Below are 115343 nucleotides of genomic sequence, written 5' to 3'. Positions count from 1 at the left end.
TCTTTTGGCTGCATGTTTGAGGTTGACTTACCAAGTCAACGCACCACCAACCTGATACTCAGTCACTCGCGTTTCAAAGAAATTTTTCTCTTTGCGTAAATCCATAATCTCACTCATCCACGGGAATGGATTTTTAACGCCAGCAAACTGCTCAGGTAAACCTAATTGAGTTAAACGGCGGTTGGCAATAAACTGTAAATATTCTTCCATCATGGCTGCATTCATGCCCAATACGCCACGCGGCATGGTGTCACGCGCATATTCAATTTCTAATTGTGTGCCCTCCAAAATCATTTGAATGACTTCTTGTTGGAAAGCGGCCGACCACAAATGTGGGTTTTCGATTTTGATTTGGTTGATAACATCAATACCAAAATTAAGGTGCATTGACTCATCACGCAAAATGTATTGGAATTGCTCGGCAACGCCTGTCATTTTGTTGCGACGACCCATACTTAAAATTTGGGTAAAACCACAATAGAAGAAAATACCTTCGGTCACGCCATAAAAACCAATTAAATTGCGTAATAATTCTTGGTCAGCTTCGACTGTGCCTGTGGTAAAAGTCGGATTAGATAAAGCATGCGTATGACTAATACTCCAAGCGGCTTTTTTGGCCACAGATGGCACTTCACGATACATATTAAACACTTCGCCTTCGTCCATACCCAATGACTGAATACAGTATTGGTAAGCATGGGTGTGAATCGCTTCTTCAAAGGCTTGGCGCAATAAATATTGGCGGCATTCTGGGTTGGTAATTAAACGGTAAACCGCTAAAACCAAGTTATTTGCCACTAAGCTATCAGCCGTCGAAAAATAACCCAAAGAACGCATGACAATTAAACGCTCGTCATCGGTTAGACCTTCGGGGCTTTTCCAAAGAGCAATGTCTTTGGTCATGTTAATTTCTTGTGGCATCCAGTGGTTAGCGCAACCATCTAAATATTTTTGCCATGCCCAGTCGTACTTAAACGGCACGAGTTGGTTAAGGTCGGCTTTACAGTTAATCATGCGCTTATCGTCAACTTGAATACGCGCTGCGCCCATTTCTAAGTCTTCTAAACCGACAGCCACATCTAAATTGGCAAGAGCTGCGTTTGCTCGGTCAAGGGCAGTTGTGGTTGTGATGGGCTGAGTTGGTGCCATTGCTGGCGACGGAGTAGTTGGCTTCTGCGAAACTGTTTGTGCAGGAGTTGCTGGCGTTGCAGGTGCTTTAGCTTTAGGCTTTTCTTCTGCATAAAAATCATCCCAGTTTAACATGGTGGTTCTCGCTACAAATTTACAATCTTGTAGGCTTATGACAATTCATAAGCCTGAAATTTTTATTTCTGTGGGCAACCATTAACCACAGAGCTTAATAGGCTTACTGACAAGCCTCACAATCAGGATTATCAATACTACAAGCTAATGGTACGGGTGCAGCTTCTACAAAAGCAGACTCTTCATGTACGACTTGTACTTGTGCTTTAACCGCATTTAATGCGCCATCACTAATGGTCGATTTTTCAGCAGCCGTTGCCCCAATCGCACGGAGGTAATAGGTGGTTTTTAAGCCACGATACCAAGCCATACGATAAGTCACATCCAACTTTTTGCCCGATGCGTGGCTAATGTACAAGTTTAAGGATTGTGCTTGGTCAATCCATTTTTGACGACGGCTCGCCGATTCCACCATCCAACGCGGTTCAACTTCAAAGGCCGTAGCAAACAAGGCTTTTAAGTCTTCTGGAATACGTTCAATATTTTGTACCGAACCATCATAGTATTTTAAGTCATTAACCATGACCGCATCCCACAAACCACGCTCTTTTAAGGCATTAACCAAGTAAGGGTTAACGACGGTAAATTCGCCCGATAAGTTCGATTTAACGTACAAGTTTTGATAAGTTGGCTCAATAGATTGTGCCACACCACAAATATTAGAAATGGTGGCGGTGGGGGCAATCGCCATGACGTTGGAGTTACGCATACCTTGCGTTTGTACTTTGGCGCGTAAACTTGCCCAATCTAAAGTTTGACTGGTATCCACTTGAATATAACGTTCGCCACGGTTATCAATCACTTTTTGTAAAGAATCGATAGGTAATATGCCTTGACTCCATAAAGAGCCATCAAAGGTGCTGTAGCTACCACGCTCTTTAGCTAATTCCGAAGAAGCGGCAATGGCAAAATAACTAATCACTTCCATCGACTTATCAGCAAACTCAACCGCAGCATCAGAAGAGTAGGGCGTATTTAAGATATACAAAGCATCTTGGAAGCCCATAATCCCCAAGCCGACAGGACGATGACGGAAGTTAGAGTTTTTTGCTTGTGGCACGGCATAGTAGTTAATGTCGATGACGTTATCGAGCATACGCACGGCGGTTTTAACGGTACGTTCTAGTTTGGCCACATCTAAACCATTGGCGGTAACATGGTTAACAAGGTTGATAGAACCTAAGTTACACACGGCAATTTCGTCTTGACTGGTGTTGAGCGTAATCTCGGTACACAAGTTAGATGAATGAACCACGCCGACGTGTTGTTGAGGTGAGCGTAAGTTACACACATCCTTGAAGGTAATCCACGGATGACCTGTTTCAAACAACATGGATAACATTTTGCGCCACAAGTCTTGAGCCTTGATTTTTTTGTGTAGCTTCATTTGACCTTGTGCAGCCAACTGTTCGTAGTGTTGATAACGCTCGGCAAAGGCAGTGCCATACAAATCGTGTAAATCGGGTACATCTGAAGGCGAGAACAATGTCCAATCACCATCATCAAATACACGTTGCATAAACAAGTCAGGTACCCAGTTAGCGGTATTCATGTCATGGGTACGGCGGCGGTCATCACCGGTGTTTTTACGTAACTCTAAAAATTCTTCAATGTCTAAGTGCCATGTTTCGAGATAAGCACAGACAGCCCCCTTTCTTTTTCCTCCCTGATTCACTGCCACAGCCGTATCGTTAGCGACTTTTAAGAACGGCACAACCCCTTGAGACTTACCGTTTGTGCCTTTGATGTATGCCCCTAAAGCACGTACAGGTGTCCAGTCATTGCCTAAACCACCAGCCCATTTCGATAACATGGCATTGTCACGAATCGCATCATAAATGCCATATAAGTCATCAGGGACAGTGGTTAAATAACAGCTTGATAATTGCGGACGTAATGTGCCTGCATTAAACAGAGTAGGCGTAGAGGCCATATAATCAAAGCTAGAGAGCAATTGATAAAATTCAATCGCCCGTGCTTCTTTATCGGCTTCGTTCATCGCCAAACCCATCGCCACACGCATAAAAAACAATTGTGGCAACTCAAAACGCACTTCGTTGCTATGAATAAAATAACGGTCGTAAAGGGTTTGTAAGCCTAAATAGGTAAACTGAAAATCACGCATTGGTTCAATGGCATCGGCAATACGTGCTAAGTCATACTTTAACAAATCGGGATGTAATAACTCTAATTCCACACCACGCTTCAAATAAGCAGGCAAGGCTTGAGGATAAAATTCCATCATGTCGGTTTGAGTGGCTTTGTCTGCCAAACCCAAAAAGCTCAAGGCCTCGCTGCGTAGCTGGTCTAACAATAAGCGGGCAGTGACATAGGTGTAATTTGGCTCTTGTTCAATATGTACCCGCGCACACATCACCATCGTGGTACATAAATCACTTTCTTGTACCCCGTCATATAAATTCTTTAAGGTTTCATCGACAATCGCTTGAGCATTAACCCCTGTTAAGCCTTCACAAGCGCTGGTCACTAAGGCTTCTAAACGGCCTAAATCCAACGGCTGACGTGTGCCATCACCCAAAGTGACTGTTAATGTGGGATGGCTTTTGGTGATGCCTGCATCACGCAAGCGTGCACGCTCATCACGATAAATCACATAAGAACGCGCTACTTTTTGCTCGCCTGCACGCATTAAGGCTAATTCAACTTGGTCTTGAATTTCTTCAATATGAACCGTACCGCCACTGGGCATACGACGCTTAAAGGTATTAGAAACGGCATCTGTTAATAAGGCCACTTGCTGATGCACACGGCTTGAGTCGGCAGCAGAGCCGCCTTCAACGGCTAAAAAGGCTTTGCTGATGGCGATCGCAATTTTACCTGAGTCATAATTGACCAGCGTGCCATTACGTTTAATCACCCGTAATTGGCCTGGTGCCGTCGTTAAAACATCGGTGGACTCAAATGAGCGTTGTGCAGAAATAGTCATATAAGCTCCCAGCAGCTTTTTAAGCAACAAAAAGTCTCTCACTACAGCAAAGAACGCTATAGTAGGGGACAAGTTAATTGATTAGTATCGTGTGAAAGGATGAGTAAAAACACAATCTATTGTGTGTCTTATGTTCTTGAGCCACAAGATAAGCCGTTTTAATAAAATATGCAAGTGGTCAAAACTGTGGATAACGTGTGTCGATAAATACAGCAATCGCTCAAGATAATAAGCGATTCAAGGCGTTGCGTTATTTTATACTGTGGATAAGTCTTTGGTGAGGGAATGTAAAAAAATATATCTGTTTTTTAGTCTTGACATCATTTTAGTGGTGTGTTCGTAACTAAGTGATGTTTGGCACTTTGTAACTGACGCAGAATTCACTATGATGAACAATGTACGTTATGGTACAGGCTTGTTGAACAGAATCAATCGCGATATTCGTGCTATAAAAGTGGATATTCGTCGTTTAGCGCTTGGTGTAAGCGCTCAGAACGTGTATCACACGAAAGTCTGTACAATAACTTCGGCCTCGGCCAGTAAATGACGTAGTCAACTTTAATTGAAAATAGTACTAGGAAAGCATTATGAGCCACCAAGAAGAACGGCTACCCCGTATTCTCATTGTTGAAGACGATGAGCGTTTAGCAACCTTGACTCAAGAATATTTAATTCGTAATGGTTTGGAAGTTGGTATCGAAACCGATGGTAACCGTGCGATTCGCCGTATTGTCGCTGAGCAGCCTGATTTAGTGGTATTGGATGTGATGTTACCGGGTGCTGATGGTTTGACGGTATGTCGTGAGGTGCGCCCACATTATCATCATCCGATTTTGATGCTAACGGCACGTACTGACGATATGGATCAGGTCTTAGGTTTAGAAATGGGTGCAGATGACTACGTTGCTAAACCCGCACAGCCACGCGTCTTATTAGCGCGTATTCGTGCCCTGTTGCGTCGTTCAGATAAAATTATTGATGAAGATTTACCACAACGTTTAGAGTTCGACGACTTAGTGATTGACAATGGCGGTCGTTCCGTCATGTTAAAAAATGAACCTGTCGAATTTACCAGCGCTGAATACGATTTATTATGGTTATTAGCGTCTAATGCAGGCCGTATTTTATCGCGCGAAGATATTTTCGAGCGTCTGCGCGGCATTGAATATGATGGTCAAGACCGCTCCATTGATGTGCGTATTTCGCGTATTCGTCCCAAAATTGGTGATGACCCCGATAATCCTAAACGCATTAAAACCGTACGTAGTAAAGGTTATTTGTTTGTCAAAGAATCTTTAGGTAGCTAATGCCACTACGTCTTCCTATTCCGAGCAGTATTTTTGTTCGACTCTATGGCGGCCTCTTATTAGTGATGAGTTTGGTCGCCTTTTGCACGTATTTACTCTTGCAAGTGGTTAATGATTATCGAGCGGCAGAATACCGCGAAAATATGGCAACAGGGTTTTTTAGGCTGATAGCCATTGGCATAGAACGTCAACCAGAAGGCAGCTTACGCCAAGCATGGTTAGAAGAAGCCAGTGCACTGATGGATACCAAAATCACCTTAGTCAATGCGCAACTTGCAGGTTTTGACGATGGCGAACTAGAAAAGCTGCAACATGGCCGTGCCGTTGTTAGGCTCAATCTACAAAAAAACTATGCCGATATCTTTAGTCAGGTTTCGTCTACACGGGATGTGTATGTACAAACACGGATGAGTAAAGTCTCCGAACAACAAGCTAAAGCAATGGCAATCTTTTTGTTAGATGATTTAGAGCATTATCGTGGCCGTGAACATGAGCGTTTGCGTGAACTACAGACTTACTTTCCTTTTCCGATTGAGTTAATCCCCCTCGATAAAAGTGGTTTAGAGCCAGACCAGCGCGCCCGTATTAAACGCAATGAAGTGGTGTTGGCGCTTAAAGAGGGTGGTGTTGCACATAACTCGTCGATTCGTATTATTGCCCCAACAGGCATGATTGGTACGGTGTTAATCATGGGGCCGATGTACCTCTTTGATTGGATGCCTGTGCAGTTACTCATCATCATTTCCTTAATGAGTTTATTGGTGATTACGACGGCCGCTTATTTCTTAATTCATCCCTTAGAAAAGAAAATCAAGGCCGTAGAAGGCGCGGCACGACGTATTGGTGGCGGCGATTTAAGTGCCCGTGCCGCCGTACATGGCTATGATGAAGTCAGTCAATTGGCCTATGCTTTTAATAGTATGGCAGAACATATTCAGCGGTTGATTGACTCACAACGCGAGTTAACACGCGCGGTCTCTCATGAATTAAGAACGCCCGTTGCCCGTATTCGTTTTGGTATGGAAATGTTAGCCGATACGGATGATGCAGATGACCGCTATAAACAGTTGACCCATTTAGACAATGATATAGATGAGTTAAACAAACTGATTGATGAAATATTAACCTATGCCAAATTAGAGCAGGGTATTCCTGTCTTAAATTTTGAGACCATAGATTTAGGCGGCTTACTGCAGCAGGTAGCCAAAGAAACAGAGGCGCTAGGTGTAAAAGCGACGATTACTACGCATTTGCCACCAGAAGGCACAGTGGCAGAAGCAGAGCATCGTTATTTACATCGGGTATTACAAAACCTTGCGGGGAATGCGACACGTTATGCGAAAACAGAAATCGCATTAAGCGCAGGTGTTTATGACAACTATGCTTATATTGCTGTTGAAGATGATGGTGATGGCATTCCCGAAAAGGATAGAGAGCGTGTCTTTCAACCGTTTACACGCTTAGATGACAGTCGTACACGTGCGTCTGGAGGATATGGTCTAGGCTTATCTATTGTGTCAAGAATTGCTTTTTGGTTTGGTGGCAATATTAAAGTAGAGGAAAGCCCACGTTTAGGTGGGGCTAAATTTGTGATGACATGGCCGATTAAGCAAAAACACCGCACAACACGTAGTTTTGTGAATCATAAAACATAAGTCTGCTGATTTTCTGAGTAAGGATATTTACAGACATACACGCTGCAACGTAGCGTAACATCCGAGTAACATTTGGCAGACAACCTAACTACAGAAGATTTTTAAGAAATCTTGCATACTAAATCCAGCAGTTAAAGTGTATCTCTCCTTAAATGCTAGGTTGAACCCCTGTTAAGCCCACGTCATGTGGGCTTTTTTTTGTTTCAAATATTAGGGGCTGTTGCTGTTAAAGTAGTGCGTAGTCGGCATAAAGCCAGTCCTTGCAACGCACCGCATCGACGTGAGTGTATTTTTCAGTATCAAACGGTTGGAGCACGAACTGGTAGGCGATAATCGTGTAACATCTTACACATATGCAGAAGATTGAGAAGGGCAGCTATGCACCGTGATGTGTGCATAGCGCACTGATTTACATAGAGGATTGTAAATAGTTTTGAATACCGAGCTTTTGAATTAACTCTAATTGGGTTTCAATCCAATCAATGTGCTCTTCTTCACTTTCTAAAATAGCGACAAATAACTCACGCGATACATAATCACCGACTTTTTCGCAATGGGTGATGGCGTCTTTTAAGTCTGGGTGGGCTAAGTGCTCTAGTTTGAGGTCGGCACGTAAGATTTCTTCTACGTTTTCGCCAATATAAATCTTATTCAAATGTTGTAGATTCGGTAAACCTTCCAAAAATAAGATGCGGTCTATTAATTTGTCCGCATGTTTCATTTCATCAATCGATTCCATATATTCATGTTGGCCTAATTTTTCTAAGCCCCAACTTTTTAACATACGGGCATGTAAAAAATACTGATTAATGGCGGTTAGCTCATTGGTTAGGGCTTTGTTGAGGTAAGCAATAACTTGGATATCACCTTTCATGAATATGTGCTCCAGAAAAAAAGAGGGGGCTATAAAGGTCGACAATTGACTCTGTGGCAGTATGGGACAATATCCGCCCATTACTCCGCATGAAGTCATGGGGCATACAGTACTAGCATAGCGTGCTAAGTCAGTGATAATAAAGGAATGATAGCCAAAAGCGCTCAACAAAGACGACGAAAACCGTGGTGGAAATGTAACTAATTCACGGATACGCAAATTTAAGTGGGAGTCTAAAAAGGAATGCGTATCATTTAGGCAGCTTGTGAGGTATGCGGTGCTAACTCAATGAGCGTGGCATTGATAAGCTCGCGGGTTTCGGGCACACAACGGCCACAGGTCGTGCCTGTTTGTAGGCAGTCGCGCACTTCACGATAAGAACAGCAACCCGCTTCGACGGCTTGTTTAATTTGTTTATCCGTAACCGCGTGACAGACACAAACGAACATAGATGTACTCATCAACATAAATACTAATGAGAATAATTATCAGTTAATAGTGGTTAAATGTCAAGCAGTGTTGTATGAGAAAAAACTAAATAGGGAGATGGGGGTGGCTCTGTGATAGCGAGTTTTGCCTCACGAAACAGTTTTACTGGCTTTTGCCAAAAACTAACGTCAGTCCCGCGGAGGGCGGCTGTTATACCGTCTTGAGATGATTTCTACCAGATTTTCAGTAAATTAACATTTTTTATCCCGAACTCGGGTTAAATAAGACAACACAGAAAATGTGTAGACATAAAAAAACCCGCCTGTAGCGGGTTTTTATCAAATCATAACTTAAAACACTTAAGCCATGGCTTTGATATGTGCATTCAAGCGGCTCTTATGACGAGCAGCTTTATTTTTGTGGATGATACCTTTATCAGCCATACGGTCAACCACTGGAACAGCAGCAGTGTAAGCAGCGCTTGCAGCAGCTTTGTCGCCAGCCGCAATGGCGTTTACAACTTTCTTGAGATAAGTACGCACCATGGAACGTAAACTCGCATTGTGTTTACGTTGTTTTTCGTTTTGGCGCGCACGCTTTTTGGCTTGTGCAGAATTGGCCACGGTGGCACTCCTATAAAATCAGTTAAATATGGTGAATCACAGCACTAAATACGAGAGGGCGTCGACAACCAGCGCGACACAAAGGCTAAGTATATAGTCAGCCGTCTTCACTCAAAATTAGGCGTGCGATTTTGCCCACCATCGACGATTAAGTCAAGCTGATTACGGATTTTTAGTGTATTTTGCCGTAGTTATTCGTTAACATCAGCGCCTTTCAGTTTATGTAATGACAGATTCATGGCTAATTCAACCCCTCCCGTTTCTGACAATACGCCCCAAAAGGTCAAAAGTGGGCTATGGCGCTCTACGTTAGTCGTCAGTGCGATGACGATGTTGTCGCGTATTATGGGACTTGTCCGTGATATGGTACTGATGAATACCTTTGGCGCGGATAAGCTGATGGATGCCTTTTTAGTGGCATTCAAAATTCCTAACTTTTTACGGCGTTTGTTTGCTGAAGGTGCGTTTGCCCAAGCCTTTGTGCCAGTTTTGTCCGAATACAAAACCCAAAAAGGGGACGATGCCGTTCGCGAGCTAGTCAGTAAAACGGCGGGGTCTTTATCTCTAATTCTATTATTGATTTCAATTGTTGCGGTGGTTGCGGCACCCCTGATTATGTGGGTCTTCGCGCCAGGTTTTAAGGATGACCCTGAGAAGTTTAATCTAGCGGCAGACATGCTGCGTATTACCTTTCCTTACTTGTTATTAATTTCATTAACAGCATTTGCGGGCGGTATTTTGAACAGTTATGGGGCGTTCGCACTATCTTCGTTTACTCCCGTGTTACTGAATTTGATTATGATTGGTAGCGCCTTGTTTGCAGCTCCGTATTTTGATATTCCCGTCATGGCCTTAGCATGGGGAGTATTATTGGCTGGCGTTGCCCAATTAGCCTTTCAAATTCCTTCTTTATACAATATTGGCATGTTGCCCCGATTTAGGGTCGATTTTGCAGATGAAGGGGTAAAAAAGATTTTCACCCTGATGCTGCCTGCTTTATTTGGCGTATCAGTCAGTCAAATCAATTTGTTGCTCGATACGATTTTGGCCTCGTTTTTGGTTTCTGGGTCTGTTTCTTGGTTGTACACCGCCGAGCGTTTAACAGAGTTACCACTTGGTTTAATTGGTATTGCGGTAGCCACCGTTATTTTACCGTCTTTGTCGGCCAAACATGCTGAAAAGTCAGATACTGAATTTAGAGCGATGTTGGATTGGGCACTACGAGTCATTGTCTTAGTGGGTGTCCCTGCTTCCTTAGCCATGCTGATTTTGGCTGAACCGATGATTGCCGCTTTATTTTATCACGGTAAATTCTCGCAGCATGATGTCGCTATGTCTGCTGCTGCTCTACAAGCCTTATCAGGCGGTATTTTAGCTTTTATGTTAATCAAGGTGTTTGCACCAGGTTATTATGCGCGTCAAGATACCAAAACGCCCGTCAAAATAGGCATTATTGCGATGGTCAGTAATATGGTATTTAACTTGATGTTAGTATGGCACTTTAAGCATGTGGGATTGGCGTTAGCAAGCACGCTGTCGGCACTCTTAAATGCAGGCCTGCTCTATTGGGGATTACACAAAAAAGGGGTTTATCGTTTAGAACGGCATTGGTTAGCATTAGGCGGTCGCTATTTGGTCGCTAATACGGCGATGGTGAGTGTCTTGTTGTTTATTACGCCGCCATTAAATTATTGGCTAACGGCTGATTGGCTATACAAAATCGGCTATTTATTGGTTATTTGTATGGCAGGTATTGTGACCTATTTATTGGTACTCACCCTCGTCGGCTTTAAGTGGCGAGAGTTAAGGCATTGAACTTGATATCTATCTGTACAATAATAAGAACATGTACGTTATAGAATAGTAGGACTGACGCATTTCACTGAAATTAGCGCGTTTTGTGAACATAAAATCGTTACTTCGACTACGCTCAGTAACCATGAAAACGATTGAAGTGTGAACAAATAAGCGATAACCGCGTAAGACCTAAATAAACAGGAGTAGCAATATATGCACACCATGAGTTATACCGCATTACGCAATCACTTAGCGGATGCGCTAGATAAAGTGAATGATGACCATGTGCCGATGTTGATTACTCGTCAAAATGGCAAACCTGCGGTATTGATGTCTTTAGAAGACTTTCAGGCTTATGAAGCAACCGCCTATTTGATGGCTAGCCCTAAAAATGCCCAACGGTTAAATCAGGCTATTGTAGAAATTGAAGCTAATCACATTATCCATAAAGAGTTATTAGACGAATGATGTTGGCATGGGCAAGCACCGCATGGGAAGATTATTTGTATTGGCAACAGCAAGATAAACAAATGCTAAAGCGCATTAACTTGTTGATTAAAGACATTCAGCGACAGCCGTTTGTAGGCATTGGTGATCCTGAGCCATTACGTCATCATTGGTCTGGTTATTGGTCTAGGCGTATCGATAAAGAACATCGTTTGGTTTATAAAGCCACTGATGACTTGTTGATTATTGCTCAGTGTCGTTATCATTATTAAGTGAGAAATGTATTTTGCGACAGATATTTGTAGCCTGTATGCAGCGTAGCGAAATACAGGGAAAACAAAACCTTATAATTTATAATCTTATGTTAAGCTCTAGTTTACACAGACTACTAATAATGATTTCTAAAGATTGATATTAGTTTAAATGACAAATCTTCAATGCTATGTAAGTAAGATATTTACTAATCAATGGGCTGATGAACTACAAACCATATACCTCCATTGAATTATTTGCAGGCGCAGGTGGTTTAGCTTTAGGTTTAGAAAAAGCAGGATTTGAAGCAATTTTATTAAATGAGTTTGATAAACATGCTTGTGCAACTTTACGAGCCAATCGGCCAAATTGGCATGTTGTTGAAGCCAGTATTTGTGATGTAGATTTTAGTACTTATTGTGGCAAAGTCGATTTTTTGTCAGGTGGTTTTTCCTGTCAGGCTTTTTCTGATGCAGGTAACAAACAAGGTTTTGATGATATACGCGGTACATTGTTTTTTGAGTTTGCTCGCGCCATTAAAGAAGTACAACCTAAAGTGTTTTTAGGTGAAAACGTGCGTGGCTTACTAAACCATGAGAATGGTCGGACTTTAGCTACTATCAAAAACACTATTGCGGAGTTAGGTTATACTTTAGTGCCGCCACAAGTATTAAAAGCGATGCATTTTCAAGTGCCACAAAAGCGAGAGCGTTTGTTTTTGAGTGGCGGTGCGTAATGATTTAGCGGCATATATGGATTATCAATGGCCAGCTCAGTATCACTGAGTAATGACTATGCGTGATGCGATGTTTAAGGGTGAGCTGTATGATTGTGATGTGCCTGAATCACAAGGACAGCTTTATCCAGCGCGTAAAAAAGCCGTCTTAGAGCTCGTGCCTCAAGGTGAATATTGGCGTGATTTGCCTGATGATATTCAAAGAGAATACATGAAAGGCAGTTATTTTTTAGGTGGTGGTAAAACAGGTATGGCGAGACGCTTAGCGTGGGACGAACCCAGTTTAACTTTAACTTGCGCGCCTGCACAAAACCAAACTGAGCGATGTCATCCTGAGCAAACACGGCCATTAACGGTGCGAGAATATGCCCGTATCCAAACCTTTCCTGATGATTGGCAATTTATGGGCGCAATGTCGCAACAGTATAAGCAAATAGGCAATGCTGTACCTGTTAATTTGGCCTATGCCATGGGACGCAGTTTGGTTCGTTTACTTAATCAATTAGAGACCATTAAACAATCTCGGGCGTGTGCTTAAAAATGACCCAACTTATCCGACATTGGCAAACATTATCCCATCTTTTATTACCACCCAGTGTGGTGACGATTGGTAATTTTGATGGGGTACATGCTGGGCATCAAGTCATTTTGCAACGCGTCTTAGACATTAGTCGTCAGAAAAACTTAGCCAGTGTCGCCATGTATTTTGAGCCACAGCCTCAAGAGTTTTTTCAAGGAAAAAATGCGCCAGCACGATTAATGGATTGGCGTGACAAATTTGAAGCCTTACGTGATTTAGGCATTGATTACGTATTGGTGATTCGTTTTGATACGGCATTTCGTGGCTTAACCGCACAAAAGTTTATTGAGCAAGTGTTGCAACCGCTAAACTGTCAACATTTAGTGGTGGGTGATGATTTTCGTTTTGGCTGTGACCGTTCAGGTGATTTTGCTTTTTTACAGCAACAAGCGTTTGTGGTGGAAAATACCCCAACAGTCGCCAAAGATTGTTTACGCATTAGTTCGACACGGATTCGCCAAGCCATTCAAGAATCCGATTTTGATTTAGCCGCGCAATTATTAGGTCGCCCCTATATGATTGCAGGTCATATTAAGCATGGTGACAAAATTGGTCGAACCCTTGATTTCCCAACGGCTAATGTGGGTTTAAATCGCCATGTTTCACCTGTTGCGGGCATTTATGCCGTAAAAGTATGGGGCTTAACTCCAGAGCCTTTATTGGGTGCAGCCAATGTTGGAACGCGCCCCGCGGTGGGTGGCAAAGAAAACCGCATTGAAGTGCATATTTTGGATTTTAACGGCGATATTTATGGTCGCCGAATACGTGTGCAGTTTTGTCACAAACTGCGTAATGAAACAAACTTTCCTTCTTTAGAAGCATTAAAACAAGCGATTGCTAATGATGTATTGGCAACACGCAGCTATTTTGAGTTATAGGGCTTATTCTCTGCATCATAATTTTGGATTGATGCCGTATGAAACAAGCTAAGTCCCAAATATAGGATTGATAAAAGATGACTGTTGATTATAAAAGCACGCTAAATTTGCCCGAAACGGCATTTGCGATGAAAGCTGATTTAGCCAAGCGTGAGCCAAATTGGGTAAAGGATTGGCAAGAAAACAAGTTATATCAAAAGATTCGTCAAGCACGTGCTGGTCGTCCGCAATTTATTTTGCACGATGGTCCTCCCTATGCCAATGGTAATATTCATATTGGTCATTCGGTTAATAAAATTCTCAAAGATATTATTATCAAATCCAAAACCTTAGCAGGCTTTGACGCGCCCTATGTGCCAGGTTGGGATTGTCATGGCCTGCCTATCGAACTTAATGTCGAAAAGAAATTTGGTAAAGCAGGGCATAAAGTGTCTGCCAAAGAGTTTCGTCAACATTGTCGTGACTTTGCCATTGGCCATGTTGAAAACCAAAAAGCTGACTTTCAGCGTTTAGGCGTGTTGGGGGATTGGGATAATCCTTACTTGACCATGAATTTTCAACAAGAAGCGGACATTATTCGTAGCTTAGGCAAAATTGCCGCCAATGGCCATTTGCATCAAGGTTTAAAACCTGTGCATTGGTGTATGGATTGTGGCTCTGCCTTGGCCGAAGCTGAAGTGGAATATGAAGATAAACAATCTCATGCGGTTGATGTCGCATTTGCTGTACAAGATGTTGCAGACTTTGCGAAACGTGCCAATTTGGCCAACGTACCTGCTGCGGTGGATTTTGTTATTTGGACAACCACACCTTGGACGTTGCCTGCTAACCAAGCGGTCAGTTTGCATCCTGAGTTAATCTATGTTGTGGTACAAGCGACTATTGAACAACAAACGCGTGTTTTAGTGTTAGCTCAAGCCTTGTATGAAGCGACATTGGCACGTTATCAAGCAGAAGATATTCACGTGTTGGCTGAAGTTGCAGGTGCAGCTTTTGAGCATGTTGCCTTACAACACCCATTTTATGAACGTACTGTGCCTGTGATTGTGGGTGAACATGTGACGGCTGATGCAGGGACAGGCGCGGTACATACGGCACCTGGTCATGGCCATGATGACTTTGTGGTGGGCAAAAAATATAACTTAAAAGTGGATAACCCTGTTGATAATAATGGCGTGTTTTTGCCCAATACACCCTTGTTTGCAGGTATGCACGTTAACAAGGCCAATGAGCCAATCATTGAAACGCTAAAAGCCAATAACCGTTTATTAGCGCACGTTAAAATCAAACACAGTTACCCACATTGCTGGCGACATAAAACACCCATTATTTTCCGTGCAACGCCACAATGGTTTATTAGCATGGAACAAAAAGGCTTACGTGATGCAGCGATGCAAGCGATTGACGAAGTACAATGGTTGCCCAATTGGGGTAAGGCGCGTATTGTATCCATGATGCAAGGTCGTCCTGATTGGTGTATTTCACGTCAACGGACGTGGGGTGTACCAATTGCTTTATTTGTCCATAAAATCACAGGCGAATTACACCCACAAACCATCGACTTAATCGAGAAGGTTGCGCTTGAAGTTGAAAAAGCAGGTATCGACGCATGGTGGGATATGGATGCGGCGGTTTTATTAGGCGCAGAAGCAGAAAATTACCTAAAAGTCACTGATACCTTAGATGTATGGTTTGATTCTGGTGTAACACATTCTTGTGTCTTAACTCGTCCAGATTTGCGTTATCCTGCCGATTTATATCTAGAAGGTTCCGACCAACATCGTGGCTGGTTTCAATCGTCTTTATTGACTGCTTTAGCCGCGAATGGTGATAAGCCATTTAAAACGGTATTAACGCATGGTTTTACGGTGGATGAAAAAGGCCACAAAATGTCTAAATCTTTGGGTAATGTGGTGTCACCACAAGACATTATGAAAACGCTTGGTGCAGACATTATTCGTTTATGGGTGGCTGCCACCGACTACAGTGGTGAAATGTCTGTTTCTAAAGTCATTTTAGAACGGATGAGTGATGCTTATCGCCGTATTCGTAACACCATGCGCTTCTTATTAGCCAATTTAGCAGGTTTTGACCCTGCACAACATCTTGTGCCAACCAATGACATGTTGGCTTTAGACCGTTGGGTAGTGGATAAAGCCGCACAAGTGCAAACCGACATTATTGCCGCTTATGAGGCTTATGAGTTTCATAGTATTTATCATAAGCTACATAACTTCTGTTCTTTAGATTTAGGCAGTTTTTACCTAGACATTATTAAAGACCGTCAGTACACCACGCAAGCCAACTCTTTGGCACGTCGCTCCGCTCAAACGGCTCTGTATCATATCATTCAAGCCTTAGTGCGTTGGTGTGCACCCATTTTGAGTTTTACCTCGCATGAAATTTGGCAAGAAATTCCACAAGCAGGTGCGGAATCAGTGTTTTTGACCGAATGGTATCAAGGTTTAGCGACTTTACCCGAAGACGACAGCCAACCCATGTTGACTCGTGCTTATTGGCAACAGGTGATGGCCGTAAAAACGGCGGTTAATAAAGAAATCGAAGAAGCACGTACTCGCAAAGAAGTTGGTTCGGGCTTATCTGCCGAAGTGACTTTATATGTTGTACCCGAGTTAAAAGCCCGTCTAGCGTTACTAGGTGATGAGTTACGTTTTGTTCTCATCACTTCGTCGGCTAAATTGTCCGACCAAAATGGTGAAGGGCAAGCGACTGATGTAGTAGGCTTAAACGTTAAAGTGACTCCATCAACACATACCAAGTGTGTACGTTGTTGGCATTATCGTGCTGATGTCGGTAGTCATGCCGAACATCCAGAAGTTTGTGTGCGTTGCGTAGAAAACGTAGCAGGGCAGGGCGAGGTTCGACATTTTGCCTAAGCCATAAAGCCCTCAACGGAGGGCTTTATGTTGAAAACTCATTGTTTCATTAGGCTTTAGTTGTGCTTCTCTCCCCCTGAGGGAGAGGGGTGGGGTGAGAGCAATCAGCTCTACGGCGAGAGAACATTACGTAATGTCATCTTTACATTTAAAAAACTTAACTTGGTTGATGTTAAGTATTATCATTATCGTTATCGACCAAGTGACGAAAGTCTATTTTAATCAAACATTACAATTAGGCCAATCGATTGAGTTGTTGCCTGTCTTAAACTGGACACTCGCTTATAACTATGGCGCAGCCTTTAGCTTTTTACATGATGCGGGCGGTTGGCAGCGTTGGTTTTTTGCAGGCATAGCCGTTGTGGTGAGTTTAGGTTTGACAATTTGGTTAATAAAATTAGAAAAAAATGCAAAATTTCTAGCCTTTGCCATTGCCTTATTATTAGGCGGAGCAGTGGGTAACTTATATGACCGTATGGCTTATGGTTATGTCATTGATTTTATTCATGTCTTTTATCAGACATGGCATTTTCCGATTTTTAATATTGCAGATTGTGCGATTACCATTGGCGCAGTGATGTTGATGATAGATTCTTTATTTTTTGAGCAAAAACGACAGGTATCGGCACCATGACAGAAGATATTCAACGTATTGGCGCAAATAAAGTCGTGACCCTGCATTTTGCCGTGTGTTTGGCTAATGGCCAACTCTTAGATACCACGCGTGAGCGTGAGCAGCCTGTCAGTTTTACCGTTGGCGATGGCAGTTTATTAGACGGCTTCGAAAAAGCCATTTTTGGCTTAAAAGCAGGCGATAAACGTTCTATTTTTATTGAAGCTAAAAACGGCTTTGGTGAGTGGCAAGAAGGCAATGTCCAAATGTTTGACAAGAACTTATTTGCAGATGAATTAACTGTGGGGTTAGTGGTGTCATTTGCTGATAAGAGCAAAGCCGAACTAGCAGGTGTCGTGAAAGAAATCACAGAAACAAGCGTGATAGTAGACTTTAATCACCCTTTAGCCAGTAGAGACTTGCTTTTTGAAGTCGACATCATTAGTGTGCGAGATATTAGTGAACAACCATTCACTCTTAAGTGATAGAGAGACGTCATGGAAATAAATTTAGCTAATCCTCGTGGTTTTTGTGCAGGTGTAGATCGAGCGATAGCGATTGTCAATCGAGCATTAGAGGTCTTTGGTCGACCCATTTATGTTCGCCATGAAGTTGTACACAATAAATTTGTGGTTGATGATTTACGTCAACGCGGTGCAGTGTTTGTTGATGAGCTGACACAAGTACCCGATGATGCGATTGTTATCTTTAGTGCACACGGGGTTTCTAAAGCAGTACAAGATGAAGCAAGTGAGCGTGGACTTAAAGTGTTTGATGCGACTTGTCCCTTAGTGACCAAAGTACATATGGAGGTCACGCGTTATGCACGTACAGGTGTCGAAGCCATTTTAATTGGCCATGCAGGACATCCCGAAGTTGAAGGCACCATGGGGCAATATGATACCCAATTCGGTGGTCGTATTTATTTGGTTGAGGATGAAAAAGACGTCGCAAATTTAACCGTCAATAATCCCAGTTTGTTAGCTTTTGTTACACAAACCACCTTGTCTGTTGACGATACAGCACGTGTGATTGATGCCTTAAGAGCAAAATTCCCGCTGATTCAAGGGCCGCGTAAAGACGATATTTGTTATGCGACGCAAAATAGACAAGATGCGGTCAAGACCTTAGCAGAGCAGTGTGATGTGGTTCTCGTTGTCGGTTCGCCTAATTCTTCTAATTCAAATCGCTTGCGTGAATTAGCAGAGCGAATGGGGAAAAAATCGTATCTTATTGATAATGCAGAACAATTAAATAAAGAATGGTTTGGTGCACAGACAAAAGTCGGTTTGACAGCAGGTGCCTCAGCACCTGAAGTCCTGATTCAACAAGTCGTGCAACGTTTACAACAATGGGGCGGTCAGACCCCACAAGAAATCACAGGAAGGGAAGAAAATGTGGTCTTTTCAATGCCTAAAGAGTTGCGTATCCCTACTGCAAATTTGTAACAATATATTTTGTAAAAACTCTTGGTCTAACAAAAAATGCCGATTGTCGTAGCGCGCTTGTGTCTACTACAAAGCAGGCCTAATGTTGATAATAAGTCATATATAACCCTCTAAATGGGCACTTCTACCATGCAGTATAACAAAGGTTTTACGATTATTGAGTTAATGGTTACGCTCACCATAGCCGTAATTATACTGACTATGGCTGTACCGATGACGCAAACGATACAAGCGAATGCCCGTGTTAGAAGTGTAGCATCAGATTTTGCCTCTTCATTAGCAGATGCCAGAGCAAAAGCCTTGTTAGAGCATAGAGATATCTCTTTTGTTGCCATTAGTCCTGGTGATATCAATAACCTGTGGGGTGCAGGTGGGTGGCGTGCAACACAAGTTATTAATGGCACAGTCACTACCGTCTTTGAGAACCGCGCTATTCCTAGTACGGTATCAATAGCCCCTTCTCAAAATCTCAACACGTTTCTATTTGATAATGTGACGGGTGCTGTCAAAAATGCGGCAGGGGCACCTGTAAATATCAATTTCACCATTTGTGATGGCAATGTGGATGATGAAACAGGCAGCATCATTAACCTGACGAGTACGGGACGTATTATTGTGCGCCGTGACACCACAAACACGGTTTGCCTATAAGGGGGATAACAATGAAAAAAATGAGAAGCTTATCCCGTCAACGAGGCGTAGGTATGCCCGAAATTTTAGTGGCTTTGCTTTTGTTGGGTATCACTGTGATGGGCTTTGCGGCATTGCAAATACGTTCTTTAGGCACAACCAATGAGGCTATGTACCGCTCACAAGCAATGGCTTTAGCGCAAGATTTAGCAGAAAAAGTCATGGCAAATCAACAAGGTGTTGCAACGTACAATGCCGCTTGGAATCCTTTAGCCGTTGCGGCTAATTTGTGTGAAACGAATAATTGTACGCCTGCACAAATGGCTCAATATGATATTCGTAATGCCGTCGAAGTGGCTGCCAGAACACTACCCAATGGTCGAATTGGTATGGCAGCATGCCCATTAGCCAATAACCGTTGTCTTTATGTCGCTTGGAACGATACGACACCTACTGTTGGTAATGGTGTCAATGATTGTTCGTTGACTACAGGTCTTTATAGGTTAGGGGCAGATTGTGTGATGCTGGAGATTTACTAATGAGTACCATATTCAAAAAAAATCACGGTTTTACACTGGTTGAGCTGATGTTGTCGATGACACTGGGCTTAGTCATTGTATTGGCAGCGACACAACTATTCGTCACCAATCAGCAAAGTTTTGCCTTACAACGCGGTTTAGGCGATATCAATGAAAATAGCCGTTTGGGTACAGGCTTTATCATGCGTAGTGTGCAGGGAGCGCAGTACATTCCTGCCATTATGGATACCCAATACAGGACGCGTTGGACAGGTATTGTCACTAATACTACAGAATTACCCACAGCAACCGCAGCCCAAATTACAGGCGATGGTTTATCTGCTGTCGGTATAGCAACCAATAGCGACCAATTAGTCGTACAGCGTTATGCGGATAACCAAGCCCGTGATTGTGAAGGAAACAATGTTGCTGGTGGACGCTATATCGTTGAGCGATTCTTTTTGCGTGCTGACCCTTTAACGGGCGTCGCCTCGGCATTAGCCTGCGATGCTGGCTCACACGATGGTGGAACATTGACTAATTATGGGGATAACGGCGTTATTTTATTGCCTGCGGTTGATAACTTTCAAATTTTATTGGGTGTCGCCACCGTAGGTGCAACTAACGCCGCGGTTGTTCAGCGTTATGTTACGCCTACACAATATGCCGCATTAGGAAATCCGCAAATCTTAGCGGTCAAAATGGCTTTAATGATTACCTCTTTAGACCAAACAGGTGGGTTAGGACAACCCGCTGTGCCTCAGCCTGTTGCCGTACTCAATCAAAATATTACGCCGCCACGTGACAGTAGAATTAGACGTGTTTATGAAAATACGGTCTTATTAAGAAATGTAGCCCAATTCTGTGACCCTGCTGATGCTAGTCAGATATGTTGAGGTAAATATGTATACAAATTTGCACAATAAGTCTACGCAGCGTGGTGCCGCATTAATTACAGTCTTGATTATCTTAGTGGTGATTACCATTCTAGGTATTTCCGCTATGCGTATGAGTCTTTCCAATCTATCGATTGCGACAAATAGCCAAGTCACCGCACTTTTATTTCGTTCAAGTGATATGGGGATAGACGCTGTTGAAAAAGCGATTGGTGTGACAGGTGCATCAATTAGAACAGCAATTTCAGACCCTAATGGTGTTTTGTGGAAAGCCTTGAATAATCAATCATTCTCAGACCAAGAAGCGGTCTACTGTTTGACCCGTAAAACGGGCGTTGTCACCGCAATTCCTAACTTAAAAACAGGCGTATGCCAGACTTCGGGCACCGATTATGTCAGTGCACGTAATATTGTGTCTACACAAGTAGGTATCTCTGGCAGCTTTCGTCCATTTGAAGGGGCAGATTTAGGTGTCAATGCGGATGGTAATCCCAACGGAGGGTATTATGTGGTAGTGACCTCCACATCTGTACTACCCAATTTTGGCTCCGCCACTAAAAGCGCGATTGATAATTGTTTACAAGCGCCAAATGACGAGTTTGCACCTGGTGTATCAGACCCTTCAGAAATTGATACAGTGACAGACTGCCTGACAGACCAAGGTGCTGTCTTTAAGACCACCCGTCAAGAATATTTATTGGTTGACCAAAATAACTAACATCCACAATCTGCTTATACCATGTCGTTACAGATGTATAACGGAGGGAAATGTCAATGAAGAATTACTCTAAACCCCAGCCTGCTAAGTTACTATCATCGTTACTGGCCTTTAGTTATATGAGTTTGGTTTTTGTCCCTGCATATGCCAGTGATACAGAGGTATACACACGCCAAAACGCAAATATTGAGCGTTCTCCTACCTTGATGATGATGTTTGACACTTCGGGTAGTATGGCTCAGTGTGTACAAAATGAAGGCAGTCCCAATGCTTCTTACCCTTCCTCAGGGGGATGTGTTTTAGCAGACGGGCGTATGACGACCTTGAAACGCTCAATGGATAAAATTTTGAATGGCGGCGGCGGTGTGACACCCGCACCAGGCTTCCTGCGTATGGGACTATCTCGTTATGCGCAAAATGGTGCTGGCGGATGGGTGATTTATCCTGCACGCCCCTTAGATGCAGCCGTAGAAATTAACCCATCAGGTTCGGTTAATAATACAGGCGCGACATCACCTGTCTCCGCAAAAACAGATGCTGAAGAAGCAACAGGTACCATCACAGGGACTGTAGACCTGACTGTGGGGGCAAAGAGTGGTCAAAATCAGGCGGTGGGTTTGTACTTTGGTGATGTGCGTTTACCCAAAGGCGCTATTGTCTCCAGTGCAACATTACAACTGACGGCTAAACAATCGGATATTTTGTTGTCGACATGGCAAGTCAGCGTGCAAGATACAGGTAACGCCCCCGATTTTACCAGTACGTCAATTGCCTCGCGCAGTTATTATAACGACCCGAGTATCAGTAATTTTGTGCCACCTGCATGGACAGCCAATACCTCTGTGACCATTAATGTCGGGGGCTTAGTACAATATATTGCTAATCGTAGTGATTGGTGCGGCGGTAACGGTATGATGTTCCGTTTACGTGACATTGGCACTTTGCCAGCGACACGTGTCGCTTACTCTTATAAGGGCGCAAATAATATTTCTAAACCAGAATATGCCCCAAAACTGACCATTAACTATACGATTGACCCCAGTTTATCATCGAGTTGTATGAAAAATGTCACGTCAACGCGTGTGTATGGTATCAAGTTACCCGCCGATGATGCGATTTGGACATCAACATCAGGGTCAACGAATGGCACTACCTTGCAATATAACCGTGTCAACTCTTCTCCTGCTTTGCGTAACAATGCAGGTTTTCGATTTAATGGCTTAGAAATTCCGCAAGGTGCAACCATTAACAGCGCAACCTTACGTGCAACCTCTGCAACAACTATTGCATCAGGTATCAGACCGACCGAAGTTCATGTGTTTGATAGTAATAATCTGAATGCATTTTGTGCTGCGACGACCTGTACAACCACCGAGGTGAATGCCTTAAATGCCTTACCCGTTGTTACCAGCCCGAGTTCCGCAGTGACAACCTTTACACCTTCTGGTTTAGTCAGTGGTTCGACCGTTGTAGGTGCAACTAATAATAATGATGTACTGACAATCAATGTAACGGATGCGGTACAGTCTATTGTCAATAAACCGACATGGGCAGTAGGCAATGCCCTTGGTTTTAGAATGCGTAATACTTCTACGTCAACATCCAATTCGAGTAATGCCACTTTTTACGCACGTGATAACAGTGCGTCCTCAAAGTCAATGTTATTGACGGTGACGTGGACAGTACCTGAATTAAACGATTTACGCGTATTACAAACCGTTCGTGAGCAATTGCATGAAGCCATTCAGGCACTAGACATTCCCAGTGCAACCCCGTTAGCAGGTTCTTATGCGGAAACGGCACGTTATATGTTTGGTATGACGTCACATACCTCAGCACAAACGCCTGATGTGCGTACCTTAAATGATGCAGGCACCTCCTACAAAACGCCTGTAAATGCACAAAATCAATGTGCGGGTAACTACATCTTCTTATTAACAGACGGTCAGCCCAATGGTTTAGGGGGAGCAGATAGTAGCGTACCACAAATTACGGGCGATGCCTCATGTTCGGCAACCAATGCCACGTTTGATGCCGCCAATATTGCGGGTACTTCGTCAAAAACAGACTGGCGCTGCATGATGTATTTAGCACGTTACGCCAAACTCACCAATAATCGTGTCAATAGTCCTATACGCACCAACACCGTTATTTTTGGCCCTGAGGGAACAAATGGTGTCACAGGTGCTAATATGGCAAAAGTCGCTAGTTTAGGGGATGGTAAATACTATCAAGCCACGGATGAGAACAAACTAATCACGGCTATTTTAGAAACGATTTCTTCCGCCATCGATTTTAGTGGTTCTATCTCAGCACCTGGCGTGGCAGTCAACCAATATAACCGTCTTAATAGTTTGAATCAGTTATATTATCTGTTGTTCGAGCCTGTGCCACAACGCGTGCGTTGGGATGGTAACTTAAAGCGTTATAAATTGTCGTTTGATACAGGCGAGGTACAAGATGCGAATTCAGAGGATGCGATAGATAGTGACGGCATGTTCAAAAAAACCAGCCAAAGCTTTTGGAGTGCAGCAGACGATGGTGGTTCTGTATTATCGGGTGGGGCTGCCGAACAGCTGCCTAATCCAGAAAGCCGTAATATGTATACCTATACGGGGAGTTTGCCAACCACATACACCTTGCCCTTGCAAAAAATTGACTTAACTAACGCCGAGTTTAACGCCTCTGCTAAGTCAATCATGAATATCAGTGATGATAATCTCTATAAAAATCTGATGAATTGGTATAAAGGTTATGCCATTACTGATTTAGAAAATGGCTTAGTTTCTGTTTCTGCAAGCACAGCGTTACGCAGAGAGTTGGGAGCAGGTTTACATTCACAACCCATTTTAGTGAACTATGGTTTCTCCGGTTCTAATCCGTCAGATACATCGCAACAAAAGAATATTATTTTCTTTAGTACCACAGAAGGTACGCTCCATGCGATTAATGCGAATACAGGGGTAGAACAGTTCGCCTTTATTCCAGGTGAAAAGTTAGCTACCTTAAAACAGCAGTTTGATAATCCGTCAGGTGTTGCATTGCCAGAGTTTGGTATGGATTTGACGTGGACAGTATGGCGTCAAGATGTGAATGGTGATGGGCAAATTGGCTCAGGTGATAAAGTCTATTTATATGGCGGTATGCGCATGGGGGGGAATAACTACTATGCCTTAGACTTGACCGATATTACCAAACCTAAACTGCTCTTTAGTATTAAAGGTGGCGTAGGGGCATACGCTAATTTGGGACAAACATGGTCTCAACCTGTCGTGGGTAATGTGAAAATTAACAATCAAGTAAAAACTGTACTGGTGTTTGCAGGCGGCTACGATGAGCGCCATGAAACAGAGAATACGCTTTTTACAGGTGCAGACAAAGGCAATCAAATCTATATTATTGATGCACAAACGGGGCAACTCTATTGGTCTGCCAGTGGTAATACCACAGATTCACCCACTAAATATGTGACTGAAATGCAATATTCAATGCCCAGTGAACCTAAGTTAATTGACTTTAACTCCGATGGTTTGGTTGACAACATTTATATCGGTGATTTAGGTGGGCAAGTCTTTCGTTTAGATATCAATAATAAAACCACCACTAATACGGGCTTAGTCAAGCGCGTCAAAGTACTGGCTAAATTAGGTCAAACGGCTGCATCAGGCTTAGGTGCGACAGACCAACGTCGTTTCTATAATGCAGCTACAGTAGCCTTATATCGTGATAACGCCACGCCGCCAGCACCGTTTTTAGCGGTCGGTATAGGGTCGGGTTATCAGAGCCATCCGCTGAATGTGACAACCCAAGATAGATTCCACGTTATCTTTGATTATGATGCCCCAAGAGCAGACTTGCTGACTTTGGCAGAAAATAGTGCTTCACTACAGGCGACAGCAACACCAAATGACTTAGCACTATTATCCTCCGATTTGACTGCAACCGCTGGTGCTAATGTTACAGGTAAAAAAGGCTGGTATATGAATCTACCAGACGCAGGTGAAAAGAACTTATCCAGTGCGCTGATTTTTGCTTTGCAAACAGCAGACCAAAAAACCGAAAGCCGAATTGTCTTTAACACCTATGTGCCTTCTAACCAAAATAATAGTTGTAGTGCGGTAACGGGTAGAACAAAGTTGTACATTATGTGTATGCCCTACGGTAAATTATGCAGTGATCAAACAACCCGCGTTCGTGATAATTTACTCTTGGGCTTAAGTGGTGATTCCCAGTTATTGATTGGTAAAGATGCGTCCAATCAAAGCCGAGTTGTGATTTTAACGGGTAATCAAGGGACAGGAAAAAATTTGAATGACAGTCCGAGTGTCACGAATAATCCGCATTCTCGCAAGATTCGTTGGCAAGAGGTTCAGCGTAATCCTCAGGTTAACCCCTAGTAATGACAGAGAGGCTTAGGCCTCTCTTGGAGTATGAAATAATGAAAAAAATGACTGGTTTTACTTTGATGGAATTAATGACGGGTCTAGCGATTGTGGCTATTTTATTGTCCATTGCTATCCCAAGTTATCAGGAATATACCACACGTAATAATCGTGGTGCGGTACAATCAGAAATGCTCCAAATTGCTTCATTTTTAGAGCGTTATAAAGCACAGCAATTGACGTATCAAGGCGCTACATTGCCTGCATTATATGGCTCCTTAACTTATCCTAAAGCGGGTGGCTCGGTGTTATATAATTTTACTTTAACCATTTCAGCGAATGCGACGTCTTGGGAGTTGGCAGCAGTACCCGCATCTGGTTCGCAGCAAACGGGTGACGGTGCACTCAAATTGGATAGCCAAGGCCGTCGTTGTTGGAATAAAGGCAGTGATATTGCGGCTTCATGTAACTTAGCGAATCCTCAACAAGCATGGAGTGTCCGTTAATCAGGACAGGAAATGGGCATGCCTGAGCTAGTCTCATGTATGCCATCCCCATTTCTATCGCGAGAAAAACGTACACGCCCGCCACGACTAATAATAACCTGCCGACTAAATTCAGCTTCCCCATCATGTCGACAAAATGTGAAAGTACCATTGCTCGCATACGTCATACCAAAACTTTCGATGATTAGGCGAGGACCGCTAAACCCCTGCCATGAGAGTCGGTGAGGCTGTAGAATCAAAGGTTCAAATTTAAGCAGCTTGTCTTCCCCATCCGCTAAGCCATTTCTATTTCTATCCTCTAAAACAAGTACCCCCGTTGACCAATCGTTATCACAATGATAGCTATCACTACTACCACATAAAGTGACATTGATATGATTGTTGAACGCGTAACTTTTAGCAGATTGTACAAGGCTAGATAATTGATACATTACGAGTTGGGCTTGTACTTGCTTGATTAACGAGGATAAATAATAACTGCCCCATAATAAGATGATACTAAAAATGACGAGTGATATCATGAGTTCAAATAGCGTAAAGCCACGATGCTTCATGGTAAAATCCCTTTTTGTGTAGAAAAACGTCCTTGTAAAGCATGGTGACTAACATGCGTTACTGGTGTAAAGAGTAAATGTTAATAAGATAGTTGACTAGTAGATAAACAAAAAAATACTGAGGTATTATGCGTGTATTAGTAGTAGGTGGCGGTATTATTGGCCTGTTAAGTGCGTTCTATTTGCAAAAGGCAGGCTGTCAAGTGCTGTTGCTAGATAAACAGAACTTAGGCACAGAAGCATCATGGGCGGGCGGGGGGATTATTTCTCCCTTGTATCCTTGGCGTTACCCGCCAGCAGTGACAACGCTTGCACAACAAGCACAGGCTGCCTATCCAACTTTACAAAAAGAACTATTGCAACTAACGGGTATTGATATTGAGTTAAATACTTGTGGTCTGTTAATGGTAGAGCCAAATGATGCCAGAGATGCGTTGGTATGGGCTAAATACTATCAACAACCTATAGAAGTATTAAGCCCACTGGAGTTGCGCCGTTTAGCGCCTGTGATTAATAATTTTCAATCAGGTGTTTTGTTGCCACATATCGCTAATGTTCGTAATCCTCGACTATTACAAGCACTAATAAAAGCGGTCAATTTAATGGGCGTCCAAGTTATTAGTCATCGTATAGTTGAGCAATGGGAAGTCAAACAACAACGTGTATTAGCTGTACAGATTGATAAAAAGCGCTACGAGGTTGACCATGTATTAATTGCGGCAGGAGCTTGGACAAATCATCTACTGACGCCATTTAACTACAGTTTGCCTATCAAACCCATCAAAGGGCAAATGTTGTTGTATAAATTACCCACACAAGTGTTAAATAAAATGATATTGCATCAAGGTCACTATTTGATTCCACGTTTGGATGGTCATATCTTGTGTGGTTCTACCTTAGAAGATGTGGGTTTTGATAAAATGCCATCTTTAGTAGCACGTGAGACCCTACAACAGTCTGCTGAGCGTATGATGCCGTCATTGGCAGAACATAAACCCATTAAACAGTGGGCTGGCCTGCGGCCTGCTTCGCCTAATGGCATTCCTTTTATTGGTCATGTCCCGCATTGGCAAAATGTGTCAGTCAATGCAGGACAGTTTCGTAATGGTTTGGTATTAGCCCCAGCATCAGCACAACTGATTAGCCAACTGATTACCCAACAGTCAACAACGGTAGATGCGAGTCCTTATCAATTATTATGAGTTCTCATCTTCGTCATTACCATCATCCAGTCCTAATTTTTTCAGACGATAGCGTAAAGAACGAAAGGTCATACCTAATTTTTTGGCGGCGGCGGTGCGGTTCCAACGTGTATCATCTAAGGCTTTGATAATCATGTTCTTTTCTATATTGAGTAAGTAATCTTCTAGGGAGTCACTTTCATTAGGTGTCGGAATGGCATATAAATGAGGCTGTGATAATTGGCTTTGCGTATGCTCTGGCAGTTGTAAGTGGTCGGGTAATATTTCTTGGCCTTCACACAGGGTCAGTGCCCGTTCTAAAATATTTTGTAGCTCACGAACATTACCTGGAAAACTATAATGTTTGAGTGCTTGTTGTGTTTTAGGATGTAGTTTGGGTTGGGTTAAGCCCCAATCGTCACTGAGTTTGGCTAAAAAGCTATTGGCCAGTTCAATGATATCGTCGCCTCGGTCACGTAACGGAGGAATACGCGCTTGAATGACATTGATGCGATAAAATAAATCCTGTCTAAAACGTCCTTCTGCAACCTCGATGGCTAAATCTTTATGTGTTGCGCTTAATAAACGAATATTGACCGCAATTTCCTTCGCAGCCCCAATTGGACGTACGGTTTTTTCTTGAATAGCGCGTAGTAATTTTACTTGCATCGTCAAGGGTAAATCAGCCACTTCATCTAAGAATAATGTCCCTTCATTAGCCACCTGAAATAGCCCTAGTTTATCTTCAGTAGCGCCTGTAAAACTGCCTTTTTTATGGCCAAAAAACTCGCTTTCCATCAGTTCGGAGGGAATTGCGCCACAATTGACGGGAATAAACGGTTTTTCTGCACGAGGGCCTAAGTCGTGAATTAATCGGGCAACGACTTCTTTGCCTGTGCCTGATTCACCGCTGATATACACAGGCGCTTGACTACGCGCTAATTTACGAATGGTCGTGCGTAATTCATTCATAATGTCTGAGGAACCCAGTAAGCGTCGGTCATCATTCTGCGCAGTGACGGGTTTACTCACTTTGACTGCATTACGAATTAAATCGCGTAAGCGACTCAATTCGATGGGTTTAGAAACAAAATCAAACGCGCCTGCTTTGAGTACCGTAACGGCCATATCCATACTGCCATAGGCAGTAATCACCGCAACGGGAATGTGTGGATAGTGTTTTTGAATGGCTTGTACGATTTCTAAACCACTACCATCGGGGAGGTGCATATCGGTTAAACATAATTGAAATTTTTCTTTTTTTAATAAGGCTAAGGCACTATCAACGCCATCGGCGCTACGGCATTCAATATCCATTCTCTCTAAAGTAATTTCTAAGAGTTCACGAATATCTGGTTCATCATCAATAATTAAAGCCAATGTTTTCATGTTTAGATTAACCGATTAGGATGTGAAAAAGTAATGCGAAAACAAGCACCAACAGTTTGTGGGATATAATCCAAATGCGCTTGATTAGCTTCACACAGTTCGCGAGAGAGATAAAGTCCTAAGCCTGTCCCTGTTTTTTCTGTGGTAAAAAAAGGCTCAAATAAATTTCGTTGTTGCTCTATAGAAACACCAGGCCCAAAATCATAAACTTCTAAATAAGGAAGACTATTAATGTCATCTGTATTAGCAATAATTTTAACGGTGTTATTATTGTTTTTTTTGCTGTAATATAAGCCATTTGTAATCATATTGTTGAGTATTTGATATAAATGGTCTGTATCAAAACGAATCATTAATTCATCAGGGCATTCTATAATCAACTCGTTATCTTGTAGACTTGACTGAAACTCATCAAAAAAGTCAGATAACCATGATTTAAGATTTAATAATTGTGGAGAGGATTTTTGTCGGCGCGATAATTGTAAAACCTTTTCAACAATATTATTTACCCGAATACAATGTTGACTGACAATCGTTAATAAGCGTCGGTCAGCCCCCCGAATATCTTCTGACTCTTCTAATAGTTGCGCCGCGTGGCTAATAGCCCCTAAGGGATTACGAATTTCATGGGCAATACTGGCTGTCAAACGACCTAAAGAGGCTAGTTTAAGCTGTTGTGCTTTTTGTGCCATTTGAGCCGTATTTTCCAGAAAAATCAAGGTTCTGGCGTGTTTTTGGTCATGTCCAAGTTGCATGTAAGAGACATTAATTTCTGGATATCCAGGTTGGTTTTTGAAGACTAAAGGCCGCATCATTAAATTTTGACGCCATGCCAATAAGCCAGCGTCAATAGTACTGGATAAATCTTTTAGGGCAATGCCAATAAAGGTATGCCCTAAACCCAATAAGTGTCTGGATGCAGCATTAAATAATAATAATTGTCGTTCTTCATTCACCACCAAAATGCCTGTGTGCATACGGTCAATAATTTGCTCATTTAGCCGTTGTAAGTTTTCTACCTCAATAGAGCGTTGTAGTGCTAGCGCTTCCATTTGGCGAAAGCGGTGGCTAATTAACTGACTAAAAAGTGCAACAGCAAAAAAACTAAGGCCTAATAACGAGGCTTGGCCGATATTCACGGAGCTGAAACTTTGCGAGGTCGTTAATATAAAATAGAACTGTTCATATAAGACGGCTAATGCGGCAACGGCAGCAATCATGGGGCCTTGTTTGCCGGGTAATAAAATATTACCAGCGGCAACCATCACTAAATACAGCATACTCAGTTGTGGCGTAGGGCCACCGTTTGCATGCATTACTAAAGTAATCGCTAAAATATCAATAATAATAAAAATAAAGGCCTGTAATCGAGAGTGCGTTTTTATTTTCTGATTAATAATCAAACTTACGCAGGTTAAGGCTAAATATAAAATGCTAGAATATAAAAAAAGTTTTGGATTTTCAAAACCCAACAGGGGTGAGCTTGGTGATAAAGTAAATAAACTCAATAATAAACTGGCTAACACTAAACGATAATAGACATAAACGCGTAATAAACGCCAATCATCGTGACTTTCTGGGAAATGTGTTTTTGTTGTCATGATTTATGTTGTAAAAAAAGGTCTCGATGAGCCTCGCTACAAAAAATATAGCCTTGTGACTGTGTACTTTCACCCTCTGGAATATGAACGCCACAATAAGCACACTTTTTCATCAATTGATTGGGCGTCTCTATGCTAGAGGGACTGGCTTTATTTTGCAATGCGCGTTTAATCGTTATATAAACAAACCAAATAATAGCCGCAATAATAATAAGACGTAATATTCCCATTGCCTGACACCTATGGTCGTTGAGTGTTTGGGTAGTCTAAGTAAAAACAAGGCATTTTAGTAGAGAGCTGTTGTATTTTGTTTTTAATGCTCAGTAAGGCCATGATGGTCAACACAAATAGCCCTCTTTTTTATCCTTATGTGGCAATAGCTGTCTGTTTTTTGGGCGTTGATGCGAGAAAATTAAGGATTATTCAGTTAAATAAGCGATAATCACGCGTAGCCTAAAAGCAAGCACAATACCGTGCTTGTTTCAATTCATAGCCCCTGTGGAATCGATATGAGTGTGCGTATTGCGGTCGTCCAAGCTAATTTTATCGTGGGTGATATTGTCCATAACACCCAATTAGTCAGCCAATTTGCAGCGCAAGCAAAGGGGCAAGGTGCGCAAATTTTATTGTGTCCAGAATTATGTTTAACAGGCTATCCTCCCGAAGACTTATTATTACGGCCTAGTTTGGCTGTGCGTATCGCGCAAGCCCTCGCACAGCTCGCCACGATTCGTGATATTTTGTTGGTTGTGGGCTATCCCAAAGCTATCGATGGGGTACTCTATAATATGGCAGGCGCATGGTTCAACGGACAGTGCTTGGCTGAGTATGCCAAACAAAAACTACCAAACTATCAAGTGTTTGATGAAAAACGCTATTTTAGTGCAGGGCATCAGTCAGGTGTTTTTAGCTTTGCAGGGGTGCAGATTGGTTTAAGTGTTTGTGAGGATATTTGGCATCCAGAGCCGCTGGCACAAGCTAAACAAGAGGGTGCACAGTTAATTCTCAATCTGAATGCATCACCCTTTCATTTGAATAAACAAGCAGAACGAATTGCCGTCGTTAAGCAACGTGCACTTGAGACGCAATTGCCCATTGTTTATGCCAATTTATTGGGCGGTCAAGATGAGTTGGTGTTTGACGGTGGTTCTTTTGCGGTCAATGCAAATGGTGAGGTGGCCTACGAAGCCGCTTTATTTGAAGAGTCCTTGATGTATTTGGATTATGACCACGGGTTTAGTGTGCAGCCGCGTGCGCCTGTATTGACAGAAGAGGCCGCGGCTTATCAGGCTTTGGTACTAGGTGTGCGTGATTATGTCAATAAATGTGGTTTTAAGGGGGTCATATTAGGCTTGTCAGGAGGGATAGATTCGGCCTTAGTATTGGCAATTGCCGTCGATGCTTTGGGGGCAGAGCGTGTCAATGCTGTCATGATGCCTTATCATTACACCTCCCAAATGAGTTTAGAAGACGCCGCTGCCGAGGCGAATACCTTAGGCGTCAATTACAGTGTGATAGAAATAGCGCCTGCGGTACACAGTTTTAGTCAGTTATTAGCGCCCCATTTTGCAGGTTTAGCCAAAGACAAAACCGAAGAAAATTTACAAGCACGTAGTCGTGGCGTTTTATTAATGGCCATATCCAACAAAAAAGGTTGGTTAGTGTTAACCACAGGCAACAAGTCCGAAATGGCCGTTGGTTATGCCACCCTGTATGGTGATATGGCTGGCGGTTTTGATGTGTTAAAGGATGTACCCAAAACCTTAGTGTTTCGTTTGGCAGCCTATCGTAATCAAGTTGCTGGTATGGCGGTGATTCCTCAACGCGTGATTGACCGTCCACCTTCAGCAGAATTAGCGCCCGACCAAAAAGATGAAGACAGTTTGCCGCCTTATGCCATTTTAGATGCCATTTTAGCGTTATATATTGAGCACGATTACAGTGCTGAGGCCATTATTGGTGAAGGTTTTGACCGAGAGACGGTATATAAAGTCTTAAAAATGGTCGACTTTAATGAATATAAGCGTCGGCAAGCGGCGATTGGCCCACGAATCACCCAACGAGGATTTGGTCGAGACCGACGTTATCCGTTGGTAAACGGTTGGAAAGTAGGGATTTAGTCTAGAGGCTGTTGATGTTTTGTGTGTGAGCCGCGTTGCTGATAAAAATAGCTTCTTTCGCAACCACAATCAAAATGCCAACAGACCCTATTCTTGCTCTCGCTGTTTGGGAGAACAAGGACCCTCAGCATATTAGTCTTCAGTTTTAGAAAACCATCCTAAGACACCGCGTTTTTGTCGAGGGTCAACGGGGACTCGAATGACCACCGTGGCAGATAATTGGTCGTGCCAAGCTAAGCCACGTCCATTCACCCATGACCATAAATAATTGCCGACAAAACCAAATAGGATACTTAGGGCAAATGCTCCCGCGCTGTGATATAAAAAACTGGCTGCTAAACCACAAAAGGTCGGCAGAATCATTGCCGCTGCACAACGGCCTGCCGCATCCCCCCACGATAATAATTGTCCGTTAGGTTTAATGACTTTCAGTCGCCATGTTTGCATACCCAGCGTTTGACCATTCTTGCGCCAAAAATAGCCATAAAATAACCATGTCATGACCACCATTGCAGGAAATAAGACTAGGCTTCTAAACCAATCAGGTAAGACGACAGTTTGATTGTTGGTAGACATATCAGACGGTGTTGCTATCACCACGAGAACGACGGCGACAATCGCATTAAGTGCCACAATTAATAAGCCATCATAAATGACGGCTGCAAGGCGAACCCCCGCACGAGCTAAAGGAATACTCTCTGTTTGTGCTGTAGGAGTTTGGGTTGGAGAGGGATGTTTTTTGGGCATAATGATGACCACAAGGAGATAATGAATAGTTGCAATGGATAAGTAGTCTAAAGCATCTGTCAGTTAGAGGTGCGGATGTTTTCAATTGGCTTTAACGCAATCCTATGCCAATCAGAGAGAATTAGCATGAGTATTAAAAAAGTAGAAACAGCCTTAGCGCTAAACGCCGAGCACGACCTAAATGATAACTTAAAAATAGCATGCGTTCCCGATAGTAGCTCCAAACAACTTGCATTTAAGGCCAAGTAAACAAGATTTACAGTACAAATGATAGCAAATGTTTTAGGCTTAAAAACCTAGTGTCGGTTGACGCTTGGCGTGTGAGGCGCGTTGCTGATAAAAATTGCCTCAGACAAGGCACAAAACGCAGCGAATAGTGAGTCTATTGGCCAGTTTTGTCACACCGTATGAGGTAATTTTTAACGTAACCCAAAGGGAAAGAACGATTTTTTGACGCTACGTTGTTGTTCATCGCTTAGTTGGAATCACCCAATCACGCGATTCACGCCGTATATCCTCTAAAAAACTTCTTTCGCAACCACCATCAAAACATCAATAGCCCCTACACAAGTATATTAATAGCAGGAATCATAGTCACGGTGACTAGGCAAAAGTGTTATTATCTATCGCTAAAAATAGTCTGAGATTCTCCCATGAGCTTTGTCCATTTGCGCTTACACAGTGAATTTTCCTTGGTAGATTCTATCGTACGCATTGGTGATGCCGTCAAAGCGTGTCAAAAAGCCCATATGCCTGCTTTGGCGTTGACGGATTTAAGTAATTTTTATGGCTTGGTAAAGTTTTATAAGGCTGCACAAGCTAAGGGTGTCAAGCCGATTTTTGGTGCAGATTTATGGGTGGCCGAAGACAATGGCAATCATTATCTCGTCACTGTTTTGGCAATGAATGAAAAAGGCTATTTTAATTTAATTGAGGTGATTTCCCAAAGTTTTATTCAGGGACAGCAATTAGGTAAAGCCATTGTGCAACGGCAATGGTTGGAGCAAAACCACGCAGGCTTAATCGTTTTATTAGGTAAACAAAGTTATATCGGTTCGTTATTATTAGGCGCAGATGCCAGTTCGGCTATTCCTGTGTTGCAGCAGTGGCAAAGCATTTTTCAAGATAGACTGTATTTAGAATTACAACGCACAGGTCGTACAGGTGACGAAGCCTTTGTTCATGCCGCAGTTGATTTGGCAACAAAAACCGATTGCCCTGTGGTAGCGACTAATGATGTACGCTTTTTAACGCCCGATGACTTTGAGGCGCATGAAGTACGGGTATGTATTGCTCAAGGGTATGTCTTGGGTGACCCTAAACGTCCACGCGATTACAGTGCCGAGCAGTATCTAAAAACCTCTGAACAAATGATGGACTTGTTTAGTGATATTCCAGAAGCCATTGAAAATACGCTAGAAATTGCCAAACGTTGTTCGGTGGGTTTACGTTTAGGTAAAAGCTTTTTGCCTAATTATCCCATTCCCGAAGGCATGACCATGGATGAATTTTTCATCCAAATTTCGCGCGAAGGTTTAGAGGAGCGTTTACTTAGTCTATTAGATAAAAATCAGCCAGACTACGATAAACAATACAAAATTTATCATGACCGCTTAGACTTTGAGTTAAAAATTATCAATCAAATGGGTTTCCCTGGTTACTTTTTGATTGTGATGGACTTTATTGCATGGGCAAAAAATAACGGTGTGCCTGTTGGGCCGGGTCGTGGTTCGGGCGCAGGTTCTTTGGTGGCCTATTCGTTAAAAATTACCGACTTAGACCCGTTAAAATATGATTTGCTCTTTGAGCGTTTTTTGAATCCAGAACGGGTGTCGATGCCTGACTTTGATATCGACTTTTGTATGGATGGTCGAGACCGCGTGATTGATTATGTGGCCAATCACTATGGTCGCGAGGCGGTTTCGCAAATTATTACTTTTGGTACGATGGCTGCCAAAGCGGTGGTGCGAGATGTTGCGAGAGTGCAAAGTAAATCGTATGGTTTGGCCGATAGAATTTCTAAATTAATTCCTAAAACACCGGGGATTTCACTCGAAGAAGCGCGTAAAGAAGAGGCCTTGCTCAATGATTTGTTAAGTAATCCTACCGAGCGTGATTATGAGGATGCCAACGAAATTTGGGAAATGGCACTCAAACTCGAAGGCATTACCCGAGGTGTGGGTAAACACGCGGGTGGTGTATTGATTGCACCTGGTAAGTTGACCAATTTTACCGCTGTGTATTGTGATGAAGAAGGAAAGTGGGTTAGTCAGTTTGATAAAGATGACGTTGAACAGGTTGGCTTAGTCAAGTTCGACTTTTTGGGTTTGCGTACTTTAACGATTATTGATTGGGCGTTGGTGCATATTAATGCGAAACGCCAAGCCCTTGGCCAAGAGCCATTGGATATTAATAATATTCCCTTAGATGACTATAAAACCTATCAATTATTACAAGAGGGGCGTACTACCGCTGTGTTTCAGTTGGAATCGCGCGGCATGAAAGAGCTGTTAAAAAAGCTTAAACCCTCTTGTTTTGAAGATATTATCGCCTTGGTGGCTTTGTATCGACCTGGTCCCTTGGAATCGGGCATGGTTGATGACTTCTGTAACCGTAAACATGGTCGCGCGAAGGTAGCGTATCCTGACGAAACGTATCAACATGATTGTTTAGAGCCTATCTTAAAACCGACCTATGGCGTTATTGTTTATCAAGAACAGGTCATGCAAATTGCTCAGGAAATGGCAGGATACTCGCTCGGTGGCGCGGATATGTTGCGTCGAGCGATGGGTAAAAAGAAACCTGAAGAAATGGCCAAAGAGCGCGTTAAATTTATGGCAGGGGCAACAGGCAAAGGCATTGATGCCGACCTTGCGGGTCATATCTTTGATTTGATGGAAAAATTTGCCGGTTATGGTTTTAACAAATCGCACTCGGCAGCTTATGCTTTAGTGTCTTATCAAACCGCATGGCTAAAACAACATTATCCTGCCGAATTTATGGCAGCGGTACTTTCTGCCGAGATGCACAACACCGACAATGTGGTGGTGTTTATTGAAGAATGTCGCACCATGGGGCTGCCGATTGTCTCACCCGATGTCAATCATTCTAATTATAAATTTGTGCCACTTAACGAAACCATTGTGTATGGTTTAGGCGCAATTAAAGGTGTGGGTGAAGGGCCAATTGAGTCGATTATTGCCGCTCGTAAAGAGGGTGACTTTAAGGATTTATTTGATTTTTGTCGGCGTATTGATTTGCGTAAAGCCAATAAGCGAACCCTTGAAGCGTTGATTAAAGCAGGGGCAATGGACAACATGAGTGGTGTCCATCGTGCCTCAATTATGGCCACCTTGAGCGAAGCAGTTAAAGCGGCGGAACAGCAAAATCGTAATCAAAATGCAGGGATGATGGACTTGTTTGGTGAAGTGGTTGAAGCAACTCCCAATAATCAATATCTCTCGGCGTTAGTGTGGACAGATGACGAACGTTTACAAGGTGAAAAAGACACCCTTGGCTTATATTTAACAGGTCATCCCATCGACCAATATTATGATGAGTTAAAACGTCATGTTGCCTGTAAATTGTGTGATTTGCAGCCAACTCGTCGTGGTCAAAGTATCACCATCACAGGCTTGATTATGGATGTACGCATCTTTAAAGGGCCGCGTGGTACACGCGCCATTTTATTATTAGATGACCGTAGTGGTCGGGTGGAAGCCAGTGTCTTTGGTGAATTATACGAACAAGTTAAACAGTTGTTAGTCGTTGATAATGTCATTATTTTAGAGGCCGAAGTGAGCCCTGATGAATTTAAAGGGGGGTTACGAGTCACAGGCAAAAAAGCCTATTCCCTCACCGAAGCGCGTATCAATTCGATTCGTGCCTTAGAGTTAAATGTAGACGTAGCAACCTTAGCAGGTCAGGCAATTCCTGAGCTTAAACAGCTTTTTGCCCGCTTTTTACCAACAAATGAGCAAAAAAGCATCAATATAGCGTTGCGCTGTCAACATCCAAGTGCGACAGCCGTGTTACAGTGTGGCGAAAATTGGCGAGTTTATCCGCACGATGATTTAATCAAACGACTAAAGCAAGTATATGGTACACAGGCAGTGCGTTTAGTGTATTAGCAGGGTGATGCTTAGAGAGTCCTTGTCTACTATGTGAGACAATACGTGAGCAAGGATTTTAGATATTAATTGGAAGACGAACATGAACCCAAACTATTTGGATTTTGAACAACCCATCGCCGAATTAGAAGGCCAAATTCAAGGTTTACAAGTTTTAGCGAATAGTAATAGCACATTACAGTTGGGCGATGAAATTCGACGTTTAGAACAAAAAAGTTTGTCGTTGACAGAGGAAATTTTTGCCAACTTAAATGCCGCACAGGTCACGCAATTAGCCCGTCATCCTAAGCGTCCTTATACCTTAGATTATATTTCCCATATTTTTACGGATTTTGATGAGTTACATGGCGACCGTAGCTTTAGAGATGACCCCTCTATTGTCGGTGGTTTAGCCCGTTTTCAAGGCGAGCCTGTCATGGTCATTGGCCATCAAAAAGGTCGTGATGTACGTGAACGCGCACGTCGTAATTTTGGGATGCCCAACCCTGAAGGTTATCGTAAAGCCTTGCGCTTAATGGAAATGGCCGAGCGTTTTAAGTTACCCATTTTTAGCTTTATTGATACGCCAGGTGCCTATCCGGGTATTGAAGCCGAAGAACGTGGTCAAAGTGAAGCCATTGCCCGTAATTTAGCCGTGATGTCGCGCTTAAAAGTCCCCATCATTTGTACTGTCATTGGCGAAGGTGGGTCGGGTGGTGCGTTAGCGATTGGTGTGGGTGATGCCTTAATTATGTTGCAGTACAGCATCTATTCGGTCATTTCACCCGAAGGTTGTGCGGCCATTTTATGGAAAACACCTGAAAAAGCAGGTGCTGCCGCAGAAGCGATGGGTTTAACCGCACAACGGCTGAATGAGTTAGGGTTTGTTGATGAGTTAATTCCAGAACCTTTAGGCGGTGCACACCGCGACACCATTTTGATGGCCGAAACCTTGCGAAAGTCTTTAGCCAAGCAACTTAAACGCTTACGAAGTTTAGACAGCCAAGTATTATGTGAACGGCGTTTACAGCGTATCATGAGTTATGGGGTGTTATAGACCCCTTCTGAGTTTATGCGCCAAGTATCCCCTGTGAGGTGTGTGTTGCCGTGTTATTGTCGGTACTGAGTCAATTTTTATTGACGCATTTAACGGCTGCGCATCAACGTTTAGTCGTTGCGTATAGTGGCGGAGTGGACTCGCATGTGTTGTTAGACGCCTTAGTGCAATTACAGTCTATACATCAACGTTCTTTGCTAGCCGTACACGTTCATCATGGTTTGAGTCAATATGCCGATAATTGGGCAGCGCACGTGCAAACAACGGCGGCGGCTTATGGCGTGCCATGCTGTATAAAATACATCACCGTCAACTCACATGCCAGCCTTGAGGCCTGCGCGCGTGAGGCGCGTTATCATGCCATCAATCAAGAGCTACAAACAGGCGACGTTTTGTTACTCGCCCATCATCAACAAGACCAAGCCGAAACCCTGTTATTGCGCTTATGCCGTGGTACGGGAGTAACAGGCTTAAAAGCCATGTCGGCTGTCAGCCCTGTACCTTATCAGTCTGCGCTGATGAAGGCATGGCGACCCTTGTTAACGCTGACTAAGGGCGACATCCTTGCCTATGCACAGGCGCAACAACTGTCTTGGATTGAGGACGAGTCAAACGGTCATCTTCGCTTTGACCGTAACTTTTTACGCCAACAAGTATTTCCTATACTCCGTGCACGTTGGCCTCATATTGATGCACGTTTGACACAAACCAGTCGTTTAATGGCAGAAGCTGATGCCTTATTAAACGAAATGGCTGCCGCAGATTATCAGCACGCCCTAGATGACACACAACAAGCCTTAGTCATAGAACGTCTACAGCCCATGAGTCGTGCTCGTCGGCATCAGTTATTCCGATATTGGCTAAAACAATTAGCCCTAAACATCCCTGATTACGCAGACATTGAACGTATATGGACAGAGGTATGTTTAGCCAAAGCAGATGCACAGCCATTATTGGCATGGGCGGGTGTGGAGATACGTCGTTATCGGCAACATCTCTTTGCGATGTCGCCGTTAAAGCCCTTTAATCGTCGTCAGGAATACCCGTGGTTGGATAAAAATCAACCCTTAATGTTGGCTTGTGGTCAGACACTCAGTCCCCAACTCGCGCAACAGGGGATTAGACCAGAGTTATGGCAAACAGGAGCGCTTTGTGTGCGTTATCGGCAGGGGGGCGAAAAAATACAGCCAGTGGGTCGACATTGTCATCATGACTTAAAAAAACTACTACAAGCCAGTGCCATTCCACCGTGGCAGCGCGATAGATTGCTATTATTATATATTAACCAACAACTGGCGGCAGTGATTGGCTATTGGGTCGCTGTTGAGTTTGCCGCAGAACAGCCCTTAATGATGAAGGAATAAAATTGTGTTTAAACAAGGTCTTTTAATGTGCACGTTGGTGCTGTGGCTAAGTGCCTGTACCAGTCAACAGCCAGACCCTCGCTTTCAAAAAACGCCGCCACTACCGATACTGGTTGAGCCTGTCACTCAGCAGCCCGTTGAACCGCAAGCACTCATCGCCTTAGAAGATAGAATCTGGCAGTTAGTCGCGCTCACTAAAAGTGTCAATGCCAATCACATTCAAGACGGTGCTTTTTTAAGTTTTCAGTCGGCTAATCAGCAATTAAAAGGCAGTACAGGCTGTAATCGTTTAATGGGGACGTATGAGCGACATCAACAACAACTGCGTATGTTAGAAATTGCCAGTACTAAAAAGTTTTGTCCTAGTGGCGGTATTGTCCAAGAAGCCATATTTATTCAAGCGCTCAATGACACCCGTTTTTGGCAAATCGAGCAACAGCATCTCTACTTATTAGATGAACAAAAACAAAAACTCGCTATTTTTGAGCTGCGTTAGATTGTTCTTTTTTAAGAAACAATCATTGTAGTAATGATGAGCTACTGGCAACTTAAACGCTGTATTAACATCACGTCATCACCACAGTGTCTCTAGCCTGTTGATGTGTTAAGAGACGGTTTTGCGGGAGTTATATCATGACCAGTGTTCGCCAAATTCGACATCTTGTGCGTGGCCAAGCCACTAGCGATGGCGCAGGGGTAAAATTAACCCGCGTCATTGGTACACAACAGTTACCACAAATCGACCCTTTTTTGATGTTAGATGAATTCCGTTCTGACGATGCAAATGATTATATTGCGGGTTTTCCTGAACATCCTCATCGCGGCTTTGAAACCGTGACCTATATGTTAGCAGGTAAAATGCGTCATCAAGATAATCAGGGCAATGTTGGCTTATTAGAAGCAGGCAGTGTGCAATGGATGACTGCGGGACGTGGCATTGTTCATTCAGAAATGCCAGAGCAAGAAAATGGTTTAATGTGGGGCTTTCAGTTATGGGTAAATTTACCCGCTAAAGACAAAATGACCGCTCCTCGTTATCAGGATATTCCACCGCAAGCGATTCCTGAAATACCGTATCAAGGACATCACGTGCGTGTGATTGCAGGACAATTAGCAGGGGCCATAGGGCCTGTACAAGCCGAAGCAATCCATGCGATTTATTGGGATATTCATTTGGCGACTGGCTCGTTTAATGCGCCTTTACCCTCAACGCACCAAGCCTTTATTTATGTTTATCAAGGCAGTGTCAGCGTAGAGGGGCGACAGGTAGAGCGTGGACAATTAGCCTTATTGTCTGAAGGCGAACAGATACGCATAGACGCGCAGACAGATGCACGTTTATTGCTGATTGCAGGGCAAGCGATTCGTGAGCCAGTTGCACGTTATGGCCCGTTTGTGATGAATACGCAAGCTGAAATCATGCAGGCGTTTGCCGACTATAGAAATGGGAATTTTTGATGTGTCACACACTGAAGGTAACTTGATATGAATTTATCCTGTTATTTCTGTGAGTGAGGACTTAGGCGTTTAAGGTCACTATTGACTCAACATCATGATAAAGTGTGTTGGGTGGATAAAACGCTAAGTCCTTCTATCTAGTCATGGCTTACTTATTTTTAGGCACCCATGCCCAGACCATTTCGCACTGAATGGGTTCATTGCCACTTTCGTCGGTTACTGTGACGGGGACTAAAATTTCGCCTTTGGCTTCTTGGTGAATACGCGCAATATCGGCTGCATCTAAGGTGGCTACGGCACGCATATCGCCTTTGGTACGTCTGTGATAATCGACTTTGAGGCTTTTGATAAGCGGTAGTTTATCGTCAGGTAAGTTGATTCCAACGACAAAACCTGTGGCAGTTTCGGCTAATAACGCCATGGCAGCGGCATGTACGCCGTTGATGTGATTTTGAACTTTCTTTTGATTGCGAATACTGACAATCACCCGTTGAGAAGAAATTTCTTCATAGAGTAAGCCTGACGTCCCGACATAGGGCACAACTTTGCCAAGAATCTTAGACAGGACAGTAGCGCGAATATTGGCAGGCAACCATTGCGAAGAGTCTACAATACGTTTCAGTTGATTAGACATGTTTAATCCTTGAAGTTGTTGAACTGTAGCGGAAGACCGAGCTTTTGCTCGCGTAATAAATTCATCACGGCTTGCAAGGTATCTTTTTTCTTGTCTGTGACGCGCACTTTTTCGCCTTGAATGCTTGCTTGGGCTTTTATACCAGATTCTTTAATAATCTTAACCATTTTTTTGGCGGTATCACTGTCTAAACCATCTTTGAGTTTCACTGTTTGATGCATTTCTTTGCCTGAAGCCGTCATTTTTTGGGCATCTAAACATTGCGCATCAATTTTGCGTTTTAAGCAATGTAGCTCCAACATGGCATATACTTGTTCGACCTGAAAGTCAGATTCGGCAATGATTTTGATTTCTTTGTTTTTTTCATTGAGTTCAACTTTGACATTGGCACCACGAAAATCAAAACGGGTTTGAATTTCTTTGTTGGTGTTGGCAACCGCATGATTTACTTCATACATTTCGAGCTCAGAAACAACATCAAAAGAAGGCATAGTCCACCTCATGCTAAAAATGGCAGAATAGTAGCACTTTTTTGCCCGTCACCCTAGCGATGCTGAATTTTTTAGCGCTAAGGTGTCCATCATCATGCCTTTTATTGGCAAACGACTAGAGGTCTGTATGGCGTTAAAATATCAAATTATTCCTGTCACTCCCTTTGTACAAAACTGTACGCTCTTGTGGTGTGATGAAACGATGCAAGGCACGTTGGTTGATGCAGGGGGAGACATGAATAAACTCATCACTGCCGTTGAGCAAGCAGGGGTGAAGATTGTGAAGTTACTGCTGACACACGGTCATTTAGACCATGTCGGTGCTGCAACAAAATTAGCACAGCACTTTGCCGTCGATATTGAAGGCCCACACCAAGAAGAAAAATTTTGGTTAGATATGTTGCCGCAACAAGCCATGATGTTTCAATTTCCACCTGCCCAACCGTTTTTACCACAACGTTGGCTGACTCAGAATGATACAGTGCAAGTAGGCAATTTGAGTTTAGAGGTTCGTTTTTGTCCTGGTCATACACCTGGTCATGTCGTCTTTATTCATCATGACAGTAAATTAGCCATTGTGGGGGATGTCTTATTTAAGGATGGTATTGGTCGTACCGACTTTCCACGTGGGGATTATCAAACGCTTATCCATTCCATTCAGCAACAATTGTTTAGTTTGCCTGACGACTATCAATTTATTGCAGGTCATGGTGCGATGTCGACGATTGGACGCGAAAAGCAATCCAATCCCTTCGTAGGTAAATTTGGCTAGTTGGTACTGGTTTGTCTGAGTGGGGGAGGTCGAGAGTATTTGCCTATTCGTATACTCTCGACCAACGAGATGTCTATTTTTTGATAATCGTTGGGCTAGTGAAATAAGTTTTAATAGCCGCGCTAATCGCGTCAGCGGCAGTTTTGTTGTACTGATAATAGTAGCTTGGAGCTTCGGTAAAATTGACTGTTTCGGCGGGTAAGTAGTCGGCAGCGTAGACTTGACCGTTATAACTGACGACACATTGTTGACTTGCGCTCAGACAAGACACGCCATATCCTCCCCAAACAAAATCATCAAAACTTTGGCCTGCGTGCATCAACTTCCAACTGGCAATCGAGCTGTAACGGCTACTACTTTCATCAAACTCTATGGTGGCTTCTTGTGTGGTATAACCTGTCAAATACACACCCAAAGAGCCAGTCGGCATTTTTAAGCCACTGGCTTTGAGTTTTGCTAAATTCGGGTCATCGTCAAAATAATCGTCTGCAATCACATCAGCAATTAATTGGTTGTCGAATTTGACTGTTTGATAGCGCAGGGTCAAGATAGCTTTATTCGTCACATTATCGGTGTTAAAAGGCGTGACACTAAAATTATTCGCATTGATATTTGTCAGAAAGTGTGATGGATACGTGGCTGTCGCAGTTGCAGCGGCAGGTGTTATCAATAGTTTAGTGCTAGTTAAGGTATAGCTTTGTACAGCGGCGGTCGTTGTGCCAACTAGCGTAACAGGTGTCGTGCTAATAATGCCACTTTTCGTAGTTATCGTATCCATGGATGTTTGATAGCTAAAGCGTGTCTCGCTGGCCGTCTCAGCACGACTGGGATTGACCTCTAATGAGTAACCAATATCTTGATAGAGAGTAAAAGAGGCGCTAGTCACTTGACTGTTATCACTGTCTCCTCCGCAGCCTACAAGTAAACCCATGAATGTGCTGAGTAGTGAAATTCTTAAAAAGGGAGACATATTGCGTCCTTAAAGGTTGATGATAGAAAAATTGATGATAAAGTAACAAAAAAGCGATGGTCTTGATAGCTCAGGCTTATCGATATAGCCTATGTCAGAACGGTGACACATAGATAAAAATAGGTAAATAATCGAATCAATCCCACGTATTTTAGACAGAATTTATAGTGTTAGGCAAAAATTAAGGGACGTTGCGGCCAGTCAGCCGCAACTATATGGGGGTTTAGGTTTATTTCTGGCTCAAATTATCATCGCACATGCCTTAAAGCACGGAGTCCTCCACGAGGGTAACTAGTTCATAACCGACCATCACGGTATGGCCAGTCTGACAATGAATAGCAAAGACCTTAGCATCACAAGGTGCATAGACTGTAAACTCCATTTTCATGGATTCAATAATGACCAAGGCATCGCCTTTGTTAACCTTATCCCCCGTATTAACTAAAACCTGCCAGACATTACCCGCGACTTTGTTATAAACACTGATCGCATCAGCAGGGCGCTCTTGTGCGTTGTGTGAGCTGAGTTGTGTTTGCGCTTGCTCCTCGTAATGGGCTTGTCCTGTTGCTAACCAGCGTTCATATTCCGCATCAAACGCGCTTTGTTGTTGTTGCTTATGTTGTTGAATGCTTTCAGCATTCGTTTTTAGAAATTGTTGATAGTCGCTGAGTTTGAATACGGTATGTTCAATTTTAAGCGGATAATTACCGAGTGGAAAGTCACGACGAATATCCTGAAGCTGGTCATGACTGACAGGGTAAAAACGAATTTGGTCAAAAAAGCGTAATAACCACGGCTTATCTGCGCTAAATAAGTCGGTTTGGCGATAACGATTCCACATTTGTAAGGTTCGGCCAACAAATTGATAACCGCCAGGCCCTTCCATGCCGTACACACATAAATAAGCACCGCCGATACCAACCGCATTTTCGGGTGTCCATGTGCGTGCAGGGTTATATTTAGTGGTGACTAAACGGTGGCGTGGGTCAATTGGGGTAGCAACAGGCGCGCCTAAATACACGTCGCCTAAGCCCATCACTAAATAATGGGCGGAAAAAACGATATCTTTTACCTGCTCTATATGGTCTAAGCCATTGATACGGCGTATAAACTCAATATTACTTGGACACCAAGGTGCATCTTTTCGCACCGATTGCATATATTTTTCGATGGCTAATTGAGTCGAACTATCATCCCACGATAAAGGTAAATGAATAATCCGTGACGGGACTGCGATATCTGAGCTGTCATCTAATTCGGCTTCAGCCTGTTTGAGGTGTGCTAACAGGGTCGCGCGCGAAAGTTGTTGGCTATCAAAATGAATTTGTAGAGAACGAATACCTGGGGTTAGGTCAATAATACCCGTCCATGCCTGTGCTTCAATCCAACTGACTAAGGCGTGTACCCGTAGTCTTAAGGCAATATCCAGTACTAAATCACCGTATTCAATTAAGAGATACTCGTCGCCCGCTTGTCGATAAACAACCTTGACCTTATCCACTTCAGCCGCTAATTCAAACAAAATAGGGGACGCCAAGGCACAGGCGTGGAGTGAGGAATGATAGGCTGTATAGATGTCTGTCAATGCTGCAATTTGTTGCTGTTTTAAGGTCTCTGCCTGTGCATAATCAATGGGGATAAAACGAATGGTATCGCCTGCCCGTAGTTGACCTAATTTCCATAATTCAGCAGAGACCACAACTGCTGGGCAAACAAAACCGCCTAAACTCGGGCCATCAGGCCCTAAAATGACGGGCATATCGCCTGTAAAATCAATCGCCCCAATAGCATAGGCATTATCATGAATATTGGAGGGATGTAGACCCGCTTCACCGCCATCACGTCGTGCCCATTGGGGTTTAGGGCCTATCAGCCTCACGCCTGTACGACTCGAATTATAATGCACTTGCCAATCGGTATTAAAAAACTGGGTTATATCTTCAGTCGTAAAAAAGTCAGGTGCACCGTGTGGGCCGTATAACACCCCAATCTGCCAATGATGGCCAAATTGAGGGATATCTGCATGCGCTAATGCACTCTTGTTATCGGATGAGCTATGGTCATGGCCAATCGTCAATACATCGCCTAATGCCAAACAACGTCCTGCATGGCCACCAAATTGTCCTAAGGTAAAGGTTGACCGACTCCCTAAATAACGAGGAACGTCAATGCCACCTTGTATAGCAAGATAAATACGCGAGCCTGTGTCTTGTGCTGCACCGATTTTAAGTACACTCCCTGCACGAATAGTGAGCGCTTGCCACATGGGCACGGCTTGCTCATCGACCCAAACGGTGGTGGGTGCGCCAGTCACGGCAAATACGCTATCACAATTAAAACGGAGTGTTGGTGCGGTGATAGTACATTCAAGACCAGCCGCACACGCTAAGTTCCCCACAAGTTCATTGGCGATACGAAAACTTAAATCATCCATCGGTCCTGATGGGGGTACACCTACCGACCAATAACCTAAACGTGCAGGGTAATCTTGGACAGTGGTTTGTAGCCCTGCTTCTAGCACGTCTAGGGTGCGTGGTTGATAAGTAAACTGTGTCAAATAGCGGGTGGTTTGTTGTCCTGCAATAAAGGTGTTATCGGCAAGAATTTGTTTGAGATAGGCTAAATTAGTTTCGATGCCTGCCAGTCGCGTGTGCTGGAGTGCGTCCTGTAATTGCTGCAAGGCTTCGCTGCGTGTAGGCGCATGCACAATAATTTTAGCCAGCATGGGGTCATAAAACGGCGGAACTTCACTGCCGCTTTCTAACCATGTTTCGACGCGGCAATTCGTTGGCCAAGCCACATGGCTTAATAAACCTGCGGAGGGTTGAAAGTTTTGGTTGGGGTCTTCGGCATAAACGCGGACTTGAATAGATGTACCCTGTGCTTGTACACGCAGACTCTCTAGCGGTGGTAATTGACCTGCGGCCAGTAAAATCATCCAAGCGACTAGGTCAATTTGACAGACTTCTTCGGTAATCCCGTGTTCGACTTGTAAACGGGTATTCATTTCCAAAAAGTAAAATTGATTATCACGGCAGTCATAAACAAACTCGACCGTCCCCGCCGATTGATAATTGACCGCTTTTGCTAAACGAACAGCCGTTGCCAATAAGGCTTGGCGTGTTGTTTCATCTAAGTGAGGGGCAGGGGTTTCTTCAATCACTTTTTGGTTACGACGCTGAACTGAGCAATCACGCTCACCTAAAGCAATCACTTGTCCTTGTCCATCGCCAAAAATTTGTACTTCAATATGACGGGCATCCGCAACGTACTTTTCTAGATAAATGCCTGCCTCTTTGAAGTTGGCACTGGCAAGACGAGTGACAGAGGCATAAGCCTCGATGAGTTCTTCGGTTTGCCACACTAAACGCATACCAATTCCACCCCCCCCTGCGGTGCTTTTGAGCATCACAGGGTAGCCAATGGCCTGCGCTGCATCTAAGGCCTCATCGACATTTGCTAATAAGCCTGTGCCTGCCAGTAGAGGTACGTCGTGTGCTTTGGCTAAGGCGCGTGCGGTATGCTTGAGGCCAAATGCGCGCATTTGTGCAGGTGTAGGCCCAATAAATATCAGATTGGCTTGCGCGCAGGCGTCAGCAAAGTCTGCATTTTCAGAGAGAAAACCGTATCCTGCATGAATCGCTTGCGCACCCGTTTGTTGAGCGGCAGCTAATATTTTATCAATACATAAATAACTATCGCTGGCAGCAGTGCCTCCAAGGGCAATGGCTTCATCGGCCATACGTACATGTAAAGAGTGGGCATCGGCCTCAGAATAGACCGCCACAGAGGCAATCTGTAGTTGTTTTAAGGTACGAATAATCCGACAAGCAATCGCACCGCGATTGGCAATCAATACTTTAGTCAACATAGTCTGCTTCCGTGGGTCGTCCCACTGATAATCGTTGGCGATGATGCACAAGCGATAACCCCCAAAGGTCGTCCAAAGGGGGACGTGAAGTGTGTTAATCCCAAATCAATAATTGGATAGGGGTAGGGTTATAAGCATTACATGGATTATTGAGCTGTGGACAATTTGAAATTAAAACCACGACATCCATCTCAGCCACTAAATCTACATATTTGCCTGCGGCCGAAATGCCGTCCGCAAACTGTAAGTGGCCGTCTGTACTGACAGGCACATTCATAAAAAAGTTGATGTTACTGCTGATGTCACGTTTGCTCAGGCCAAGCGCTATACTGTAGGGGTGATGGGTGAGGGCATACATAAAGTTGTCACGACAACTGTGCATGTGTCGTTTATCAATACTATAACGTACACAATTACTCTCAGCGGCACATGCGCCACCCAAGGTATCATGACGACCACAATTATCTTCGACAATATGCAGCATGACATTGCCTTGATTACTATAGAGTTTAGAGCCTGTACTTAAATAGAGTTGTTGTTGACGGCTAATGGTGTCGCTGGCACTGTAGCGTTCACTGCTATCATGGGCATTGTAAAACAAGGTGTCGACAGCTTGATTGCCTTCTAAATCTAAAATTCTAAAGCGTTGCCCCCGTTTCACCTTGCCCATCCAAGGTTCACCTGCGGGGCAAGTTTCTATGAGTACTGCATCTTCGGGTAAATAACGCATTTATTTCGCTCCTGCATAATAACGCTCAGTGAGCACAAAACCGCGAGTATTTTGAGAGCAGTGTTGACGGCAGAGGTCATCCGCCGCAACAGGGTCGGCTACATAAGCCGTGAGTAATATAGGTTTGGGGGCGTAGTATGCTTGGTCTGATAAAGGATGTGGTGCTGTTGAGAGTGCCACTAAGGTATTCATTTCAAAGCGCAAAGCGACAGAGCTACCTGCGACACTGTGTTGGGCATGATAATGCAATTTGCCCGTCGTATCGGGGCTAACCTTACTAAAAAAATTAATATTAGGTACGAGGTCGCGTAAACCTAAGCCATATTTGGCTAATTCTATCAGTAAACTATCTTGGCCGTTTTGATACATGTCATTACGAGCCTGTCCAAAACGCATATCGCCATAACGCGCTGTTATTTGGCTGGCGGTCGATAAACCACAAAAGGTGTCATGCCAACCCACACTATCGTCAATAATCGAACAAAAAATGCGTCCCATATCCGAATAACAGACATGGCCTTTACTCAAAAATGCAGTGTGTTGCGCTTTGAGGGTATCGGCCATATTATAGCGTTCAAGTTTATCTTCAGGGTTATAAAACAGGGTGGCCACATTCGCGCCGCCTTCAACATCGGTGAGCTTGAGTACGACGCCACGTCTAATAAGGCCAGACCAATGATGGCCAGCAGGAATTAATTCTTGCCATAAAATGGCGGATGTTGTCATAAAAAGCTCCTACATCGGTACCGAGGTGTTGGTGAGTTGCTGCAATAAGTCGAAATCGGTTTTCATGCCTGATGTTTCACGGATACGGTCTAAAATTTGCCGTTTGAGTTGTAAAAACTCAGGGCTATGCTTCATGTCTTGGTGTCGTTCGGCGGGTAGAGGCACCTCATAAATGCTGTCGATACGACCTGGTCGTGGCGCCATTAATACCACCCGATTACCTAAATAAATCCCTTCTTCGACATCGTGCGTGACAAAAATTATGGTCGTTTTTTCGAGCTTAAATACATGCCGAATTAAATCGTGCATGACCTCACGAGTTTGTGCATCTAAAGCACCAAACGGCTCATCCATCAGTAAAATATCAGGTTTAGCCATCAACGCTCTAGCAATCGCAACACGTTGCTGCATACCGCCAGAGAGCTGATTAGGATAGGCATGCTCGACAGCAGAAAGTCCCATCAGTCGAATCAAGGCATCGGTACGGCCAGAAGCGGCTTCGACATCGGCTTGGCTACAATCGTCTGTATGCGCTTGTAAGCGACGGCAAAAACGAATGTTATCGCGTACGCCTAACCAGGGGTATAGACTGTAGTGCTGAAACACCATCGCTCTATCAATGCCTGCACCTTGAATGGCTTGGCCATTGACTAAAACATCTCCTGCATTATGTTGTTCTAAACCGCCAATAATGCGGAGCAATGTCGATTTTCCGCAGCCAGACGCACCAACAAAGGTAATAAATTCATTGGCTTGAATAGCCAGTTCGATATCTTTGAGTGCTTGCGTTTGTTGTTTGCCTTCACCAAAAAATTTTTGCAAATCACGAATCACTATTTTGGGCTGAGTCATGGTTAGCCTCGTAAATAAAGCCACGGAAAGGCTTTGCGATGTAGCGCTCTAAAAAGTTGGTCGGTCAATAAACCAATCAAGCCAATCAACAACATACTGGCAAAAATCTTATCGGTTTGTAAAAAGCGTTGTGCCTTCAAAATGGCATAACCTAGTCCTGAGTTGGCAGCAACCAATTCAGCAACGACTAAATAAGTCCATGCCCAGCCCATGGTCACCCGTAAAGTGTCCATCAGAGCAGGTTTGGCGGAGGGAAAAATCACCAAGCGAATCATTTCTTCGCGGTTTGCACCCATCGTTTGTGCGGCTTCAATTTGTGCCATCGGAACACGACGCACATCTTCAGCCACCATGAGTACCATTTGAAAAAATGTCCCAATAAAAATGATGGCGATTTTGGAGGACTCATCAATACCTATCCACAACATCACTAAGGGAATAAATGCCACCGCAGGCATATAGCGAATAAAGTCGGTGAGAGGCTCTAAAAATGCCTGCACCGATTTATAACTGCCAATCAATAAGCCCAAGGGCACAGCAATGGCGGCGGATAACATAAAACCAGCCATCACCCGATAAACGCTGATAGTAATATCTGTCCATAAACCATCTTCTTGCCACCATGTGATGAGTCGGGTAATAACACTCCACGGCTTGGGTAAAAATAATTCATCGCTGCTATTGAGAGTAAAAAACCACCAAACACAGAACGGCAACAGTAAGCCGATACTTGCGAGTAGCCAATAATGACGGCGGCTTAAGTGGCCACGAATGGTCCAGAGTGGAGAAGACGCAGAAATCAATTTCATCGGGCGACTCGCTGTATCAAGAGCTTATTTTTTTAAGGCATCGGCGACAATAGAACCATCTAAGCCATTGGCAAAGGTGGGTGCTTTGTCAATCAGTTTGTTATTGACGAGGAATTGGCTAATGGTCGGTGAAACTGCGAGTAAAGATTGTGGGTTACTGGCTGCAGCAAACGCTGCTTGATTGGCAGTCGCGTCAAAAAAACGAGTGCCTGGCAAAAAGACTTTGTATTGCTCGGGGGGTAAGCCGACAACTTTAGCCATGATTTTGGCGGCTTCATCGGGCTTTTGCTGAATAAACGCAACCGTATCAAACCATGCTTTGGCCATACCTACTAAGTCTTTACGTTTATTTTTAATGGCTTTATCTTGAGCGACCAATAAATCAGGCACTAAACCGGGCATGTCTTTGGACGTAAATAAGGCGCGACCTTTTTTAGATTTTTCGATTTGAGAGACCCAAGGGTTCCAAACCACTGCTGCGTCAACACGACCTGCCATAAATGCCGCCGCTGCATCCGCAGCCGCCAAGTTGACGATTTTGACATCCGTCATTTTGAGATTGTGTTTGCTGAGTGCCGTCACCAGCACAAAATGAGAGATACTAAATTGCTCAAGGGCGATTTTTTTACCTTTTAAGTCAGCAAAACTTTTAATATTGGCACCCACCATTAAGGCATCATTACCCGCAGAATTGTCATTAACCAATACTGCTTTAATAGGCACACCTTTGGCGAGGGGGCCAAGCGTGTCAGACCATGTTTGTGAGTTAGCATCTAATTGGCCTGAAGAAAGTGCAGCAATAGAGTCAGTGTAGTTAGGGAACCAAACTAATTTGACATCGGCACCGTATTTTTTGAAATAACCTTGTTGTTCGGCAATATACCAAGCAACCCAGCCTGGCCAATCACTGACGCCAACTTTGACTTCGGCATGGGCAATCGTACTGGTAATACCCGCCGTTAGCGTAATTCCCGCCCCTAAACCAGCAGCGATAGCAATAACACGGGTAATGTGGGTGAGAGCAGTCGTGAGACGAGACATAAGCAAACTCCTAACGGCAAAAGTAAGGGAGAGCGCGCCGAGCGCGACAGATTTCTCCCGGGCTTTTATCCCGCCGTGGAGCTAACACTTATTTCTCCAAGTGTAGCCGATTGCTCTCGGACCAGTCATGAGTTGAATCATCGGAACCCTAGCAATCATCTCTGAAAAGCGCCTAAAGCGCTCTCGATAAGACAAATAGAGCATGAACTATGCCAAGACAAAGTTTGATATGTTGTTTTTTAGGTAAAACAATGATTTATAGGCAATTTATTTTACTTTTTTGCAAAAAGAAAACAGAAGATTAAGGGCATTGGCTAGAGGAGGCGAGGAGAGTAGTCACGGTGTGCACAATATTGAGGCAGTTTATTGTCCGTCGAAGGGGTTGGGGTGCGTAAAGCACACACCCAACAAACCCACTCAAATACACTTGCAAGTCTTCATCAAGCAAGCGGGGGATTTTCTTTAAAGTAATCTTCCTCCCATTTTTTGCGTGCGGCAATCGCCTTTTGTTTCGCTTCTTCTTCCCCGTATTTACGAATCGAATAACACGCTGTTTTTGTTTTACCACCTGCTGTCCACCAAGCCTGCCAATGGGCATAGGGTGCACCGCGTTTAATACCTTCGGCTCGGCTGACGCCAACAACACCGCTAGTATTACGAGTGGTTAATTTACCTACTTTACTATCAGGAGGCATTTTGGCATCTAACTCATGAAAATACGCTTCTGCGGCTTCCCATGCTTTGTCTGCACCACCATGTTTTTTATCAGAAAAAAACTTGGCATAAATGACACCGCGCCATCTAATACGGACGTAGTAGCCGTAATTGCTTTTAGATGGTTGATCTATACGACAGATACCCATAACTATTGCTCATCAAACATATGGGGCAACTGCTCACCATGGTGGTGTTGTTATACATGTGTGTGACGATATCTAGCATGATAAAGCAGCCAAAAGTGGCAACTAAACCTACCGAATCATTTACCCATGACAACAAGATAGATTTACCCACATTCACCCAAATAACATGGTTACATGGTGATAAATTTATCTTAAATAGCAGCGGCCCTTATAACAAGAACGATTTCTAAACAGTATCTGGTTTAAGCGAAGCGAATCATGAGGTAAATGCTGGATGTTGCCGAGCACGTTAACTCATGCGTACTTTGCCAAACCTTCCTTGCTAGAATGCCGTGCCATTCTTGGCTACATCGTATTGATTCCACCCTCACGATGATTAAGCAAACGTCATGTTTGTTCCTGTGCAAACTTATGTAGTACGGCTTAATGCGTTTGAGCTAGTACGGCTCACTCGTATTGTGTATGCACACGCGCGCACCACCTAAGCCTGACCGTAAACACTGTAAAAATAGATACAGTGTGATTCCGTTTACATTCGCTATCATAAAAATATGCTAGCGACTAGCACATTGTACATGAAAACTGAATAGTTAACAGCTATATAACAAGCGGATTGCAGGAGGGTATAACAAATATCATACGGGTGTGATAACAGTAACAAAATGCGTAAAGAAGTGTGGGTGCAGTCCAACACAAGATGAGCTAAACTAAACTTTACACTGTCAAGTCATTGTCTGATTATGCTTTTACGGTATGAACATGTCTGTTAAGAATTCATTGAGCCATCAGCCCCGTCCACCCTATCATCATGGTGATTTGGCGCGTGCCTTATTAAAAGCAGCAGATGCTATTATAGAAGAAGAAGGCTTAGAGGCCTTTACCTTACGGTCGTGTGCGCGTAAGGCGGGGGTTTCCCATGCGGCACCTGCACACCATTTCAAAGATAGAGCAGGTTTATTATCGGCTTATGCCGCGAGTATTTTTCGCGATATGACGGTCAGCATGCAAGAGCAAATCGCTTTAGCGGGTGATGATGGCCATGCACAACTTAAAGCAGTGGGCTTGGCATATATTCGTTTTGCATTAGAGCGGCCTGGTGCTTTTCGTTTGGTTTTTCGTTGTGAGGCACTTGCGCAAAATTGCCCAGAAATGAAAGAAGCGGGGGATGCCTGTTTTCAATTATTAGTGGATGTGATTCAGTCACTTATTCCTACCGCCAATAAAGAAGAAGTCCTACTCTACACGACGCTTGCATGGAGTATTGTGCATGGCTTTTCTACATTATGGTTAGAGGGTAATTTAGCGCATATGCTTACAGGCAAAAGCATGAACCTAGAGGTTCATGCTGAGGGCATGGCACAACAAATTTTATCGTTGGTTAGGCCTGCATTTGCGCCGAGTTCAGTGCTAGACGTTTAACACCCATGGTATTCGGTGTGTAATGGGGAGGTTTGAGATAAACCGCTTTATTACCACCTTCGGCCTGTGCTTGTATCAAGGCACGTTCTACACGCTCTAGTAGGCTGACAACATTATCATTCGGATTATATTGAGTGATGCCAATACTTAAAGTGGTTTTGACGCCTTTTAACTCTTGGCTCAAGATAGAGTTTTCAATATTCATACGTAAGGCTTCAGCAATGATTTGTGCTTTTTCGCCATGACATTTATTGAGGGTGATTAAGAATTTGTCATCACTCCAACGGCAACCCACATCAGAGGCACGAATGGAGTTTTTAATCAAACTCCCCATTTGTTTGATAATGCGTTCACCTAGTTCATGGCCATACTGATGACTGATGGTTCTAAATAAATCAATATCAATAAAAATTAAAGAGACAGGAATTTGATTGCGTTGCGCGTTGGCCAAAATATGATTGATGATAATGTCAAAGCTATAACGATTAGCGAGGCCTGTTAAGGTGTCGGATATCGCCATGGAGGCCAGTTTTTGCTTGAGTTGCCATTGATAACGGTTAATGGCAATGTGTGTGAGCCCCACGATAGCCAGTGTGACAAATAAACAAATAAACAAATTCAAATAAAAAGCATTACGTACATTGGCTAAGGCTTCATCTTCGCTGGTGTCAACAAATAATAACCAATTTAGATTAGGCAGGTGACGAACTGTTAACAGATAACGTTCACCCTGATAATCGTATTCATAAGAGCCACGTTGGCTAGACGTAATTTGACCCGCAATTTGGCGCAAGCCTTCTAATTGGTAAATATCCGCAGATTTACGAATACCATCATCGCGTGTTGAAGCAATGACATGACCTTCTAAATCAACAAAATAAATATTATGGTTATACGCTTTTTTGTACAAGTTTAAGATAGAGTTGAGCTTCTCGCGGTCTAAACCATAATCCACCGCATTTAAGTATTTGCGCTGATAAGCGGTTGGATTAGCATTTAATAAAATGCCTAAACTGTCGTCTTGCAAGTCAGAAGCAACCGTTGTTGCAATCAACGGTAATTCTTTTTTGACCAGTGCGTTATGAATGGATACTTTAGCCACACTATAGCTAATCAGTAATGCAATTAAAAAAGATAAACCAATAGCAATGCTTAACGTGAGAGTGAGTTTACGTTTGAGCTCTAAGAATTGTTCCATCATATTGTCCTTATTGAGCGGTTAGCCAAAGGGGCTAGTAAAAGGACTTACGCAAGACAGCACCACAAACGGATTTAGTTATTAAAATGTGGGCGAGTTTAAAATAAGAGTAATCTGCATAATTCCTAGTGTGGCGAGATAATAGCCGAATTTTGAAAAAAACAAATAGCCTTTTGTCGGACTGTGTGGCAAGAAGACGCCTAGAAATATGTCAAAATGTGTCTGCTAAACGCAGCGCCTATGTTGCTGCTGAGTCTAGAAGTTATTGAGGTTTTGAGGGGCTTTGTACACAGGGCTGTTATGGCTAAGGTTGTACATACACCAATACTCAATCATATTTCATGATGCTGCAAAAGAAACATCAATCAGGTGAAAATTAACGGTTTGTTGCTAAAAGGTAAGATAGATATGCGCCAGTTCAAAGGTTTGTTGGTCATGGTTGTGTTGTTGACGGCCTGTCAAGCGCCTCAACCCTTAGTTGCTCCGCCCAATAATCCCAACCCCATTCAATTACCGACGGTGGATAGTTCGGTTATCAATGTGCCTATTAGCATTGATTTAGAAGCGGTGCGTAGTGAAGCGCTCAAAAAAATCCCCAAGCCTCTCACGGCAGGCACCATGACACAGGTACTCACCATAGCCAACACCCCTTTACCTGTAGAGTCTGATATTAGCCACAAGGTCACTTTGAAAGATTTGAAGCTCAGTGTGACGGGGCAAGATTTTATTGCTAGTACGCAACTCGACTTTTCGATTGAAACCAAAACCCGTGCTTCTTTTTTGAATATGGGAGGTATTAGTTGTGGCATTGGTGAGGAACTGCCACGTATTGAGTTTACCTTACCTGGTAAGCTGTATTGGACAGTGGGAGGCGATTTAGCCATTCAGGCAGGGCAATGGCAAGTCAAATGGTTAAAGCCGTGTAACATTACGGCATTTAAGTTTAATGTTGAAAAGTTACTTAATTTACCCGTTGTGCGAGATAAAGTACAAACAGCCATCAATGACAATATCAACAGTTCCTTAAAACAGCTTGGCTTAAAAGCGATGTTGACTAAAACATGGCCACAAATTAACGAGCCTAAACAACTTGAGAAAGACGTTTGGCTATTACTACAGCCCGAAAAAATTGGATTGGCAGATATTGTTGGCACAGGCCGTTATGTCAAAACCAGTGTCAGTGTCAGTGCCAGACCACAAGTGCTAACGGGTGCAAAACCCACTGTGACCTTACCACCATTACCGCAGCCCCAGCGTTTAATTAGTAGTAACGATAGCTTTCATTTGGCCTTGCGTGGCGACATTGGTTTAGAGACGGCCAATCGTTTATTAAACGAAAAATTAGCCAATAAACCATTTGATGCGGGTGGGAAACAAGTCCTTATCAATAGTATTCGTTTGTATGGCAGTGGCGACAAAGCGGTGTTAGGTTTACGATTGCAGCAGCCCATTAACGGTGAAATTTATTTATTAGCGCGTCCTGTATTGGATATTGCTAATAATGAGTTACGTTTGGAGCAAGTAGAGTTTGAGTTGTCTACGACCAGTTTATTGGCAAAATCTGCCAATTGGATGCTACATGGCACTTTCAAAAATCTTATTGCAGAAAAAGCACGCTTCAATTTTGATAAAGACTTGTCTGATACGTTGAAAGACTTTAAGGATTATCACCAAGATTTGGGTTATGGTGTGGTCTTAAAAGCCCAAATTGGTAGTGTCAGACCGCAAGGTGTATTTTTTACGCCCACTGACATCAAAGCCTTTGTTGTGATTGATGGTAAATTAGCTTTAGACATGACGGGCAATCCTGTTCCCGTTAAAACCCCCTGAAGCGAGTACTGGCGAGGGCTTAGTTGAATGTACGTCTTGATAAATAGACAGGTCAACTAGCAGATGTGAAGAGGCATATCGACTAGCAGAAAGCGAGTTTAGTCGTTTTCTGCTTCAATATGGGCAGGCGCTTCGGCGAGTGGGATAGTATATTGCTCGCTTGCCCATGCGCCTAAGTCAATTAATTTGCAGCGTTCGCTGCAAAAAGGACGAGAAGGATTGTTCTGCCAAGTCGTGACTTGTCCACAACGGCGACAATTCAAGATTAACGGAGTAGCGTGGTCAGTCATAGTCTATGGCTACACAAGATAAAAATGATAAACCGTTTAGAGAATATTGATGTTTTGCCTGAGAGTCAATTTTTAATGCAACCCCCTTGTAAACGTCAATCCACGTTAATACGTCCCTGTTTTAAGGGTAAATCGTCCAGTTTGAGCAATGAGCTTTTGGCATCAATGGCTTGAAATCTCACTGTACCAAGCAGGGTATACCAGATGCACGTGTAGATATGTAAAAAGGAGCGTAGAAGATGGAAAAAATAAGTGCAAAAACCACCGAACTAGGTAAAGGCATGATGATTCGGCGATTATTGCCGACTAAAAAGCGACGCATGATTGGGGCATGGTGTTTTTTAGACCATATTGCGCCTACACAATTAGATGAGCAAGGCATGCGTGTTGGCCCACATCCGCATACAGGGCTGCAAACCTTTACATGGATGATTGAAGGTGAAATTTTACATCGTGACAGTTTAGGTTATCAGCAACGTATTCAGCCCAAACAGGTGAATCTAATGACCGCGGGGCGGGGCATTAGCCACTCCGAAGAGTCACCGATACCACATACGGGCAGATTACATGCCGCGCAATTATGGATTGCCTTACCCGAAGCCTATCGCCATTGCTCCCCTGATTTTCAACATTACCCTCATCTGCCATCTACTGACTATCAGGGCTATGAGTTGACGGTATTAGTGGGGAGTTATCAAACGCTGCATGCGCCAACACAGGTATATAGCCCCTTAATAGCCTTAGACATTCGACATCAGCATGCGGGCAGCGGTGAGATAGCACTACGGTCTGATTTTGAATATGGTCTAATCGTCTTGTCGGGCGAGGCAACAGTAGCAGAACAGCAGATGGGTGTTGGCGATTTATTGGTGTTTGAGGCAGGCGAATTACATCAGCTTCCCATTCGTCAGCAAGAGGCTTGTCACTTATTGCTCATCGGGGGACAACCTTTTACAGAAAATATCGTCTTATGGTGGAATTTTATTGCGCGGCAGTCCGCCGAAATTGAGGGTTTTGTGAACAGTTGGAATCAAGGGCAGGACTTTGGTGAGGTCAAGGGCTATCAAGGCGAGCGTTTAATTGCGCCTGAGTTGAGTCCTGCTATACAGCTAAAAGCATCATCCTAGTTGTCGGCTAAGTTCCAGATAGCGCTGATGACAAGCCTGTAATTGTTGGTATAAGGCTTGAATGTCGCCATTATTGATGACGACATCATCGGCACGTTGACAACGCTCGGCACGCCCAAGCTGCACAGACATAATTTGTGCTATCTGACTGGGGCTGACATTGTCGCGTGCTGCCGCACGTTCTTGTTGTAGATTTTCGCTACTATCAATGACGAGGGTGCGATGGGTAAATTGATATTGACCGCTTTCAAACAACAAAGGCGAGACAAGGAGCGTGTAGGGTGACTGGCTGGCAAAGAGTTGTTGCTGAATAGCTTGACGGATAGCAGGGTGAGTAATCGCTTCTAAGGCCTGACGTTGGCTAGCATCGTTAAAAACTAACTGCCGTAAATAGACACGATTGAGTGAGCCGTCAGCTTGTAAAACGGCGTCACCAAAGTGCGCATGAATTGCAGCTAAGGCAGGCTGTCCAACCATCACCACTTCACGGGCAACGATATCCGCATCAACCACCGTGATACCTAGCGTGGCTAAGTAGTTACTTGCAACTGTTTTACCACTGCCAATGCCGCCTGTTAATCCAACAACATACATGTGTTTTGACGTCCTTAGTGTTGCCACTTGGCTAAGTACCAATCAATAATGTCTGTACCCCCAAATAAGGCGATTAACCCTGCAATGGCTAAATACGGGCCAAAAGCAAAGGGGGCACTTTCTTTACGAATGATGGCATAAACGCCACCGATAATTGCGCCCACAACGGAAGATAATAAAATAATCAACGGTAATTGTGTTGGGCCAAGCCATGCACCTAACGCGGCTAATAATTTGAAGTCACCATATCCCATGCCTTCCTTGCCAGTCACCAGTTTGAATAGCCAGTAAACACTCCATAACGATAAATAGCCCAGCATTGCCCCAACGACGGCTTGTGAAATAGGCACCCAAATACCAAATAAATTGACTAACAAACCAAGCCATAACAAAGCTAAGGTAATGTCGTCAGGGAGAAGTTGCGTATCAAAATCTATCATGGTCAAGGCAATAACTGCCCAAACCAATAATAACGCTGTCAGCATTTTGGCTGTAGGGCCGAGTATGATAAAGGTCATCACAGACAATAGCCCCGTCGCTAATTCGACTAAGGGGTAACGTATCGAAATAGGGCTATGACATTCGCTGCATTGACCACGTAAAAATAACCAGCTAAATACGGGAATATTTTCTAGGGCTGTAATTTGATGACCACAATGGGGACAGCGTGAGGCGGGGGTGGCTAGGTTAAACGTGTCTGTTGTTTCTGTTTCGGCTTGATTTAAGCAGGCTAGGGCATCTTTTCGCCATGCCCGCTCTAACATCACAGGCAATCTGTAAATCACCACATTCAAAAAACTACCTATGCATAAGCCGAGGCAGAAAATAATACCCCCTGCAAGCAGGGGGTTGGCTGACATAAATAACATCATCATGCTTATACTACAGAGCCCATTTGGAAGATTGGCAAGTACATCGCAATAATCAAACCACCAATCAAGACACCTAATACCGCCATAATCAACGGCTCCATCATACTGGTTAAACCGTCTACTGCGTTATCGACTTCGTTTTCAAAGTGAGTGGCCACTTTTTCAAGCATGGCGTCTAAGGCACCAGATTCTTCACCAATCGCAACCATTTGGAGTGCCATTGAAGGAAAAATGCCCGATTGGCGCATCGCAAAGCCCAGTTGTTGGCCTGTCGCGACTTCTTCTTTGATTTTAAGTACGGCATTGCGGTAGACCACATTCCCTGTTGCACCCGCACACGACACCAGTGCATCAATCAGTGGTACACCCGCGGCAAAAGTTGTTGCCAATGTACGAGAAAAACGAGCAACTGTAGATTTATAAACTAAGTCGCCAACGATGGGAGCTTTGAGGGCTAATCGGTCTAAGCCATTTTGGAAGGCAACACTGCGTTTTTTAACCTCACTAAATGCGCCGATGGTCATCAACACAGAGGCAAGGGCAATAAACCACCATTCTTGCATCCATTTAGACATGTTAACAACCATTTGTGTAAATGCAGGTAGTTCGGCACCAAAACTGTTAAACATATCTTGGAAGACAGGAACAACTTTTAATAATAAGATTGCAGTCACGATAATGGCGACAATAATAACGGAAATGGGGTATTTGAGCGCTTTTTTGATTTTTTGCTTTAAGAGTTCGCTTTTTTCTTTGTATTGCGCAACCCTGTCAAGCATAGTTTCTAGCGCACCTGATTGTTCACCGGATTCGACAAGACTACAAAATAAGCTATCAAAATAAGCAGGATATTTTTTGAGCGAGCCTGCAAAACTGTTGCCGCCTTCAACATCACTTTTAATGCCCAACACCACATCACGCATGGATTGGTTATCTAAGCCTTCGGCCACAATTTCAAAAGATTGTACTAAGGGCACACCCGCTTTCATCATGGTCGCTAATTGACGTGTAAAAATGGCAATATCCATCGGTGTGATTTTGCTTTTACGTTTCCCACTAAAGAGGCTTTTAGATTTTTTATAGATTTTTTGAACGTTAATGCCTTGCTTACGTAGTTGCGCTTTGGCCAAAGCAATATTAGTACCAGAGATTTCACCCTTAGTTTTTTGACCCTTACGGTCTAAACCTTCATAAGCAAAAGTTAATGTTGCTTCTGGTTTTTTTGTTGCCATAATCCGTCATACTCATTATATGAAAGCTTTGCTTTCTTTATTAGACAAAAGCCCACTGTAATAGTAGTAAGCATTCTAACGCGATTATTGTTATTCCGCACCAGTCACACGATTTATTTCTTGCAAACTGGTGAGTCCTGCCATGACTTTTACTAAGCCCGAGCGTCGTAAGTCTGGATAACCTTCTTCGCGCGCTGCATCGGCAATTTGAATGGAGTTGCCTTCTTCCATAATGATACGGGCAATTTTGGGCGTCACTTTCATGACTTCATAGACCCCTAAACGGCCTTTGTATCCTTCGCGACATTGGTCACAACCCACAGGTTGGTAAATAGTAAAGCCTGTTGCAATGTCTTGTTCGGTAAAGCCCATTTCTAAAAGACTGACTTTGGGAATTTCAATCGGCTTTTTACACGCACCACACAGTCGACGAGCCAAACGTTGGGCAATAACTAAGTTTACAGAAGTCGCAATGTTAAACGAAGGGACGCCCATATTCCGTAAACGAGTTAGCGTTTCTGGTGCACTGTTGGTGTGTAAAGTTGACATCACCATGTGACCCGTTTGTGCGGCTTTAACGGCAATTTCTGCGGTTTCAAGGTCACGAATCTCACCCAACATAATGACGTCAGGGTCTTGACGCAAGAAGGCTTTCAGGGCACTCGCAAAGGTTAAACCGACCTTGTTATTGACGTTAACTTGGTTAATCCCTTCTAAGTTAATTTCAACTGGGTCTTCGGCAGTTGAAATATTCGTTTCTTGCGTGTTAAGAATATTCAGACCAGTATACAAAGACACCGTTTTACCAGAGCCTGTTGGCCCTGTAATCAGTAACATGCCTTGTGGTTTTTCGAGGGCATCCATAAACAAACGTTTTTGTTCGGGCTCATAGCCCAACATATCAATGCCAAGCATCGCGCTAGATGGGTCTAGAATACGCAAACACAGTTTTTCGCCAAACAGGGTAGGCAAGGAGTTGACACGAAAGTCGATGGCTTTGGTTTTGGAGAGTTTGAGTTTAATACGGCCATCTTGAGGGATACGTCGTTCGGAAATATCCATTTGCGACATAACTTTAAGACGAGCAGCGAGTTTGCCTGCCAGTTGAATGGGCGGGCGGGTGAACTCACGTAACACTCCGTCAACACGGAAGCGAATACGATACGCTTTTTCATACGGCTCAAAATGTAAGTCCGACGCCCCCATTTTAATCGCATCAAGTAGGATTTTATTAATATATTTAACAATTGGCGCATCATCTTCAGACGGTGTGCCTGAATCTTTATTATCGGAATCTTCGTCCCCACCTGAGATGTCAATATTTTCTAAGTCGTCATCTAAGCCTTCTAAGGCTTTGTTGCCACTCCCTTCTAAGACTTTTTCTATGAGCTTGACTAAGCGGTCTTCTTCAACAACGACGGTTTCAATACTCAGACCTGTATTAAAACGAATGGCATCAATCGCATCTAAACGGGTCGGGTCACCCATCGCCACAAAGAGACGTTTACCACGTTTGAAAATAGGTAAAGCATTGTATTGACGTACAATTTTTTCATCAATATGTTCTTTGGGTATTGTTTCGAGTTCGATGTTTTCAAGGTCGAGTAGCGGATCACCAAACTCGTCTGCCATCAGCCAAGCGACTTGGGGGGCTTTGGCAATTTTATTATTCACTAAATAGCTAATGAGCGAGATTTGCTCTCGTTGTGACTCAACTAAAGCCTTTTGCATGATGGTGGCATCAACTACACCTTCGTTGACCAGACGTTTTGCTAGTCCACCAAAGGAAATGGTATTTGCTGGAGGAGTCGCCATGTTTTAATGCCCGTGTTTATGTAGATTTTGAGTGATGCAACACTCGGTGTTATCTGTACCTAGTATCATAGGTGGTTGTAGATAAAAATTCTATGGTGCAGAGTTATTACTCCGTCTAGTTTTTGATTAAGAGTGACTGCTAAGGTTTTGGAATATAAATCAAAAATTGTAGAGCGCAAAGTGTTTTAACGAGGCTTTTTATGCCCAGTTGACGTATGATGGCTAAATATTGCTAAGAAGCAGGCTTAGTATTAGTCTATCTATAGTCTGTCAAACAAGGATGATGACAAATGAAGTGGATATTCCTTTATCTTTTTTTATCGTTAGCGGTGTTCGCGAATGCGAATGATGACTTACTCTGCCCAGTAGACACGCCGTCTATCAAAATAAATATTAATACCGCAACGCCTGAGCAGTTGATGCAGCTCAAAGGGATTGGTAAAGCCAAAGCCGCCGCGATTATTGCATGGCGTGAGCAAAACGGGGCATTTACGTCCTTAGCCGATGTGGATGAGGTCAAAGGGATAGGGGCAGCCTTCTTAGAAAAAAATAAGGATGTGATTGTGTTTGATGATAAATAGGCGCATCCGTGCACCATGAGTGAGATTAGGCGGGGCTAGCGACAAAATCTGGCATTTTGTTTTCTAAACCTTGTTGGCGTTTTTGTTGTTCTTCACGGGCATTGGCCTCAAGCTTTTCAAAGGCACGTGGGACATAACGTCGTGCTAAGGCATTGAGTTTATTTTCAATCACGGTGGGCAATTTAATGCCTAATGGATTGGACTCTTGTAAGTCGGGTGACGAAATGACGCGTGTCCCCATAATATAGTCGAACCACGGCTTGGTAACGCACCAATTCGCATCTTGATTCGTATTCATGTGGTGGTCAAAGTGCCAAGGAATTTTTTTCTTTCCCCATTCGGGGTCAAGATGTGATTGGCTGTGTACATGCCAATAGTTCCATGCACAATAATAGGTGGTTAACGTAAAAAACGGTGCGACAGGTAAGGCCAATGTGGTTAAAGCGCATAGCTGAAATAGTGCTTTTTTTTCTGCTACCGCATCTTCATTACGGGTATCACCATATAACGCATCATCACGATATTTACTCAAGCGCACTTGTTTATGATGTGCCCAATGGCGTTTCATAAATGGCGGCGAGATGGACTTACGACCACCGCCTTCTTGAGGAACCCCATGAAGGGCGTATTTATGTAAATACCACTCTACGCCATTAGCCGCTAATAGTGCAATCGGAATACCAATCATAATCGTGACCTCAAAAATCAGATGTCTTATTGCCGAAAACGTACGGACATAAAACCTAATAGGGCTGCTTTCTGAATGCCACAAGAGGCGCAGTAAGCCAGCTAACTATAATGCAGTATAGAGGATTATGGCGTTGCTACTTGACATTTGGTGACATTGGTTTTTGACAGTCTGTGCCATTTTCTACACCTGATTTTTAGGGGCTATTGGTGTCGTCATAAACAACATACCCATATCACCTATCATGTTATGATGAGGTGTCATCTGCGATAAGGGAAAGAACGACAACATCTGCGGATGTGTGAGTATTTCTCAATACGGATAAAAGAGATTGATATGGTGTTTTCTCCGATTGCTACACGTGCAGTATTATTGCCGCTAGACCTCTCATTAACAGTGCCTCAAACGGGCGCAATAGCCGATTATTGTCGATTTTATCAGTTAGATTTTGAGTCATATTTACCGAATATTCATCATGCCTGTGGTTGGCATCACGCGGCAGGCTATCAGATATTGACCCATGTTTTTCGACCTATAAACGCGCGCGGGACGGTGTTTATTGTGCATGGTTATTTAGAACACAGTGGCTTATATCGGCATGTTGTGCCCGTTATGCTAAAAGCAGGGTATGCCGTGGTCATTTACGATTTACCCGGTCATGGTTTGTCGTCGGGTGTGCGTGCCAGTATTCGTGATTTTGCTGAGTATCAAACGATATTAGCGAGTGTGCTGAGTACACTCAGTGCACAACTTCCTACACCTTACTTAGGTTTAGGGCAGAGTACGGGGGCAGCGATTTTAATGGATTATGCGTTATCCGCAAAACAAAGCCCCTATTTTGACCGTTTATGTTTGCTCGCACCTTTAGTGTATCCCGCGCGAATGCAGGCCTTGCAAATGCAGTTTGCTTTTTGGTGGTTTAGTGCCACCCGTAGTGGTTTACCCAGAGCGTTTCGTAAGAATACGCAGGATACGAATTTTCTCCGTTTTATGCGTGACGAAGACCCTTTGCAAGCCCGATGGATTCCTGTGTCATGGTTAATTGCGCTCAAACACTGGATAAAACATATTCATTTACAGTCACCGAGTCGATTGCCTGTGTGGTTAGTGCAGGGAGGGCAAGATAGAACCGTAAATGGGACTTACAACACACAGTTTATTCAGCAGCATTTTAATGTGCAGCACTTTTTATGGTTGCCTGAAGCGGGACATCAGTTAGCCAACGAGCAAACCGCGATTCGTCAACGCGTTTTAGACATATTGGCGGAATTTTTACAGTCACCCCAGTAAATATGATACATAGAGACGATGTTGATAAAGTATTAGGCTTGGATAGCCGTTTTAGGAGGATGAGCAGTGACACATACGTGGCGTTTTTTTCGTAGCAGTGGCTTTGATCAAGTGATGATTGACACAGTAAGCGATTTAGAAAATCTCAAAGACTTAGATAAAAAATTATGGACAGCCTTGGCATGTCCAACCAAAGGTTTAGAGTTAGACGCACGGACTTTAACGTATATTGATACAGATGGCGATGGTCGAATTCGTGAGCCAGAACTATTAGCGGCGATTGATTGGACATTGGCGCATTTAGCTGACAAAGAGGTGTTGTTTCAACCTGCGGGTTTAACCTTAGCGGCGATTGATGGTCAACATCCTGACGGTGCAAAAATTTTAGCCGCAGCACAACAACTATTACAACGCTTAGGTAAAGCAAATGCTGACGCTATTTGCAGCGAAGATACCCAAGATTTAGGTAAAATGTTTCCTGCCAATCAGGTTAACGGCGACGGTTTAATTCCAGCCGCCTTAACGTCTGAGCCAGCCTTAGCAGAAACCATCAACGATATTATCGTCACTTTAGGCAGTGAAACCGACCGTAGTGGCGAACCCGCGGTATCTGCCGAAAAAATCAAACAATTTTTTGCCGATATACGTGTCGTCAATGCATGGGAAGCGCAAATGACAGACGCAATCAGCCCCTTTGGGCAGCACACGGCCAGTGCCTATGACGCTTTTAAGGCAGTTGCGGCCAAAATTGATGATTATTTTGTGCGAACACAATTAGCTGCCTTTGATGATAAAGCGACTACTGCCTTAAATGCGTCCGATACCCAGTTTTTGGCTCTAGCTGGACAATTGTTAGCCTTAAACAATGCGGACACCCAAAGTCTGCCATTAGCCAAAATTACCGAGCATGCCGTACTAAAACTAAAACACGGTATTAATCCCGCTTGGCAAGTGGCGATATCACAATTTAGGGAGCAAGTTCTAGGCTTAGACCTCGACGAATTAACGGCAAATCATTGGGTACAAATTAAAGCCAGTTTTGTCGCCTATCAAACATGGCTAGCAGCCAAACCATCCTTAGCCGTTGCCACTTTAGATACGGCCAAACGACAACACTTAGCCAACGGGTTAATTGAGCAGTCGTTATTAACCTTAGTGGAGGACGACTTACAGGTTGCCGATGCGGCTAATGCCTTAGTGGAGTTGGATAAATTAGTCCGTTATCAAGCGAATTTAGTGACCTTAGTCAATAATTTTATCTCATTTAGTGATTTTTATAGCCGTAAAGAAAAGGCGATTTTTCAAGCAGGGACATTATTTATTGATGGACGTGCGTGTGATTTAACGGTGCGCGTGAATGATATGGGCAAACATGCGACCATGGCAGGCTTGAGTAATACCTATTTGGTGTATTGTGATTGCACGCGCAAGGGCAGTCCTGAAAAAATGACCATTGTGGCTGCGGTAACGGCGGGTGAAGCAGGCAATTTGATGGTTGGCCGTAATGGCGTATTTTATGACCGATTAGGTAATGATTGGGACGCCACTGTCGTTAAGCTCATTGAAAATGCGATTAGTGTGAACGAAGCATTTTGGACACCGTATCGTCGTTTGGGGCGCATGGTCAGTAATCAATTACAAAAAATGGCATCCGAACAAGATAAAGCCATTGAAACGAAAACCTCAGAAAATATCACCGCAGGCATAGGAAAAGTGCAAGAAGCAGCGAAAACACCTGTAGATGCTACCAAACCAACCTCGCCGCCAGTACCTTTTGATGTCGCGAAGTTTGCAGGTATTTTTGCGGCAATGGGTTTGGCTGTGGGAGCTATTGCTACCGCGATTGCCTCCGTCGTCTCGGGTTTTATGGCCTTAATTTGGTGGCAAATGCCGTTAGCCATTTCGGGGTTATTATTGATGATTTCGGGGCCATCAATGATTATGGCATGGTTCAAATTGCGTCAGCGTAATTTATCGCCGATTTTAGATGCCAATGGTTGGGCAGTGAACAGTAGTGCAAAAGTGAATATTGCCTTTGGTGAAAGTTTGACGATGTTGGCAACTTTACCCAAAGGCGCACAACGCAGTCTAAAAGACCCCTTTGCTTGACGCAGCTTTTGATTCCGCTCAAGGAACGACTCCGCGTTAGCTGAGCGGAGTCGTGTTGGCTGAGCGGTGGTTACTGAGCGCAGCCGAAGTGAGTCGAAGCCATAGGCTACTCGTGATGATAACTCGTCACTAAGTCGACTTCGTTTTTAGAACCTAAAATCACAGGCACGCGTTGATGTAGACCTGTGGGTTGGAGGTCTAAGATACGCTCACGACCAGTTGTCGATGCGCCACCTGCTTGTTCCACAATAAAGCTCATCGGGTTGGCTTCGTACATTAAGCGTAACTTGCCAGCTTTGCTGGGGTCTTTGAGGTCGTAGGGATACATAAAAATACCACCCCGCGTTAAGATGCGATGCACATCAGCCACCATAGAGGCGACCCAACGCATATTAAAATCTTTGCCACGAACACTGGTTTTACCTGCCACCATTTCGTCTACATAGCGACGAACAGGTGACTCCCAAAAACGCATGTTCGACATGTTAATAGCAAATTCTTTGGTGTCCGTAGGAATGGTCATCCCACGTTGGGTTAACACAAACTCACCAATCTCGCGGTCTAAGGTAAAACAATCAACGCCATTGCCTAACGTTAAGACTAATAGTGTAGAAGGCCCATAAACGGCGTAACCTGCGCAAACTTGTTGGCTACCTGCTTGTAAAAAATCTGCGGTAGTAATGACGCTTTGTGCTGTTAACGGTTTTTTCAAAATCGAAAAAATAGTCCCTACCGATACGTTAACATCAATGTTCGATGAGCCGTCTAAGGGGTCAAATAACATTAAATAGTCACCCAACGGTGTACCATCAGGTAGAGGAAAAATATCATCCATTTCTTCAGAGGCTAAGCCTGCAATACTGCCAGAGTTTACGCCTGCGGCGAGGACAATATCATTGGATATCACATCCAGTTTTTTTTGTTCTTCCCCTTGAATATTGTCAGAGCCTGCTTGCCCCAAAATACCCGCTAAAGCACCTTTACCAATCGCGGCACTAATGGATTTACAAGCCACACTGACTTGTAGCAATAGGTGTTGTAATGGTACAGAAACTTGCGCTTGCGCTAAGTATTGATTCAACGTCGGTGCGGACATAAGCACTCCATAAAAATCTAAAAGGTAAGACGACCCTAGCTGTGCTAAGGTCTTGAGGTAGATTGTACGAGATGTGACGGCTAATTACATGCCCAATAAGCCCGTTTTGCCTGTTTTACGAATTTCTTGCTCGTCTTGCCACTCAATCAATCCTGTTTTGAGGTTCATGAGTTTCAGCGTAAATTTATAATAGACATCGCGCGTTTTGGTAAATTTACTGGTAATACTGCCCGTACCGCCTGCTTCTTTGTAAATAGCACTCAGGTTGCCATAAAACATATATTCCGCACCAATCATTTGGCCAAAGGCAATCGCCGTTTTGCTATTGGCTAATTCATCGGCATTTTGAAACTTTAACTCACTGCGTGCTGACTCTACGCGTGAACGGTCAACTAAACGTACTTTGCCAGATTGCAGCATTTTGGTGGTCATACTGTCTAAAATGGATTCGGTATCAATATGCTCGTCAGTTTTGTTAGCAATGCGCTCCACAAAAATAACAGGACGCTTACTGCCTGCGTTAGCTTCAGCAATCACAGGGGAAGTGAGTAGAGATTCGGTCATTTTTTTGGCAGTCATTTGTAAATCGGTCGAGCCAAACCGTTCGGTGACTGTTTCGGTGGCGGTAGCATCACCGTATTTAACGCTGGCACAACCGCTAAGGCCAATCACAAGTGCTGCAATCATTAACTGATGAGATTTCATAAACGGACTCCTACAGTGGCCAACTTGCCACATAAACATGATTGTTTGTTTTGACCACTCGTACGAGGGTGATTTGTTGTGGGTTGACAGTAATCGAGGTATTGAGTGTGGGACTCAACGTTAATGGGTATTGTCCTGCACTTAACTGAATGCGTGCCACCTGACATGAGCGCGGTAAGGTGAGCCAGCTCCGTAAGTCGGCATTTTCACTCAAAATATTATAGGCACTGACCAATAAACCTAACACAGCGCCGCCTTTATCATTGGCTTCTTGTTGAAGTTTATGTTTGGTTTGTGCGCGTAGGGTTTGTCTGACTAGTAAGCTAGGAATTTGTTCTTTAAGCGCATAAGCAGCCAGACTTTGCGTATCTGCCAATAATTGGCTATCAAGGGACTGGTGATTGAGACTGAAGCTCAGCGGCTCAGTCGCTTGCCATGCTTGTTTGTAATAGGGAAAAGCTAACACATACCAACTTTGTGGCCACGGAAAGGGTAAAAAGATTTCTTCTTTGGCAGGTACAAACCCTTCTTCATACAATACCACAACCGTCCCTGTATTAGCGGGAAGGTTAGCCGTTAATGGCTTGAGGTTAAAGCGTTTTAACTCGTCGGTACGCTGTAAACGCGTCGCTAAGCGAGCGACATCTTGCTGTACAAAACGGTTATTTGGCGCGATGGAGAGGGCGCGTTTGTAGTCAATATAAGCATCATCAAGTTGGCCTGTGGCTTCATACAATAAGGCCGCTAAATAAAAACTATAGGCGTTTTCGGTGCTGGAATTGACGCGTTGTGCCAGCTCATAGGTCGAGCCTAGGCGTTGTTGGTAAGTGCTATTAGCGTCGTTGGATAACTCAGACGGAGGGGGAGGCGCTTGTTTATCGCGTGCCTTATCTTGAAAAAATTGTGCTCGACGCATTTCTACTAAGGCGGCACTCTTATCACCTTGCGCAATGTAGTTAAAGGCTTGAAATTGATGTGCAAAGATGCGTTCGAATAAATTACCCTGATAGGGAATCAGATTGTCATTACTGACCAGTGCGCTACTTTGTTCTAGTCCCGAACTCAAAGATAGGGTCGCGCGTTGGTCTAAGTCGTCAAACTGTTGTAAGGCTTGCTTAAACTGTTGCTCACTGAGCGCATAATTGCCTGCTAATTGATAGAGTCGACCTTGTTCTAAGTGTGCCAGTAGCGCATCTTTGCCTTTGAGTTGTTTACTACTGCTTTTGATGGCGCTGTCTATTTGAGCTTGGCTGAGAGCCTGTTGATACTGGAGGGCGCGCGCAGGATACGGCATAAAAACGCTATTGCTGGTACACGCCGATAGTGTCAGCAGCAGACAACAATAGCTAAAGCAACGAATCCAGAACATAATATTTTTGCTAAACATAAAATGGACATATGAGTAGGGGCTGTTGAGGTTTTGATTGCGGCTCACACGCAAAGCGTCAACAGGCCTTACAGTGTATCTTGCTGATTGACAAAATACACGGCAAAAACGTATGGCTTTCGCAATCCTTCGCTACGCATAGCAGTGGTTAAGGATTGTTAGCTTTCCATTGTTTATAGGCTTTAGACTTAAACAATTCTTTGTATTCGACACTGCTTAAGAAGCTAGTATCATTTAAGTCGATATAAAAGCGTTTTTTTAGCACGTCCAAGACAATCAAGCTATCTTCGTAACGGCCTTGTTTGACCCATTGTTTCAATAAATTCCAATAAATCAAATCGTAGCCATCATCTCGCTTGAGAGCAGACGCTAGATGATTTAAATGGATAGGGTTATCTTGCTTCAAGATACTCAGACTTAAACGGACAATGTCTAAACTGGGGTGATAACCAAAAGTTTTCTCAATCACTTCTAAGTTTTGTAAGGCTTCTTGAAACATGGCTCGTTGTGTATACAAGTTCACGAGCAAATATGACGGTGTATCATGAGGGATGACCGTGGATAACTGAGTCAATACTTGCTGGTAAACGGTCTCGTCATTATCAATGGCATTAATCATCATCTGTAAAAATAACTTATTAGCCTGTTGTTTTGGTGGGAGTTTTTCATATGCCTGAAAAATATGTTTGGCATTACGCTCTTTGAGGGCTGTTAAAAACTGATAGAGTGGGTCAAACTCATAATGAGGCGTTTCTAATTTTTCGGCTAAAAACGTTAAAAATAATTCGGGGACATCCTCACGATAGGCATCACGATACGATAAAAATAAATTAGAGTCTTGAATATCACTAATGCTATATCGCTGGTCTTTATATTCTAAGGTTAATAAGAGGGCGTAAGAAATATAATCATTATCATTAAAGGGGTCGCCCATCATGGCACAATAAGCGCGTTGCTCATTAATAGGCGTAAATAATGTCTTTTTCCATGTGGGGGCAAAACGGTCTAGACTTGGGGTAAGCTGTTTTTTGATGCCACGGCTAAAAGCACGAATAAAATCGGATTTAAACTCGGTTAATTCACGTAAGTTAGTACGTAAGTCGGAAGACTCTTTTTTGTCGGCATTTGTTGGTAGCGTTTCTAAGCCTAATATGGACGGATTGATTGGCTTTAATTGCGTGTTGAGTCGAATACTTTGCGGCGTTGACGATTGTTCAATGCTGGGTATTTGTAAATTCTTGGCACTGACATTCGTATTATCAATAAAATCTTGTTCAAATTGGTCAAATGCAACCCGACTTAATAAAAAATCAGGGTTTTTCTTATTGGTTTCGCTCACTAAGTCCAAGCAAAAATCATGTAAACTGTAAGTGCTAAATAGTTTGTCCTGACTTAAGGCGGCGTATGCAGGTACACTACTACATATACAAGCGATAGCTAAGATAAAAGGTTTCAACATAACTATTTACTGTTCTCTAGTTTATTTTGTAGTTTAAGAATGTCGGTATAGCCATTATTTTCTGGCGTTGGGAAGAATATACTGTATTCCCATTGTTTTTTGGTTTCCCGCACATCTTTACTAAACTCTTTGAAGTCTTTTGCTTCGACCATGTTATTTTTAATCACTAGCTCAGAGTGGTTATAATAAGTTTTATCGTAATAACGGTCTAAACTATTAAAACTCAAATTGGGATTATCTATCGAACTGACTTTGCCATCAAAATTCAGTTTAACATCACTGGGTAGATGTAAATAAATACGGCTGCTAATCGTTCTCGGTGCAGGCAGTGCAAGCGGGCTAGTGCGAATCATCGCTTGTGGTACTGAGATTTGGTCGCTAAAAGCCGTTAAAATAATAGGTGCTTTGAAGATAGGCTTATTTTTGTTGGTCTCTGTTTGCCAAAAATTATCCAGTTGGTAATACTCCCGAATAATAAAACGGTTATTGATTTTGTCGTCTTCATATTCTAAAGGTTTGACAATACTTAAATCGTCGTGGAAGTGGCTATAAAAATTAGCAAACGCCTTACGTACTTCGGTAGGGCTACGATTAGAAAAATATTCGCGTTGAGATTCGGCCGAGTTGCCATATAACGTGGTCGTAATGTGATAGTCCACAGTGCCCTTAAAGTCTTTAGCGTAAAAATGTTCTTCTACTTCAAATGAGGTTTTGGGGCTGAGTTCTTCGTACATCGTGATAAGTTTTTTGCTGGGATGACCAATCACTAAGGCAACACCAAAGTCTTGAGTACCAATTTTGTCTAGCGACCCTGCTTGATAACGGCGTGTACCATCTAACCAATAATGTTTACCATTAAATTCGACATAGGTAATCACATGGTTAAATAAACCAGGACTAGGAATTTCTTGGGCGATACCCTTTTGAAATTGTGTAGAAACTAAGGCAGGTAGCGCCGTGATGCCATGTTGTTGTAAGAGTTTGCTCAGTAGTAGCGCTTTATCTTTGCAGTCGCCATAGCGATTTTGTAATACTTCACTGGGGCTATGCGGTTTGTGTGAGTTTTCGCCAAACTCCAGACCTAAGTAACGAATCTCGTTTTGGACAAAAAATAGGGCATTACTGATAAACTCAGCCTTATCTTTGCTTTTGCTGGCTAATTGTTGATAGGTACTCTCAAAAATGGGCGTAGACTTAATGGGCATGTTGTATAAGGCTTGAGCCCATTGGTCGACATCTGCCCATGATTCGTATTGTGAGTATTCTAACCAGCTATACGCAGAGAACCATGCGGGTGTCGCTTCTTCGGCATTGATGGCACTGACCTTTTGCTCAAAGACACTGTATTCATTGACCGTAGGACTCGTTGTTTTACGCAACTGTACTTTCGTGTTATTAAACAAACTCACCTCGGTCGATTTTTTGGGGTCTGTTAATAAACGTACTGACAGTGTGCCAACGTCTAAAGGCATGTCTAAAGGTAAAAAACCAAAGCGTTTATTGGCAAAAATAGGATTACTACCCAGCACAGAATAACTGTAGTCAATGATATCGCCAACACGTACATCATCTAAAATCACAATAGCCGTTGCTTGGCCATCTTGAATCCCTTCAAATAACTGCTCTTCGCGGTGAATGACGCGTACTTTAGCCGTATTGGTAATATCACGAGCCTTATTGTCGCGTTTGATGATAATTTGATGAATATGTAATTGTTCAAAAGCAGGGTTGAAACTGAGTTTTAACTCGGATATTTGCTCTAAGCCAACAGTCGTCAGTGGTGAGATAACGCGATGACGGTACTGTTGCAAGCCTTGCAGGGTATTAACTTGGTCATCCATTAACACATAGTCTAGTGCTTGCTGTTGTGGGCTATGCTCGGTTGTTTTGTAGTCTATCGTTTTCACCCACGTTGGCGTGGGGGTGATTTTATATTCAGACTTTGTATTAGCGGCACTGTGAGCGATACTATGGGTGAGTAACAGCCAACAAAAAATGAGACGAGCAATAAACATCATATCCGTGATAACTGTGAGTAATGTAGGTAGTTGCCATCATAGCAAAAAAAAAGCTAAAGACTTAGCCTCTTGAAAGCGAATTTGCGCTTTCCTTATTAATTTAATGAGTGAATATGTCAACGGCCCCTAGTATAAAGAGGCCATCAATTTACATAATAAGCAAACGAATTGTGGATGTAAATTAGTGAGTAAGCATCCTCATATCCATCCCACCAATCAAAATCCAACCCCCAATGACTGCAAAAATAAGCGCCGCGACACCATGAATCCACGCGAGGGGTAGCTTTTGGGCAAAATGATTGCCTAGATACACAGCAGGGACATTGGCAAGCATCATCCCCAGTGTTGTTCCTATAATGACCCAAACAAAGTCTTGGGCATAATTTGCACTCAGGGCAACGGTAGCAATTTGGGTTTTATCCCCCATTTCGGCTAAAAAAAACGCTATCAAGGTTGTGCCAAAGACGCCAAAACGTGGACTTTGTGCCATGTTATCCTCTAACTTGTCGGGTATTAGCATCCATGCGGCCATGGCAATAAAACCTAAGCCTAGCAACCAACGTAAACTATCAGTACCTATAAGTTGTGTCAGCCATACACCCAATGCACCTGCACCCGCATGATTAATAATGGTTGCGACAAAAATACCCGCAATAATGGGGAGAGGTTGACGAAAACGTGCGGCAAGTAAAAATGCTAAGAGTTGGGTTTTATCACCCATTTCGGCAAGTGCGACAAGAATGGTTGCAAGCACAAATGCATACATAACAAGCTCCAAGTCGGCGAATATCCATGACTCAACGCATCTGGCCGACTTGAACAGATGGTTAAATCAATGGTCTCGCCAAGCAATGTGTTATGATACATCTGCCGTGTACACCATGTTCTGTGGAACAACTGTGTTGATGTACACTTGTTGAAAAATCAACAACGACTACTCCCCAAAGACAGGGTCAGGCTTAACGTATCTTAAGCCTTGAGTGGGGTAGAGTATAGCAGAAGGCAGTGCCGTCTGTCATGCGCTGTCGTTCAGAGGCGAAGGTGCTGCTTGTTAGATAAAGCGCATAGAAAGGTCAATCGCCTGTAAATCTTTAGTAATCGCGCCCATCGAAATAAAATCGACGCCTGTATCGGCAACAACACGGAGTGTGTCTTTTGTAATATTACCCGAAGCCTCTAACTTGGCTCGGCCTGCTGTATGTAATACCGCTTTACGCATATCGTCCAAACTGAAGTTATCCAACATAATAATGTCTGCCCCTGCCTCTAAGGCTTGGTCTAATTCGATAAAGTTTTCGACTTCAACTTCGACGGGTTTGTCGTCTGCAATCTGCCGTGCCGCGCGTACGGCTGCCCCAATACTGCCAGCCGCCATGATATGATTTTCTTTAATTAAAAACGCATCAAATAAGCCTAAACGATGATTTTTCCCACCGCCAACTCCCACCGCATATTTTTGAGCAATCCGTAAACAAGGTAAAGTTTTTCGGGTATCTAAGAGTTGTGTCTTACTACCAGCTAACAAACCAACAAGCTCATGGACTTTGGTTGCTGTCCCCGAAAGGGTTTGAATAAAATTCAATGCAGGGCGTTCGCCTGTTAATAAACTACGCGCATTACCTGATAAACGTAAAAATGCGCTATTAGCAGTCAAAAAAGTACCTTCAGGGACTAACCATTCCACCGACACTTGCGGGTCGACTTGTTGAAACAAGGCATCCACCCAAGGTTGACCCGCTAAGACCATCGGCTCACGGGTAATCACGCGTGCGGTTGCTGTTTGCTCTGCGGGAATGAGTAATGCAGTCACATCACCTGTACCTATATCTTCACTGAGGGCAAAACGAATATTGGACTGTATGGCTTCGGTTAATAAAGAGTTTGGAATCATAAAAGCTAACTAAATAAATGGTAGATTAAGTCAAGGCAAGTATGGTATGACTAAGGCCTATGGATGCCGATATGCAATTTAGTCATTCCTAAGTTTAGGCTTGCTGCCATTATAGGCGATTCATCACAGATAAGTCATGGTATGCGTGTTATGCTAAAAAAGTAATTGCAGTCTGAATTGCCGAACGAAATATAAAAAACGTGACCGAGTTGTAAATAATCCTACGAAAATATCATGACATGTATTTAATTGTAACGTATAGACGGTTAAAGTTAGTGAACTGATAAGAATAGAGAAAACGTCCGCAAAAGAAGGGGTGCGTGAGTCGGATGTCGAAAGTGTCCGTGTAGCAATGCACGACGTTTTTGCGAATTAAATAAGGAAAGATAAGTCGATAGTACTTATCCATAATACGAAAAAAGCCCAATAGTTAGGCATAAACAACTGTAACGAGATAAAGGTCTGGATTGTGCGCAAGTCTTCTGCATCAGTCACTCAGCCACATGACCTCGCTTAATACAGTGTCAGTATGGCTATTGTTACGGCATGGTAAAAATTGCATTAGTCAGGAAAGAGCCCAATGAATAATCCACAAAAGCTTCCTGCGGTCTTGGAAGGCTTACGTGTCAACATACAAGCACGCTTAGATGCCTCTCTCAAAAACATGATTAACCGATTGGAAGAAATCATCTACCAATGGTGTCAAGGCTTGAGTGACGCCGAACAGCAGCGTTATATGGATATTATCATTGAGTTTCGTCGCCATCGTGCTCAGATTGAATTAGACGTCAGTCGCAGTGTGGCTAATAGCTTTTTACAGCTTCCTAATTTAACCCAAGTGTCTGAAACCAGTAAAAAAGCCTCGGGTTTTGATAAGTTCGATTTTGAGTCTTTGTCTTTGGTTGATACTGAAGATATGGAAATTACTATCACCATTGATAGTATGGTGGCACGTACCCGTCTGGACTATGCTAATTTATATAATTTACTGCGCCAGCGCTTTCAGCATTTAATGCCGAATGTCAATTTGACCGACAAAAACTTTCCCCTCGACACAGGCGCATTAGCGGGGCATTTTCAAACGGCAATCAAGCATTTAGCCTTAGGCGTCACACAAAAAGTCGTTATCTTACGTGTGTTTCAGCAAGAGTTTTTAGTGCAACTGTGGCCTATTTTGGAAGAGGCTAATCATATTTTGGTGGATGGTGGCGTATTGCCCGACCTTAAAGCAAGCTTTGGCGGCAAAAAAGGCGAAAGTGACTATGACGAGGTCATGGCACAAAAAGAAAAAGAAAAAGCCGAACAAGCGAATAAAAAAGATGAACCAGAAACCAAACTAGATACAGAGGATATTTTTTCATTTTTACGCGATGTGCATAGCATTGGTAAAAGCGGCTCATCTGCCGATGGCTTACCTATTCCTCCCAACACGAACGAAGCGGCCGTAACAGGCGCAACCTATCATGGTGGCCAGTATGTGGGCGGTGGTGGTGTGGGTTTGTTATCGGCATCCGCGGTAGGCGGTAGTGTGGCTGCTGTGCCCATTGTACCTGAAAATATCGCGGCAACCGCACAAGTACAGGCCTTAGCGACGGAGCAATTGGTATCTTTATTATCCAAACTGCAAGAGTCGCAGCCTAAAGCAAAATTGGTAGAAGACGACTCCTCGCCGACCGTGACCGAAGTCCGTGGGGGTATTCGTAAAAGTCTTAAGTCCGATGAAAAAACCGTAGAGGCGGTCAAGCAGGCCGATGAAGACGTCATCAACTTAGTGTCTATGCTGTTTGACTTTATTTTAGATGATGACGACTTGCCTACAGCAATGAAAGCCTTATTAGGTCGTCTACAAATTCCCTTATTAAAAGTAGCGATTATTGACAAATCGTTCTTCAATGCCGAAAAACATAAAGCACGTCAACTGCTTAACTTATTAGCTAAAGCAGGGATTGGTTGGAATCAAAAAGACCCTGGCGGGGATGCCCTCTATACCAAAATTGAAGAAGTGGTTTTCCGAATTCTCAATGAGTTTATTTCTGACCTCAGTATTTTTGATGAGTTACTCAGTGACTTTAGTAGTTTTTATGACCAACAACAAAAACGTACGGAGTCCATTGATAAACGCACCCGTGAAGCGGAAGAAGGACGTGCGCGTGCCGATATGGCCAGAGCGATGGTGCAACAAACCTTAAATCGACGCTTAACAGGGCGCCAACTCCCACTGGTAGTGGTTAAGCTGTTGCAAGAAGGTTGGAAACATGTTTTATATATTAATTGCTTAAAAGAGGGGACAGAGTCTGAGCCGTGGAAACAAGCTGTCAAAGTCGTGGATGCGGTGGTTTGGAGTGTAGTGCCTCAACCTAGCCCCGACTGGGTGGCTCGACTTAAAAATGTGTCTCCCAAACTGATGAATAGTTTGAAAAAGGGCTTAGCGGCAGTTAATTATGATGCGTTGGCCACCGAGACCTTATTGCGTGAATTGGCTCAAATACATAATGAATTAATTGTGGGTCGAGAGATGCCAACCGTGACCGTCTTAGACCCCGAGGCAGCCCGAACCGATGCCCCTAGCTCGGGTGTGGTCAATGCTGACCAAATCAACGCCAATAATATAGATACCAAAGCCGTTGTCTTGCCAAGTGATAGTTTACAACCTGTCGTATCCGAAACATTACCGAGCGACAACGAACATGTGCAAAAAGTCAATCAGTTGAATGTGGGGAGTTGGGTAGAATTTATTCAAACCGATAGACGTGACCGTCACAAATTAGTGGCGCGTATCCGCTCGGTGGATAAACTGATTTTTGCGAATCGTCGAGGGATTAAAGTGGCAGAGATGACCGCCATGAAGTTGGCCGTAGATATGAGTCAAGGCCGTGCCCGTATTATCGAAGAGGCACAAGTACTAGACCGTGCCTTAGAGTCAGTCATTGGCAATTTACGTACCTTGGGCGAACAAGCCAAGCAACAAAACTGATGAATCATATGGACTTTTATGTGGATGACGAAGGTTGGTTATGGCCAGCCCGTCATTGCCCATCACCTAATTTTAACCAACGGCCATCAACTCCAATTTCTCTTGTGGTTGTGCATAATATCAGTTTGCCCCCTAAGCAATTTGGTGGGGCGTATATTGAGCAACTATTCACCAATTGTTTAGACCCACAAGCACACCCCTATTTTGCTGAAATCGCGCATTTGCGTGTATCTGCCCACTTGTTAATCCGACGACAGGGTGAAGTCATACAGTTTGTCCCGTTTAGTGCCCGTGCTTGGCACGCAGGGCAATCACGTTATCAAACACGCGATAACTGTAATGATTTTTCTATTGGAATTGAATTAGAAGGTGCTGATGATATTGCTTACGAAGCCATACAATATCGTCAACTTGCTGATATTATCTGTGTGCTAAAACATACCTATCCTGCGATTGAAGACCATATTACAGGTCATTCAGATATTGCACCTGAACGTAAAACAGACCCTGGCTCGGCTTTTGATTGGGCATTATTGCACGATTATTTGCGCGCTTAGGACTTGTGTATCAAACAATAACCTGCGATGTATGCATAGTCCTTAAAGCGTGCCAGTACAATAGGGACGGAAAAAATGAGCTAATATCATGGGTTGAAGCGTGGTACGGGAGAAAAACCATGAAGTTGTTGTTGATCTTGTTAGCGTTAGCGTGCCGAGAACTCGTGACTGTAGAGTGGCGAGATATACTCACGCAACCCGCACGTCAGTGGTGTCAACGTATGATGACATGGGGATTGAATAAGCAATTCAGTGCCAATCTTATTTTACTCTTGATATTGGCTATGCCCGTCATGTTGGTAGCGGTAGCCTTAGTCATTGCAAATCAATTAGATAGCTCATGGTTATTGTATGGTTTATTAGCGTTCACGCTTATCCCTATTTTTTCGGATAGAGAGCTACCTACTGTGACCCAACTCTACCGTCAGCAATGGTTACAACACGATATGCTTGCTGATGCAGAGTCTAGTATTCACCATGCTAAACAACATTTATTAAAGGCCTACTTAGAAGAACTAGTCACGCCTGTCTTTTGGCTATTGATATTGGGTTATATGGGATTGCTTGTCGTACTCAGTTATTATTTGGTGCGTGTAAGTCGTCGATTAGCAAGTAACCGTTGGCTGAGTGAACGTACTGACCATGTGTTGTGGTACATAGATTTTATCCCCAGTCGTGCCTTTGCCTTAACCTTTGCCTTAGCAGGGCGTTTTGTCGAAACATGGCAATACGTTGTGGGGCAGGCCAAAAATACAGCACTTAGCCCCGTGGCGTTTTTAGTGGAGGCAGCTTCGCAAGCGGAAGCCTCAGAGTCGCAAAGCATCGCGGTGGAGTCGATGCGCGCCGTGGCAACATTGGCAGCATATGAGTCTTTGTGCTATCGCAGTATGTTGATTTGGCTAGTTTTATTATCTTTGCATTGGATTTTATAAGGTGTATAAGCTCTCCACCTTGAACCTAAGGCTGAAGCACGATAAAAAACGAAGAGTTGAGATTGGCCTTAGAAACATTAATAATCTGATGCGTACTTATGGTGATTGATGCAGATAGCTAGAACTTTAACAACCTACCTTTCTATTCCCCTTCCAATGGTAAAACACCAAGTAACATGCCAATAATATGGCTGACCCCACTGTCACTAAAATGACACCTAACGTTCGATATAAATCAGGAAGCGAGCTATGAAAACTAACCATCAAAAAAGGTGAAAGTGAAATGAGTGCAGAAATAGTGCCACGAACAATCCATTTTCTCTTGACTATTTTATTACCAATCCAACTAAGCCCCATATAAAAATAAATTAGCCAAGCGTATATACTTGAAAATAAGCACAAAATACCATAGCAAGTTTCAAAGAAGCCACAAGGTTTTGGCGTCATTGTAAATACAGGACTCCCATAACAATCGCCTAATGCCGTCAGGAACAAGAGAGGCGCCAATAGTCCTAAACATGAACCTCCAGTACACACGATGAATATAATTTTTTTTAGTAAGTCTTTCATATGGGGTTTCAGTCTATCTGAGGACTATACGCCTAAGGTGCAAGCACTCACAATAATACACAAGCACTCAGTCATCAATTAACCTAAAAATGCTACTTATAACCTGAGTTTGGGATAAAAATATGTGAATTTCTTGAATGTTATGTAGAAATTATCTCAAGATCGTATGACAGCCGTCTTTCGTGGGACTGACTTTGGTTTCGACCAAAGACTACCTATCAGTAATACCTCAGTAGCGTTATCGCAAAAAAGATAACCCCTTAAATTTTTTAATGACATGCATGGATAATCTCACCCTGCTTAATGCGGAATATGCCAAACCAGCCCTGTATAAACCTGTGTATGACTAAAGCTAATCGGCGGTTGGTAGTAAGTTTCTGCAAAACCATTACCGTAATTGATGACAGTGGCTCGTGTACTGTCTTGATAGCTATGTTTTAGATAGGCACCTTCAACAAACCAAGATAATTCATTAGACAAACGAACGTGATAAGCCATGCCATAAGCGCGTGCTTTGGCTTTTTTTAAGCGCAAACTAAAATCTTCGGTGACACGACTATCTACATCCGAACGAGCATAAGCTGGCATTAACCATTCTAACCAGATAGACACCTGATGCGGATTCTGACTGGGGGTACTCAAACGTAAGCCTGACTTGGCAAATAGCTCGGTATAGGTTTCGGTTGCGCCTGCAATGTTATCTTTGTTCGCCACATCACGAATGGTTTGTTGTAGATTGCCGCCGACATACCATTCTAAGGTAGGATGTATCAAATAACCTAAGCTGGCTTGGCCTTGTGTGATGGTATGCGTGGTATCAGTTTGGTGGGGAATGCCAGACTGTGTGTGTCCATCATAGTCAATTTCGCCGTAACTTTGCTGACCTTCTAAGCGTAGGCGCAGCTTATCTTGAGGCCAAATCAGGCCAAAATGCGCACTCAGCAGGGTGCCGTCTTCGTTGACTAAGCGTTGCTGGGTGGCGGGATGCGTTTCAACCAAGGTGAATTGCTGAGTCCCTATCCCCAAAAAGACGTCACTCGCCGCAAAACTCATTGAGCTGTATATAAGATGAGCAAACAGTAAACTGTGTCGTAAAAATGCGATATTTTTTGTCAAGATTGTGTCAACTTAAAGCAAGGTAAAGCGTTAATAGACTTAGGGTGAATGTAAACACGCGCGTGTTGAGACAGTATCTTATCCCTAAGTGTATGGTTTAACCGATTCTAAACAGCCATCATTGACGATGGTGGACAGTAAAAATATAGCAAGGAGAATATCATGTCATCTCGTATCATAAAATATAGCCCCCTCGTTTTGGCACTGAGTTTAGCCGCCTGTGGCGGTGGTAGTGACGATAGTAACCCCTCATCAGGGACGACACAAAATCTAACGACCGCTATTAGTACCGCGAATCAGTCTATGGTTGCAGCGGAGGTGACGAGTAATGCACTCAATTTTAGTCGTAGTACCTTAGGGGACATTAGTAGTGCGACATTTGCTGTAGCACAAGATAATCAGGGCGCAGAGACCTTAAATTTACGCGTATTGTTGACCGATATTCGTCAAATCATGCGTGACAGTGCACAGGCTACCACGCCACAAGTGTTGGCGGCTGCGGTGAGTCTAGATGAGAACTGTGCGATTAGTGGCAAAAAGAATTCCTCTTATGATGATAAGAATGGCAATCAAGCGTGGGATGTCACCGAATCTGGTACGGTAACTTTTACTAATTGTGTGATGCAGTCAGGTGGCGTGACCTTAAATGGAGCGGTTAAAGATGAGTGGCTTGCGGAGAGTCTGACCAGTACTACCGATAAATTTACCTTTGTTAATCTAAAAGCCAGTCTGAATAGCGTGAGCACCGAATTGGTCTCGGGGGTGGTTTCTTATACAGAAACCACCACGGGTAATCTACAAAATAGTACCTTACAAAGTACAGACCGTTATGTCACCACCGACTTAAAGGTAAAAGCTACACAAAACGCCAAAACTGAAAATTTTACACTCAACGAAGATATCAGTTTATCGCAAAGCTCTCCCAACTTAAATTTACTCACCATCACAGGCAGTGGAGTGATTAGCTCGGATAATCAACACATTAATGGTTCGATTAAATTTGATATTACCACACCGATTGTCATGGACACGACAGCTAATCCAGTCACGGTCAGTGCAGGGCAAATGACAATTAGTGGTAGCGGTGGTACAGCTTTGTATTTGAGTTTTGCAACCCCCTCTACAGGGCAAGTGACCTTACAGCTCAAAAAAGACGGGGCGAATGTGGGGGCGGGTCAGGTGATTGATGTACAAACACTGTTGGCAGGTGTCAATGCTGTCGTTGAACAGCAGCAAGCTCAATAAATGACCTGATTACCCCCTATAGAGCCACATTTTGTGGCTCTTTTTTTGTTTAAAGATTGCCTAAACCTGCATAATCATTATAAAACGGATAGCAGCCATTACAACGAATAAAGCGCGACATCAAATATCACTCAATCAGTCATGCTGTCCAGTTTTAACACAGACAAATTTTAATATGACTGTTAAATACTACAAAGCGTATAAACGAGGTCAATGGTGACTCCTTTGACACTGTGCGAGCCTCATTCCCTCTAAAAATCATGGAGATAACGAATGCGTGTAGAAAAAATTTATAATGATACTGACCCCCTAGAAACCCAAGAATGGTTAGAAGCCTTTGAAAGTATGGTCAATGAAGGCGGCACAGAGCGGGCTAAATTCATTTTGCAGGCTTTAACTGCCCATGCGCATCGTTTTGGGGTACAACTATCGCGCTTAAATACGCCGTATCTTAACACCATTCCGCCCCACGAAGAGCCGATGCTGGCAGGCGACCCTTATATGGAGCGTCGTATCCGTTCTTTGATTCGTTGGAATGCCTTGGCAATCGTCATGCGTGCGAATGACAATGACGATGAGTTAGGCGGCCATATTGCCACTTTTGCCTCCAGTGCCACTTTATATGATATTGGTTTTAATCACTTTTTTAGAGCACCTAATGCCAGCTTTGGTGGCGACTTGATTTATTACCAAGGCCATTCTGCACCAGGTATTTATGCACGTTCTTTTTTAGAAGGACGCATTAGCGAAGCACAATTAGAAAACTTTAGACGTGAAGTTGATGGTAAGGGCTTGTCGAGTTATCCACATCCGTGGTTGATGCCCGATTATTGGCAATTTCCTACGGTGTCTATGGGCTTGGGGCCTATCATGGCCATCTACCAAGCACACGTCATGAAATACTTAAGTAACCGTGAGTTAACCTTAGACCAGCCACGTAAGGTGTGGGCATTTTTGGGCGATGGAGAAATGGATGAGCCTGAGTCTTTAGGTGCGATTGCGTTAGCGGGACGAGAAAAATTAGACAATTTGATTTTTGTCATTAACTGTAATTTACAGCGTTTAGATGGGCCTGTACGCGGTAATGGTAAAATTATTCAAGAACTCGAATCTGTGTTTCGAGGCGCGGGTTGGAATGTGATTAAAGTGGTATGGGGACGGAAATGGGACCCTCTGTTGGCTCAAGATAAAAGCGGTGTCTTAAAACAACGCATGGAGGAATGTGTCGATGGTGAATATCAAGCCTTTAAGACACACGGTGGCGATTACACGCGCCAGCATTTTTTTGGCAAATACCCCGAATTAAAAGCGATGGTAGAGCACTTGAGTGATGAAGGAATTTATCAGCTCAATCGCGGGGGACATGACCCTTACAAAGTCTATGCGGCTTATGCCAAAGCAATGGCTCACAAAGGGCAACCTACGGTTATTTTAGCTAAAACAGTCAAAGGGTATGGCACAGGTGCGGGCGAAGCAGTCAACAAAACGCATCAGCTAAAAAAATTAGATATTGATTCACTCAAAGCGTTTAGAGACCGTTTTGATATGCCATTTACTGACGAAGAGTTGGCAAAAGTCCCGTTTTATAAACCCGCAGATAATAGCCCCGAATTACGGTATATGCATGAGCGACGTAAAAAGCTCGGTGGCTATTTGCCAACACGCCAAAATAGCCCGCAATCGTTGGTGATTCCTGAGTTAGATGTATTTGCGCCCGTATTACAAGGCTCAGAGCGTGCTATTTCGACAACGATGGCCTTTGTGCGCTTACTGAATATCTTGATTAAACAGGCGGATATTGGCGAGCGGGTTGTCCCCATTGTCCCTGACGAAGCACGTACCTTTGGTATGGAAGGGATGTTTAGACAAATGGGTATTTACTCGCATGTGGGACAGCTATATACCCCAGAAGATTCAAACCAAATGATGTATTACAAGGAGGATAAAAAAGGCCGTATGTTGGAAGAGGGCATTAACGAAGCAGGCGCAATGAGTGCATGGATTGCTGTAGGGACGTCGTACTGCATGCACAACTTACCGATGATTCCTTTTTATATTTTTTATTCTATGTTTGGTTTTCAGCGTATTGGCGATTTGGCATGGGCAGCGGGAGATATCCAAGCACAAGGCTTTTTATTGGGGGCGACCAGTGGTCGTACGACCTTAAATGGTGAAGGCTTGCAACACCAAGACGGACATTCACACTTGTTAGCCAGTACCATTCCCAATTGTGTAGCCTATGACCCTTGTTATGCCTATGAATTGGCGGTGATTATTCATCATGGCTTACAGCGTATGTATGCCCAAGGCGAACGGGTGTTTTATTACCTCACCACCATGAATGAAAACTACAGTCATCCTCCTATGCCCGCAGGTGTTGAAGAGGGTATTCGTCGTGGTATGTATCTCTTAAAACCCGCTCCTCAAGGTCACGGTCATGAAGTACAACTCTTAGGTTCTGGTGTTATTTTGCGTGAGGTTGAAGCCGCAGCCGAGTTATTGCTGAATGTGTATGGCATTCGTGCGGCCGTGTGGAGTGTCACCAGTTTTAATGAATTACGTAAAGAGGCCTTAGCCTGTGAGCATTGGAATCATTTGCACCCCTTAGAAACACCCAAAGTAGCATGGGTGACACAGCAATTACGGGCGGTAAAGGGTGCGATTGTCGCCGCCAGTGATTATATGCGTATAGTGTCCGAGCAAATCCGCGCCTTTTTACCACAAGGCTTGCCCTATATCACACTGGGTACAGATGGTTTTGGTCGTTCAGATAGCCGAGACAAGTTGCGTGAGCATTTCCAAGTTAATCGCTATTTTATTGCCATTGCCGCACTGAATGCCTTAGCAGAAGACGGTGTCATTGGTCGTAGTGTCGTGCAAGATGCCTTAGAGCGTTTTGCGATTGACGCTGAAAAACCATTTTCCCTATCGGTCTAAGGAGAGAAAACCATGTTAGAACGTGTACTCACTCCCGATTTAGGGACAGACCTTGCAGAAGTGATTGAACTCTTAGTGCAGGTCGGGCAGCAGGTCAGTGTAGATACTCCCCTAGTTACCTTAGAGTCGGCCAAAGCCAGTATGGAAGTCCCCAGCCCATTGGCGGGGACTATTCGTACTATTCATGTCAAGATAGGTTCAAAAGTGGGTGAAGGCGTATTGTTGTTTGAACTAGAAACAAACACCGCTGTCCCTGAATCTATGCTAACGCAAACAACGCCGAGTCATAGTCCCTTAGTGTATACCCCTGTCGATGAGCCCGTACCCGCCCCACCAACACAAGCCTTGACTCCAGTCTTTGCGCCCGATATTGGTAGCGACAGTGCGGATGTGATTGAGTTATTAGTGTCTGTAGGTCAAGAAATTAACCTAGATACCCCGATTGTCACCCTAGAGTCGGCCAAAGCCAGTATGGAAGTCCCTAGCCCTGTCGCAGGACGTGTTGAAAAAATGCATGTGGCAGTCGGCGCTAAAGTGAGTCAAGGGACATTGTTGCTGAGTGTGTTAACAGCCTCCGCTAACGTAGCTAAGTTAGTTGATATCTCTACCACAGGGGAGCTACCCTCAACACCAGCACCAGCACCAGCACCAGCACCAGCACCAGCACCAGCACCAGCACCAACACCAGAATTACAAGTCAATCAAAAGCCTGCCTATTGCGGACCCGCTGTTCGTCGTTTGGCGCGTGAGTTAGGGGTGGATTTGACCAAGATACAAGGCAGTGCGGCCAAGGGTCGTATTATTAAAGAAGATATCCACCAGTTTGTAAAACAGCAATTAACCACACCACAGACTATCCATCCTGCACCTGTGATGACACAAAGCGCTTTCCCCGAACTCCCCGCGATTGATTTTAGCAAATGGGGCGATATTGAGTTGCAGCCACTCACGAAGATTCAAAAGCTCTCAGCTAAAAATCTACATCGTGCATGGTTACATATTCCTCATGTCACCCAGTTTGATGAGGCCGATATTACCGATTTAGAAGCCTTTAGAGTCAGCCAAAAAGATAGCTTAAAAACACAAGGCATTAACCTGACACTATTGGCTTTTTTGGTCAAGGCCTGTGCCCACGTCTTACAAGACTATCCTAAATTTAATGCCTCACTCAGTTTGGATGGTGAGTCGATTATTCTCAAAAAGTATATTCATATTGGGGTAGCAGTAGATACCCCCAATGGTTTAGTCGTGCCTGTGATTCGGGATGCTAATCAAAAATCCATCTCACAGATTGCCAAAGCACTTGCGGAGCTGTCGAGCAAAGCCAGAGAGAAAAAACTGAGTCCTCAAGAAATGCAAGGGGCAACCTTTAGTATTTCTTCATTAGGGGGGATTGGCGGAACGGCCTTTACCCCGATTGTCAATTGGCCTGAAGTTGCGATTTTAGGAGTCTCTAAATCGACACTCAAGCCCATATGGCAAGATGAACGCTTTGAACCAAGACTGATGTTGCCGCTCGCGTTATCGTATGACCATCGAGTGATTGATGGTGCAGATGGGGCGCGTTTTATTACACGGCTTAGCCAAATCCTGACCGATATACGAAGGGTATTGTTGTAGCGATAAACGGAATTGAACTCCATTATACTTGTTGTTAGCATAATGTCCTATGAGCTAGGTACTCTGTCGACAATGACAGAGTGCCTGCGGATAAAATAAATCTTTCATAGGATGGAATAACATGACGGTTCATCAAGGTACTCCCAATAATGATGTGTTGACCAGTACAGCCAATGGCGATGTATTAAATGGCGAACAAGGCAACGACTTATATGTCATTAAACATACTGATGTCACGATGTTTGAGCTTAGCGAAGAGAATGGCGTAAATTGGGGGACAGATACGCTGTCATATCAATATTATTCAGAAAGTCCTTTATTCCTCAATCTCACTTACGAGTTTTCATTTGCCGAAAATGTCATCGGTACGGCATTCAATGACTCCATAATAGGTAATTATAAAGCGAATGTCTTAAACGGTGGTCGTGGTGCAGATACCATGATTGGTGGGGCGGGCAACGATACTTATTATATTGATGATGTGGGTGACGTGGTTCATGAAGAGCTGACAACCGTTGAGTATGACCCAGTCTTGATGGGTGTCTTTGAGAGCGGTGTAGATACCGTCTCTTATACCTATTATCAGCCTTTAGACGGCATGGGCATCTCCGTTAATTTGACAACAGGTTATACCAGTGTAGGTTCTAATAATTTACATGCCTTTGAAAATGTAACAGGTACGCGATTGGATGATATCTTGGTGGGTAATGACCGTGACAATATTCTCAATGGTGGCAAAGGCAGAGACACCATGGTTGGTGGTGCAGGTAATGATACTTACTATATTGACCATCTCGAGGATGAAGTCATTGAGCAAGCCACTGAACTAGAATTTACGACAGGTAGATACGTCGATGGCGGTAACGATACGGTTTCTTTTGCCAATTATCAGACAGACATAGGTTTACATATCAATTTGATGACAGGCTATTATGTCGGTTACAGTAATTTAGAGCATATCGAAAATCTCACAGGCACAACGGCTAACGATGAGCTGATAGGCAATGATAAAAATAATATCTTAAATGGGGGGCGTGGTGCCGATACGATGGCGGGTGGCTTAGGTAACGATACCTATTACATAGACCATACTGGAGACCTCGTACTTGAGCAGATAACGGTGGTAGATTCGGTCACTGGCGAGTTTGTAGAGGCTGGTAATGACACGGTGTCTTTTGCAAATTATCAGCCATTAACTTACGAAGGTATACGGGTTGACTTAACGACGGGTTATAGCAGCTTAGGGGTGAGTGACCTGCGTGCTATTGAAAACCTTACAGGTACCAACAAAAATGATGAATTAATTGGGAATCGTAAAGATAACATCCTAAATGGTGGCCAAGGTTCGGATACGCTGTCGGGTGGTTTAGGCAATGATACGTATTATATTGATAGTTTTTCAGATTTTATCACCGAACAAGCGTTTGCTATTGATGAAGTGACGGGTGCAGTCGTAGATGCTGGCAATGATACCGTCTCCTTTGCTAACTATAAACTGATTGGGCGGGGAGTACGGGTTGACCTAGTGGCAGGCTACTCAAGCATAGGCTCTGGTGATTTTATAAATATTGAGAATGTGACAGGTACAGCGGCTGACGATCACCTAAGAGGTAACGACAAAAATAATGTGCTTAATGGGGGACGTGGCGTAGATACGATGTTTGGTGGTTTGGGTAATGACACTTATTATATTGATAATATAAATGACCAAATTACGGATGTAGAAGATTATATTGACGGTATGGGAAGGTTATTACTCGATGGTGGCAACGATACCGTTTCCTTCGCAAATTATCAGGTTATATATGAATCTGGCATCGCTGTTGATTTAACAACAGGGTATTCAAGTGTCGGTGCAGGTGATTTTAGAAATATTGAAAACCTGATAGGTTCTACCGAGAATGATATATTGGTTGGTAATCAGAAAAGCAATATTTTGAATGGTGGCAAAGGCAAAGATACCATGGTTGGTGGTGCAGGCAACGATACTTACTATATCGATAACCGTGATGACATAGTAGATGAACAAGCCTCCTACATAGACCCCACGACAGGCAGACTATTGGATGGTGGCAACGATACCCTCTCTTTTGTGAATTATAGACCCGTTGGACATTATGGCGTGTTTGTGGACTTAATGAGTGGGCACTCATCTATCGGTTATAACGACTTTCGTCATATTGAAAATATTAATGGCAGTGCGGCTAACGACTATTTGCTTGGCAATCATAAGGCCAATGTCCTTAATGGCGGGGGCGGTGCCGACTTGATGGTAGGCGGTGCGGGGAATGACACCTATTATATCGACCATATTGCCGATGCGGTTGAAGAGTATGCGTCCTATACGGACCCAGTCACAGGTCGCATGTTAGAAGGCGGTAGTGATACGGTCTCTTTTGTCAATTATAAAGCCTTAACAAGACAAGGCGTACATATTGACCTTATGAGCGGTTATTCAAATGTTGGCCAAGTAGACTTTAGACAGATTGAAAATGTGACGGGCTCTCATGTCGATGACCAACTTATCGGTAATGATAAAGATAATGCCTTGAATGGTGGTCGTGGCGCAGACCTTATGGAAGGATGGTTAGGAAATGATACCTACTATATTGACAATAGATTTGATCAAATTATGGATGTCGAGGATTCTCTTGATGAGACAGGAAACGTGGTTATTGATGGGGGTAACGATACGGTTTCCTTTGCAAATTATATTCCGCTAGAGGGGTTTGGCGTTAGTGTTAATTTGATAACAGGTTACTCCAATATCGGGATGGGTGATTTTAGACATATTGAAAACCTGACAGGGACGCGTGCTGACGACCAACTCATAGCTAACCACAAAAATAATATTTTGAATGGTGGTCAAGGTGCAGATAGTATGGCAGGTGGTGCAGGCAATGACACCTACTACATTGATAATATAGCCGACTTTATAGACGAACAAGCCTCCTATATAGACACCATGACAGGTAATCTATTAAATGGCGGAGTAGATACAGTGTCTTTTGCTAACTACAAAAGCCTCACGGAGCAAGGTGTTTATATTAATTTGATAACAGGCAATGCTAATGTCGGCTATGGAAACTTTGAGCAGTTAGAGAATGTCACAGGTAGCAGCGCAAATGATGAGCTGATAGGTAACCACAAAAATAATATCCTCAACGGTGGTCGTGGTGCCGATACCATGAATGGCGGTGCAGGAAATGATACCTATTATATGGATAACATGCAGGATTTTGTTATAGAGCTAGACAGTTATACAGACCCCATGACAGGCCATTTGGTAGACGGTGGTATAGACACATTATCCTTTGCTAATTATAAGCCCATCACAGAGCATGGTATTACGGTAGCTTTAGCCGTGGGATATGCTGATTTTGGTTACGGAAACTTTCAGCATATAGAAAATGTAACTGGCACAATTGCCAATGATGAATTACTGGGTAGCCAGAAAAATAATGTCTTAAACGGGGGGCAAGGAAATGACCTCATCGAAGGTCAATGGGGACGAGATACACTCAATGGGGGGACAGGGAATGACCTTTATCTATTTACATCAGGTGACGGTATAGATGTGATTTCTGATGTAGATACCTTAGTAGACAATGTTGATACGCTGCAATTTATGGGTACAATTAATGCCAATCAACTATGGTTCAAACAAGTGGGCAATAGTTTAGAAGTGCGAGTCATTGGGACGACCGATAAAGTCACGATTAAGGACTGGTATCTAGGAGCGGCGTATCATATTGAAACTATTAGAAGTACCGAAGGACTTAGTCTGAGCCACTACCAAGTACAAAACTTAGTCGATGCTATGGCCAGTATGACACCACCGCCCATAGGCCAAACAGAGCTAACGACAGCGCAACATAGCCAGCTTGATATGGTGATAGCAGCCAGTTGGTCATAAGGTGTAAATAGTTCGTGTTATCAGCTAAAGAGCCCTTAATAAGGGCTCTTTTTTTATCGTATAGTCGCAAAAACGCTGCTGATTTGCCGTGGTAAATTATGCTATATAACGCACCTACACCATAGGTAGAGTATGATGATGAAAAAAAGAATAGTCGCCCTGAGTACATTGATTTTATTGTTAGGCTGTCAAGCAACGCCGCCTGTGAAAGCGCGCGTCTTTGGTGTGCAAACGCCGACGATGACGGGTAATGTTTATGCAGATGCGCCACCCACTTTAGAAAAAACCGTTTGGCGTTTACGTAATGTCGCTAAACACGCCTTAGTCCCTGCCGATAAAGACATCACGATTCGTTTAGAAAATGGCAAAGCATCAGGTTATGCGGGGTGTAATTTATTTAATGGCAGTTATCAATTTGATAATGAGCGTTTTGTCTTTCAGCGTTTAGCTGCATCAACACAGTTTTGTATGTTGACCAGTCCACAAGAAAAAATACTATTTAAATCGTTAGAAAAAGTCAGATTTTGGCGTATTGACCCGCAAACCTTATATTTGCAGCTTCTTGACCAGCATAAGTTAATTCTTGTTGAGTATGAAGCAAGTACTAAACGTCCTCCTTTACCCACAACACCCTGATGATAAAGTTTATAATAAAAATGCTATATAATGGTGCGAATTTTATTATTGCACTATTATGTGGCAATGTATCAGCCGAATATTTTATTTATAAAAATATATAATTAAGTATTATTTTCTTTTATGCTATCTTAAAATGATATTGTTATATCAAAGATATATAACAGGCGAATCACTTTTATAATTCTTCTCCCCAAAAATCATATTTTAATATGCTGATATATAATAGATGAGCATATTGACAACAATGAGAGTCACAGTCATGTTGAGTCAACCTTTATTTAATCATCAGAATCCTGTTATCAATGTGAGTGATTATGGCTACACCATTGATGGCGATTATGTCGAGCTGCGTGCCTTTATTCAAACTGTGGATAGCGACATTACGCCTGTGAGTTTGCAGCTCTGGGCAAGTACAGAGCCGTACGAACAAGGCGTTTTAACAGGCGTAAAAATTGCGGAGCTTGACTGTGGTTGTTTGAGTCCAACAACCGTAATCAAAGAAACAGTAGCCGCGGCTTTTCCTGCGGGACAATCTGCCTATTATGTTTATTTAGTAGTGACAGATGGCGTGCATGTTTTGAGCTGTTTGCCGTTTACGCAAATGGAGCATTTTGTTCAACCGACATTAATAGGCCAATTAACAACAACGGTCACCGAAAATGCTGTATCCGTTCATATCGAACAAATTCTTAACCCACGTGATGCGGATAACCTCAGTGGAACGCTAGTACTCGAGTTATGGTCACTCAGTGATGCCTATCAAGGTGGTGCATTTAATGGTGTGTCACTAGGAAGTGTTATCTTGGGAACGTTGGCAGGCCAGTCTTCTTGGTATGCAAATACCTGTAGTTTTGCATTAGATACACACACGGCTACGCGTGAGCATGTCGTGCTGATGCTGCGAGAGTGGACAGGGCAGGGCTATTTGACACGTGATTTCCGTGAAGTCAATCTGGCATCACCTGCCATAACGCAAGAGCCGATTGTGGACGCTGTTCCTGAAGAAGTTGTCCAAGTTGCTGTTTCTAGCCCCGCTAAACGGACTGTCACACGCCGTGCTGCTGTGAAGCCGAGTACAAATACGAGCAAACCATCAATCAACCAAGTTGTTGAGGCGCAGCTTGCCGCTGAAAAAGGGGTATCTAAACAGGTGGTGGCCAATATTTTGGCGGCACGTCCCTTTAAAAAGTGGGAAGAAATTGCCAAGTTAAAAGGGGTAGGCGAAAAAGTGCTTGCCAAACTCAAAGCAAGTTTTAGTTTAGAGTAACGCGCATGCAATACACTTTGGCAACCTTAATTTGAGCGTTGCCAAAGGACTTCTGTGCCCCCGTGTTCCCGCGCTAAGATGCGTGCAGCCACAAACAAGTAATCCGATAAACGATTCAAGTATTGTAAAGCCAGCGCTGAAACTTTCTCTTGTTGACTGAGGCTAAACACACGGCGTTCGGCACGACGGCAGACACTACGGGCAACGTGGCAAGTGCTGGCGGCTTTACCACCTGCGGGTAAAATAAAATCCTTTAATGGCGGTAAGTTTTCATTGAGTGTATCAATCGCTTGTTCTAAACGACTAATAGACGCTTCTTTGATTAGAATAAAATCAGGAATACATAATTCCCCGCCCAAATCAAACAGTTCATGTTGAATGTTAGATAAAGTATTTTGTAGTGCGTGGTCGTCACACAGTTCGGCACGTAACAAACCGATAAAACTATTTAGTTCGTCCACTGTGCCATAGGCTTCAACCCGTAAATTATCTTTTGCAACACGGCTACCATCCCCTAAACCTGTTGTGCCGTCATCACCTGTTTTGGTGTAAATTTTTGATAAACGATGTCCCATTATCCTGCTCTGTAAAGTCCCTCTATAGATTGTATAGAGGGATAGTGATAAAAAACTCAGCTAAGTGAGTTGTCTTCGCAATTAAAAGGCATAGCTCAAGCTGACACGATATTCACGGCCTGCAAGTGGATACACATTATAATTAACAGCACCCAAACTGACAGAACGCACACCATACTCATAATGGTCTTTATCATTCAGTATATTCAAAATACTTCCACTCACTTGCCACCCACGATAATCATAAGCTGTTTTAGCATCAAGCCGATGATATGACGGAATCTTGGTGTGAAAGTCATTGGTTTGGTCATTATCTAAATATTGTGAACCTGTATAAGTATCTGTTAATGATACGAATAAATCGGGGATAGGTTCAATATTCACACCAAGACTGGCTAAATGTTTAGCTACTAAGGGAAGGCTATTATTGGCATATATCCCTTCAGTGAAATAGGCCTTTTGTTGCGTATAACTCGCGTGTACGGCCAATTGAGGGAGCAACTGAACCCGCGTATAGACATTAATCCCTTTGCGCTTTGTCGGGTCAAGATTGTCATTGGTAAAGGTACTGGGGTCAAAATGAATTTCGTTGGTTAACTTTTGTTGATAGAGGGTCACTGTCGCAGTGCTACGTTGCGAATCAAACTTTAGAGATGCCTCCGTATTTTTGCCAATTTGAGGCAATAAAGGCGAAAACACCCGTTGGAAATTGCTGTCATATTCATAAACTTCGTCAACAGTGCCAAAACGTACACTGCGATTGCTGGCTAGCATGATGCTAAAACCATGCGTCAAATCTTGGCTTAAGCCAAACTCATACATTTCTTCGTCAAAACTTATCTCGCCACTCGGTGCGGCATTATCAAAAGTGCTTGCACCTTTCGCATTGCTATCAAAGTTATCAACTCCAGATTGTTTGACTTTACTTTTTCGTGCACCAAGGGTGAGAGTTGTACCCTTCAACTGACTGCTTTGTTGAACGTAGGCAGACTGTGTTTTAGAGTCAATCGTCACCGTATGAATAGCCTCAGTATTTGGGTTTAAGCCACGCAAAGAGACATACGCACTTTGCGACCAATCAACACCCGTTTGCAGCGTATGTTTAATACCACCCAAGGTATACTGGCTAAGCAAGCGTGGTGTAATACTGTCCGTTGTTAAACGGCTATCGACAAAGCGGTTATAAAGACCACCATAATCATAATCTTGATAAAAGCCGCGCGTCGTTTTATAACGATGGCTCGCATCAAAAATCAATTGGCTATTGCTAGTGATATGCGTTTTAATGCCTGTCCATACTTGATATTTGCTCTCGTCTGCATAATCGTTAGGCGTTGCCGTGTTTGTTGGCGCATCGTTTAACTCATTGACTCCTGTTGCAGGATTGATTTTTCTGACACCTGCAAGGCCAGAATCTGACTGACTGGCTTGGCTATTTAAAAACCATGTGACAGGCTTAAATTGCTGCTGAATATCTAGGCTGATACTGTCTTGGCGACTGGCAGAGTTATCACGGTAGCCTTTGCTTTCGGCATGTTTGCCATATAAAGTGACCGATTTTTCGCTATTGCTAATATCCGTTTGCGCTTCAATAGCACGGTAGTTAAAACTACCTGCCGTGGTTTGTATACGAGTTTGGTTTGCAGTGGCTTGTTTAGTAATAATATTAATCGTCCCACCTACCGCACCGTCACCATATAAAACAGAGCCACCACCAGCGACGACCTCAATACGTTCAATGTTAGCGAGGGCAATACCTGTTAAGTTGGCTGCTGTGAGGTCGACATCGTTTAAGCGACGACCATTGACCAACACCAATACATTCATATTAGAAGCAGCACCAAAACCTCTAAAATCTATAGAGCCTTCATTGAGGTTATTACTGAGCTTACTGATACTGATACTGGGTAATGTCGCGAGTAATTCAGTGATATTTTGCGCGGGCGATTGCTTAATATCGTCTTGGTCGATGACATAGACCGTATTCCCGATAGGGGTATTGCTTAAACGAGAAGCCGTCACAACCGTGGGGGCTAAGGTGTTTTCAGTCGCAAAGACAAAAGAAGAGCAGGCAGCAATACTAGCCGCCAATAAAGAACGAGTAAACATAGCTAACTCCGACTGTTTGGTTCCCCGCAAACAGCGTAAAAAGTCAAAAAGAAGACGACACATTTCACCTAGTCAAGATGCGTCATATACGCTTGGTAGTCGGTCTCCGGACTTCTGTGCTGATGTATTGATAGCCCTGCATGCAGATGCAGTGTGCCAAACATCGTCAATTTCACCTTCCCATCGTCAGACAGTGGTTAAGAAATTCACAAACACAGTTACCGTTGCGGGGGCAGTACTGGATTTACACCAGTTTCCCATTTGGGTCAGCAATGACACAAACCGTTATCAAACGGGCACTACGAAGCTGCGCGGATGGTATGAATAATTAAACAGATACGCAACAAAAAAGGCGCACATGGCGCCTTTTTTATCAGAGTTGACCGATTATCACAGTTTGAGATTGAGTTGTACGCCAACTAAATGGGCTTTACCACTGTATTCCGCACTGTAACTGAGAGGACCTACAGGCGAGATTTTACTGACATCTACAACGGCTGTTTTTTCCTTCAAGAACATATAGCCCACATCAATAGACATTTTTTCATTTAACAAATAGCTACCCCCAAGGCTGATAACAGTTCTGTCCTCGCTTGGCACACGTACACTGCGATGACCATCGCTGACGGGCGTTTTATCAATGCCTATGCCTCCGCGTAGGCTAATGTTTTTTTGCCATTGCCATTCTGCACCCACGCTATAAAATAAGGAGTTTTTCCAATCTAACTCCTCTTTAATTTCTGCTAAAGAGCCTGTTGCACCTTCATTTTTAATGACCAACTCTTTCAACGTATCCCATTGAGTGTAGCTTAAATCTAGATGTACACTCAGGTCGGGACGTAGTTGATGGCTCACTGAAAGGTCAATGTTGGCGGGTGTAGCAATATCAAGACTGGCATTATAGTAGTCAACTTTACCTTTGGTTGGTAAGTCGCGTACTTCGGTTGTCCCTGTCAGGTTGTATTTCGTTTTACTGCGATAGTCAAAGCCTACTTTGGTATGAGGTTGTACTTGCCATAAGACGCCAATATTGTAACTAAACGCGGTATCATTGCCCTCTACTTCAAGGGTAGGATTGCTGGTAGGGAGTGGGGCAATTGCCCCTGATAAAAAGCCATCAATACGGCTGACAGTCAGGCCTAAACCCACAGAAATATCCTTGTTGAGCTTATAAGCCGCGGTGGGTTGAATGGCAATCACGCGGACTTTACTTTTATCGCCAAACCAGCGGCCTTGAAACGCGTCTTCGTAGTTGGTAGCTAAACCAAAAGGAGCGTAGTTACCAATGCCCACCGTCAGTTGCTCGTTCAGTTGATGACTCATAAAACCAGAACCTACAGGCTGTGGTGGAATCATATCGCCATCGTTGGTGCCGTTATGTGAGCCTTGGGCATTTTTAATATCGGCGGGCGCATAAATATAGGTGACATTCCCTGCTAATTGTGTGCCTGCTAACTGAGTTAAACCCGCAGGGTTGGCATAGAGCGTGGTGGCATCACTTGCTGTTGAGGCGCGCCCAGCTTGCGCCATACCCATACTTTTAATGCTTTGTTCATTTAAGGCAAACCCTGCTGCCCATGTGTTTTGAGACAATGTGGCAATAGTACAAGCGAGTAAGGAGAGTCTGAACTTCATATTATTGTTCCTATTTCTTATTATGGATACAGTGACATACCTTATAACCATAGCGCAAAAATCTTAGTTACACAGTAGCTTGCTGTTGTGAGATTGTTACGATGAAGTAGTTTTTTGCACTTTTGTGCGTAACCATAAAAACAAAAATAAGGCAGGGACAATCGACAGTGTCGAAAAAATAAAAAAGCCAATATACCCCATACTACTGACCATAAAGCCAGATAAGCCGCCAATCAGTTTCCCTGGTAGGCTGACTAAGGAGCTGAAGAGTGCATATTGAGTGGCCGTATAGTGTTTGTTTACCAAAGAAGATAACCATGCCACAGCGGCTGTGCCCAAAAACCCCCCTGCAAAGTTTTCGCCGCCAATGACGCCAACAAAGACCTGTAGATTGGCAGGAAAGAGACTCAATAAAATAAATAATAGATTGCTCAGCCCCCCAACAATCATGCCTAAAAATAAGGTACGTTCTATCCCCCAACGTACCACACAGGCTCCGCCAACAAATGCCCCTGCAATCCCCACCCACACGCCAAATAGCTTAGACACCGTCCCAATTTCTGTTTTCGTAAAGCCACTGTCTAAATAAAAGGGGAGTGCCATGACCCCCAGCATTTGGTCGGAAATCTTAAATAAGCCCATAAATAGCAGTAGACCAATACCTAAACTGCCGCGATAACGAATAAAAAAATCCTTAAAAGGGCCAATCACCCCGTCTTTCATCATGACCCCAAACGAACGTGCAACCTGTACCTCACGTTCTGGTTCGCGTGCGCAATAAGTTGCCAACATCAATAAAATAACTAAACCTGCCATCAGTTGATAAATCACTGACCAAGCAATATGGTCAGCCAAAATTAAGGCCAATGCGCCTGATGCGAGCAGGGCAAAACGGTAGCCAAGCGTATAGGTAGCGGCTAATGCCCCTTGTGTTTCTGCGGGCGCAATTTCAATACGATAGGCATCGACGACAATGTCTTGAGTTGCCCCTGCAAATGCAGCTAAAAAAGTGACGGTGACAAACCAAAATAGAGCATGAGGGCTAATCCATGACATCGCCAATAGGCTTAGACACAAGAGTAATTGTGCACACAATAGCCAACTGCGGCGCTGTCCGAGGGTATGAAGAAAAGGAATCTTGATTTGGTCAACGAGGGGAGACCATAAAAACTTTAGGGAATAGGTGAGCGTGGCATAACTAATTAAGCCTATCATTTCTAAAGAAACATCACTCTCTTTTAACCATGCCGACAGTGTGCCACCCACTAATAAAAACGGTAAGCCCGACGTAAAACCAAAAAAGAACATCATGAGTGCCGCAGGCTGAGCAAATGCCTCTCTAAGGCTGTAAGAGCGATTTTCGGTAGTCATAAAAATAGACTCAGTAAAATAAATTGAACAGCAAAAGCATAACAGAGAATAACGACGCCTTGTGCTACTCTGCATCTAACTTTGGAGATGTGACTATGGCCTCATTAGAATGGCAACACATATTATTTGCGAGTTATGAAGGGGTACTGAGTACTCAATCTCAACAAATGATCGGTTATCCTTTTGGTTCGGTTGTCCCATTTTGTTTGGATAATCAAGGGCAGGTAGTGATTTTAATTTCTGAGCTTGCCCAACACACCAAAAATTTGAAAGCTGATGCTAAATGTTCCTTAATCATGATGGCAGAAGGCGACGACATTCAATCGGCTGCCCGTTTGACGGTGATTGGTGATGCCGAACCTGTAAACCGCGACGAAGTGGACGTAATAGCAGCGCGTTATTATCGCTACTTTCCGCAATCTCAAGACTTTCATCGAGTCCATGATTTTAGTTTTTGGCGCATTAAACCTGTGAAATACCGTTATATTGGTGGTTTTGGTCAAATACATTGGCTGCAACCACACCCCATATCCTCCCCCTTTAGTGCTGAGGTGGAGCAGGATATGATTCAGCACATGAATGAAGACCACGCGGATACTTTTCTTGATTATTGCCGTTTAGTGCAGGTGACGGTACCCGCGCATGCAGACTTGACAATGGTTAGTCTAAACCCTATGGGATTTCATCTACGCATGAATAAACGCATAGTATTTGTGCCCTTTCCTGAGGTAGTATCCACGCCCGCGCAGGTCAGGGCGGTATTAATAGCATTGTTAAAGCAAGCCCGCTCATTAAATACGGAATCCCTTGTGTAGAAATTGGGAGTAAATACACATGAAATTATTATTGGTGTTGATATTGCCTATTGCTGAGATTGTGGCCACCGTTTGGTATGCAAAATTAGTGGGTGGATGGATGCTGCTATTATGGTTAGTCATCGCTTTTTTTGTTGGCCGACAAATTATGCGCGGTGCAGCAAAAGAATTAAGCCCACAAATTCAACAAAACCAGCAAGGTAAAGCGCCTGACATCAATCAAGGCTTTTTATCGGCTATTTGCCAAGCCTTTGCAGGTATTTTATTTATTATTCCTGGTATAGTCACCGATGCCTTAGCCGTCTTATTGTTATTACCTCCCGTACAAAAGCGACTCGAAGGCCAAATGCAGAGCGCTATTCAAGCGCGTGGTGCAGGGTTTATGATGGGCGGTATGGGAGGCTTTGGCCAACAATCACCCTTTGGTCAATCTCCGTTTGGACAGTCACCTTTTGGCCGTTCACCATTTGACCAATCACAGGTATTTGATGGTGAGGCCCGCGAAGTACACCCAGACGAAGCCAAGCCACGCCTAGAAAAAAAAGATTAAGCGTAAGGGGGACTCCCCCCTATCGAAAAGCAAAAAAAAATTACTTTTCCCCTTGAAGCATCAAAAGCTATCCCCATTAACCCATCAGTCACAACATAAAGGCAAACACTTGTGTTTATGTTGATGAAATGCCCTAGCAATAGGGGATTTTTACTTAACATATCCCCTTTATGAGGGGATATCTGCAAAGACTAAACGGTTGCCCAATATCAACATGCAACGGTTCTTAGTCAAATAAATTGGTATTTAGAACGCATTCAGGAGCGCGAACAATGAAAATTCGTCCTTTACATGACCGTGTGGTGATTCGCCGCGAAGAGCAAGAAACCAAAACCGCTGGCGGTATCGTATTGCCGGGTTCTGCTGCTGAAAAACCTTCTCAAGGTGAAGTTATTGCGGTAGGTAACGGTCAAATCACTGAGTCTGGTGAAGTTCGTCCTTTAGATGTCAAAGTGGGCGATAAAGTCTTATTTGGTCAATATTCGGGTAGCACTGTCAAAGTTGACGGCGAAGAATTATTGATTATGAAAGAATCAGAAATTTTAGGCGTATTAGAAGCCTAATTTGCCACATGATTAGGGTTTAGATAATAAACCTTTCTTTGAGAAGTGCCTAAGCCCTAACAATTAAAGATATTTAGAAATTTTGAGGTTAGTCAAAAATGGCTGCTAAAGACGTAAAATTCGGTGACTCCGCTCGTCAAAAAATGATTAATGGCGTAAATGTATTAGCTGACGCTGTCAAAGTAACCTTAGGGCCTAAAGGCCGTAACGTGGTTATCGATAAATCCTTTGGTGCACCACACATCACTAAAGACGGTGTGTCAGTAGCCAAAGAAATCGAATTAAAAGACAAATTCGAAAACATGGGCGCACAGTTAGTTAAAGAAGTGGCTTCTAAAACTGCTGATGTGGCAGGTGACGGTACAACAACGGCAACCGTATTAGCGCAAGCTATTTTGAATGAAGGCTTAAAAGCCGTTGCTGCTGGTATGAATCCCATGGATTTGAAGCGCGGTATCGATAAAGCCGTACGTGCGGCTGTTGCTGAAATCAAAGCGATTTCTACCCCATGTACAGATAGCAAAGCGGTTGCTCAAGTAGGTTCTATCTCTGCTAACTCTGACACCACCATTGGTGATTTGATTGCTCAAGCGATGGATAAAGTGGGTAAAGAGGGCGTCATCACGGTTGAAGAAGGTTCTGGTTTTGAAGATACCTTAGAAGTGGTTGAAGGTATGCAGTTTGACCGCGGTTACATCAGCCCATACTTCATCAACAAACAAGATTCCATGACTGCTGAGTTAGACTCGCCATTTATTTTATTGGTTGATAAAAAAATCTCCAATATTCGTGAATTAATTCCTGTGTTAGAAGGTGTTGCCAAGTCTAGCAAGCCCTTATTATTAATTGCTGAAGACGTAGAAGGCGAAGCCTTAGCCACTTTAGTGGTTAATACCATGCGTGGTATTGTCAAAGTGTGTGCCGTTAAAGCTCCAGGTTTTGGCGACCGTCGTAAAGCCATGTTACAAGACATCGCTATCTTAACTGGTGGTCAAGTGATTGCCGAAGAAGTCGGTTTAAGTTTAGAAAAAGCCACCTTACAAGATTGTGGTCGTGCTAAAAAAGTTATCGTTTCTAAAGAAAACACCACAATTATTGATGGCGAAGGCCGTGCAGAAGAAATCGCTGCCCGTGTACAAACCATTCGTATTCAAATCGAAGAAGCCACTTCTGACTATGATAAAGAGAAGTTACAAGAGCGTGTGGCTAAACTCGCTGGTGGTGTAGCCGTAATCAAAGTCGGTGCTGCCACTGAAATCGAAATGAAAGAGAAAAAAGACCGTGTTGACGATGCCTTACACGCAACACGTGCGGCGGTAGAAGAAGGTGTAGTTGCTGGTGGCGGTGTCGCTTTAGTGCGCGCAGTACAAGCCATTAAAAACTTAACAGGTGACAATGCTGACCAAAACGCAGGCATCAACATTTTACGCCGTGCGATGGAAGCACCATTACGTCAAATCGTGTCGAACGCTGGCGAAGAGGCTTCTGTGATTGTTAACAAAGTCAAAGAAGGCACAGGTAACTACGGCTACAACGCCGCTTCTGGCGAATTTGGTGACATGATTGCCATGGGTATCTTAGACCCAGCTAAAGTATCGCGTTCTGCTTTAGAAAACGCGGCATCAGTTGCAGCGTTAATGTTGACCACCGAATGTATGATTACCGATGCACCAGATGACAAACCAGCACCTGCTGGCATGCCAGACGGCGGCATGGGTGGCATGGGCGGTATGATGTAAGGCCTTTTGCCCATCGCCTAGCAACATGCTACACTAAAGCCCACTTGCTGCTGTAAGTGGGCTTTTTTTATGTCCTTAGCCAATAAATGCAATTAAACATTGTCATAGGATGCCAGTTAATTGTGTTTTGTCGGAAAAATACACCACTTGTAGAAAATCAGTTTACAATTAGATTAAAATTGCATCACCAAAAGCCAATAAATTGGCCTAAACAATAAATAAAAAATGGGGTTGTTATGCGTTCACTATCCTTATTGCTCTTAGTTGCTACCTCAGCTACCGCCTCTGTGCCTGCAACGGCCGATACCTGTGGGGATTTAGCAGATAAATTTGCGGATGAAGATAAGCGTGAAAATATGACCATTGGTGAAATGGATGATTTACGTTTATGTGTAGGCGAGTGGATGCGTGACCAAGTTTTACAACGCAGTCGGGTCTCCAATAAACAACTAAGCGATGCTGCCTCCAATTTACCTACCGCGCAAACCTTACAAAAATAAATATATGCCCTCTGTATTGGTGAGAATATATGAGGGCTGTTGACCTATTTTAGATAATCTGTCCTGATGAACATCATAGTACACAAAGCACGTTATAACACGGTTTGAAGCAATCAGTTTTTGTGACTTTTGAAATGACGACTAGTGATATTGATGAAAGCCAAGTTGCGCGATGATTAGGGACTGTTGAGCTTTTGATTACGGCTCACAGGTAAAACGTTAACAGCTCTTAAGATAAACCCTGTCCATACAGAAAACCCATAGTTATTGTATTCTTCGTTCACCCTGAGCCTGTCGAAGGACTTTCTGCCAATCGTTCGATAGGCTCATCATGGGTGGGAGAATTTACTATGGTTTTCAAACTAGACGCGGTTTATCTGCTAAAAAATATATTTACAAGGCTCATGCATTCGACACCTGTGGCCAGTCGTTTTGATAAGTGATTGTCGCATGAGCTTGCCTATAGCTATGTGAGCAAACGTCAACAGACCTTATTATTTTAAAGTTTTTAATCAGTCAATCCTTAGATGTAGGCAGATAACACCCTTAGCTAAAGGTACGCATCACAAGACGTACAATCTGTTCAATATCTTCATCCGTCACAGGCTTAGCCAGTACTAACCATCGAAAGTAAAGTGGTGAGGCAGCGAACTCTAGTAAAAGTCGTGCATCAGTCCCTATAGCTAATTCCTTACGCTGAATCGCTTTCTCGACAATCTGAGCACTTGTGCTAAAACGCTCTTCCCAAAATTTAGTGTTAAGTGCTCTAATGGTTGGGTCATTGATGCCTCGGCTCATCAGTACCCGTAATAACTCGCTAGCAAATGGTGCTTTCAGTATGGTCACAATCGCCTTAAGTAATGCGGTTAAATCGTGTTGAAAATTCCCTGTATCGAATACGGGCACATCAATACGCATCCTCGCTAAGGCAACATCAAGAACTAACTCTGACTTTGTTGGCCAGCGCCGATAAATCGATGTTTTGTTCACACCCGCACGCTCCGCGATTTCTGGTATCTCCATAGCATCATAACCACGTTCTTCTAGCAGCGTTAATGTTGCGGCATGTACCGCAGCAATCAATTTTTCACCTCTTCCCTGAGAGGTTATTCGTTGAGGCAAGGTATTGTCTGTTGCCATTATCTTGCCATTCATCGGCAATCCCCTAAAAGATATTTACACAAACCCATAAAGCAACTATAGTTGCGATATAAAGCAACTATAGTTGCCATTTATACGAATAGCAAGTCTGGAGAGTCATCATGAAACTCAACATCACCACGATTATAAATGGACACGAAATACCTCGCACCCACATTTTGGACTGGGAAAAGCATAGAGCAAAAGTTGTTTTAAAAAAGTTAGGTGTTCAGCCCATAGGTGAGGATTTGGCAACGCTGCAAAGTCAGCTTATGGCTCGTAAACAAATGTTGGGTACAGATGGCCTGTTAAACAGATTACGCCTAGATTTAGCCTTATCTAGTCCAACTGCCGCCTTAACGGCATATCTTTCGAGGGGAGCTAGGCGTTTTAGTGTGACAGAGCTAGTCGTGTCATCTGGCACAGCCGAGCAGTTTGTTGATTGGTTTAATCAACGCGCTCAGATTAATGATGAGCAATCGATGATTGCTGCCACGCCTGACCATTACATCATTCGTACTGCTCCAGACGGCTCACAAGAGGTGATTGAAACCAATGGCGGTTCGCCACTGGCTGCACGTTTTTTTATTGATTATCAGGATTTATCCAGCCTGCGCTCAGCCGTTGAGCCAAGCTATCCACTACAAATTGCAGGTGTGGCAAAAACTAAGGGAGGCATGCCCATTGGTGGGGTACGTCATCAATTTCGTAATGAGGGTAATGGTTTTCGTGCGCGGCTATTAGTGGAATTTCCATTACTGATATTGCCACAGGTTATTTCTGGCCACCAATGGCATTTAGCAAGCGAGTTTAGTCATTGGATTGAAGCCGCTTTTGCCTGATTTTTTCACTATCTCCCCAACAGCTAGGAAATAAATATGAAAATATTCACGTTATTAAAAGACTCTATGACATCAGCCGCTATGATGGCAGGACTATTTCCTGTTTCGCCAACACAACAGGCCATCTTGCGCAGCCAAAGAGAGCAAGCGAGACAGGTATTATGTAGAGCAGGCGTGGCAGGTTTCAAAGCAGAAAATTCAGCAAAATGGGTGAATGTCAAACGTGATTGGCAAGGCAAGTTATATGTACAGATTGAGCACGACACAGTTCGAGGCTGTACACCAGCCATGATTCGTTGGTGGTTTGAAAATCTAGGCCAAAAAACAACGTGGGATGGTCAAGGTTTTAATGGCGCAGAAATTGCGTTTTATCACCTGTGGCATCATCGAGACCATGTTGCAGTCACACCATTAAATGGTAGTCATCATGGCTTTGCTGTGGGTAAAAAAACGCGCATTCAAGAACAATTCAACGACCATCACGAGCGTATCAGCGTAGAAGTAGTGACTGACCGTTTGGATGATGAAGAGTTTACCTTTACTGTCTATATTATGGGCATTAAGGTTTGTCGGATTGTACATCTCTACTCATCTGAAGCGGAGGGTAGTCGGTTTTATGCAGAGACGGAAGTTGGTTTCGACTTACCTGTGATTGGCTGGCTACTCAACTGGTTTGTGTTGCCATTCATTTATTCTAAAACGACTGCCGAACATTGGATTCGTCATAATATTGAAGAAACAGGTGCTTCAGAAGGCATTATTCCCCCCTTGTACCATCATTATCTAGGCAATAGGCCAACAACAGAGATATTGCCATGAACAATGAGCAACCTGATGATAAGCAAGAGAATATGTCAGGTAAACTCATCGCTCTTATGGCTGTTGCTTGTGGTCTTACCGTGGCTAATCTGTATTATGCACAGCCCTTAGTCAATGTGATTGCTCCCGATTTAGGCTTAGCTTCTTCACTGGCGAGTTTAATCGTTACCTTAACTCAACTGGGATATTGTGTAGGCCTGCTGTTGTTAGTGCCACTGGGTGATTTAATTGAGAACCGACAGCTAGTGATTAGCTCTTTAAGCATACTGATTGCCGCTTTGTTAGTAGCGTCTAGTGCTGTGACTTATAGCTCGTTCATGATAGCCATGACTGTCGTCGGACTCAGTGCTGTTGCGGTACAGATGCTTGTACCTATCGCAGCACATTTCGCTCCAGCAAAGCAACAAGGCCATATTGTGGGTTTAGTGATGAGTGGGTTATTTACGGGTATTATGCTGGCTAGACCCATCGCTAGCCTAATTACCGATACCTTTGGCTGGCGTGTACTGTATAGTGGCTCAGCTAGCATCATGGCCTTATTGGTATTGGCACTATTTTTTATGTTGCCCTCACGCCAACCCAAATCAATGTATAATTATCCGCAGCTTCTCCTATCTTTAGTCGATATTCTACGTCATACCCCTCTCTTGCGCTGGCGAGCCGCCTATCAGGCGGCACTCTTCGCGGCTTTTACGCTATTCTGGACGGCAGTTCCCATACTGTTGGCTAGCCCTATGTTTAACATATCGCAACGCGGTATCGCTTTATTTGCGCTGATTGGGGCAACAGGGGCATTCATCGCACCTATCGCGGGCATGCTTGCAGATCGTGGTTGGGGTCGTCTTGGCACAGTCGTCTCTTTATTGATGGTTTTAGTAGGTTTCTTACTGACCATCATGGGTGCTAAAGGTTCTATCGCTGCATTAGTCATAGCCGCCGTTTTAATTGATATGGGGGTGCAAGCCAATCTTGTTTTTGGTCAACGCATCTTATATGCCTTAGATGGCAGTCAGCGTAGTCGTCTCAATGGCCTATATATGTCGCTATTTTTTGTGGGGGGTGCATTAGGCTCTGCCATTGCAAGTTCACTTTACCTGCATGGAGGCTGGCTATTAGTTGCTGTAATGGGTGCGCTGTTCCCCTTGATAGCTTTAGTGCTTTTTTTCATAGAAAACGGCGGTTTTTGATCAAAAAACTAGTTCTTTTCCTTTGTGTTGCCTTATCAACAAACGCATTCTATGTAATAAAACTTGCTAATAGCACAACTATGCGCTACGTTTTTTGCCTTGTCTGAGGCGATTTTTATCAGCTACGCGACGCACACGCAAAACACCAATAGCCCCTAATGGTCTTATAAACACGACTATTTACTGATATTCTTATAACACCTGTTGATGTTGTGTATCCACCATCAGAAAACAAACTCTAGTCATGTTAGAGCTGTACCTATTTTAGACATATAACTCGTCCTTACGACACTATACTTATCCGCTATGAATGGGTAATGTGAGTGTAATGGCATAGCACACAATCTGTCCCTATGCCAAACCTCATCCGATGACTGCCATAGCCTCTGACTGTGGGCTTATAGAGAGATTGATAATGAATAAAGATAAATTAGTCATATTTGATACCACCATGCGTGATGGCGAGCAAAGTCCGGGTGCATCCATGACTTTAGAAGAAAAAGTGCGGATTGGTAAAGCCTTAGAACGCATGAAAGTTGATGTTATTGAAGCAGGTTTTGCCATTGCCAGTCATGGTGATTTTTTGGCGGTTAAAGCCGTTGCTGAAGCGGTCAAAGAGTCGCGGATTTGTTCGTTGGCGCGTGCTCGTGCAGAAGATATTGACCGCGCTGCCGAAGCCTTAAAAAATGCCAATGCCGCGCGGATTCATACTTTTATTGCGACTAGCCCGATTCACATGAAATACAAATTGCGTTTAGAGCCAGATGCAGTGGTTGAAAACGCAGTACGTGCGATTAAACATGCACGTAATTGGGTCGAAGATGTCGAGTTTTCTTGTGAAGATGCGGGTCGTTCTGAGTTAGATTTTTTATGTCGCATTATTGAAGCAGCCATTGATGCAGGTGCGCGTACCATTAATATTCCTGATACTGTCGGTTATGCCATTCCCCAGCAGTTTGGTGAGCTGATTCATAACATTATTAATCGTGTCCCTAATGCTGACAAAGCGATTTTTTCGGTACATTGCCATAATGATTTGGGTTTAGCGGTATCAAATTCTTTGGCTGCGGTGTTAAACGGTGCGCGTCAAGTGGAATGTACCATTAACGGTTTGGGTGAGCGTGCAGGCAATGCTGCTTTAGAAGAAGTGGTGATGGCCATTCGTACCCGTAGTGATTTATTTCCCGTCGAAACAGGTATTTATACCCCTGAAATTGTACCCACCTCACGTTTAGTGTCTGGTATTACAGGTTTTCCTGTGCAGCCTAATAAAGCGATTGTGGGGGCTAATGCGTTTGCCCATGAATCAGGTATTCATCAAGATGGGGTGTTAAAACACCGTGAAACTTACGAAATCATGCGTGCTGAGGATGTGGGCTGGAATGCCAACCGTATGGTTTTAGGTAAACATTCTGGTCGTGCCGCTTTCAAAGCCCGTTTAGAACAACTAGGCATTGATGCGGGTACAGATAATGCCTTTAATACGTTATTTATGCGCTTTAAGGAATTGGCTGACAAAAAACATGACATCTTTGATGAAGATTTACATGCGTTAGTCAGTGATAGCCAAAATGAAGTGGCTGAAACTTACAAACTCAATAGTTTAGAAGTCACCTCAAAAACAGGTACTAAACCTGAGGCAAAATTAACGCTGGTGGTTAATGGTCAAGAAAAGCAGGTGACAGCGATTGGTTCAGGCCCTGTGGATGCGACCTTTAGAGCCATTGAAGCAGTTGCCAATTCAGGCACAACCTTAGAGTTGTATTCGGTGAATGCGATTACCAGTGGCACAGATTCTCAAGGTGAAGTGACGGTGCGGTTGAATCAAGCAGGGCGGATTATTAATGGACATGGTGCGGACACCGACATTGTCATTGCCAGTGCAAAAGCCTATTTAGATGCGCTTAACTTGATGGTTGCTAACGTGGCTCGCGCTCATCCTCAAGAAGAAGATAATATTTAATTTATGAGCAATATTGCCGTTGAAGGCCGCCGCCAAGCCTATTTGGCGGCATTAGGTCTCCCATTGTGGACAGTCAGACCTGAAAGCCTATTGAGTCATCGTAGTCAAACACAAGATTTTGTTGCTTACGAATCGGAGTTGACGTCTACAGAACCAGCATCTGATACGGCACCTGTATCACAGGCATTTGCTCCTGTTGACGTTTCTACGCCTGTAGTAGACAAGCCGAAGGCGGTTGTTGTCATGCCGCCGCATGCGGATTTTGAGCCACCGCTAGAGGCCTATGTCGATGACCCCGAATATCAGCAAGCGCAATTAGTCGACAGCTTTTTGAAAGCGGCTGTCCCTGAGCCAAACAAACCGCCTGTGACGCCAAACAATCCTGTGCTCGCAACAGCGGTAGAGCAACCGATACATTTTCGTTTTGGGGTTTATCCGTGTGGCGTTTGGCAGTTAATTGTCCCTAGACCGCAATTACTCAGTCCCAGCGAGATGCAATTATTAGCCAATATTCAGTTAGTCATGCAAACAGAGTCCGCAAGTCCATTGTTGTTTACGTGGCCAATGGTCAATAATTACGCACTGCCACGCCATAAACAGGCAGCTATAGAAGCACTCACCGCGTTTTTTAAGAATCAGGCTATCAGTGATAAAGGCTATATTGTGTTGGCAGACCATGAACAACAACTCCTAGAGGTATTACGTGCCAGTACGCCTAAGTCCATTCTGATGCACGCCAGTTTAAGTGCCTTATTGCAACAACCTTTAGATAAAAAAGCATTATGGTTAAGTCTGATTTCTTAGTATTACGCCCCATGACCGAAGCTGACCTGAACGCAGTGTATGCTATTGAAAAACAAGTGCAGTATGCACCGTGGTCAATCCCGTTATTTCAGGAAGGTTTGGGACGACATCTGTGTACAGTAGCAGAGTATCAACATCAGATTATTGGTTTTTCAGTCGTACAGTTTATTGTGGATGAAGCCCATTTGCTTAATATTGCCATCGACCCGCAATATCAAAAACGCGGGTTTGCTAAAGTGTTATTAGCTAAAGTCTTTGCACAAGCACAAGACAAAAACGCCAGTACCTTATTTTTAGAAGTCAGACAAAGCAATCAACGGGCATTAGCGATTTACCAAATGGCAGGTTTTAATGAAATTGGTCTGCGTAAAAACTACTACCCCAGTCCAAATGGCAAAGAGCATGCTGTGATTATGGCCTATATGCTTTTTTGACAAAGCAAGGTTTGCACCATCCTGTGCTATTGCAGTCTACAAAAAATCTGAGCTTTTCCAAAAAATAATAGTGGATAACTGTTGTAATAATGTTGTTTCACGTTAATCTATCAGTAGACCATCACGAACGAAGCTGCAGACTATGTGTAAGCACGCTGTACAATTCTACGAGCACGATACCTTTTTAGTGCGTGAAGCAGCGACGTTTATTTTAGCGAATTTACGTGAGGGCGCAGGGTGTTTAGTCATCATTAATGCGCGTCTACAGCCGCCACTATTAGAACAACTACAGTTATTAGAACCGCATAACTGGTCAGACTTAGCGGCTGGCTATCATGTGATTGATACCAAACAGGCTTTAGCTCATGTGATGGTCAATGAATGGCCAAACGAACAACAATTTCGGCAGTTTATACACCAACAAATACAATTGATACATGCCGTGACGTTATGTCCGATGAGTATGTTTGGCGATATGGTCGCTGAGCTTATCTCAGTAGGACGCCTTGATGCAGCGCTAGAATTAGAGCGTTTGTGGCAAGTTGTGGTTGAACAAGATAATATACGCTTGTTATGTGCGTATCCTGCACACATCGCCCAACAGTATCCCCACCTTTATCAGCAGCTATGTCAACAACATAGCCATGTATTAGTATCCGACATGAATAATTCGCTAGCAATCAGTCAAGGCGTTGATTTAATTAAGGAACATATTCCTGCCTCTATCAGTGAAGAAGCCTTGCAATTAGCCGCGATTGTGTATCGTTACGGTCACGAAGCGATTATGGTATGTGATGCCAACCATTATATTATGGCCATTAATCCCGCTTTTAGCGAAATTACAGGTTTTGCCGAACAAGAGATTATGGGGCAGTATGCGCAATCTTTATTTGTTGGCCAAACCGAATTAAATTATAGTCATGTACGAACGGCCTTAGCTGAACAAGGGCAATGGTTAGGGGAAATTTGGACTCGTCGTAAAAATGGCAGTCAGTTTATTGCCTCAGCCAATATCAATCGTATCGAACATCAGCAACAACAAGATCGATATATTATTTTGTTTTCGGATATTACCGAGAAAAAATTATCGGAAGAGTTGATTTGGAAACAAGCAAATTTTGATGTATTAACCGAACTGCCAAATCGTCGATTATTCAAAGACCGTTTAGACCAAGAAATTAAAAAATCACAACGAATAGACCAGTTTTTTGCTATTTTGTTTATTGATTTAGATAACTTCAAAGAAATCAATGACATGCTCGGTCATGATATGGGTGACCGTTTATTGCAAGAAGCAGCTCGTCGTTTGCAAGATTGCGTGCGTGAGTCGGATACGGTTGCCCGTTTAGGCGGTGATGAGTTTACGATTCTGCTGACGAATTTAGCACAGCAAGCGCATGTAGAAGACATTGCCCAAAAAGTATTGTCGCGAATCACTGAACCTTTCTATTTGGGGCATCAAGTCTTTTATTTGTCAGCCAGCATCGGCATTACTATTTATCCCTTTGACGCGATTGACAGTAAAAGTTTACTCAAAAATGCCGAACAAGCGATGTATGTTGCTAAAGACGATGGCCGCAATCGTTTTTGTTATTTTACCCGCAGCATGCAGTTACAAGCGCAAGAGCGTCTAAAATTACGTCATGATTTATATAATGCGTTAGAACAGCAACAAATACAGGCCTATTTTCAACCCATTGTTGAACTAAACACAGGACGCATTATTAAAGCCGAAGCCTTGATTCGTTGGCGACATCCCGAAAAAGGCATGATTTCACCCGCCTTATTTATTCCGATTGCCGAAGAGTCAGGCATGATTAAAAAGTTAGGCGATTGGATGTTTTATGAGTCGGCTATCCGCGCTCAATACTGGAGCCGACAATTAGGCTATCCCTTTCAAATCAGTGTCAATCGTTCGCCAGCACAATTTATTGCCGATGATAAAGACAGTCCTTGGTTAGACTATTTACAACAAAAAGGTATGTCTGGCCGTTGTATTGTGATTGAGATTACCGAAGGCTTGTTATTAAATGTCTCACCTCGTATTAAGCAGCAATTAGACGCCTATCGCCAAGCAGGGATTCAGGTATCGATTGATGACTTTGGCACAGGCTATTCGTCAATGGCCTACTTACAAAAACTACAAGTTGACTACTTAAAAATAGACCAGTCTTTTGTGCGAGAAATGGTTGATAATGCAGGCAGTCGCGCGATTGTTGAAGCGATGATTGTCATGGCGCATAAACTCGGCCTAAAAGTAGTCGCTGAAGGGGTAGAAACACTGGAGCAAAAACGGATGTTGATTGCCTCGGGTTGTGATTATGGGCAAGGGTATTTATTTTCGCCGCCTGTTCCACCCATCGAGTTTGAACGCTTATTACATATCAAATCTCGTCTCAACTAGCGGCTATCGCTTGCTTTTTGCGTCTATTTATAGGGCAATGTTATAATTTAGCCTACCTACTACCTCTCTTTTCTTTTAGCTAACGAGCAGCATTTATCCATGAGCCACGAACAACTCCTTAATGAAGTTAAGGTTAGAAGAACTTTCGCCATTATTTCCCACCCGAACTATTGACTCTGTAAAGTCCTGTATCAAGCCGTATCAAAAATTAAAATAAACCTATATTCTTCAATATCTAAAAAGACTTTTACCGTATCAAGCTGTATCATCCTAAAATAAGCTGTATCACTAAAAATGAGTACAAATATGTGTACAAAAATTTTATGGCACAGTCTTTTATTGATATTTTGTACACAGGTTGATTATGGCTCTTACAGATGTATGGCTTAAAGCTAATAACGGCAAATTACGTGATAAAACAGAGGAGGTTGCTGATCGTGATGCGATGAGTGTTAGATTGTCACCAAAGGGCAAGATTACCTATCAATTGCGTTATCGTATTCATGGAAAGCAACAGCGCATTGATATTGGTTCATACCCACTGATGTCTTTAAAAGATGCTAGGGCAGAGTCTCAAAGACTGCGTGCTATTCTTGAGGCTGGTAATGATCCTAAAGCTGCAAAGATGAAATCAGAGGTTGTTGTTTTAGAAGACACCATATCTAGTCTGTTCGACAAATGGTACAAATTGTAATGGTTTAATAGAACAGGACACTTTGATAGGTAGTATTTATACTGCAAGTAGAGGTGTTTATGAAAGCAACGAAGTCAATGAAAAAGCCGA

General features: G+C 43.4%; 95 protein-coding genes, 2 pseudogenes and 3 riboswitches. Of the genes and pseudogenes, 57 read left to right on the top strand and 40 right to left on the bottom strand.

Features of this window, described 5'->3' with window-relative positions:
- Positions 1 to 27 precede the first annotated feature (27 nt).
- On the bottom strand, positions 28 to 1263 hold the full coding sequence (locus C8N29_RS02955; RefSeq protein WP_107864545.1) for a ribonucleotide-diphosphate reductase subunit beta: 1236 nt from the start codon (positions 1261 to 1263) through the stop codon (positions 28 to 30).
- 103 nt (positions 1264 to 1366) lie between these two features.
- Positions 1367 to 4210 carry a ribonucleoside-diphosphate reductase subunit alpha gene (locus tag C8N29_RS02950; RefSeq protein WP_107864544.1) on the bottom strand — a complete coding sequence of 948 codons (2844 nt, stop codon included), beginning with the start codon at positions 4208 to 4210 and terminating at the stop codon, positions 1367 to 1369.
- 385 nt (positions 4211 to 4595) lie between these two features.
- Here C8N29_RS02950 and C8N29_RS16720 point away from each other — a divergent pair, with 385 nt between their 5' ends.
- The 3 genes from C8N29_RS16720 to C8N29_RS02940 are packed head-to-tail and all read left to right on the top strand — an operon-like array spanning position 4596 to position 7172.
- Complete coding sequence (locus C8N29_RS16720) at positions 4596 to 4757, top strand: hypothetical protein (RefSeq protein WP_170106865.1); 162 nt, start codon at positions 4596 to 4598, stop codon at positions 4755 to 4757.
- 40 nt (positions 4758 to 4797) lie between these two features.
- Positions 4798 to 5517, top strand: a complete 720-nt coding sequence (locus C8N29_RS02945; RefSeq protein ID WP_107864543.1) for a response regulator — start codon at positions 4798 to 4800, stop codon at positions 5515 to 5517.
- Positions 5517 to 7172 carry an ATP-binding protein gene (locus tag C8N29_RS02940; protein WP_107864542.1) on the top strand — a complete coding sequence of 552 codons (1656 nt, stop codon included), beginning with the start codon at positions 5517 to 5519 and terminating at the stop codon, positions 7170 to 7172. The genes C8N29_RS02945 and C8N29_RS02940 overlap by 1 nt, the downstream gene beginning before the upstream one ends.
- A gap of 409 nt (positions 7173 to 7581) precedes the next feature.
- Here the strand turns inward: C8N29_RS02940 and bfr are convergent, their stop codons facing one another.
- The 3 genes from bfr to rpsT all read right to left on the bottom strand — a co-directional run bounded on the left by bfr (position 7582) and on the right by rpsT (position 9098).
- Complete coding sequence (gene bfr, locus C8N29_RS02935; RefSeq protein WP_107864541.1) at positions 7582 to 8046, bottom strand: bacterioferritin; 465 nt, start codon at positions 8044 to 8046, stop codon at positions 7582 to 7584.
- Positions 8047 to 8300: 254 nt separating this feature from the next.
- Positions 8301 to 8495: a (2Fe-2S)-binding protein gene (locus C8N29_RS02930; RefSeq protein WP_204509260.1), complete on the bottom strand. Its 195-nt coding sequence runs from the start codon at positions 8493 to 8495 to the stop codon at positions 8301 to 8303.
- Positions 8496 to 8834: 339 nt separating this feature from the next.
- Positions 8835 to 9098 carry a 30S ribosomal protein S20 gene (gene rpsT / locus C8N29_RS02925; RefSeq protein ID WP_107864540.1) on the bottom strand — a complete coding sequence of 88 codons (264 nt, stop codon included), beginning with the start codon at positions 9096 to 9098 and terminating at the stop codon, positions 8835 to 8837.
- A 237-nt stretch (positions 9099 to 9335) separates the two neighbouring features.
- On the opposite strand from rpsT, the gene murJ reads away from it, so the two are divergent.
- The 16 genes from murJ (at position 9336) to C8N29_RS02850 (ending at position 26396) form a co-directional block, all read left to right on the top strand.
- Entirely contained in the window at positions 9336 to 10913 is a 1578-nt protein-coding gene (gene murJ / locus C8N29_RS02920; protein ID WP_107864539.1) for a murein biosynthesis integral membrane protein MurJ, read from the top strand.
- A gap of 195 nt (positions 10914 to 11108) precedes the next feature.
- Positions 11109 to 11363, top strand: a complete 255-nt coding sequence (locus C8N29_RS02915; RefSeq protein WP_107864538.1) for a type II toxin-antitoxin system Phd/YefM family antitoxin — start codon at positions 11109 to 11111, stop codon at positions 11361 to 11363.
- Positions 11360 to 11614, top strand: a complete 255-nt coding sequence (locus C8N29_RS02910) for a Txe/YoeB family addiction module toxin (protein ID WP_107864537.1) — start codon at positions 11360 to 11362, stop codon at positions 11612 to 11614. Before C8N29_RS02915 ends, C8N29_RS02910 begins: the two co-directional genes overlap by 4 nt.
- 203 nt (positions 11615 to 11817) lie before the next feature.
- On the top strand, positions 11818 to 12330 hold the full coding sequence (locus C8N29_RS17140; RefSeq protein ID WP_239986946.1) for a DNA cytosine methyltransferase: 513 nt from the start codon (positions 11818 to 11820) through the stop codon (positions 12328 to 12330).
- A 58-nt stretch (positions 12331 to 12388) separates the two neighbouring features.
- Positions 12389 to 12868, top strand: coding sequence for a DNA cytosine methyltransferase (locus tag C8N29_RS17135; protein WP_239986945.1), 480 nt, complete (start codon positions 12389 to 12391; stop codon positions 12866 to 12868).
- 2 nt (positions 12869 to 12870) lie between these two features.
- The gene (gene ribF, locus C8N29_RS02900) at positions 12871 to 13788 is read left to right on the top strand and encodes a bifunctional riboflavin kinase/FAD synthetase (RefSeq protein WP_107864536.1); all 918 of its coding nucleotides are present in this window, start codon (positions 12871 to 12873) and stop codon (positions 13786 to 13788) included.
- A gap of 77 nt (positions 13789 to 13865) precedes the next feature.
- The gene (gene ileS, locus C8N29_RS02895; RefSeq protein WP_107864535.1) at positions 13866 to 16685 is read left to right on the top strand and encodes an isoleucine--tRNA ligase; all 2820 of its coding nucleotides are present in this window, start codon (positions 13866 to 13868) and stop codon (positions 16683 to 16685) included.
- A gap of 133 nt (positions 16686 to 16818) precedes the next feature.
- The gene (gene lspA / locus C8N29_RS02890) at positions 16819 to 17319 is read left to right on the top strand and encodes a signal peptidase II (RefSeq protein WP_107864534.1); all 501 of its coding nucleotides are present in this window, start codon (positions 16819 to 16821) and stop codon (positions 17317 to 17319) included.
- A complete protein-coding gene (locus C8N29_RS02885; protein ID WP_107864533.1) occupies positions 17316 to 17783 on the top strand; it encodes an FKBP-type peptidyl-prolyl cis-trans isomerase in 468 nt (155 codons plus the stop codon). Before lspA ends, C8N29_RS02885 begins: the two co-directional genes overlap by 4 nt.
- Positions 17784 to 17795: 12 nt before the next feature.
- Positions 17796 to 18746 (top strand): 4-hydroxy-3-methylbut-2-enyl diphosphate reductase, encoded by a 951-nt coding sequence (gene ispH / locus C8N29_RS02880; protein WP_107864532.1) that lies wholly within the window; start codon positions 17796 to 17798, stop codon positions 18744 to 18746.
- A 129-nt stretch (positions 18747 to 18875) separates the two neighbouring features.
- On the top strand, positions 18876 to 19397 hold the full coding sequence (locus C8N29_RS02875; RefSeq protein ID WP_170106864.1) for a GspH/FimT family pseudopilin: 522 nt from the start codon (positions 18876 to 18878) through the stop codon (positions 19395 to 19397).
- Between the two features lie 11 nt (positions 19398 to 19408).
- Positions 19409 to 19915, top strand: a complete 507-nt coding sequence (gene pilV / locus C8N29_RS02870) for a type IV pilus modification protein PilV (protein ID WP_107864530.1) — start codon at positions 19409 to 19411, stop codon at positions 19913 to 19915.
- Positions 19915 to 20790 carry a PilW family protein gene (locus tag C8N29_RS02865; RefSeq protein ID WP_107864529.1) on the top strand — a complete coding sequence of 292 codons (876 nt, stop codon included), beginning with the start codon at positions 19915 to 19917 and terminating at the stop codon, positions 20788 to 20790. Before pilV ends, C8N29_RS02865 begins: the two co-directional genes overlap by 1 nt.
- Before the next feature lie 7 nt (positions 20791 to 20797).
- A complete protein-coding gene (locus tag C8N29_RS02860) occupies positions 20798 to 21508 on the top strand; it encodes a pilus assembly PilX family protein (protein WP_170106863.1) in 711 nt (236 codons plus the stop codon).
- A 56-nt stretch (positions 21509 to 21564) separates the two neighbouring features.
- Complete coding sequence (locus tag C8N29_RS02855; protein WP_170106862.1) at positions 21565 to 25905, top strand: PilC/PilY family type IV pilus protein; 4341 nt, start codon at positions 21565 to 21567, stop codon at positions 25903 to 25905.
- A 41-nt stretch (positions 25906 to 25946) separates the two neighbouring features.
- A complete protein-coding gene (locus C8N29_RS02850) occupies positions 25947 to 26396 on the top strand; it encodes a type IV pilin protein (RefSeq protein ID WP_107864526.1) in 450 nt (149 codons plus the stop codon).
- Here the strand turns inward: C8N29_RS02850 and C8N29_RS02845 are convergent.
- Entirely contained in the window at positions 26393 to 26950 is a 558-nt protein-coding gene (locus C8N29_RS02845) for a GspH/FimT family pseudopilin (RefSeq protein WP_107864691.1), read from the bottom strand. The genes C8N29_RS02850 and C8N29_RS02845 overlap by 4 nt on opposite strands.
- A gap of 128 nt (positions 26951 to 27078) precedes the next feature.
- On the opposite strand from C8N29_RS02845, the gene thiO reads away from it, so the two are divergent.
- Positions 27079 to 28152 carry a glycine oxidase ThiO gene (thiO, locus tag C8N29_RS02840; RefSeq protein ID WP_107864525.1) on the top strand — a complete coding sequence of 358 codons (1074 nt, stop codon included), beginning with the start codon at positions 27079 to 27081 and terminating at the stop codon, positions 28150 to 28152.
- Here thiO and C8N29_RS02835 read toward each other — a convergent pair.
- From C8N29_RS02835 to C8N29_RS17410, 3 genes are read right to left on the bottom strand one after another with little or no spacing between them, the layout of a single operon-like run.
- Entirely contained in the window at positions 28147 to 29520 is a 1374-nt protein-coding gene (locus C8N29_RS02835) for a sigma-54-dependent transcriptional regulator (protein ID WP_107864524.1), read from the bottom strand. The genes thiO and C8N29_RS02835 overlap by 6 nt on opposite strands.
- Positions 29521 to 29522: 2 nt before the next feature.
- Complete coding sequence (locus C8N29_RS02830; protein WP_107864523.1) at positions 29523 to 31121, bottom strand: sensor histidine kinase; 1599 nt, start codon at positions 31119 to 31121, stop codon at positions 29523 to 29525.
- The gene (locus C8N29_RS17410) at positions 31118 to 31351 is read right to left on the bottom strand and encodes a PP0621 family protein (RefSeq protein ID WP_107864522.1); all 234 of its coding nucleotides are present in this window, start codon (positions 31349 to 31351) and stop codon (positions 31118 to 31120) included. The genes C8N29_RS02830 and C8N29_RS17410 overlap by 4 nt, the downstream gene beginning before the upstream one ends.
- Before the next feature lie 279 nt (positions 31352 to 31630).
- Here C8N29_RS17410 and C8N29_RS02820 point away from each other — a divergent pair, with 279 nt between their 5' ends.
- Positions 31631 to 33241 carry an NAD+ synthase gene (locus C8N29_RS02820; RefSeq protein WP_107864521.1) on the top strand — a complete coding sequence of 537 codons (1611 nt, stop codon included), beginning with the start codon at positions 31631 to 31633 and terminating at the stop codon, positions 33239 to 33241.
- Positions 33242 to 33373: 132 nt separating this feature from the next.
- Here C8N29_RS02820 and C8N29_RS02815 read toward each other — a convergent pair whose 3' ends face one another.
- A complete protein-coding gene (locus C8N29_RS02815; RefSeq protein WP_107864520.1) occupies positions 33374 to 33988 on the bottom strand; it encodes an RDD family protein in 615 nt (204 codons plus the stop codon).
- 126 nt (positions 33989 to 34114) lie between these two features.
- On the opposite strand from C8N29_RS02815, the gene C8N29_RS17280 reads away from it, so the two are divergent.
- The 6 genes from C8N29_RS17280 (at position 34115) to C8N29_RS02790 (ending at position 41976) form a co-directional block, all read left to right on the top strand.
- The gene (locus C8N29_RS17280; protein WP_275656195.1) at positions 34115 to 34237 is read left to right on the top strand and encodes a hypothetical protein; all 123 of its coding nucleotides are present in this window, start codon (positions 34115 to 34117) and stop codon (positions 34235 to 34237) included.
- A 404-nt stretch (positions 34238 to 34641) separates the two neighbouring features.
- Entirely contained in the window at positions 34642 to 38118 is a 3477-nt protein-coding gene (gene dnaE / locus C8N29_RS02810) for a DNA polymerase III subunit alpha (RefSeq protein WP_107864519.1), read from the top strand.
- A gap of 82 nt (positions 38119 to 38200) precedes the next feature.
- A complete protein-coding gene (locus C8N29_RS02805; RefSeq protein WP_107864518.1) occupies positions 38201 to 39154 on the top strand; it encodes an acetyl-CoA carboxylase carboxyltransferase subunit alpha in 954 nt (317 codons plus the stop codon).
- A 50-nt stretch (positions 39155 to 39204) separates the two neighbouring features.
- On the top strand, positions 39205 to 40518 hold the full coding sequence (tilS, locus tag C8N29_RS02800) for a tRNA lysidine(34) synthetase TilS (protein WP_146164412.1): 1314 nt from the start codon (positions 39205 to 39207) through the stop codon (positions 40516 to 40518).
- Between the two features lie 4 nt (positions 40519 to 40522).
- The gene (locus C8N29_RS02795; RefSeq protein WP_107864516.1) at positions 40523 to 41014 is read left to right on the top strand and encodes an META domain-containing protein; all 492 of its coding nucleotides are present in this window, start codon (positions 40523 to 40525) and stop codon (positions 41012 to 41014) included.
- A 137-nt stretch (positions 41015 to 41151) separates the two neighbouring features.
- Complete coding sequence (locus tag C8N29_RS02790) at positions 41152 to 41976, top strand: pirin family protein (RefSeq protein ID WP_107864515.1); 825 nt, start codon at positions 41152 to 41154, stop codon at positions 41974 to 41976.
- Positions 41977 to 42124: 148 nt separating this feature from the next.
- Here the strand turns inward: C8N29_RS02790 and C8N29_RS02785 are convergent, their stop codons facing one another.
- Complete coding sequence (locus C8N29_RS02785) at positions 42125 to 42610, bottom strand: DUF4442 domain-containing protein (protein ID WP_107864514.1); 486 nt, start codon at positions 42608 to 42610, stop codon at positions 42125 to 42127.
- 2 nt (positions 42611 to 42612) lie between these two features.
- A complete protein-coding gene (locus tag C8N29_RS02780; protein ID WP_107864513.1) occupies positions 42613 to 43101 on the bottom strand; it encodes a YajQ family cyclic di-GMP-binding protein in 489 nt (162 codons plus the stop codon).
- A 127-nt stretch (positions 43102 to 43228) separates the two neighbouring features.
- Here C8N29_RS02780 and C8N29_RS02775 point away from each other — a divergent pair, with 127 nt between their 5' ends.
- A complete protein-coding gene (locus C8N29_RS02775) occupies positions 43229 to 43873 on the top strand; it encodes an MBL fold metallo-hydrolase (RefSeq protein ID WP_107864512.1) in 645 nt (214 codons plus the stop codon).
- A 73-nt stretch (positions 43874 to 43946) separates the two neighbouring features.
- Here C8N29_RS02775 and C8N29_RS02770 read toward each other — a convergent pair whose 3' ends face one another.
- The 8 genes from C8N29_RS02770 to C8N29_RS02735 form a co-directional block, all read right to left on the bottom strand.
- Positions 43947 to 44843 (bottom strand): hypothetical protein, encoded by an 897-nt coding sequence (locus C8N29_RS02770; RefSeq protein WP_146164411.1) that lies wholly within the window; start codon positions 44841 to 44843, stop codon positions 43947 to 43949.
- 262 nt (positions 44844 to 45105) lie between these two features.
- Complete coding sequence (gene uca / locus C8N29_RS02765) at positions 45106 to 48714, bottom strand: urea carboxylase (RefSeq protein WP_107864510.1); 3609 nt, start codon at positions 48712 to 48714, stop codon at positions 45106 to 45108.
- A gap of 94 nt (positions 48715 to 48808) precedes the next feature.
- The gene (locus C8N29_RS02760) at positions 48809 to 49444 is read right to left on the bottom strand and encodes an urea amidolyase associated protein UAAP2 (RefSeq protein ID WP_107864509.1); all 636 of its coding nucleotides are present in this window, start codon (positions 49442 to 49444) and stop codon (positions 48809 to 48811) included.
- On the bottom strand, positions 49445 to 50170 hold the full coding sequence (locus tag C8N29_RS02755; protein WP_107864508.1) for an urea amidolyase associated protein UAAP1: 726 nt from the start codon (positions 50168 to 50170) through the stop codon (positions 49445 to 49447).
- A gap of 9 nt (positions 50171 to 50179) precedes the next feature.
- Positions 50180 to 51022 carry an ABC transporter ATP-binding protein gene (locus C8N29_RS02750; RefSeq protein ID WP_107864507.1) on the bottom strand — a complete coding sequence of 281 codons (843 nt, stop codon included), beginning with the start codon at positions 51020 to 51022 and terminating at the stop codon, positions 50180 to 50182.
- Between the two features lie 2 nt (positions 51023 to 51024).
- Positions 51025 to 51831 carry an ABC transporter permease gene (locus C8N29_RS02745; protein ID WP_107864506.1) on the bottom strand — a complete coding sequence of 269 codons (807 nt, stop codon included), beginning with the start codon at positions 51829 to 51831 and terminating at the stop codon, positions 51025 to 51027.
- A gap of 24 nt (positions 51832 to 51855) precedes the next feature.
- The gene (locus tag C8N29_RS02740; protein ID WP_107864505.1) at positions 51856 to 52872 is read right to left on the bottom strand and encodes an ABC transporter substrate-binding protein; all 1017 of its coding nucleotides are present in this window, start codon (positions 52870 to 52872) and stop codon (positions 51856 to 51858) included.
- A gap of 52 nt (positions 52873 to 52924) precedes the next feature.
- Positions 52925 to 53035: riboswitch (guanidine-I (ykkC/yxkD leader) on the bottom strand.
- A gap of 277 nt (positions 53036 to 53312) precedes the next feature.
- Positions 53313 to 53735, bottom strand: coding sequence for an AP2/ERF family transcription factor (locus C8N29_RS02735; RefSeq protein WP_107864504.1), 423 nt, complete (start codon positions 53733 to 53735; stop codon positions 53313 to 53315).
- Between the two features lie 77 nt (positions 53736 to 53812).
- Here C8N29_RS02735 and C8N29_RS16715 point away from each other — a divergent pair, with 77 nt between their 5' ends.
- Together C8N29_RS16715 and C8N29_RS02730 are read left to right on the top strand one after the other, a co-directional pair.
- Positions 53813 to 53965, top strand: a complete 153-nt coding sequence (locus C8N29_RS16715; protein WP_170106861.1) for a hypothetical protein — start codon at positions 53813 to 53815, stop codon at positions 53963 to 53965.
- A 529-nt stretch (positions 53966 to 54494) separates the two neighbouring features.
- Entirely contained in the window at positions 54495 to 55154 is a 660-nt protein-coding gene (locus C8N29_RS02730) for a TetR/AcrR family transcriptional regulator (RefSeq protein ID WP_170106860.1), read from the top strand.
- Here the strand turns inward: C8N29_RS02730 and C8N29_RS02725 are convergent.
- Complete coding sequence (locus C8N29_RS02725) at positions 55114 to 56355, bottom strand: sensor domain-containing diguanylate cyclase (protein WP_107864502.1); 1242 nt, start codon at positions 56353 to 56355, stop codon at positions 55114 to 55116. The two genes, C8N29_RS02730 and C8N29_RS02725, sit on opposite strands and share 41 nt — an antisense overlap.
- A 405-nt stretch (positions 56356 to 56760) precedes the next feature.
- Between C8N29_RS02725 and C8N29_RS02720 the strand changes: the two genes are divergently transcribed.
- Positions 56761 to 58182, top strand: a complete 1422-nt coding sequence (locus C8N29_RS02720) for a DUF4403 family protein (protein WP_107864501.1) — start codon at positions 56761 to 56763, stop codon at positions 58180 to 58182.
- A gap of 98 nt (positions 58183 to 58280) precedes the next feature.
- On the opposite strand, the gene C8N29_RS02715 is transcribed toward C8N29_RS02720, so the two are convergent.
- Complete coding sequence (locus C8N29_RS02715) at positions 58281 to 58472, bottom strand: DNA gyrase inhibitor YacG (protein WP_107864500.1); 192 nt, start codon at positions 58470 to 58472, stop codon at positions 58281 to 58283.
- Positions 58473 to 58711: 239 nt separating this feature from the next.
- Between C8N29_RS02715 and C8N29_RS02710 the strand changes: the two genes are divergently transcribed.
- Positions 58712 to 59599 carry a pirin family protein gene (locus C8N29_RS02710; protein ID WP_107864499.1) on the top strand — a complete coding sequence of 296 codons (888 nt, stop codon included), beginning with the start codon at positions 58712 to 58714 and terminating at the stop codon, positions 59597 to 59599.
- Here the strand turns inward: C8N29_RS02710 and coaE are convergent.
- From coaE to pilB, 4 genes are all read right to left on the bottom strand, one after another.
- Positions 59591 to 60193 carry a dephospho-CoA kinase gene (coaE, locus tag C8N29_RS02705; protein ID WP_107864498.1) on the bottom strand — a complete coding sequence of 201 codons (603 nt, stop codon included), beginning with the start codon at positions 60191 to 60193 and terminating at the stop codon, positions 59591 to 59593. The genes C8N29_RS02710 and coaE overlap by 9 nt on opposite strands.
- A 14-nt stretch (positions 60194 to 60207) precedes the next feature.
- Positions 60208 to 61074, bottom strand: a complete 867-nt coding sequence (locus C8N29_RS02700) for a prepilin peptidase (RefSeq protein ID WP_420836650.1) — start codon at positions 61072 to 61074, stop codon at positions 60208 to 60210.
- A complete protein-coding gene (locus C8N29_RS02695) occupies positions 61071 to 62297 on the bottom strand; it encodes a type II secretion system F family protein (RefSeq protein WP_107864496.1) in 1227 nt (408 codons plus the stop codon). The genes C8N29_RS02700 and C8N29_RS02695 overlap by 4 nt, the downstream gene beginning before the upstream one ends.
- Before the next feature lie 90 nt (positions 62298 to 62387).
- Positions 62388 to 64112, bottom strand: a complete 1725-nt coding sequence (pilB, locus tag C8N29_RS02690; RefSeq protein WP_107864495.1) for a type IV-A pilus assembly ATPase PilB — start codon at positions 64110 to 64112, stop codon at positions 62388 to 62390.
- 290 nt (positions 64113 to 64402) lie between these two features.
- Between pilB and C8N29_RS02685 the strand changes: the two genes are divergently transcribed.
- Positions 64403 to 64693 (top strand): ComEA family DNA-binding protein, encoded by a 291-nt coding sequence (locus C8N29_RS02685; protein ID WP_107864494.1) that lies wholly within the window; start codon positions 64403 to 64405, stop codon positions 64691 to 64693.
- A gap of 25 nt (positions 64694 to 64718) precedes the next feature.
- Here C8N29_RS02685 and C8N29_RS02680 read toward each other — a convergent pair whose 3' ends face one another.
- Positions 64719 to 65381, bottom strand: a complete 663-nt coding sequence (locus C8N29_RS02680; RefSeq protein WP_107864493.1) for a sterol desaturase family protein — start codon at positions 65379 to 65381, stop codon at positions 64719 to 64721.
- Between the two features lie 336 nt (positions 65382 to 65717).
- Here C8N29_RS02680 and C8N29_RS02675 point away from each other — a divergent pair, with 336 nt between their 5' ends.
- Both C8N29_RS02675 and C8N29_RS02670 read left to right on the top strand, forming a co-directional pair.
- Complete coding sequence (locus C8N29_RS02675; RefSeq protein ID WP_170106859.1) at positions 65718 to 66671, top strand: alpha/beta hydrolase; 954 nt, start codon at positions 65718 to 65720, stop codon at positions 66669 to 66671.
- A 66-nt stretch (positions 66672 to 66737) separates the two neighbouring features.
- Positions 66738 to 68780, top strand: a complete 2043-nt coding sequence (locus C8N29_RS02670; protein ID WP_107864491.1) for a hypothetical protein — start codon at positions 66738 to 66740, stop codon at positions 68778 to 68780.
- Positions 68781 to 68886: 106 nt separating this feature from the next.
- On the opposite strand, the gene C8N29_RS02665 is transcribed toward C8N29_RS02670, so the two are convergent.
- The 7 genes from C8N29_RS02665 to nadC all read right to left on the bottom strand — a co-directional run bounded on the left by C8N29_RS02665 (position 68887) and on the right by nadC (position 77336).
- Positions 68887 to 69876: a class 1 fructose-bisphosphatase gene (locus tag C8N29_RS02665; RefSeq protein WP_107864490.1), complete on the bottom strand. Its 990-nt coding sequence runs from the start codon at positions 69874 to 69876 to the stop codon at positions 68887 to 68889.
- A gap of 84 nt (positions 69877 to 69960) precedes the next feature.
- Positions 69961 to 70581: a penicillin-binding protein activator LpoB gene (gene lpoB / locus C8N29_RS02660; RefSeq protein ID WP_107864489.1), complete on the bottom strand. Its 621-nt coding sequence runs from the start codon at positions 70579 to 70581 to the stop codon at positions 69961 to 69963.
- Between the two features lie 10 nt (positions 70582 to 70591).
- The gene (locus C8N29_RS02655; protein WP_146164410.1) at positions 70592 to 71968 is read right to left on the bottom strand and encodes a COG3014 family protein; all 1377 of its coding nucleotides are present in this window, start codon (positions 71966 to 71968) and stop codon (positions 70592 to 70594) included.
- Positions 71969 to 72116: 148 nt separating this feature from the next.
- On the bottom strand, positions 72117 to 73427 hold the full coding sequence (locus C8N29_RS02650) for a hypothetical protein (RefSeq protein ID WP_107864487.1): 1311 nt from the start codon (positions 73425 to 73427) through the stop codon (positions 72117 to 72119).
- Positions 73428 to 73429: 2 nt separating this feature from the next.
- Positions 73430 to 75445, bottom strand: coding sequence for a DUF3857 domain-containing transglutaminase family protein (locus C8N29_RS02645; RefSeq protein WP_107864486.1), 2016 nt, complete (start codon positions 75443 to 75445; stop codon positions 73430 to 73432).
- Between the two features lie 181 nt (positions 75446 to 75626).
- Positions 75627 to 76211: a TMEM165/GDT1 family protein gene (locus C8N29_RS02640; protein ID WP_107864485.1), complete on the bottom strand. Its 585-nt coding sequence runs from the start codon at positions 76209 to 76211 to the stop codon at positions 75627 to 75629.
- A gap of 51 nt (positions 76212 to 76262) precedes the next feature.
- Positions 76263 to 76403, bottom strand: a riboswitch (yybP-ykoY riboswitch).
- A gap of 93 nt (positions 76404 to 76496) precedes the next feature.
- On the bottom strand, positions 76497 to 77336 hold the full coding sequence (nadC, locus tag C8N29_RS02635) for a carboxylating nicotinate-nucleotide diphosphorylase (protein WP_107864484.1): 840 nt from the start codon (positions 77334 to 77336) through the stop codon (positions 76497 to 76499).
- 580 nt (positions 77337 to 77916) lie between these two features.
- On the opposite strand from nadC, the gene C8N29_RS02630 reads away from it, so the two are divergent.
- From C8N29_RS02630 to C8N29_RS02620, 3 genes are all read left to right on the top strand, one after another.
- Positions 77917 to 80310, top strand: a complete 2394-nt coding sequence (locus tag C8N29_RS02630; protein ID WP_107864483.1) for a DUF1631 domain-containing protein — start codon at positions 77917 to 77919, stop codon at positions 80308 to 80310.
- Complete coding sequence (ampD, locus tag C8N29_RS02625) at positions 80310 to 80867, top strand: 1,6-anhydro-N-acetylmuramyl-L-alanine amidase AmpD (protein ID WP_107864482.1); 558 nt, start codon at positions 80310 to 80312, stop codon at positions 80865 to 80867. The genes C8N29_RS02630 and ampD overlap by 1 nt, the downstream gene beginning before the upstream one ends.
- A 119-nt stretch (positions 80868 to 80986) precedes the next feature.
- Positions 80987 to 81799, top strand: coding sequence for a hypothetical protein (locus C8N29_RS02620; RefSeq protein WP_107864481.1), 813 nt, complete (start codon positions 80987 to 80989; stop codon positions 81797 to 81799).
- Positions 81800 to 82669: 870 nt separating this feature from the next.
- Here C8N29_RS02620 and C8N29_RS02615 read toward each other — a convergent pair.
- A complete protein-coding gene (locus C8N29_RS02615; protein WP_146164409.1) occupies positions 82670 to 83485 on the bottom strand; it encodes a hypothetical protein in 816 nt (271 codons plus the stop codon).
- Between the two features lie 162 nt (positions 83486 to 83647).
- Here C8N29_RS02615 and C8N29_RS02610 point away from each other — a divergent pair, with 162 nt between their 5' ends.
- The 6 genes and pseudogenes from C8N29_RS02610 to C8N29_RS02585 all read left to right on the top strand — a co-directional run bounded on the left by C8N29_RS02610 (position 83648) and on the right by C8N29_RS02585 (position 95109).
- A complete protein-coding gene (locus C8N29_RS02610; protein WP_107864479.1) occupies positions 83648 to 84730 on the top strand; it encodes a hypothetical protein in 1083 nt (360 codons plus the stop codon).
- 273 nt (positions 84731 to 85003) lie between these two features.
- Positions 85004 to 87649: pseudogene (gene aceE / locus C8N29_RS02605) on the top strand (pyruvate dehydrogenase (acetyl-transferring), homodimeric type); the annotation flags it as partial.
- 30 nt (positions 87650 to 87679) lie between these two features.
- Positions 87680 to 89287, top strand: coding sequence for a dihydrolipoyllysine-residue acetyltransferase (gene aceF / locus C8N29_RS02600; RefSeq protein WP_107864477.1), 1608 nt, complete (start codon positions 87680 to 87682; stop codon positions 89285 to 89287).
- 121 nt (positions 89288 to 89408) lie between these two features.
- On the top strand, positions 89409 to 93203 hold the full coding sequence (locus C8N29_RS02595) for a calcium-binding protein (protein ID WP_107864476.1): 3795 nt from the start codon (positions 89409 to 89411) through the stop codon (positions 93201 to 93203).
- A gap of 132 nt (positions 93204 to 93335) precedes the next feature.
- Positions 93336 to 93839, top strand: coding sequence for an META domain-containing protein (locus tag C8N29_RS02590; RefSeq protein ID WP_107864475.1), 504 nt, complete (start codon positions 93336 to 93338; stop codon positions 93837 to 93839).
- Positions 93840 to 94101: 262 nt separating this feature from the next.
- A complete protein-coding gene (locus C8N29_RS02585) occupies positions 94102 to 95109 on the top strand; it encodes a ComEA family DNA-binding protein (protein ID WP_170106858.1) in 1008 nt (335 codons plus the stop codon).
- Positions 95110 to 95135: 26 nt separating this feature from the next.
- Here the strand turns inward: C8N29_RS02585 and C8N29_RS02580 are convergent, their stop codons facing one another.
- From C8N29_RS02580 to C8N29_RS02565, 4 genes are all read right to left on the bottom strand, one after another.
- A complete protein-coding gene (locus C8N29_RS02580; RefSeq protein WP_107864473.1) occupies positions 95136 to 95684 on the bottom strand; it encodes a cob(I)yrinic acid a,c-diamide adenosyltransferase in 549 nt (182 codons plus the stop codon).
- A gap of 81 nt (positions 95685 to 95765) precedes the next feature.
- The gene (locus tag C8N29_RS02575) at positions 95766 to 97793 is read right to left on the bottom strand and encodes a TonB-dependent receptor (RefSeq protein WP_170106857.1); all 2028 of its coding nucleotides are present in this window, start codon (positions 97791 to 97793) and stop codon (positions 95766 to 95768) included.
- 80 nt (positions 97794 to 97873) lie between these two features.
- Positions 97874 to 98098: riboswitch (cobalamin riboswitch) on the bottom strand.
- A gap of 85 nt (positions 98099 to 98183) precedes the next feature.
- Positions 98184 to 99428 (bottom strand): OmpP1/FadL family transporter, encoded by a 1245-nt coding sequence (locus tag C8N29_RS02570; protein WP_170106856.1) that lies wholly within the window; start codon positions 99426 to 99428, stop codon positions 98184 to 98186.
- 96 nt (positions 99429 to 99524) lie between these two features.
- Positions 99525 to 100799 carry an AmpG family muropeptide MFS transporter gene (locus tag C8N29_RS02565; RefSeq protein ID WP_204509259.1) on the bottom strand — a complete coding sequence of 425 codons (1275 nt, stop codon included), beginning with the start codon at positions 100797 to 100799 and terminating at the stop codon, positions 99525 to 99527.
- A 95-nt stretch (positions 100800 to 100894) separates the two neighbouring features.
- Between C8N29_RS02565 and C8N29_RS02560 the strand changes: the two genes are divergently transcribed.
- The 5 genes from C8N29_RS02560 to C8N29_RS02540 all read left to right on the top strand — a co-directional run bounded on the left by C8N29_RS02560 (position 100895) and on the right by C8N29_RS02540 (position 104966).
- A complete protein-coding gene (locus C8N29_RS02560; RefSeq protein WP_107864470.1) occupies positions 100895 to 101614 on the top strand; it encodes a HugZ family pyridoxamine 5'-phosphate oxidase in 720 nt (239 codons plus the stop codon).
- A gap of 19 nt (positions 101615 to 101633) precedes the next feature.
- The gene (locus tag C8N29_RS02555; RefSeq protein ID WP_107864469.1) at positions 101634 to 102164 is read left to right on the top strand and encodes an FxsA family protein; all 531 of its coding nucleotides are present in this window, start codon (positions 101634 to 101636) and stop codon (positions 102162 to 102164) included.
- A 272-nt stretch (positions 102165 to 102436) separates the two neighbouring features.
- A complete protein-coding gene (locus C8N29_RS02550) occupies positions 102437 to 102727 on the top strand; it encodes a co-chaperone GroES (protein ID WP_107864468.1) in 291 nt (96 codons plus the stop codon).
- Between the two features lie 98 nt (positions 102728 to 102825).
- A complete protein-coding gene (gene groL, locus C8N29_RS02545; RefSeq protein WP_107864467.1) occupies positions 102826 to 104466 on the top strand; it encodes a chaperonin GroEL in 1641 nt (546 codons plus the stop codon).
- A 236-nt stretch (positions 104467 to 104702) separates the two neighbouring features.
- Positions 104703 to 104966, top strand: a complete 264-nt coding sequence (locus C8N29_RS02540) for a hypothetical protein (RefSeq protein ID WP_107864466.1) — start codon at positions 104703 to 104705, stop codon at positions 104964 to 104966.
- A 546-nt stretch (positions 104967 to 105512) separates the two neighbouring features.
- On the opposite strand, the gene C8N29_RS02535 is transcribed toward C8N29_RS02540, so the two are convergent.
- Complete coding sequence (locus tag C8N29_RS02535) at positions 105513 to 106121, bottom strand: TetR/AcrR family transcriptional regulator (RefSeq protein ID WP_107864465.1); 609 nt, start codon at positions 106119 to 106121, stop codon at positions 105513 to 105515.
- Between the two features lie 257 nt (positions 106122 to 106378).
- Here C8N29_RS02535 and C8N29_RS02530 point away from each other — a divergent pair, with 257 nt between their 5' ends.
- The 8 genes and pseudogenes from C8N29_RS02530 to C8N29_RS17405 all read left to right on the top strand — a co-directional run.
- A complete protein-coding gene (locus C8N29_RS02530; RefSeq protein WP_239986944.1) occupies positions 106379 to 106948 on the top strand; it encodes a hypothetical protein in 570 nt (189 codons plus the stop codon).
- A 36-nt stretch (positions 106949 to 106984) separates the two neighbouring features.
- Entirely contained in the window at positions 106985 to 107767 is a 783-nt protein-coding gene (locus tag C8N29_RS02525) for a hypothetical protein (protein WP_107864463.1), read from the top strand.
- Positions 107764 to 108954, top strand: a complete 1191-nt coding sequence (locus C8N29_RS02520; protein WP_107864462.1) for an MFS transporter — start codon at positions 107764 to 107766, stop codon at positions 108952 to 108954. Before C8N29_RS02525 ends, C8N29_RS02520 begins: the two co-directional genes overlap by 4 nt.
- Positions 108955 to 109369: 415 nt before the next feature.
- On the top strand, positions 109370 to 110917 hold the full coding sequence (locus C8N29_RS02515) for a 2-isopropylmalate synthase (RefSeq protein WP_107864461.1): 1548 nt from the start codon (positions 109370 to 109372) through the stop codon (positions 110915 to 110917).
- A 3-nt stretch (positions 110918 to 110920) separates the two neighbouring features.
- Positions 110921 to 111721: a hypothetical protein gene (locus C8N29_RS02510; protein ID WP_107864460.1), complete on the top strand. Its 801-nt coding sequence runs from the start codon at positions 110921 to 110923 to the stop codon at positions 111719 to 111721.
- A complete protein-coding gene (gene rimI / locus C8N29_RS02505) occupies positions 111700 to 112155 on the top strand; it encodes a ribosomal protein S18-alanine N-acetyltransferase (RefSeq protein WP_107864459.1) in 456 nt (151 codons plus the stop codon). The genes C8N29_RS02510 and rimI overlap by 22 nt, the downstream gene beginning before the upstream one ends.
- A gap of 142 nt (positions 112156 to 112297) precedes the next feature.
- Positions 112298 to 114559 carry a putative bifunctional diguanylate cyclase/phosphodiesterase gene (locus C8N29_RS02500; protein ID WP_107864458.1) on the top strand — a complete coding sequence of 754 codons (2262 nt, stop codon included), beginning with the start codon at positions 112298 to 112300 and terminating at the stop codon, positions 114557 to 114559.
- A gap of 364 nt (positions 114560 to 114923) precedes the next feature.
- Positions 114924 to 115128: pseudogene (locus C8N29_RS17405) on the top strand (Arm DNA-binding domain-containing protein); the annotation flags it as partial.
- Positions 115129 to 115343: the final 215 nt, after the last annotated feature.

The sequence above is a fragment of the Agitococcus lubricus genome, from assembly GCF_003051055.1.
GTDB lineage: Bacteria > Pseudomonadota > Gammaproteobacteria > Pseudomonadales > Moraxellaceae > Agitococcus > Agitococcus lubricus.
This window is presented reverse-complemented; position numbering and strand designations above follow the sequence as displayed.

Coding starts and splice junctions, on each gene's coding strand:
- C8N29_RS16720 (WP_170106865.1), top strand. CDS start 4,596: ATGATGAACAATGTACGTTATGGTACAGGCTTGTTGAACAGAATCAAT.
- ampD (WP_107864482.1), top strand. CDS start 80,310: ATGAATCATATGGACTTTTATGTGGATGACGAAGGTTGGTTATGGCCA.
- ileS (WP_107864535.1), top strand. CDS start 13,866: ATGACTGTTGATTATAAAAGCACGCTAAATTTGCCCGAAACGGCATTT.
- C8N29_RS17140 (WP_239986946.1), top strand. CDS start 11,818: ATGAACTACAAACCATATACCTCCATTGAATTATTTGCAGGCGCAGGT.
- C8N29_RS02735 (WP_107864504.1), bottom strand. CDS start 53,735: ATGGGTATCTGTCGTATAGATCAACCATCTAAAAGCAATTACGGCTAC.
- C8N29_RS02530 (WP_239986944.1), top strand. CDS start 106,379: ATGGCTCGTAAACAAATGTTGGGTACAGATGGCCTGTTAAACAGATTA.
- C8N29_RS02955 (WP_107864545.1), bottom strand. CDS start 1,263: ATGTTAAACTGGGATGATTTTTATGCAGAAGAAAAGCCTAAAGCTAAA.
- pilV (WP_107864530.1), top strand. CDS start 19,409: ATGAAAAAAATGAGAAGCTTATCCCGTCAACGAGGCGTAGGTATGCCC.
- C8N29_RS02550 (WP_107864468.1), top strand. CDS start 102,437: ATGAAAATTCGTCCTTTACATGACCGTGTGGTGATTCGCCGCGAAGAG.
- murJ (WP_107864539.1), top strand. CDS start 9,336: ATGGCTAATTCAACCCCTCCCGTTTCTGACAATACGCCCCAAAAGGTC.
- C8N29_RS02910 (WP_107864537.1), top strand. CDS start 11,360: ATGATGTTGGCATGGGCAAGCACCGCATGGGAAGATTATTTGTATTGG.
- C8N29_RS02865 (WP_107864529.1), top strand. CDS start 19,915: ATGAGTACCATATTCAAAAAAAATCACGGTTTTACACTGGTTGAGCTG.
- C8N29_RS02875 (WP_170106864.1), top strand. CDS start 18,876: ATGCAGTATAACAAAGGTTTTACGATTATTGAGTTAATGGTTACGCTC.
- lpoB (WP_107864489.1), bottom strand. CDS start 70,581: ATGAAATCTCATCAGTTAATGATTGCAGCACTTGTGATTGGCCTTAGC.
- C8N29_RS16715 (WP_170106861.1), top strand. CDS start 53,813: ATGATAAAGCAGCCAAAAGTGGCAACTAAACCTACCGAATCATTTACC.
- C8N29_RS02835 (WP_107864524.1), bottom strand. CDS start 29,520: ATGAAAACATTGGCTTTAATTATTGATGATGAACCAGATATTCGTGAA.
- C8N29_RS17280 (WP_275656195.1), top strand. CDS start 34,115: ATGAGTATTAAAAAAGTAGAAACAGCCTTAGCGCTAAACGCCGAGCAC.
- C8N29_RS02805 (WP_107864518.1), top strand. CDS start 38,201: ATGAACCCAAACTATTTGGATTTTGAACAACCCATCGCCGAATTAGAA.
- C8N29_RS02500 (WP_107864458.1), top strand. CDS start 112,298: ATGTGTAAGCACGCTGTACAATTCTACGAGCACGATACCTTTTTAGTG.
- C8N29_RS02630 (WP_107864483.1), top strand. CDS start 77,917: ATGAATAATCCACAAAAGCTTCCTGCGGTCTTGGAAGGCTTACGTGTC.
- C8N29_RS02515 (WP_107864461.1), top strand. CDS start 109,370: ATGAATAAAGATAAATTAGTCATATTTGATACCACCATGCGTGATGGC.
- C8N29_RS17135 (WP_239986945.1), top strand. CDS start 12,389: ATGCGTGATGCGATGTTTAAGGGTGAGCTGTATGATTGTGATGTGCCT.
- uca (WP_107864510.1), bottom strand. CDS start 48,714: ATGTTGACTAAAGTATTGATTGCCAATCGCGGTGCGATTGCTTGTCGG.
- C8N29_RS02710 (WP_107864499.1), top strand. CDS start 58,712: ATGGAAAAAATAAGTGCAAAAACCACCGAACTAGGTAAAGGCATGATG.
- C8N29_RS02680 (WP_107864493.1), bottom strand. CDS start 65,381: ATGATTGGTATTCCGATTGCACTATTAGCGGCTAATGGCGTAGAGTGG.
- C8N29_RS02560 (WP_107864470.1), top strand. CDS start 100,895: ATGGCCTCATTAGAATGGCAACACATATTATTTGCGAGTTATGAAGGG.
- C8N29_RS02535 (WP_107864465.1), bottom strand. CDS start 106,121: ATGAATGGCAAGATAATGGCAACAGACAATACCTTGCCTCAACGAATA.
- C8N29_RS02945 (WP_107864543.1), top strand. CDS start 4,798: ATGAGCCACCAAGAAGAACGGCTACCCCGTATTCTCATTGTTGAAGAC.
- C8N29_RS02790 (WP_107864515.1), top strand. CDS start 41,152: ATGACCAGTGTTCGCCAAATTCGACATCTTGTGCGTGGCCAAGCCACT.
- C8N29_RS02845 (WP_107864691.1), bottom strand. CDS start 26,950: ATGAAGCATCGTGGCTTTACGCTATTTGAACTCATGATATCACTCGTC.
- C8N29_RS02950 (WP_107864544.1), bottom strand. CDS start 4,210: ATGACTATTTCTGCACAACGCTCATTTGAGTCCACCGATGTTTTAACG.
- C8N29_RS02860 (WP_170106863.1), top strand. CDS start 20,798: ATGTATACAAATTTGCACAATAAGTCTACGCAGCGTGGTGCCGCATTA.
- C8N29_RS02815 (WP_107864520.1), bottom strand. CDS start 33,988: ATGCCCAAAAAACATCCCTCTCCAACCCAAACTCCTACAGCACAAACA.
- C8N29_RS02730 (WP_170106860.1), top strand. CDS start 54,495: ATGTCTGTTAAGAATTCATTGAGCCATCAGCCCCGTCCACCCTATCAT.
- C8N29_RS02645 (WP_107864486.1), bottom strand. CDS start 75,445: ATGATGTTTATTGCTCGTCTCATTTTTTGTTGGCTGTTACTCACCCAT.
- rimI (WP_107864459.1), top strand. CDS start 111,700: ATGGTTAAGTCTGATTTCTTAGTATTACGCCCCATGACCGAAGCTGAC.
- C8N29_RS02915 (WP_107864538.1), top strand. CDS start 11,109: ATGCACACCATGAGTTATACCGCATTACGCAATCACTTAGCGGATGCG.
- aceF (WP_107864477.1), top strand. CDS start 87,680: ATGTTAGAACGTGTACTCACTCCCGATTTAGGGACAGACCTTGCAGAA.
- C8N29_RS02540 (WP_107864466.1), top strand. CDS start 104,703: ATGCGTTCACTATCCTTATTGCTCTTAGTTGCTACCTCAGCTACCGCC.
- C8N29_RS02665 (WP_107864490.1), bottom strand. CDS start 69,876: ATGTCCGCACCGACGTTGAATCAATACTTAGCGCAAGCGCAAGTTTCT.
- C8N29_RS02785 (WP_107864514.1), bottom strand. CDS start 42,610: ATGTCTAATCAACTGAAACGTATTGTAGACTCTTCGCAATGGTTGCCT.
- C8N29_RS02760 (WP_107864509.1), bottom strand. CDS start 49,444: ATGCGTTATTTACCCGAAGATGCAGTACTCATAGAAACTTGCCCCGCA.
- C8N29_RS02655 (WP_146164410.1), bottom strand. CDS start 71,968: ATGTTTAGCAAAAATATTATGTTCTGGATTCGTTGCTTTAGCTATTGT.
- C8N29_RS02940 (WP_107864542.1), top strand. CDS start 5,517: ATGCCACTACGTCTTCCTATTCCGAGCAGTATTTTTGTTCGACTCTAT.
- C8N29_RS02620 (WP_107864481.1), top strand. CDS start 80,987: ATGAAGTTGTTGTTGATCTTGTTAGCGTTAGCGTGCCGAGAACTCGTG.
- C8N29_RS02775 (WP_107864512.1), top strand. CDS start 43,229: ATGGCGTTAAAATATCAAATTATTCCTGTCACTCCCTTTGTACAAAAC.
- C8N29_RS02555 (WP_107864469.1), top strand. CDS start 101,634: ATGAAATTATTATTGGTGTTGATATTGCCTATTGCTGAGATTGTGGCC.
- C8N29_RS02745 (WP_107864506.1), bottom strand. CDS start 51,831: ATGAAATTGATTTCTGCGTCTTCTCCACTCTGGACCATTCGTGGCCAC.
- C8N29_RS02520 (WP_107864462.1), top strand. CDS start 107,764: ATGAACAATGAGCAACCTGATGATAAGCAAGAGAATATGTCAGGTAAA.
- C8N29_RS02565 (WP_204509259.1), bottom strand. CDS start 100,799: ATGACTACCGAAAATCGCTCTTACAGCCTTAGAGAGGCATTTGCTCAG.
- C8N29_RS02610 (WP_107864479.1), top strand. CDS start 83,648: ATGTCATCTCGTATCATAAAATATAGCCCCCTCGTTTTGGCACTGAGT.
- bfr (WP_107864541.1), bottom strand. CDS start 8,046: ATGAAAGGTGATATCCAAGTTATTGCTTACCTCAACAAAGCCCTAACC.
- C8N29_RS02585 (WP_170106858.1), top strand. CDS start 94,102: ATGTTGAGTCAACCTTTATTTAATCATCAGAATCCTGTTATCAATGTG.
- C8N29_RS02650 (WP_107864487.1), bottom strand. CDS start 73,427: ATGTTGAAACCTTTTATCTTAGCTATCGCTTGTATATGTAGTAGTGTA.
- C8N29_RS02720 (WP_107864501.1), top strand. CDS start 56,761: ATGCGCCAGTTCAAAGGTTTGTTGGTCATGGTTGTGTTGTTGACGGCC.
- pilB (WP_107864495.1), bottom strand. CDS start 64,112: ATGGCGACTCCTCCAGCAAATACCATTTCCTTTGGTGGACTAGCAAAA.
- ispH (WP_107864532.1), top strand. CDS start 17,796: ATGGAAATAAATTTAGCTAATCCTCGTGGTTTTTGTGCAGGTGTAGAT.
- C8N29_RS02570 (WP_170106856.1), bottom strand. CDS start 99,428: ATGAAGTTCAGACTCTCCTTACTCGCTTGTACTATTGCCACATTGTCT.
- C8N29_RS02575 (WP_170106857.1), bottom strand. CDS start 97,793: ATGTTTACTCGTTCTTTATTGGCGGCTAGTATTGCTGCCTGCTCTTCT.
- C8N29_RS02590 (WP_107864475.1), top strand. CDS start 93,336: ATGATGATGAAAAAAAGAATAGTCGCCCTGAGTACATTGATTTTATTG.
- C8N29_RS02885 (WP_107864533.1), top strand. CDS start 17,316: ATGACAGAAGATATTCAACGTATTGGCGCAAATAAAGTCGTGACCCTG.
- C8N29_RS02750 (WP_107864507.1), bottom strand. CDS start 51,022: ATGACTCAGCCCAAAATAGTGATTCGTGATTTGCAAAAATTTTTTGGT.
- C8N29_RS02685 (WP_107864494.1), top strand. CDS start 64,403: ATGAAGTGGATATTCCTTTATCTTTTTTTATCGTTAGCGGTGTTCGCG.
- C8N29_RS02930 (WP_204509260.1), bottom strand. CDS start 8,495: ATGTTCGTTTGTGTCTGTCACGCGGTTACGGATAAACAAATTAAACAA.
- C8N29_RS17410 (WP_107864522.1), bottom strand. CDS start 31,351: ATGGGAATATTACGTCTTATTATTATTGCGGCTATTATTTGGTTTGTT.
- thiO (WP_107864525.1), top strand. CDS start 27,079: ATGCGTGTATTAGTAGTAGGTGGCGGTATTATTGGCCTGTTAAGTGCG.
- C8N29_RS02780 (WP_107864513.1), bottom strand. CDS start 43,101: ATGCCTTCTTTTGATGTTGTTTCTGAGCTCGAAATGTATGAAGTAAAT.
- C8N29_RS02695 (WP_107864496.1), bottom strand. CDS start 62,297: ATGGCAACAAAAAAACCAGAAGCAACATTAACTTTTGCTTATGAAGGT.
- C8N29_RS02855 (WP_170106862.1), top strand. CDS start 21,565: ATGAAGAATTACTCTAAACCCCAGCCTGCTAAGTTACTATCATCGTTA.
- C8N29_RS02740 (WP_107864505.1), bottom strand. CDS start 52,872: ATGTCTCGTCTCACGACTGCTCTCACCCACATTACCCGTGTTATTGCT.
- C8N29_RS02850 (WP_107864526.1), top strand. CDS start 25,947: ATGAAAAAAATGACTGGTTTTACTTTGATGGAATTAATGACGGGTCTA.
- C8N29_RS02595 (WP_107864476.1), top strand. CDS start 89,409: ATGACGGTTCATCAAGGTACTCCCAATAATGATGTGTTGACCAGTACA.
- C8N29_RS02725 (WP_107864502.1), bottom strand. CDS start 56,355: ATGATGGAACAATTCTTAGAGCTCAAACGTAAACTCACTCTCACGTTA.
- C8N29_RS02525 (WP_107864463.1), top strand. CDS start 106,985: ATGAAAATATTCACGTTATTAAAAGACTCTATGACATCAGCCGCTATG.
- nadC (WP_107864484.1), bottom strand. CDS start 77,336: ATGATTCCAAACTCTTTATTAACCGAAGCCATACAGTCCAATATTCGT.
- C8N29_RS02510 (WP_107864460.1), top strand. CDS start 110,921: ATGAGCAATATTGCCGTTGAAGGCCGCCGCCAAGCCTATTTGGCGGCA.
- C8N29_RS02580 (WP_107864473.1), bottom strand. CDS start 95,684: ATGGGACATCGTTTATCAAAAATTTACACCAAAACAGGTGATGACGGC.
- C8N29_RS02715 (WP_107864500.1), bottom strand. CDS start 58,472: ATGACTGACCACGCTACTCCGTTAATCTTGAATTGTCGCCGTTGTGGA.
- C8N29_RS02820 (WP_107864521.1), top strand. CDS start 31,631: ATGAGTGTGCGTATTGCGGTCGTCCAAGCTAATTTTATCGTGGGTGAT.
- C8N29_RS02770 (WP_146164411.1), bottom strand. CDS start 44,843: ATGTCTCCCTTTTTAAGAATTTCACTACTCAGCACATTCATGGGTTTA.
- groL (WP_107864467.1), top strand. CDS start 102,826: ATGGCTGCTAAAGACGTAAAATTCGGTGACTCCGCTCGTCAAAAAATG.
- coaE (WP_107864498.1), bottom strand. CDS start 60,193: ATGTATGTTGTTGGATTAACAGGCGGCATTGGCAGTGGTAAAACAGTT.
- dnaE (WP_107864519.1), top strand. CDS start 34,642: ATGAGCTTTGTCCATTTGCGCTTACACAGTGAATTTTCCTTGGTAGAT.
- C8N29_RS02830 (WP_107864523.1), bottom strand. CDS start 31,121: ATGACAACAAAAACACATTTCCCAGAAAGTCACGATGATTGGCGTTTA.
- C8N29_RS02755 (WP_107864508.1), bottom strand. CDS start 50,170: ATGACAACATCCGCCATTTTATGGCAAGAATTAATTCCTGCTGGCCAT.
- ribF (WP_107864536.1), top strand. CDS start 12,871: ATGACCCAACTTATCCGACATTGGCAAACATTATCCCATCTTTTATTA.
- C8N29_RS02675 (WP_170106859.1), top strand. CDS start 65,718: ATGGTGTTTTCTCCGATTGCTACACGTGCAGTATTATTGCCGCTAGAC.
- lspA (WP_107864534.1), top strand. CDS start 16,819: ATGTCATCTTTACATTTAAAAAACTTAACTTGGTTGATGTTAAGTATT.
- C8N29_RS02640 (WP_107864485.1), bottom strand. CDS start 76,211: ATGTATGCATTTGTGCTTGCAACCATTCTTGTCGCACTTGCCGAAATG.